109 protein-coding genes and 7 tRNA genes (2 of these 116 only partly in view) are annotated in these 115,343 nt (G+C 68.1%); 57 read left to right on the top strand and 59 right to left on the bottom strand.

Annotated elements, in window-relative coordinates:
* The 16 genes from R2707_05485 to R2707_05560 form a co-directional block, all read left to right on the top strand.
* On the top strand, positions 1–484 hold the 3' portion of the coding sequence (locus tag R2707_05485) for a hypothetical protein (GenBank protein ID MEZ5244532.1). 50 nt of this gene lie to the left of the window's left edge; only the last 484 of its 534 coding nucleotides appear in the window; its start codon lies beyond the left edge, outside the window; the stop codon is at positions 482–484.
* 14 nt (positions 485–498) lie between these two features.
* Complete coding sequence (locus R2707_05490; GenBank protein MEZ5244533.1) at positions 499–1,626, top strand: DUF839 domain-containing protein; 1,128 nt, start codon at positions 499–501, stop codon at positions 1,624–1,626.
* A 50-nt stretch (positions 1,627–1,676) separates the two neighbouring features.
* Positions 1,677–2,813 (top strand): hypothetical protein, encoded by a 1,137-nt coding sequence (locus R2707_05495; protein ID MEZ5244534.1) that lies wholly within the window; start codon positions 1,677–1,679, stop codon positions 2,811–2,813.
* Between the two features lie 74 nt (positions 2,814–2,887).
* Positions 2,888–4,090 (top strand): cytochrome P450, encoded by a 1,203-nt coding sequence (locus R2707_05500; GenBank protein ID MEZ5244535.1) that lies wholly within the window; start codon positions 2,888–2,890, stop codon positions 4,088–4,090.
* A 61-nt stretch (positions 4,091–4,151) separates the two neighbouring features.
* Entirely contained in the window at positions 4,152–5,564 is a 1,413-nt protein-coding gene (locus R2707_05505) for an NAD(P)/FAD-dependent oxidoreductase (protein ID MEZ5244536.1), read from the top strand.
* On the top strand, positions 5,561–6,520 hold the full coding sequence (locus tag R2707_05510; GenBank protein ID MEZ5244537.1) for an alpha/beta hydrolase: 960 nt from the start codon (positions 5,561–5,563) through the stop codon (positions 6,518–6,520). Before R2707_05505 ends, R2707_05510 begins: the two co-directional genes overlap by 4 nt.
* A gap of 20 nt (positions 6,521–6,540) precedes the next feature.
* The gene (locus tag R2707_05515; GenBank protein ID MEZ5244538.1) at positions 6,541–6,933 is read left to right on the top strand and encodes an MmcQ/YjbR family DNA-binding protein; all 393 of its coding nucleotides are present in this window, start codon (positions 6,541–6,543) and stop codon (positions 6,931–6,933) included.
* Between the two features lie 115 nt (positions 6,934–7,048).
* A complete protein-coding gene (locus tag R2707_05520; GenBank protein MEZ5244539.1) occupies positions 7,049–7,273 on the top strand; it encodes a type II toxin-antitoxin system ParD family antitoxin in 225 nt (74 codons plus the stop codon).
* A gap of 9 nt (positions 7,274–7,282) precedes the next feature.
* Positions 7,283–7,612, top strand: a complete 330-nt coding sequence (locus R2707_05525) for a type II toxin-antitoxin system RelE/ParE family toxin (GenBank protein ID MEZ5244540.1) — start codon at positions 7,283–7,285, stop codon at positions 7,610–7,612.
* A 980-nt stretch (positions 7,613–8,592) separates the two neighbouring features.
* Positions 8,593–9,186, top strand: coding sequence for a TetR/AcrR family transcriptional regulator (locus tag R2707_05530; GenBank protein MEZ5244541.1), 594 nt, complete (start codon positions 8,593–8,595; stop codon positions 9,184–9,186).
* 27 nt (positions 9,187–9,213) lie between these two features.
* A complete protein-coding gene (locus tag R2707_05535; protein ID MEZ5244542.1) occupies positions 9,214–10,833 on the top strand; it encodes a haloalkane dehalogenase in 1,620 nt (539 codons plus the stop codon).
* Positions 10,805–11,014 carry a hypothetical protein gene (locus R2707_05540; protein MEZ5244543.1) on the top strand — a complete coding sequence of 70 codons (210 nt, stop codon included), beginning with the start codon at positions 10,805–10,807 and terminating at the stop codon, positions 11,012–11,014. Before R2707_05535 ends, R2707_05540 begins: the two co-directional genes overlap by 29 nt.
* 8 nt (positions 11,015–11,022) lie before the next feature.
* Positions 11,023–12,513: a hypothetical protein gene (locus R2707_05545; protein MEZ5244544.1), complete on the top strand. Its 1,491-nt coding sequence runs from the start codon at positions 11,023–11,025 to the stop codon at positions 12,511–12,513.
* Between the two features lie 4 nt (positions 12,514–12,517).
* Positions 12,518–13,612 carry a hypothetical protein gene (locus R2707_05550; protein MEZ5244545.1) on the top strand — a complete coding sequence of 365 codons (1,095 nt, stop codon included), beginning with the start codon at positions 12,518–12,520 and terminating at the stop codon, positions 13,610–13,612.
* 4 nt (positions 13,613–13,616) lie between these two features.
* Entirely contained in the window at positions 13,617–14,609 is a 993-nt protein-coding gene (locus R2707_05555) for a hypothetical protein (protein MEZ5244546.1), read from the top strand.
* Entirely contained in the window at positions 14,606–15,685 is a 1,080-nt protein-coding gene (locus R2707_05560; GenBank protein ID MEZ5244547.1) for an alpha/beta fold hydrolase, read from the top strand. Before R2707_05555 ends, R2707_05560 begins: the two co-directional genes overlap by 4 nt.
* A gap of 105 nt (positions 15,686–15,790) precedes the next feature.
* Here the strand turns inward: R2707_05560 and R2707_05565 are convergent.
* A tRNA-Val gene (locus R2707_05565) sits at positions 15,791–15,864 on the bottom strand.
* An 82-nt stretch (positions 15,865–15,946) separates the two neighbouring features.
* Between R2707_05565 and R2707_05570 the strand changes: the two genes are divergently transcribed.
* From R2707_05570 to R2707_05580, 3 genes are read left to right on the top strand one after another with little or no spacing between them, the layout of a single operon-like run.
* Positions 15,947–16,330: a PaaI family thioesterase gene (locus tag R2707_05570; GenBank protein MEZ5244548.1), complete on the top strand. Its 384-nt coding sequence runs from the start codon at positions 15,947–15,949 to the stop codon at positions 16,328–16,330.
* A 19-nt stretch (positions 16,331–16,349) separates the two neighbouring features.
* Positions 16,350–16,757: a PaaI family thioesterase gene (locus R2707_05575; protein ID MEZ5244549.1), complete on the top strand. Its 408-nt coding sequence runs from the start codon at positions 16,350–16,352 to the stop codon at positions 16,755–16,757.
* Positions 16,754–17,728: a hypothetical protein gene (locus R2707_05580; GenBank protein MEZ5244550.1), complete on the top strand. Its 975-nt coding sequence runs from the start codon at positions 16,754–16,756 to the stop codon at positions 17,726–17,728. Before R2707_05575 ends, R2707_05580 begins: the two co-directional genes overlap by 4 nt.
* A gap of 20 nt (positions 17,729–17,748) precedes the next feature.
* Here the strand turns inward: R2707_05580 and R2707_05585 are convergent, their stop codons facing one another.
* Genes R2707_05585 through R2707_05595 form a run of 3 tightly spaced genes read right to left on the bottom strand, consistent with a single transcriptional unit; the run spans position 17,749 to position 20,854 of the window.
* Positions 17,749–19,527, bottom strand: a complete 1,779-nt coding sequence (locus tag R2707_05585; GenBank protein MEZ5244551.1) for a PQQ-dependent sugar dehydrogenase — start codon at positions 19,525–19,527, stop codon at positions 17,749–17,751.
* Positions 19,528–19,552: 25 nt separating this feature from the next.
* Complete coding sequence (locus tag R2707_05590; GenBank protein ID MEZ5244552.1) at positions 19,553–20,080, bottom strand: NUDIX domain-containing protein; 528 nt, start codon at positions 20,078–20,080, stop codon at positions 19,553–19,555.
* A 9-nt stretch (positions 20,081–20,089) separates the two neighbouring features.
* Positions 20,090–20,854, bottom strand: a complete 765-nt coding sequence (locus R2707_05595; protein ID MEZ5244553.1) for an inositol monophosphatase — start codon at positions 20,852–20,854, stop codon at positions 20,090–20,092.
* A gap of 82 nt (positions 20,855–20,936) precedes the next feature.
* Between R2707_05595 and R2707_05600 the strand changes: the two genes are divergently transcribed.
* A complete protein-coding gene (locus tag R2707_05600; GenBank protein ID MEZ5244554.1) occupies positions 20,937–21,500 on the top strand; it encodes a hypothetical protein in 564 nt (187 codons plus the stop codon).
* A gap of 17 nt (positions 21,501–21,517) precedes the next feature.
* Here the strand turns inward: R2707_05600 and R2707_05605 are convergent, their stop codons facing one another.
* Positions 21,518–21,964 (bottom strand): peroxiredoxin, encoded by a 447-nt coding sequence (locus tag R2707_05605; protein MEZ5244555.1) that lies wholly within the window; start codon positions 21,962–21,964, stop codon positions 21,518–21,520.
* Between the two features lie 46 nt (positions 21,965–22,010).
* Here R2707_05605 and R2707_05610 point away from each other — a divergent pair, with 46 nt between their 5' ends.
* The 3 genes from R2707_05610 (at position 22,011) to R2707_05620 (ending at position 24,953) form a co-directional block, all read left to right on the top strand.
* The gene (locus R2707_05610) at positions 22,011–22,373 is read left to right on the top strand and encodes an MmcQ/YjbR family DNA-binding protein (protein MEZ5244556.1); all 363 of its coding nucleotides are present in this window, start codon (positions 22,011–22,013) and stop codon (positions 22,371–22,373) included.
* Positions 22,370–23,524 (top strand): hypothetical protein, encoded by a 1,155-nt coding sequence (locus tag R2707_05615; GenBank protein MEZ5244557.1) that lies wholly within the window; start codon positions 22,370–22,372, stop codon positions 23,522–23,524. The genes R2707_05610 and R2707_05615 overlap by 4 nt, the downstream gene beginning before the upstream one ends.
* A 118-nt stretch (positions 23,525–23,642) precedes the next feature.
* Positions 23,643–24,953 carry a bifunctional o-acetylhomoserine/o-acetylserine sulfhydrylase gene (locus R2707_05620; GenBank protein MEZ5244558.1) on the top strand — a complete coding sequence of 437 codons (1,311 nt, stop codon included), beginning with the start codon at positions 23,643–23,645 and terminating at the stop codon, positions 24,951–24,953.
* Here the strand turns inward: R2707_05620 and R2707_05625 are convergent.
* The 7 genes from R2707_05625 to dnaG all read right to left on the bottom strand — a co-directional run bounded on the left by R2707_05625 (position 24,947) and on the right by dnaG (position 31,079).
* Complete coding sequence (locus R2707_05625; GenBank protein MEZ5244559.1) at positions 24,947–25,732, bottom strand: hypothetical protein; 786 nt, start codon at positions 25,730–25,732, stop codon at positions 24,947–24,949. The two genes, R2707_05620 and R2707_05625, sit on opposite strands and share 7 nt — an antisense overlap.
* Before the next feature lie 14 nt (positions 25,733–25,746).
* Positions 25,747–26,889, bottom strand: a complete 1,143-nt coding sequence (locus R2707_05630; protein MEZ5244560.1) for a hypothetical protein — start codon at positions 26,887–26,889, stop codon at positions 25,747–25,749.
* A gap of 89 nt (positions 26,890–26,978) precedes the next feature.
* A tRNA-Ile gene (locus R2707_05635) sits at positions 26,979–27,051 on the bottom strand.
* Positions 27,052–27,124: 73 nt separating this feature from the next.
* Positions 27,125–27,197, bottom strand: a tRNA-Asn gene (locus tag R2707_05640).
* Entirely contained in the window at positions 27,188–27,847 is a 660-nt protein-coding gene (locus tag R2707_05645) for a hypothetical protein (GenBank protein ID MEZ5244561.1), read from the bottom strand. The genes R2707_05640 and R2707_05645 overlap by 10 nt, the downstream gene beginning before the upstream one ends.
* A 32-nt stretch (positions 27,848–27,879) precedes the next feature.
* Positions 27,880–29,205 carry an RNA polymerase sigma factor RpoD gene (rpoD, locus tag R2707_05650; protein ID MEZ5244562.1) on the bottom strand — a complete coding sequence of 442 codons (1,326 nt, stop codon included), beginning with the start codon at positions 29,203–29,205 and terminating at the stop codon, positions 27,880–27,882.
* Entirely contained in the window at positions 29,202–31,079 is a 1,878-nt protein-coding gene (dnaG, locus tag R2707_05655; GenBank protein MEZ5244563.1) for a DNA primase, read from the bottom strand. Before dnaG ends, rpoD begins: the two co-directional genes overlap by 4 nt.
* Positions 31,080–31,146: 67 nt before the next feature.
* Here dnaG and R2707_05660 point away from each other — a divergent pair, with 67 nt between their 5' ends.
* Entirely contained in the window at positions 31,147–32,469 is a 1,323-nt protein-coding gene (locus tag R2707_05660; protein ID MEZ5244564.1) for a glycoside hydrolase family 3 N-terminal domain-containing protein, read from the top strand.
* On the opposite strand, the gene R2707_05665 is transcribed toward R2707_05660, so the two are convergent.
* A complete protein-coding gene (locus R2707_05665; GenBank protein ID MEZ5244565.1) occupies positions 32,466–33,782 on the bottom strand; it encodes a glycine--tRNA ligase in 1,317 nt (438 codons plus the stop codon). The genes R2707_05660 and R2707_05665 overlap by 4 nt on opposite strands.
* Before the next feature lie 41 nt (positions 33,783–33,823).
* Here R2707_05665 and R2707_05670 point away from each other — a divergent pair, with 41 nt between their 5' ends.
* Positions 33,824–34,972, top strand: coding sequence for an RDD family protein (locus R2707_05670; protein ID MEZ5244566.1), 1,149 nt, complete (start codon positions 33,824–33,826; stop codon positions 34,970–34,972).
* A 36-nt stretch (positions 34,973–35,008) separates the two neighbouring features.
* Here the strand turns inward: R2707_05670 and recO are convergent, their stop codons facing one another.
* Positions 35,009–35,734 carry a DNA repair protein RecO gene (gene recO / locus R2707_05675; GenBank protein ID MEZ5244567.1) on the bottom strand — a complete coding sequence of 242 codons (726 nt, stop codon included), beginning with the start codon at positions 35,732–35,734 and terminating at the stop codon, positions 35,009–35,011.
* A gap of 5 nt (positions 35,735–35,739) precedes the next feature.
* Positions 35,740–36,465 (bottom strand): polyprenyl diphosphate synthase, encoded by a 726-nt coding sequence (gene uppS, locus R2707_05680; GenBank protein ID MEZ5244568.1) that lies wholly within the window; start codon positions 36,463–36,465, stop codon positions 35,740–35,742.
* Positions 36,466–36,563: 98 nt separating this feature from the next.
* On the opposite strand from uppS, the gene R2707_05685 reads away from it, so the two are divergent.
* From R2707_05685 to R2707_05700, 4 genes are read left to right on the top strand one after another with little or no spacing between them, the layout of a single operon-like run.
* Positions 36,564–38,453, top strand: coding sequence for an ATP-dependent DNA helicase (locus tag R2707_05685; GenBank protein MEZ5244569.1), 1,890 nt, complete (start codon positions 36,564–36,566; stop codon positions 38,451–38,453).
* A 20-nt stretch (positions 38,454–38,473) separates the two neighbouring features.
* Positions 38,474–38,977 (top strand): hypothetical protein, encoded by a 504-nt coding sequence (locus tag R2707_05690; GenBank protein MEZ5244570.1) that lies wholly within the window; start codon positions 38,474–38,476, stop codon positions 38,975–38,977.
* Positions 38,967–39,833: an FAD:protein FMN transferase gene (locus R2707_05695; GenBank protein ID MEZ5244571.1), complete on the top strand. Its 867-nt coding sequence runs from the start codon at positions 38,967–38,969 to the stop codon at positions 39,831–39,833. Before R2707_05690 ends, R2707_05695 begins: the two co-directional genes overlap by 11 nt.
* 54 nt (positions 39,834–39,887) lie before the next feature.
* Positions 39,888–41,165 carry a ferric reductase-like transmembrane domain-containing protein gene (locus R2707_05700; GenBank protein ID MEZ5244572.1) on the top strand — a complete coding sequence of 426 codons (1,278 nt, stop codon included), beginning with the start codon at positions 39,888–39,890 and terminating at the stop codon, positions 41,163–41,165.
* 3 nt (positions 41,166–41,168) lie between these two features.
* Here R2707_05700 and era read toward each other — a convergent pair whose 3' ends face one another.
* Genes era through R2707_05720 form a run of 4 tightly spaced genes read right to left on the bottom strand, consistent with a single transcriptional unit; the run spans position 41,169 to position 44,712 of the window.
* The gene (gene era / locus R2707_05705; GenBank protein ID MEZ5244573.1) at positions 41,169–42,014 is read right to left on the bottom strand and encodes a GTPase Era; all 846 of its coding nucleotides are present in this window, start codon (positions 42,012–42,014) and stop codon (positions 41,169–41,171) included.
* Positions 42,007–43,281, bottom strand: coding sequence for a hemolysin family protein (locus tag R2707_05710; GenBank protein MEZ5244574.1), 1,275 nt, complete (start codon positions 43,279–43,281; stop codon positions 42,007–42,009). Before R2707_05710 ends, era begins: the two co-directional genes overlap by 8 nt.
* Positions 43,278–43,769 carry an rRNA maturation RNase YbeY gene (gene ybeY, locus R2707_05715; GenBank protein ID MEZ5244575.1) on the bottom strand — a complete coding sequence of 164 codons (492 nt, stop codon included), beginning with the start codon at positions 43,767–43,769 and terminating at the stop codon, positions 43,278–43,280. Before ybeY ends, R2707_05710 begins: the two co-directional genes overlap by 4 nt.
* On the bottom strand, positions 43,762–44,712 hold the full coding sequence (locus R2707_05720; GenBank protein ID MEZ5244576.1) for a PhoH family protein: 951 nt from the start codon (positions 44,710–44,712) through the stop codon (positions 43,762–43,764). The genes ybeY and R2707_05720 overlap by 8 nt, the downstream gene beginning before the upstream one ends.
* Before the next feature lie 63 nt (positions 44,713–44,775).
* On the opposite strand from R2707_05720, the gene R2707_05725 reads away from it, so the two are divergent.
* Positions 44,776–45,327 (top strand): hypothetical protein, encoded by a 552-nt coding sequence (locus R2707_05725; protein MEZ5244577.1) that lies wholly within the window; start codon positions 44,776–44,778, stop codon positions 45,325–45,327.
* On the opposite strand, the gene R2707_05730 is transcribed toward R2707_05725, so the two are convergent.
* Positions 45,324–46,799: a helix-turn-helix domain-containing protein gene (locus R2707_05730; GenBank protein MEZ5244578.1), complete on the bottom strand. Its 1,476-nt coding sequence runs from the start codon at positions 46,797–46,799 to the stop codon at positions 45,324–45,326. The genes R2707_05725 and R2707_05730 overlap by 4 nt on opposite strands.
* 125 nt (positions 46,800–46,924) lie before the next feature.
* Between R2707_05730 and aceB the strand changes: the two genes are divergently transcribed.
* From aceB to R2707_05745, 3 genes are all read left to right on the top strand, one after another.
* Positions 46,925–48,490, top strand: a complete 1,566-nt coding sequence (aceB, locus tag R2707_05735) for a malate synthase A (GenBank protein MEZ5244579.1) — start codon at positions 46,925–46,927, stop codon at positions 48,488–48,490.
* A gap of 58 nt (positions 48,491–48,548) precedes the next feature.
* Entirely contained in the window at positions 48,549–49,838 is a 1,290-nt protein-coding gene (gene aceA, locus R2707_05740; protein MEZ5244580.1) for an isocitrate lyase, read from the top strand.
* A 130-nt stretch (positions 49,839–49,968) separates the two neighbouring features.
* Positions 49,969–51,075 (top strand): hypothetical protein, encoded by a 1,107-nt coding sequence (locus R2707_05745; GenBank protein MEZ5244581.1) that lies wholly within the window; start codon positions 49,969–49,971, stop codon positions 51,073–51,075.
* On the opposite strand, the gene cfa is transcribed toward R2707_05745, so the two are convergent.
* Entirely contained in the window at positions 51,029–52,153 is a 1,125-nt protein-coding gene (gene cfa, locus R2707_05750) for a cyclopropane fatty acyl phospholipid synthase (GenBank protein MEZ5244582.1), read from the bottom strand. The genes R2707_05745 and cfa overlap by 47 nt on opposite strands.
* 74 nt (positions 52,154–52,227) lie before the next feature.
* On the opposite strand from cfa, the gene R2707_05755 reads away from it, so the two are divergent.
* Entirely contained in the window at positions 52,228–53,541 is a 1,314-nt protein-coding gene (locus R2707_05755) for an acyl-CoA dehydrogenase family protein (protein MEZ5244583.1), read from the top strand.
* Between the two features lie 30 nt (positions 53,542–53,571).
* Here the strand turns inward: R2707_05755 and R2707_05760 are convergent, their stop codons facing one another.
* Both R2707_05760 and R2707_05765 read right to left on the bottom strand, forming a co-directional pair.
* The gene (locus R2707_05760) at positions 53,572–54,351 is read right to left on the bottom strand and encodes a Calx-beta domain-containing protein (protein MEZ5244584.1); all 780 of its coding nucleotides are present in this window, start codon (positions 54,349–54,351) and stop codon (positions 53,572–53,574) included.
* 82 nt (positions 54,352–54,433) lie between these two features.
* Positions 54,434–55,528 carry a potassium channel protein gene (locus tag R2707_05765; protein ID MEZ5244585.1) on the bottom strand — a complete coding sequence of 365 codons (1,095 nt, stop codon included), beginning with the start codon at positions 55,526–55,528 and terminating at the stop codon, positions 54,434–54,436.
* 239 nt (positions 55,529–55,767) lie between these two features.
* Between R2707_05765 and R2707_05770 the strand changes: the two genes are divergently transcribed.
* The gene (locus tag R2707_05770; protein MEZ5244586.1) at positions 55,768–57,945 is read left to right on the top strand and encodes a glutamine synthetase III; all 2,178 of its coding nucleotides are present in this window, start codon (positions 55,768–55,770) and stop codon (positions 57,943–57,945) included.
* Here the strand turns inward: R2707_05770 and R2707_05775 are convergent.
* Positions 57,938–58,570 (bottom strand): hypothetical protein, encoded by a 633-nt coding sequence (locus R2707_05775; GenBank protein MEZ5244587.1) that lies wholly within the window; start codon positions 58,568–58,570, stop codon positions 57,938–57,940. The two genes, R2707_05770 and R2707_05775, sit on opposite strands and share 8 nt — an antisense overlap.
* Positions 58,571–58,596: 26 nt before the next feature.
* Positions 58,597–58,670 (bottom strand) — tRNA-Arg (locus R2707_05780).
* Between the two features lie 90 nt (positions 58,671–58,760).
* On the opposite strand from R2707_05780, the gene R2707_05785 reads away from it, so the two are divergent.
* From R2707_05785 to mobF, 5 genes are all read left to right on the top strand, one after another.
* Positions 58,761–58,834: transfer RNA gene (locus R2707_05785), tRNA-His, on the top strand.
* 28 nt (positions 58,835–58,862) lie between these two features.
* Positions 58,863–58,935 (top strand) — tRNA-Lys (locus R2707_05790).
* Positions 58,936–59,062: 127 nt separating this feature from the next.
* Entirely contained in the window at positions 59,063–60,493 is a 1,431-nt protein-coding gene (locus tag R2707_05795) for a tyrosine-type recombinase/integrase (protein MEZ5244588.1), read from the top strand.
* Between the two features lie 1,799 nt (positions 60,494–62,292).
* Entirely contained in the window at positions 62,293–62,550 is a 258-nt protein-coding gene (locus tag R2707_05800) for a hypothetical protein (GenBank protein ID MEZ5244589.1), read from the top strand.
* A 2,957-nt stretch (positions 62,551–65,507) separates the two neighbouring features.
* Complete coding sequence (gene mobF / locus R2707_05805) at positions 65,508–68,798, top strand: MobF family relaxase (GenBank protein MEZ5244590.1); 3,291 nt, start codon at positions 65,508–65,510, stop codon at positions 68,796–68,798.
* Positions 68,799–69,252: 454 nt separating this feature from the next.
* Here mobF and R2707_05810 read toward each other — a convergent pair whose 3' ends face one another.
* Positions 69,253–70,494 (bottom strand): alpha-hydroxy acid oxidase, encoded by a 1,242-nt coding sequence (locus R2707_05810; protein ID MEZ5244591.1) that lies wholly within the window; start codon positions 70,492–70,494, stop codon positions 69,253–69,255.
* A 46-nt stretch (positions 70,495–70,540) separates the two neighbouring features.
* Here R2707_05810 and R2707_05815 point away from each other — a divergent pair, with 46 nt between their 5' ends.
* From R2707_05815 to R2707_05825, 3 genes are all read left to right on the top strand, one after another.
* Positions 70,541–70,921, top strand: a complete 381-nt coding sequence (locus tag R2707_05815; protein MEZ5244592.1) for a DUF2784 domain-containing protein — start codon at positions 70,541–70,543, stop codon at positions 70,919–70,921.
* Between the two features lie 26 nt (positions 70,922–70,947).
* The gene (locus R2707_05820) at positions 70,948–72,411 is read left to right on the top strand and encodes a sulfatase-like hydrolase/transferase (protein MEZ5244593.1); all 1,464 of its coding nucleotides are present in this window, start codon (positions 70,948–70,950) and stop codon (positions 72,409–72,411) included.
* A 197-nt stretch (positions 72,412–72,608) separates the two neighbouring features.
* On the top strand, positions 72,609–73,112 hold the full coding sequence (locus tag R2707_05825) for a hypothetical protein (GenBank protein MEZ5244594.1): 504 nt from the start codon (positions 72,609–72,611) through the stop codon (positions 73,110–73,112).
* A 361-nt stretch (positions 73,113–73,473) separates the two neighbouring features.
* Here the strand turns inward: R2707_05825 and R2707_05830 are convergent, their stop codons facing one another.
* Together R2707_05830 and R2707_05835 are read right to left on the bottom strand one after the other, a co-directional pair.
* Positions 73,474–73,659 carry a Flp family type IVb pilin gene (locus tag R2707_05830; GenBank protein ID MEZ5244595.1) on the bottom strand — a complete coding sequence of 62 codons (186 nt, stop codon included), beginning with the start codon at positions 73,657–73,659 and terminating at the stop codon, positions 73,474–73,476.
* Positions 73,660–73,856: 197 nt separating this feature from the next.
* Positions 73,857–74,330, bottom strand: coding sequence for a hypothetical protein (locus tag R2707_05835; protein ID MEZ5244596.1), 474 nt, complete (start codon positions 74,328–74,330; stop codon positions 73,857–73,859).
* A gap of 158 nt (positions 74,331–74,488) precedes the next feature.
* Here R2707_05835 and R2707_05840 point away from each other — a divergent pair, with 158 nt between their 5' ends.
* From R2707_05840 to R2707_05850, 3 genes are read left to right on the top strand one after another with little or no spacing between them, the layout of a single operon-like run.
* On the top strand, positions 74,489–76,222 hold the full coding sequence (locus tag R2707_05840) for a DEAD/DEAH box helicase (GenBank protein ID MEZ5244597.1): 1,734 nt from the start codon (positions 74,489–74,491) through the stop codon (positions 76,220–76,222).
* A 31-nt stretch (positions 76,223–76,253) separates the two neighbouring features.
* On the top strand, positions 76,254–77,132 hold the full coding sequence (locus R2707_05845) for an LLM class flavin-dependent oxidoreductase (GenBank protein MEZ5244598.1): 879 nt from the start codon (positions 76,254–76,256) through the stop codon (positions 77,130–77,132).
* Positions 77,129–78,166, top strand: a complete 1,038-nt coding sequence (locus tag R2707_05850) for an ectonucleotide pyrophosphatase/phosphodiesterase (GenBank protein MEZ5244599.1) — start codon at positions 77,129–77,131, stop codon at positions 78,164–78,166. The genes R2707_05845 and R2707_05850 overlap by 4 nt, the downstream gene beginning before the upstream one ends.
* A 12-nt stretch (positions 78,167–78,178) precedes the next feature.
* On the opposite strand, the gene R2707_05855 is transcribed toward R2707_05850, so the two are convergent.
* From R2707_05855 to R2707_05875, 5 genes are read right to left on the bottom strand one after another with little or no spacing between them, the layout of a single operon-like run.
* Positions 78,179–79,117, bottom strand: coding sequence for a hypothetical protein (locus R2707_05855; GenBank protein MEZ5244600.1), 939 nt, complete (start codon positions 79,115–79,117; stop codon positions 78,179–78,181).
* Positions 79,118–79,140: 23 nt separating this feature from the next.
* Positions 79,141–79,893, bottom strand: a complete 753-nt coding sequence (locus tag R2707_05860; GenBank protein MEZ5244601.1) for a crotonase/enoyl-CoA hydratase family protein — start codon at positions 79,891–79,893, stop codon at positions 79,141–79,143.
* A gap of 25 nt (positions 79,894–79,918) precedes the next feature.
* Positions 79,919–80,698: an SDR family NAD(P)-dependent oxidoreductase gene (locus R2707_05865; GenBank protein ID MEZ5244602.1), complete on the bottom strand. Its 780-nt coding sequence runs from the start codon at positions 80,696–80,698 to the stop codon at positions 79,919–79,921.
* 33 nt (positions 80,699–80,731) lie between these two features.
* Entirely contained in the window at positions 80,732–82,873 is a 2,142-nt protein-coding gene (locus R2707_05870; GenBank protein MEZ5244603.1) for a heavy metal translocating P-type ATPase, read from the bottom strand.
* Positions 82,874–82,921: 48 nt separating this feature from the next.
* Entirely contained in the window at positions 82,922–83,323 is a 402-nt protein-coding gene (locus R2707_05875; GenBank protein ID MEZ5244604.1) for a heavy metal-responsive transcriptional regulator, read from the bottom strand.
* Positions 83,324–83,370: 47 nt separating this feature from the next.
* Here R2707_05875 and R2707_05880 point away from each other — a divergent pair, with 47 nt between their 5' ends.
* Positions 83,371–84,963 (top strand): YdiU family protein, encoded by a 1,593-nt coding sequence (locus tag R2707_05880; protein MEZ5244605.1) that lies wholly within the window; start codon positions 83,371–83,373, stop codon positions 84,961–84,963.
* Between the two features lie 15 nt (positions 84,964–84,978).
* Here R2707_05880 and R2707_05885 read toward each other — a convergent pair whose 3' ends face one another.
* The gene (locus R2707_05885; protein MEZ5244606.1) at positions 84,979–85,644 is read right to left on the bottom strand and encodes a TIGR03086 family metal-binding protein; all 666 of its coding nucleotides are present in this window, start codon (positions 85,642–85,644) and stop codon (positions 84,979–84,981) included.
* A gap of 74 nt (positions 85,645–85,718) precedes the next feature.
* Between R2707_05885 and R2707_05890 the strand changes: the two genes are divergently transcribed.
* Positions 85,719–86,597, top strand: coding sequence for a helix-turn-helix transcriptional regulator (locus R2707_05890; protein ID MEZ5244607.1), 879 nt, complete (start codon positions 85,719–85,721; stop codon positions 86,595–86,597).
* 97 nt (positions 86,598–86,694) lie between these two features.
* Here the strand turns inward: R2707_05890 and R2707_05895 are convergent, their stop codons facing one another.
* The 3 genes from R2707_05895 to R2707_05905 are packed head-to-tail and all read right to left on the bottom strand — an operon-like array spanning position 86,695 to position 89,339.
* Positions 86,695–87,255: a hypothetical protein gene (locus tag R2707_05895; protein MEZ5244608.1), complete on the bottom strand. Its 561-nt coding sequence runs from the start codon at positions 87,253–87,255 to the stop codon at positions 86,695–86,697.
* 15 nt (positions 87,256–87,270) lie between these two features.
* Positions 87,271–88,053 carry an SDR family oxidoreductase gene (locus tag R2707_05900; protein MEZ5244609.1) on the bottom strand — a complete coding sequence of 261 codons (783 nt, stop codon included), beginning with the start codon at positions 88,051–88,053 and terminating at the stop codon, positions 87,271–87,273.
* Complete coding sequence (locus tag R2707_05905) at positions 88,050–89,339, bottom strand: 5'/3'-nucleotidase SurE (protein ID MEZ5244610.1); 1,290 nt, start codon at positions 89,337–89,339, stop codon at positions 88,050–88,052. The genes R2707_05900 and R2707_05905 overlap by 4 nt, the downstream gene beginning before the upstream one ends.
* A gap of 91 nt (positions 89,340–89,430) precedes the next feature.
* Between R2707_05905 and R2707_05910 the strand changes: the two genes are divergently transcribed.
* Together R2707_05910 and R2707_05915 are read left to right on the top strand one after the other, a co-directional pair.
* A complete protein-coding gene (locus R2707_05910) occupies positions 89,431–90,615 on the top strand; it encodes an SRPBCC family protein (protein ID MEZ5244611.1) in 1,185 nt (394 codons plus the stop codon).
* A 10-nt stretch (positions 90,616–90,625) separates the two neighbouring features.
* Positions 90,626–91,135: an SHOCT domain-containing protein gene (locus R2707_05915; protein ID MEZ5244612.1), complete on the top strand. Its 510-nt coding sequence runs from the start codon at positions 90,626–90,628 to the stop codon at positions 91,133–91,135.
* Here the strand turns inward: R2707_05915 and add are convergent.
* Genes add through R2707_05935 form a run of 4 tightly spaced genes read right to left on the bottom strand, consistent with a single transcriptional unit; the run spans position 91,132 to position 94,612 of the window.
* On the bottom strand, positions 91,132–92,160 hold the full coding sequence (gene add, locus R2707_05920; GenBank protein ID MEZ5244613.1) for an adenosine deaminase: 1,029 nt from the start codon (positions 92,158–92,160) through the stop codon (positions 91,132–91,134). The two genes, R2707_05915 and add, sit on opposite strands and share 4 nt — an antisense overlap.
* A gap of 13 nt (positions 92,161–92,173) precedes the next feature.
* Positions 92,174–92,917 (bottom strand): sulfite exporter TauE/SafE family protein, encoded by a 744-nt coding sequence (locus R2707_05925; protein ID MEZ5244614.1) that lies wholly within the window; start codon positions 92,915–92,917, stop codon positions 92,174–92,176.
* A 26-nt stretch (positions 92,918–92,943) separates the two neighbouring features.
* A complete protein-coding gene (locus R2707_05930) occupies positions 92,944–93,831 on the bottom strand; it encodes an SDR family oxidoreductase (protein MEZ5244615.1) in 888 nt (295 codons plus the stop codon).
* Between the two features lies 1 nt (position 93,832).
* Positions 93,833–94,612, bottom strand: coding sequence for an enoyl-CoA hydratase/isomerase family protein (locus tag R2707_05935; GenBank protein MEZ5244616.1), 780 nt, complete (start codon positions 94,610–94,612; stop codon positions 93,833–93,835).
* A gap of 53 nt (positions 94,613–94,665) precedes the next feature.
* Between R2707_05935 and R2707_05940 the strand changes: the two genes are divergently transcribed.
* Positions 94,666–95,505, top strand: a complete 840-nt coding sequence (locus tag R2707_05940) for a sugar phosphate isomerase/epimerase (protein ID MEZ5244617.1) — start codon at positions 94,666–94,668, stop codon at positions 95,503–95,505.
* Positions 95,506–95,565: 60 nt separating this feature from the next.
* On the opposite strand, the gene R2707_05945 is transcribed toward R2707_05940, so the two are convergent.
* From R2707_05945 to R2707_05980, 8 genes are all read right to left on the bottom strand, one after another.
* Complete coding sequence (locus R2707_05945) at positions 95,566–96,732, bottom strand: site-2 protease family protein (GenBank protein MEZ5244618.1); 1,167 nt, start codon at positions 96,730–96,732, stop codon at positions 95,566–95,568.
* Positions 96,729–97,163 (bottom strand): MOSC domain-containing protein, encoded by a 435-nt coding sequence (locus R2707_05950; GenBank protein MEZ5244619.1) that lies wholly within the window; start codon positions 97,161–97,163, stop codon positions 96,729–96,731. The genes R2707_05945 and R2707_05950 overlap by 4 nt, the downstream gene beginning before the upstream one ends.
* Positions 97,160–97,525, bottom strand: a complete 366-nt coding sequence (locus R2707_05955) for a PEP-utilizing enzyme (protein MEZ5244620.1) — start codon at positions 97,523–97,525, stop codon at positions 97,160–97,162. The genes R2707_05950 and R2707_05955 overlap by 4 nt, the downstream gene beginning before the upstream one ends.
* Before the next feature lie 100 nt (positions 97,526–97,625).
* Positions 97,626–98,885: an acyl-CoA dehydrogenase family protein gene (locus R2707_05960; GenBank protein MEZ5244621.1), complete on the bottom strand. Its 1,260-nt coding sequence runs from the start codon at positions 98,883–98,885 to the stop codon at positions 97,626–97,628.
* Positions 98,886–98,943: 58 nt separating this feature from the next.
* Positions 98,944–99,486: a hypothetical protein gene (locus tag R2707_05965; GenBank protein MEZ5244622.1), complete on the bottom strand. Its 543-nt coding sequence runs from the start codon at positions 99,484–99,486 to the stop codon at positions 98,944–98,946.
* A 49-nt stretch (positions 99,487–99,535) separates the two neighbouring features.
* On the bottom strand, positions 99,536–100,435 hold the full coding sequence (locus tag R2707_05970; GenBank protein MEZ5244623.1) for a cation diffusion facilitator family transporter: 900 nt from the start codon (positions 100,433–100,435) through the stop codon (positions 99,536–99,538).
* Positions 100,436–100,451: 16 nt separating this feature from the next.
* A complete protein-coding gene (locus R2707_05975; GenBank protein ID MEZ5244624.1) occupies positions 100,452–101,648 on the bottom strand; it encodes an amidohydrolase family protein in 1,197 nt (398 codons plus the stop codon).
* 60 nt (positions 101,649–101,708) lie between these two features.
* Entirely contained in the window at positions 101,709–102,533 is an 825-nt protein-coding gene (locus tag R2707_05980) for an enoyl-CoA hydratase-related protein (GenBank protein ID MEZ5244625.1), read from the bottom strand.
* A gap of 39 nt (positions 102,534–102,572) precedes the next feature.
* Between R2707_05980 and R2707_05985 the strand changes: the two genes are divergently transcribed.
* Positions 102,573–102,995: a hypothetical protein gene (locus R2707_05985; GenBank protein ID MEZ5244626.1), complete on the top strand. Its 423-nt coding sequence runs from the start codon at positions 102,573–102,575 to the stop codon at positions 102,993–102,995.
* Between the two features lie 35 nt (positions 102,996–103,030).
* On the opposite strand, the gene R2707_05990 is transcribed toward R2707_05985, so the two are convergent.
* Genes R2707_05990 through R2707_06000 form a run of 3 tightly spaced genes read right to left on the bottom strand, consistent with a single transcriptional unit; the run spans position 103,031 to position 106,649 of the window.
* Positions 103,031–103,858, bottom strand: a complete 828-nt coding sequence (locus tag R2707_05990; protein ID MEZ5244627.1) for an enoyl-CoA hydratase/isomerase family protein — start codon at positions 103,856–103,858, stop codon at positions 103,031–103,033.
* Positions 103,855–105,000, bottom strand: coding sequence for an aminotransferase class I/II-fold pyridoxal phosphate-dependent enzyme (locus R2707_05995; protein ID MEZ5244628.1), 1,146 nt, complete (start codon positions 104,998–105,000; stop codon positions 103,855–103,857). The genes R2707_05990 and R2707_05995 overlap by 4 nt, the downstream gene beginning before the upstream one ends.
* Positions 104,997–106,649: an alpha/beta fold hydrolase gene (locus tag R2707_06000; GenBank protein MEZ5244629.1), complete on the bottom strand. Its 1,653-nt coding sequence runs from the start codon at positions 106,647–106,649 to the stop codon at positions 104,997–104,999. The genes R2707_05995 and R2707_06000 overlap by 4 nt, the downstream gene beginning before the upstream one ends.
* 49 nt (positions 106,650–106,698) lie before the next feature.
* Between R2707_06000 and udk the strand changes: the two genes are divergently transcribed.
* Positions 106,699–107,301: a uridine kinase gene (udk, locus tag R2707_06005; GenBank protein MEZ5244630.1), complete on the top strand. Its 603-nt coding sequence runs from the start codon at positions 106,699–106,701 to the stop codon at positions 107,299–107,301.
* Positions 107,302–107,342: 41 nt separating this feature from the next.
* Here the strand turns inward: udk and R2707_06010 are convergent, their stop codons facing one another.
* Complete coding sequence (locus R2707_06010; protein MEZ5244631.1) at positions 107,343–108,512, bottom strand: TRAM domain-containing protein; 1,170 nt, start codon at positions 108,510–108,512, stop codon at positions 107,343–107,345.
* A gap of 71 nt (positions 108,513–108,583) precedes the next feature.
* Here R2707_06010 and rpe point away from each other — a divergent pair, with 71 nt between their 5' ends.
* Positions 108,584–109,255, top strand: a complete 672-nt coding sequence (gene rpe / locus R2707_06015; protein ID MEZ5244632.1) for a ribulose-phosphate 3-epimerase — start codon at positions 108,584–108,586, stop codon at positions 109,253–109,255.
* Positions 109,252–109,905, top strand: a complete 654-nt coding sequence (locus R2707_06020; protein MEZ5244633.1) for a pyridoxamine 5'-phosphate oxidase family protein — start codon at positions 109,252–109,254, stop codon at positions 109,903–109,905. Before rpe ends, R2707_06020 begins: the two co-directional genes overlap by 4 nt.
* 13 nt (positions 109,906–109,918) lie before the next feature.
* Here the strand turns inward: R2707_06020 and R2707_06025 are convergent, their stop codons facing one another.
* The gene (locus R2707_06025; protein MEZ5244634.1) at positions 109,919–110,491 is read right to left on the bottom strand and encodes an ATP-dependent Clp protease proteolytic subunit; all 573 of its coding nucleotides are present in this window, start codon (positions 110,489–110,491) and stop codon (positions 109,919–109,921) included.
* Positions 110,492–110,590: 99 nt separating this feature from the next.
* On the opposite strand from R2707_06025, the gene R2707_06030 reads away from it, so the two are divergent.
* Positions 110,591–110,674: transfer RNA gene (locus R2707_06030), tRNA-Leu, on the top strand.
* On the opposite strand, the gene R2707_06035 is transcribed toward R2707_06030, so the two are convergent.
* On the bottom strand, positions 110,656–111,387 hold the full coding sequence (locus R2707_06035; protein ID MEZ5244635.1) for a TetR/AcrR family transcriptional regulator: 732 nt from the start codon (positions 111,385–111,387) through the stop codon (positions 110,656–110,658). The two genes, R2707_06030 and R2707_06035, sit on opposite strands and share 19 nt — an antisense overlap.
* Positions 111,388–111,523: 136 nt before the next feature.
* Between R2707_06035 and R2707_06040 the strand changes: the two genes are divergently transcribed.
* Positions 111,524–112,465, top strand: a complete 942-nt coding sequence (locus tag R2707_06040; protein ID MEZ5244636.1) for an NAD-dependent epimerase/dehydratase family protein — start codon at positions 111,524–111,526, stop codon at positions 112,463–112,465.
* A 37-nt stretch (positions 112,466–112,502) separates the two neighbouring features.
* Here R2707_06040 and rdgB read toward each other — a convergent pair whose 3' ends face one another.
* The 4 genes in view from rdgB to murI are tightly spaced (at most 25 nt apart) and all read right to left on the bottom strand, a layout consistent with a single transcriptional unit that may run on beyond the window.
* Entirely contained in the window at positions 112,503–113,126 is a 624-nt protein-coding gene (gene rdgB, locus R2707_06045) for an RdgB/HAM1 family non-canonical purine NTP pyrophosphatase (protein MEZ5244637.1), read from the bottom strand.
* A gap of 2 nt (positions 113,127–113,128) precedes the next feature.
* A complete protein-coding gene (gene rph / locus R2707_06050) occupies positions 113,129–113,872 on the bottom strand; it encodes a ribonuclease PH (GenBank protein MEZ5244638.1) in 744 nt (247 codons plus the stop codon).
* 25 nt (positions 113,873–113,897) lie between these two features.
* Positions 113,898–114,644: an MBL fold metallo-hydrolase gene (locus R2707_06055; protein MEZ5244639.1), complete on the bottom strand. Its 747-nt coding sequence runs from the start codon at positions 114,642–114,644 to the stop codon at positions 113,898–113,900.
* A 4-nt stretch (positions 114,645–114,648) separates the two neighbouring features.
* On the bottom strand, positions 114,649–115,343 hold the 3' portion of the coding sequence (gene murI, locus R2707_06060; GenBank protein ID MEZ5244640.1) for a glutamate racemase. 112 nt of this gene lie beyond the right edge of the window; 695 of the gene's 807 nt are visible here — the last part of the coding sequence; its start codon lies beyond the right edge, outside the window; it ends in the stop codon at positions 114,649–114,651.

The following is a 115,343-nucleotide window of genomic DNA, read 5'->3' on the forward strand; positions in this document are numbered from 1 at the left end:
CGACGAGGCGCTGGCGGCCAATCCCGACACCCGGATCTTCGTCGCCCTGCCGTGGCTGCCGACCCCGGCCAGCTTCGGCGCGGCGAACTTCGCTTCGATCTGGCATGGCGCGCACGACACGCTCTTCCACACCCTGATCGACGATCTCCGGGCCGAGTATCCGGGCATCGACATCTTCGGCATCCCCTACGGTCAGGCCGCGGTCGAGCTGTACTCCCTCTACGACGCCGGCCAGCTGCCCGACGTCGACACCCTGGTGAGCAGCACCGGCGATGCCGTCTTCCGCGACGCGTTCGGGCACGCCGACGACATCCTGGTGGAGCTCGGTCGGCTCGTGTGGCTCCGGGCCGTCTACGGCGTCGACCTGTCGACCTACGACTACGACCCGGGATACACGACCGACCTCAAGGCGATCGCCGACGCGATCATGGACGAGCACGACCCCGCCTACGACGCGCCGTGGCTTCCGACCGCCGGACAGTGAACGGCGTGGTCCCGATGGATCACCTCGGGCGGCGCGACTTCCTACGCCTCACCTCGCACGGCACGATCGCCCTCGCGGTCGGAGGGGCATCGCTCGTGCTGGCCGCCTGCGACCCGGTCGACCTCGCCCCGGCCGACGCCTCGGGGCTTCGGCTCCACCCGTTCTTCACCAGTCGCGTGATCGCGACCACCGGCGAGCAGGTGGCGGGCACGAACCACATCTGGCACACCAACCCCGATGGCGGCGCCTGCTTCCCGGCACCGGACGGCGGGTGGACCTACGTCAGCAACAGCGAGAGCCTTCCCGGCGGTGTGGGATTCGTGAGGTTCGCCGCCGACGGGACGATCGTCGAGGCAGGCAGCTCGTTGACCGGTTCGATCGGAAACTGCGCCGGCGGGGCGACCCCGTGGGGAACCTGGCTGAGTTGCGAGGAGTGGTTCGGGGGCCGGGTCTGGGAATGCGATCCGACCGGTGCCACACCGGCGGTCGTGCGTGGCGCGATGGGGCTGTTCACCCACGAGGCCGCGGCCGCAGACTCGGTGAACGAGGTCATCTACCTCACCGAGGACCGCCCCGACAGCGCCCTGTACCGCTTCGTGCCCGACACCTGGGGCGACCTCTCGTCGGGCGCCCTGGAGGTGCTCACCGAGACGTCCGGGGTGTTGAGTTGGCAGGTGGTCCCGGACCCCGACGGCAACCCGACGCCGACGAAGGACCAGGTCGCCGACACGGTGCGCTTCGACGGCGGCGAGGGCGCGGCGATGACCGAGGGCCGACTCGCGTTCTCGACCAAGGGTGACGGTCGGGTCTGGCTCTACGACCCCACGGCCAACACGCTCGACATCGTCTACGAGTCCGGTGTGCAGGCCGGCGAACTCACCAACGTCGACAACGTCGCGACGTCGTCGAGCGGTGTCATCTACGTGGCCGAGGACGGCGGCGACCTCCAGCTCGTCCTGGTACGAGAAGACGGCTCGACGTTCCCCGTGCTCCAGCTCACGGGCGTGCCCGGCACCGAGATCACCGGACCGGCCTTCAACCCGGCCGGTGATCGACTCTACTTCTCGTCGCAGCGCAACCCGGGCCGGACCTACGAAGTCAGCGGTCCGTGGGCCGCGTTCACCGACCCCGGACCACTCTGACACCTCGAACGCCGTCGACTACGGTCGGGCCGAGGAGCAAGGGGACGCGGATGCGGAATCGATTCTCGATGTTCGCTGCGGTGACGGTGTTGGCGCTCGTCACGGGGGGTTGCACGCTGTACGGATGGGGGTCCAACGGCGTCGGCCAGCTCGGCGACGGGACGCCGCTGGATCGCTCGCAACCGGTCGCCGCGGCCCGAAACCCCGATTGGCTCACTGTCGCCGCGGGATCGGGCTTCACGTGCGCAGTGTCGAAGTCCGGATCGCTCTACTGCTGGGGACTCAACTCCGACGGCCGGGCGGGTGCCCCCGCGACCCCGAGCAGCCTCGTCCCCCGACGGATCGGTGCACAGTCCGACTGGTCCCAGGTGGCGGCGGGCGCAGCGCACGGATGCGCCATCCGCGCCGGAGGGCAGCTCTACTGCTGGGGATTCAACGGTGACGGCCGTCTGGGTCTGGGCACCACCGGCGAGGCCCAACCGCCGTCACGGGTCGGCACCGCCACGGACTGGACGCAGGTCACGACGGGCGGCAGCCACACCTGCGCTGTCCGCGGTGGCCGCGACCTGTACTGCTGGGGGACCAACGATGTCGGCCAGCTGGGCGACGGAACGACGACGGACCGTTCGTCACCCACGCCGGTCGGCACCGGCTCCGGGTGGCGCAGCGTGAGCGCAGGGCATCAGCACACCTGTGCGATCCGCGACGACCGCGTCGCCTTGTGCTGGGGCGACAACGACTCGGGCCGGTTGGGCGACGGCACCGAGACCGACCGCCCCTCCCCCACCCCCGAGGCGTCGGGTGGTCAGTGGCGACAGATCTCCGCCGGGAGTGCCCACACGTGTGCGATTCGTGTCGACGGCGGCTTGTTCTGCTGGGGCGCCGGCCTCTCCGGTCGACTGGGTGACGGCGCCCAGGTCGACCGGTTCACGGCCACCCGGGAATCGACGGGGTCCACGTGGAATTCCGTGAGCGCGGGCGGTGCCCACACCTGCGCGGTGGCATCGACCCGCTGGCTGTACTGCTGGGGCGACAACGGTGCAGGCCAGCTCGGCGACGGCACGCAGACCGCACGATCGAACCCCACCGTGATCGGCGAGGACTTCGGTGGCTACGTCGAGCCGCTGCGCGACTGGATCGTCGTCAGCGCCGGGTCGAGCCACACGCAAGGCCTGCGCGACGTCTGATCACTCGGTTCCACCGGGATGCGGACGCCGCACGATGCTGCCATGATCACGTCCGCCGATCACAAGGGGGCGCCGTGAACCAGCAGGTCGAATCATCCGTTGCGTACGACCCGTACGACGTGGGCATCAATGCCGACCCGTATCCGGTGTTCGGTCGACTCCGCCGGGAGGCGCCCCTCTACTACAACGAGGAGTTCGACTTCTACGCGGTCAGCCGCTTCGACGACGTCGAACGGGGTCTGCGCGACAACGTCAACCTGATCTCCGGACGCGGCGCGATCCTCGAGCTGATCCAGGCCGACATCGAGTTGCCGTCGGGCACGGTCATCTTCGAGGACCCGCCGACCCACACGATGCATCGCAAGCTGATGTCGCGGATGTTCACGCCGAAGAAGGTCGCCGCGCTGGAACCCCAGATCCGACAATTCTGCGCCCGGGCACTCGACCCGCTCGTCGGCGGCGACCGCTTCGACTTCGTCAAGGACCTCGGCGACCACATGCCGATGCGGGTGATCGGCATGCTCCTCGGCATTCCCGAGGACGACCAGGAGGATCTGCGTCGGGGCGCCGACGGTGGACTGCGCACGGAGGCGGGCAAGCCGATGGAGTTCTCGACGGAGGCGCTCACCAACGAGCGGTTCGCCGAGTACCTCGACTGGCGGGTCGACCATCCCTCCGACGACATCATGACCGAGCTCCTGACGGTCGAGTTCGAGGACGAAACGGGAACCGTCCGCCGGTTGGATCGTGACGAACTGCTCACCTACATCACCGTGATCGCCGGGGCCGGGAGCGAGACCACCACCCGGCTCATCAGCTGGATCGGCAAGGTGCTCGCCGACCATCCCGACCAACGGCGAGCGATCGTCGAGGACCGCTCCCTCATCCCCGCGGCGGTCGAGGAGGTCCTTCGTTTCGAACCACCGGCGCCCCACGTGGGCCGCTATGTCGCCAATGACGTCGAGTTCCAGGGTCGGACGGTGCCGGCCGGCAGCGCCATCCTGCTGTTGCCGGGCGCCGCGAACCGCGACGAGGAACGTTGGCACGACAGCGAACGGTTCGACATCCACCGCGACGCGATCCCCCACGTCGCGTTCGGCTACGGACCCCACTACTGCCTCGGCGCATCGCTAGCCCGCATCGAAGGCCAGATCGCGCTCGACGAGGTCCTCCGTCGCTTTCCGGAGTGGGAGGTCGACCACGACCACGCCCGCCTGTCCCCCACGTCGACCGTGCGCGGTTGGGAGACCCTCCCGGTCGTCGTCCGCTCGGCCTGAGGCCGGCGGCGCAGCGTCGTCCCCGCTGCCCTAAGGTCCGGCGCACGTCGACAGGGGGAACATGACCGCAGCGAGCATCACCGCCGACTACGTGATCAAGGGGGCAGGGGCGGTCGGAATGGCCTTCGCCGACTCGGTCTTCACCGAGACCGATGCCACGATCGTGCTCGTCGATCGCAACGACCGGCCGGGCGGGCACTGGAACGACGCCTATCCCTTCGTCCGGCTCCACCAGCCGTCGAGCTCCTACGGCGTGAACTCGGCGCCGCTCGGTTCGGCGCAAATCGACGAGCTCGGGCTCAACGCCGGCTACGAGGAGCTGGCCTCGGGCCAGGAGGTGTTGCACCACTTCGACGGAGTGATGCGGCGCCGGCTGCTGCCGTCCGGACGGGTTCGCCACTTCCCCATGAGCGAGATCGACGACGACGGCGTCGTGACGTCGCTCGTGTCGGGTGAACGCTTCCGCGTCGACGCCGGCCGATTCGTGGACGCGACCCACTCGGCCATGAAGGTCCCGTCCACGACTCCGCCGTCGTATGCCGTGGCGCCCGAGCTCACCTGCATCCCGCCGAACGGCCTGCCCCGGACCGCGGCGGGCTTCGACGAGTACGTGGTCATCGGCGCCGGCAAGACCGGGATGGACACGTGCATCTGGCTGCTCGGCAACGGCGCGCGCCCCGATCAGATCCGGTGGATCGTCCCCCGCGACTCGTGGGTGCTGAACCGGGCCAACTTCCAGCCGGGCGCCGCGTCGTTCGCGCGATTCTGCAAGAGCATCGCCGATCAGGCCGAGGCGGTCGCGCGGGCCGAGACGCCCCGCGACGTCTTCGCTCGTCTCGAAGCCGCCGACGAGCTCCGCCGCATCGATCCGACGATCGAGCCGGGTGCCTACCACTGCGCGATCCTCAGCGACGGCGAACTCGCCGAGCTGCGCCGCATCGAGGGCGTCGTGCGCATGGGTCGTGTCCTCGCCCTCCACGCCGACCGCATCGAGCTCGAACACGGCGAGGTCCCCACCGGTCCGCGCACCCTGCACATCGACTGTTCGGCCGCCGGCATCCCCACACACCCGGCCACACCCGTCTTCGACGGTGAGCGGATCACGCTGCAATGGGTCCGCACCTGCCAACCCACGTTCAGCGCGGCGATGACCGGATTCGTGGAGTCGACCTTCGCCGACGACGCGACGAAGAACCGGATCTGCACGCCGATCGTGCCGCCCACCGTCCCGGGCGACTGGTTGCGGATGTTCCGGGTGGAGCTGGGCAATCGGGCGTGTTGGAACGAGTACCGGGAGATCGACGACTGGCTGGCGGGATCACGACTCGACGTCTTCACGAAGACCAGTCGGGAACGACTGGGCGTCGACACCGAGGCCGCCGAGCACATCGGCCGCTACCTCACCAACATCGCGCCGGCGATCGACAACCTCGAGCGGTTCCTGGCCGACCCCACGACCATCGTCTCCGCATGACCGAGGAACGGTTCGTCCAGAACGGCGACATCACGCTGCGGGTCGAGGTGACCGGTGAAGGGCCGACGATCCTCTGCGTGCACGGCTGGCCCGAGCTCGCCTACTCGTGGCGTCACCAGGTCGACCACTTCGCGTCACGGGGTCATCGGGTCGCGGCGATGGACGTCCGCGGCTACGGCGGGAGCTCGGTGCCGGTCGACGTCGAGCGCTACACGCTGCGGGAACTGGCCGGCGACGTCGCGGCGGTCGCGCGAGCACTCGACGACGAACCGGTCGTCCTGGTCGGCCACGACTGGGGTGCCCCGATCGTCTGGAACACGGCGATCCGCCATCCCGACCGCGTCCGTGCGGTCGCCGGGCTCAGCGTTCCCCACTCGCCGCAGCTTCCGATCTCGCTGGTCGACATCTTCGACCAGTTGTACGCCGACCGGTTCTTCTACATGCTCTACTTCCAGGAGCCGGGGGTGGCGGAACACGACTTCGGTGTCGACCTACGCGCCGCGTTGCAGCGCGTCTACTTCGCGCTCTCGGGCGAGGCGCCGCCCGGCAGCTTCTCGCCCGACGCACCACGCGGTGCGTCGTTGCTTCCCGAGCTCCCCGATCCTCCCGCCGGTCCCCTCGGGTTCCTCGACCAGGACGACCTCGACGTCTACGTCCGGGCCTTCGAACGCACCGGCATGGTCGGCGCGTTCAACCGGTACCGGGCGACGGGGCTGGACGTGGAAGCGTCGGCCGACATCGTCGGCGCCACCGTCGATCAGCCGTCCTGTTTCATCGGCGGCGAGCTCGACATGGTGCGCACGATGATCCCCGGGGTCGATTCGTTCGCCGATCCCGGGTCGGGTTGCACCGATTTCCGCGGCAGCACGATCGTGGCGGGGGCCGGCCACTGGGTCCAGCAGGAAGCACCCGCCGAGGTGAACGCAGCCCTCGAGGCCTTCCTCGCCTCCGTGTGAATCCGTCGTACTCTGGGGTGGTGGCGCACGCGCAGATGTTCGACGACGACGATCCCCTGCTGGCTCGCGTGCGGGCCGCCGCCGCCGGCTTCCCCGGAGCGAGCGAGAAGGTGTCGCACGGCCGCCCTGCGTTCTTCACCAAGAAGGTGTTCGCCTACTACGGCGGCTCCATCCGGGTCGGAGAGGAGTGGGTGCAGCACCCGCAGGCGATCGTGGTGCTGCCGGACGAGGACGACCGGCTCGCCCTCGGAGAGGATCCGCGGGTCTTCATCCCCGCCTACCTCGGTCCGTCGGGATGGATCGGCTTCGACCTCCACAAGGGGGACGACTGGGACGAGGTGGTCGAGCTCCTGGATGCGTCGTTTCGGCGCACCGCGCCGCGTCGCCTGATCGACGAGCTCGACTCGAGGTAGCCGCAGAATCTCATCAGGAGGGCACCTGGAGGGGAACGGCAACAGGGTGCGAGCAGGCGATGGGGAATCGTTGGCAAACTTTGCCAAGACTGGCTACCGTGAAGCCGTGACCACGATGAACATCTCGCTCCCGGATGAGCTCCGCTCCTTCGTCGACACGCAGGTCAATGAGGGCAGCTACGGCTCCACCAGCGAATACGTCCGTGAGCTCATCCGGCGCGACTTCGATCGTCGACAGCTTCGAACCGCGCTCCTCGAAGGGGCTCGGGGGCCCGTCACCGCCAACGCCGACGCCGCCTACTTCGCGTCACTTCGAGACCGAGCGCGAGCGACGGACTGAGTCCCCGGAGTGCACGCTGAGCTTCGTGCAGCCGCGGAGCGAGACGTCGACGAAGCGGTGGCCTACTACCGCGATGAAGCCGGGTCGCAGACGGCGCTCGACTTCATCGACTCGCTCGAAGCAGCGATTGCGCACCTCTGCGCCTATCCGCTCAGCGGATCCCTCCGGTTCGCCTTCGAACTTGACATCCCCGACCTGAGGAGCTGGACCCTCCAGCGATTTGCCTACCTCGTCTTCTACGTCCCCGACGACGGCCGCATCGACATCTGGCGAGTCCTGCACGGAAGCCGCGACATCCCCGCCTTCTTGGCTGGCGACCCGGACAGCCCCGGTTCCTGAGCCGCGCGGACCCGCGCGAACGCTGGCAGGTTCACAGCGCGCTTCAGGCACCCGTGACGAAAGGCCGGATCTCGCTCGGAGTAGGAACCGGGAGGGGTTCGCCGAAGCTGTAGACCTCCAACGAGTCGAAGTAGCCATCGGCCACGAACAGGATGAGACCGCCTGGCGGATCAGCTGAGAGCACCGCAGCCTCGCCCGGCACAGGCCGGCTCTTGGTGACTGGTGCGGGTGGGACTGCTTGTCGCTCCATTCGCAGGTCGATCGTGCCGCGGCCACACTGGCAACCTCGCCGTGCCTCGGCGAAAGGGATCTGGTCGCGCAGCTGACGAGCACCCGCGTAGTCGAGTGAGGTGAGGACTTGGAGTAGTGCCACCTCGTTCTCGCCAACGTTCCCGATCGTCGGTCACCTCGTCCTCCGCGGCATGGCCACCCGACAAATCTGCCCACACCGATCGGACTCGATCAGTCCGTCGGTCCGCACGCCGCGGTTTGAAAGAGCGCGTTAGGTCCCGAAGCGACGGAACGGGTCGCGTGGGCTCTGACCTGCACGAACGTTGTGAAATCACAACGAGTGGACGCTAGAGGACAGCTTTCAAATCCTGAATGGCCTAGTGAGGGCGTTGTGCCCTCCCGATATCGCGCCGAAAGCGGTGGTTATACCACAGCGAGTCCTCGGCGGGCGCGACAGAAGCAAACCAGGCTCTCCGTCCCTCAGATCGAAGATCTCGTCCGAGAACGCGCGGCAGGTGTTTCGATCCAGGAACTCGCCGAGCGATTCGGCATCCACCGCACCACCGTCGCGGCGCATCTCCGCCGACGGGCAACCGCTTGAATCGCCAACTCACGACCTGCGCGAGGTCGGGGGCGGCACATCGGGGATGCGCAGATGGCAGGCACTCTTACTCGACTCTCACTGTGAGAGTGCTACTCTCACCGATGTGAGAGTGAAACTCTCATGAGCTCGACACCGGAGCGACACTATGAGCGACGAATCCACCGCCATCCGCCGTCCACCTCCGACCGCGCGTCGGGAGGCGGCGGTCGACGCGTTCGTCGATCTCCTCCTCGAGGGGCGGACGCCTCGGCCGGAGGAGGTCGCCGACCGGGCCGGTGTCTCGATGGCGACGCTGTATCGCTACTTCACCAGCCTCGATGAACTGCGTCACGACGCGATGGTCCGGGTGCTGGAACGATTCCCCCATCTCCTCACCGTCCCGCAGATCGGTGTCGGATCACGGCAGCAGCGGATCCGCCGCTTCGTGAAGGCAAGGCTCGATCTCCACGAGACCCTCCATCCGCTTGCGCTCCTGCAGCGGGCCTCTGCGTTCGGCGACGTCGGCGCAGCCACGATGGTCACCAACTCGCGGACGTTGATGGCCGATCAGATCCGGCTCCACTTCGACGACGAGCTGCGCACCCTTCCTCCCGCCCGGCGCGAGGGCACGATCCTCGCGCTGGAGATGCTCACCTCGGTCGAGTCCTGGCAGTCGTTCCGCGTGAGCCACGACCAGACGGTCGCCCGCACCCGACGAGCGTGGACCGACGCCGTCGACCAACTGCTTCCGACCCCCTAGTCCCCCACGACCAACCAGAGGATCACCATGCACCCCACCATCCGCCGAGTTCTGGCCTGCTTCATTGCCGTCATCACGTTCGCAACGGCGTGCGGCGACGACGCTCCCAACACCGAGCCGGTCTCCGAACCGAGCGACGACGACCCGTCCGACAACGAAGAAGTGGCAACGGAGTCCGAGTCGACCGGGGCCGAGTCCACTTCGACTGCGGCGGTACCGTGCGATGCCGAGCCGGAGGTGTTGACGACGGCGGACGGGGTCGACTTCGTCCGCACTCCCGACGCCTGTTTCGAGGAGCTGCCGGATTGGCCCTACGAGCCGCAGTACGTCGAGATCGACGGGCTCCGCCAGGCCTATGTCGACGACGGGCCGACCGACGGCGAGGTGGTACTGCTGTTGCACGGGCAGCCCTCGTGGTCGTACCTGTACCGCGACATGATCCCCGCACTGGCCGACGCCGGCTACCGCGTGATCGCCATGGACCACCTCGGCATGGGCCGATCCGACAAGCCGATCGAGCGCGACGCCTACTCCTATCTCGGCCACAACGACCGTCTCGAAGCCTTCATCGACGAACTGGCGCTGGCCGACATCAACCTGTTCGTCCAGGACTGGGGCAGCGTCGTCGGGCTCCGAGTAGCCGGACTGAACCCCGACCTCTTCGCCACCATCGCCGTCGGCGACGGGATGTTGCCCAACATTCCGGCGGGCGCCGAGTTGTTCCCGCCGGTGGACAACCCCGACGTACTGGCCGACATCCCGTCGCCGTTCGCGGCAATCCCGGAACAACAGGTCCCCTTCTTCGATGGCTGCGAACTGCTCGTCGGTGGCGATGACGTCGGGGGCGGGGCCGGCGACTTCGGTAGCTGGATCGTCTACTCGATGACCGCCGAGACGTTCCACGCCTCCGAGGTGGTCGAGGCGATGACGTGGTTCGATCTGACGCCGGAGGAGGAGGCCGCCTACGACGCGCCCTTCCCGAGCCGGATCTACATGGGCGGGCCCCGCACCTTCCCGTCGCTGGTCAACGAGGTACCCGGTGAGACCGCAGAGGCGTGGGAGGGTCTGATGGCTTTCGAGAAGCCGTTCCTCACCCTTTGGGCCGCCAACGACCCGGGCAACCTCGGCCAGTGCGCCACCCAGCAAAACCTCATCGACTCGGTACCCGGCGCCGCCGGCCAACCCCACGACCGCCTCGCCGAGGCCAGCCACTTCCTCCAGGACGACCAGGGAACCGAGATCGCCACCCGTCTCGTCGACTGGTACCAGTCGCTACTGGAAGTTGGCACCGAGCGGGTCGGCTTCGAGCTCCTCCAGCGCATGGACGACGGCACGCTCCGCGCCTGGGTCTCAGCGGACCCGATGACCCTCGAGCAGTTCGAGGCCATCGAGCTCCCTCCGGGCTGGATCAAGAACCAGCCCCGGGAGTCGTCCGTCGACGGCGGCGTTCGACGCCTCGCCTGGTGCCGACGAGGTCGTGTTCGAGGAGTACTTCGGGTTCCGTTGGTTCCACTCGGCGACCGTCGTCGAGGTCGGTGTGCCGGTCGACGACGAGGGCCTGCTGTCGGGCGCGCTCGTCGAGAAGGTCCACGAGATCAGCTACGAGCCGGGCAGCACCGTGTTCGCGCTGGTCTCCCCCGAAGGTGAGACCTACGTGCGGATCGGCCGCGACGCCGGGCGAACGACCGACGAGGCGACCCTGCCCACCGGCTGGGAAGTGGTCGAGATCGACATGCCCGACGGCTTCACCACGATGCTCCCCGTGCCGACCCTCGTCATCCGAACCGACAACGAGGACTCCTACCAGGGCCCGGTGAACGGGCTGTGAGGTGGTGGATGGCGCTGTTCGTCGGCGTGGTCGTGGTGACGGCCTGCAGCGACGACACCGACGCCACACCGGCTCCCGAGGTTGAGCCGAGTGCGCCCGCTGCGGATGATGCCGCCCCGACTCCGGAGAACACGTCGAACGTGGAGCCGGAATCCGGGACCGACCGCGAACTCCTGGGCTACCGGGCGTCGCTGTATCCGACCGACTTCCCGACCGAGCGCAAGAGCCTCAGCGGCACCCACGAGATCGTCGACGCCGGCTTTCCTCGCGACGTCACGATCGACGACATCGAGAGCGAGACGATCGAGATGCCCTACCCGGCCCTGATGTACACCCGCGATGACGACGAGATCTTCGTGATCGGTGGCACCCCGCTGGCGATCGACAACTACGTGAGCCTGATCGACGGTCTTCCGCCGGGGGAGAACGAGACGAATCCGTACTTCGCCAAGTACGACCCGACGACCGGGAACATCGTCTACCTCGAACTGGATCGGGGGTCGGGCGTTCCCTACCTCGGCGGCGCCCTCGTGCACGCCGACAGCTACATCTACGTCGTGTCGCAGTCCCATTTGTACCGGGTGGAGCCGGAGTCGATGACGATCGAGGCGTCGGTCGATCTGCCGACCGACGGCCCGGCGACGGTCTACAACGGCCTGGCCGTGAGCCGCACCGGACAGCTGATCCTCAAGTCACTGTCGTTCACGGGAGGAGTCGCGCAGCTGTCGCTCGTCGACCCGGCGACCCTGGAGACCGTCTTCTCCCTCGACTGCGACTGCCGCTCACCGCGACTCACCCTCGCGGTCGACGACAACGGCGTCGAGCACCTGTATCACCTCAACCGCGAACAGACCTTCCGCTACATCGTCGAACAGGACTCGCTGACACTGGACGAGACGTGGATCGCCCGCTCTGACCCCGACGGCACCGGGACCAACCGGGAGCCGACCTCACCGGTCGTCGTCGACGGCCAGGTCTTCTACACCACCAACACCAGCGTCGACGCGACGCTGCCGATGCGGGTGTTCTGGCAAGACCAGAACGCCACCTACACCCCGGACATGCCGCCCCTGCAAGGCCCACTCCTGTTCGAGGACCCCGACGATCGCGCCGGCTGGAGCTTCTCGGGACTTGCGGCGGACGAGGCCACCGGCATCTTCATGGCCGTCGACCAACAACGAGGCCTGACCAACGCCTTCCGCCCGACCGACGACGGCGGGATCGACATCCTCTGGCAGCGAAAGCTCCGGGTGAGCGCCAGCAACACCCATGTGACCGATCGCCAGATGGTCTACCTGACCGACTTCGTCGACGGCTCGAACCACCTCGTGGTCCTCGACCTGTTGACCGGCGAGGAAATCGTGCGGGTCCCGACCCCGGCCACCCGGGCGACGATCGGAGCGATACTCGTCACTGCCGACGGCGACGTCTACCTCGCCAGCAACGAACCCGGAGAGCCCACCGGGTTCCTCGTTCGAATGTCCGTCTCCCAGGAGTAGCGCCATGCCCCGACTCCTTGCCGTCGTCCTCGCCCTCACGCTGACCGCCACCGCCTGCGGCGACGATGCCGACAGCGACTCCCCCGCCGCCGATGTCGTCGCAGACGAGCCCGCAACGCCGTCGACGACCGAACCGCCGTCGACCACCGCACCGACCACAACGCAAGCACCCGTGGAGTCGGAAGCGTTCCCGCTCTCCGATGCGTTGTGCGACGACCCCGCCAACATGACGACCCTGCTCGAGTCACCAGCCGCCGACGCGGCCCTCTCCGCCGGAGAGTTCAACGCTGACGAGATCGAGCGGATGGCCGCCGCACCGACCGACGGCCCGATCTACCTGTTCACCGCGACCTCGTACCGGGAGTCCGCCGAATACCCCGACAGCCGCGACAGCGATCTCACCGGCCGGGACGCGGCCGAGTTGCACGACCCCGCCGAGCTCCTCACCGCCATCGGCGCCCGAACCGTGTACGAGGCCGACGTCGACAACCAGATCGACGGCGACGACATCGTCTGGGAGTCGATCACCATCGTCGAGTACCCGTGCCCGGTCGCCCTCCTCACGATGATCACGCACCCGGACTACCAGGCCAGCGCCATCAACAAGACGGCCGGTGCCGACAGGAGCGTCTCGATCGTGGCGGAGCCCCTCCCCATCCCACCGCCCAACGATCCGGACCAGTCCGAGGCCGCCTTTCCACCCACGGCCGAGGACCCGTCATTCGATCTGATCCATCTGATGGACTTCCACGACATCGCCCAGTACGAACCCGGCGCAAACGAGCCGGAGCGGACCGGGCGAGAGGCCTGGGAGACGTACCAAGCCGGCGGCACCGGACCCTCGGCCCAACTGGGTCACTACCCGACCGCCGTGCTGGAGGTCCAAGGAGTCCTGTCCGGCGACGATCGCACCTTCGACCAGATCTTGATGGTGCACATGTCCAGCAGAGCCGGCTTCCAGGCACTGCTCGACGACAACACCCGCCAAGACGGCCGCTACCACCGCTACGCCGCCCTCCAGAACAACTACTCGATGATCACCTACCCAGACCTCTCCCAGATCCCGTACGCGGGCAGCGGCGCGGAACCCCAGGAGTAACGCCATGCCCAGAGCCCTCGCAATCCTCGTCGCCATCGCCGTGCTGGCCACCGCCTGCGGTGCCGACGCTGTCGACACCACCGCCGACGCCGTCGCCGATCCCGACCCGGCACCCTCGACCACCGAGTCAATCGAGACGACCACCTCCACCACCGTGCCGCCGACGACAACGGTCACACCGGCGACCACCACCTCCACGACGGCGGACACTGCAGCGAACGGGCCGAGCTTCGGTCAGCTCGATGCCGACCTCCTGCCGAGCCTGCTCCAGTCGGGATACGACGGTCCGTTCTTCATGATCAACCTGATCGAGTTCCGCGACCAGGCCGTCTACGCCGACGGACGCGAAACCGACCTCACCGGCGAGGAGGCCAACAACATCTACGGAAAGACCGGCGTCCAGGTGCTCATCGGAGCCGGCATGCGACCGGCCCTGCAAGGACGAGTCGTCCCCGACCCGGCCGCCCCGACCACCCCCGCCTGGGACCAGGTCGCCATCGCCCGGTACCCGAGCTACCGGGAGTTCCTCGCGATGACCCAGAACCCGGCCTTCCAGGAAGGCGTCGAGCACAAGGATGCCGGCGTCGCAGTTACGACCGTCATGCCGTCGCTCCGAATCGGCGACGCCCCGTTGCGCACTGAACTGCCACCGGCCGACGACCCGGTGGTGCTGTTCGAACTCTTCTCCCACGACGGCACCGGCACCGCTGACCGGCCCGATCCCCTGACCGACTACCTCGACGGCCTCGCCGCGTCAGCGACAGGCGCCGGGGGCATCGCCCTCGGCTCGTACGACGTGCAGGGCACGATGATCGGCGACGGCCGGGAGTGGGACGAAGCCCACCTCTGGTGGTTCGCCGACCAGGCCGATCTCGACGCGCTCCTGACCGGCCCTGACCTCGGCGACCTCACCGCCGCCCGCGACGACGCCCTCGCCGATCACTACCGGCTCGTCCTCGACGGCGTGAACGTCGAACCCCTCGGGCGGGAACCGTGACCGGCGCCGATAGCGGGCGCCTGACCCGACGCCGGCTCCTCGAGCTGGGCGGACTCGCCGGAGCAGCGGCGCTCGTCGGCTGCAGCGACGACACGACACCCGACGCTGCGCCGACGACCACCAGCGCATCACCGCCGAGCACGACCACATCACCGCCGACCACGTCACCACCCACCACCACGGAGGTCTCACCCGTGCCCGAGTTCGTCCGCACACCCGACGAGCGGTTCGAAGGGCTGGTCGGTTTCGACTACGAGCCGCACTACCTCCAGACCGCCGAAGGCCTCCGGCTCCACTACCTCGACGAAGGCCCCGGCGACGCCGGCGTCGCCCTGCTCCTGCACGGCGAACCGACCTGGAGCTACCTCTACCGCAACGTCATCCCGACCCTGGCCGGCGCCGGCTACCGCTGCATCGCCCCCGACCACATCGGCTTCGGCAAGAGCGACAAGGTCATCGAGGACGACTGGTACACCCTCGACGCCCACGTCGCCACCCTCCAGCACGTCATCGAGGAGCTCGACCTCAGGCAGATCACCCTGCTGTGCCAGGACTGGGGCGGACCCAACGGGTTGATCACCGCCGTCGACCTGCCCGACCGCTTCCAGCGGCTCGTCGTGATGAACACATGGCTGCACCACGACGGCTACGACTACACCGACCGGCTCATCGAGTGGAACACCCTCAGCCAGACCCCCGGCTTCGACTTCGGGGTCGTTGGCTTCCAGATGGCGCCGTGGAGCGTCGACGACGCACCGACACTCCACGCCGCCTACGCCGCACCGTTCACCGACGAAGCCTCCAAGACCGGCGCCCGACGCTGGCCCTGGATGCTCCCGTTCGCGGAGCCGGAGACCGGCGGCGCCGACCGCCAAGCCGCCGCCTACGCCGCCCTCGCCGACTGGGACGGCCCCGTCAACGTCATCTTCGGCGACTCCGACGATGTCTTCACCGCCGAATGGGGCCGACAGTTCGCCGACCGCCTCGGCGCCACCTTCGACCTGCTACCCGGAGTCGGCCACTTCGTCCAGGAAACCGGGCCCCTCGTGGCCGAACTCATCCTCGAACGTGCATGAGCGCCGAGACCCGAAGGCGACGGGCGAGACCAACGTGTGCAATCTCAGACCCTGCCGCTGACCAGGGGTTCTTCACGCAACCGTTGTCGTTTCGACAACGACGAGTGGGCGCAGAGGGACTCGAACCCCCGACATCTTCCTTGTAAGGGAAGCGCTCTAGCCAACTGAGCTATGCGCCCGGAGCCTCGAAACTAAGGGGCCGGCGGCGAATCCACCACCTCTTTGGGACGAGCACACGGGCCGGGCGTAGGGTGCATCGCCATGAGTGACTACACGCCGTTCCCGCTGGAGGAGTTCCTCGGCTTCACGATCGAGCGCCGCGACGGCGTCGCGGTGGCGACGCTCGAGCTCGACGAGCGGCACATGAACCCCAACGCGATGGCCCACGGCGCCGTGGCCTTCACGCTGATGGACACCGCCATGGGCGGCGCCGTGATGAGCGTGATCCCGGAGGGATCGTTCTGCGCGACGATCGAGTTCCACACCCGCTTCCACCGTGGCGCGACCGAGGGGACGCTCTCGGCCGAGGCGAAGGTGATCACCGCAGGCCGTCGGGTCGTGCACCTCGAAGCTCGCACCACCGACGGTGAAGGACGACTGGTCGCCAGTGCCACGGCGAGCTTCGCCGTGATCCAGCCTCGCTGATCGGCGAGACTGCACCGCCATGAACGTCGCCGAGCTCAATGCCTTCTTCGGGCCACTCGCCCCCGGACTCCACGGCGTGGTGTTCGACGAGGCCACCGACGAGCGCGTCGTCGGCCACATCGACGTGACCGCGCCACTGATCGCCGGCACCGGCTTCCTGTTCGCCCCCGCCGTGATCTCGTTGGCCGACACGCTGTGCGCGGCGGGATGCGGCAACCACATCCCCGAAGGCCACAGCTTCACCACCGTGGAGCTCAAGGCCAACTTCCTCTCGAGCGCCCGCGTGGGCGAGCGGGTGGTCGGGGTCGCGACAGCAGCACATCTCGGCCGGCAGACCCACGTCTGGGACGTCGAGGTGACCAACGAGACAACGGAGCGAACGATGGCCCTCTTCCGGTGCACACAGATGGTCTTGAGCCCTCGATGAGACGTCTCGCGGCCCTCACAGCCCTCGTGCTCCTCGTCGGCGCCTGCTCGTCGGACGCCGACGACGCGACGCCGACCACCTCCACCTCGGCCGCCTCGACGACGACCGTCGCGACCACGACGACCGGGACGACACCGGACGAGACGACCACCACCGCCCCGCCCGCCGTCGAGATCGAGCTCCTCACCTACAACGTGGCCGGCCTCCCCGACCTGCTGTCGGGCAGTGAACCGGCGACCAACACGCCGCTGATCGGGCCCCGGCTCAACGACTACGACATCGTGCTCGTGCAGGAATCGTGGCTGACACCTGCCGACACCCCAGATGACCAGCGGACATACCACGAGATCTTGGTCGAACTGGCCGATCACGAGTTCGAGTCCGAGTCGCTCCCGGCGCCGCTCGGCACCGACCCCGAACGTCCCTCCGCGGCGCTCAGCGACGGACTCAACCGGTTCAGCGACTTCCCGTTCACCCCCGTCGAACGTCACCGATGGACGACGTGCGGTGAGGCGTCGGCCGACTGCCTGTCGCTCAAGGGGTTCTCCGTCGCGACGACCACGCTCGCCGACGGCATCGAGGTCGACATCTACAACCTCCACCTCGATGCCGGACGAGCCGACTTCGAGATCCGAGCCGACAACGTCGCTGAGCTGACCGCCCACATCCTCGAGAACTCCGCTGGCCGCGCCGTCGTCGTCGCCGGTGACTTCAACCTCCACCTCGACCGCGACCCCGATGCCGACCAGTTCGCGTCCCTCCTCGCCGACACGGGCCTGAGCGACGTCTGCGCCGAACTCGGCTGCGACGACCCCAACCGGATCGACAAGGTGCTGTTCCGCTCCGGCGACGGCGTCGACATCACGCCGCTCGAGTGGCGCAACGACGCCGACGCGTTCACCCGCGACGATGGCGAACCACTGTCCGACCACGACCCGGTCATGGCCCGACTGCGATTCGAGCCAGCCTGAAACGGCGCCGATCGCCGGGATCAGCCGACGGCGATGATCTTCGAGATCCGCCCGGAATGGGAGATCGCGTAGACCTCGCCGTCGAGATCCTGCACGAACGACGTCACCGAACCACCCGGCACGTTGGTGCCGAACCAGATCGCGCCGCCGCTGAACTCGTCGTTGTCGCCCCGCAGCTCCGGGTCCTTGTAGTCCGCCCACAGATACGTACCGTTGAGGCCGACGATGTCGTCGCCCCGATACACGAACCCGCCGGTGACCGAACCACCCTCCGGCCCGTTGGTCGTGTACTCGTAGGTGGGCCCGACATGGGCTTCGCTCGTGGGGGAACCCGGCTCGTGCTGCCGACTCCCCTCCCAGGTGTCCCAACCGAGGTTGGCGCCGAGGCCTCCGCCGAGTGCGGCTTCGAGCCGGGTGATCTCTTCGCGATTGTCCTGGCCGACATCGGCCACCCACAGGTCACCCGTGCCCGTGTCGAACGAGAACTTCCACGGATTGCGAACGCCGACGGCGAAGATCTGGTCGAAGCCGGGGATAGCACCGAAGAACGGATTCGTCGGCGGGATCGAGTAGCCGGGTCCGCCCGACGGATCGACACGGAGGATCTTCCCGAGCAGGGTGTTGATGTTCTGACCGTTCTCCAATGGGTCGCCGCCGGAGCCACCGTCCCCGAATGAGGCGTAGAGGTAGCCGTCGGGGCCGAAGGCGATGTGGCCTCCGTTGTGGTTGTTGAACGGCTGGTCGACGTCGAACAGCTCGTCGGGACTGCCGAACGGGGCACCACCGAAGAGCGAGTACTCGAGCACCACCGATCGTTGCGCGGCAATCGGGTCCGTCGCAGTGAACGACAGGTAGATGTGGGATCCATCGGGCGACACCGCAACACCGAGCAGACCGCACTCGTTGCAACCGGTGAGGTCGTAGCCGCCCGGTATCGACCACACGACCGAGGCGCCGGCACCCCAGTCGGGCACCCCAGACTTCCCGGGCACCCGCAGCAGGGTTCCTCCCTGCTCCGCGATGTACATCGAACCGTCGATCGGGTGCACGGCCGCGGCCACCGGGACCGAAAGGCCGCTCAGGACGGTGTCGAATCCGAGATCCAGATCGGCGGGATCGATGATGCCGTCGGCCAGCAGGTTGAGGCGGTACAGGAACGTCACCGCTTCCGCCCTCGTGATCGACCGGTCGGGGTCATACGTCGTCGGCGTCGTTCCCGTCGTGAGACCACGCCACTTGAGCCAGTCGACGGCGGCCTCGTAGAACGAACCGTCGACCACGTCGCCGAACCCGCTCGTCGGCGCGCCCGCGGGTTCGCCGGCCAACCGGAAGAGGAACGTTGCGAATTCGGCCCGGGTGAGCGAACCGTTGGGGGCATAGGCGGTCGGCGTCCGCCCGGTCGTGAGGCCCTCGCTCCAGAGCCAGTCGACCGCCGCCTCGTAGAACGACGGCGTGACCACATCTTGGAACGGAGCCGCGCCGCTCGCCGTGGGTTCGCACACCATGCGCCACAGGAAGGTCGCGAACTGGGCTCGGGTCACAAGAGCGTCGGGCGAGAAGCTCGAGGCGCTGGTCCCCGTCGTGATCTCGTTGAGCGCGGCCCAACCGACGGCGTTCGAATAGAAGCGGCCGGGAGCGACATCGGTGAAACCGTGCGAACCCACCGCGTTGACGAGACACGAACCCGGCGTGTAGCCGTCGACCGATCCCGACGCCGACGACGTCGCGTTGGCAGGGCTCGCCGCCAGCAGACCCACTCCCAGCGTGAGGACGACGAACGCGGCAGCAACGGATCTCATGGCGCGCGAACGTACTCCGCAGCTGTCAGCTGTCGTCGTCGGCCATGAACCGCAGCGACGATCCGCCGGCCGCGACCTGGCGGGCGAGGGCCATCACCTCGCGTGTCTCGTCCTCGAGGTCGGGAGTCTCCGACGGGTGGAACCAACCGAGTCCGGCCAGCTCAACGGTCGTGATCTCGATCGCGTCGGGGTCGATGCCATCGGCGAGTGCCACCCGGAAGATCGTCTCGATGCGCCGGTGTTCGGGGTCGACGACGACCCATCCGCCGCCCACGATCTCGACGGTGAGGCCGAGCTCCTCGCGGATCTCGCGGACCACAGTCGTCCTCGGGTCCTCGCCTCGGTCGACGAGCCCGCCCGGCAACGCCCAGCCCTTGCGGTAGATCGGACGAACGAAGAGCCATCGGCCGTCGTCGCGTTCCACGATGGCGACGGACCCGGCGGTCCACGACGGTCGGATGGTGCGGATGAGCCAACGCCGGAACGCTTTCGGCAGCACGCCGAACAGTCGGAAGGCCGTTCGCTTGAGGCTGGCCGACGGTCCCGAGTTCACCCGCCGAGGCTAGTTCGCCGGGGCCTCGCCGGTCCGGAGGGTCGCCAGCGCGCCCAACAGCGCCGACGGGGCCGCGATCGGCGAACGCCGAGCGAGGTGGTCGACGACGACCAACTCCCTGCCTTCGGCATCGACCATCTCCACGCCGACCTCGGCACAGATCAGCAGCGCGCCCAGGTAGTCCCACACTCCGAGACCGCCGTCGAAATCGACATAGGCGGCGAAGCGGCCGTCGGCGACCGCGCACAGGTCGAGCGCCGTCGCGCCCATGCATCGGAACTGCGCCCAGCCGGCATCGGTCGGAGGCACACCGTTGACCGCAACGATCGCATCGGCCATCGCGATTCCGGGTCGCCGGGCCAGCGCCTGACCGTTGCGGCGCGCCCCCCCGCCCCGCACCGCCTCGAATCGGTCGCCCGATGCGTGGTCATGCACCACGGCAACCAACGGCCCCGCGGCATCGACGACACAAAGGCTCGTCGCGAACCAGGGCAGGCCGATCGACGCGTTGGTCGAACCGTCGAGCGGATCGACCACCGCGACCGGCCACGCCCCCAGGTCGTCACCGTGACCCGCACCCAGGCCGCTCTCCTCGCTGAGGACCCTGATGCCGGCCTGGCCCAGGACCTCGAGAACCGCCGCGTCGGCGACCAGGTCGGATGCGTACTGACCGGAGCGAAGGCCGGACGGTCCCCAGTCGACGCCGACGGCCAGAGCCGCGACCACGCGGTCGGCGGCGCGGTGCAGCACCTCGAGTATCTCGTCAGCGGTCACCGGCGCAGTGAACCACGCCGCCGGGCACTCGGCACGGACTCGGGCGTCGTTTCCCGACGAATTCCGTGGCAGGCTTGGAGCAATGGCAGTGATCGACCTCCAGGGCTTCGTCGCAGATCTCAAGGACCACGTCGCCGAACACGGCTTCCACGTACACGACGAACGCCACTTCATCGAGACCTACACCAACCGCCAGACGTGGGAGATCGACCTCCATCCGGACCGTGCCTGCGACGGCCCACTCGACATGCACGTCGCGCTCGAGGTCGACCCCCGCTCCCTGATCCACTTCGAGGACGAGGTGACAGAGGTCGGCGAGATGGGCGAGCCGTCGAACGACATCAAGCTCCCGGTCACCCTGAGCTTCGCGCTCCCGCCGCTGCCGGCCGGACCTGACCTACTCGTCCTCGCCACCGACCTCGCCGGCATCGGCGGCACCGATCTTCCGCTCGAAGTCAGCGCCGTCGACTCGTTCGCCGCCGTCACCGACGCTGCCGAACGCGCCGTCAGCATCGTCGCCCGCGTCGAGGTCCCACTCGCGCAGATCTATCTCGGCCAGGAGGTGCTGTGCGACGTGCTCGACCGGTGCCAGAAGGTCGGCGAGTTCCTGCTCGATCGCGCCCCTGCCTGGCTCGACGAGATCTGACCCTCTTGCTCGCCCCGTCAGCGCGCCCGGAGGGCCTCGAGCGCCTCGTCGGCGTGGGTGAGCATGTTGGTCTCACTGCGGATGGCCCGCACGAGTCGCCGGTCCGTGTCGATCACGAACGTGGCCCGCTTCGACGGCAGCGGGCCCATCCGCTTCACACCGAACGCCTTCGCCACCTCGCGGTCCGGGTCGGACAGCAACGGGAAGCCCAGTGAGTTCTTGTCGTCGAATTCCTTCTGCCGATCCACCGGATCAGCGCTGATTCCCACTCGCTGCGCTCCGAGTTCCGAGAACTCCGACTGCAGGTCGCGAAAATGGCAGCTTTCCTTCGTTCAACCGGGGGTCATGGCCTTCGGGTAGAAGAACAGCACGATCGGCCCTTCGGCGACGAGGCTGCTGAGCCGCACCGACGCCCCGTGCTGATCGAGGAGCTCGAAGTCGTCGATGATGTCGCCCTCGTTCATGGGCGAACCCTACCGGCGGCACGGGGTACAGGGGTAGCGTCGTCGGATGGCCGACCAGTTCGACGAGGTGAGGGCGATCGCACTGTCGCTCCCGGAGACCAACGAGCGGGTGAGCCATGGCATGCCGACGTTCTTCATTCGCGACAAGAAGGTCTTCGTGTCGTGCGTCGACGACCACCACGGCGACGGCATCTTCGGAATCTGGGTCGGCGCCGCACCCGGTGTGCAGCACGAACTCGTGACCCAGGAGCCGCACCGCTTCTACGTGCCGCCCTATGTCGGACATCGCGGTTGGGTCGGCGTGCGACTCGACGTCGACGTCGATCTCGCTGAGCTGCGCGAGATCATCACGGACTCCTACCGGCTCGTTGCACCGAAGACGCTGGTGAACACGCTGGACGGGCGATGATCCGCCGCCTCGTACCCGTTCTCGTGGGCTGTCTGATGGCGAGCGCCTGCGTTTGGCCCGTCCCGCTCCCCGGCGAGCCGGTGCCCGCCATCGAGTCGACGGCGGTGTGGAGCGCAGCGAACGGCACGATCAGCCTCACCGTCACCACCACCGACCTGACACCGAGCCGGGTCCGCGTGTGGCCGGGCGGGACGAACGAACCCTCGATGGTCGACACCGAGGCGCCGTTCGTGTTCGAACTCGACACCGCGCTCATCCTCGACGGCCCCGACGGGATCCTGGTGGCCGCCGACGACGGCACCACGTTCGTCGTCGAGATCGAACCGATCCCGGCGAGCGGGTGCAACGGTCATCGAGAGCTGTGCGCCGTCGCCTACGACGACGTCCGCAACATCACCACCCACAACGCCATGTCCAACGCGGCCGACGGATGGCTCGGCCCGAACCAGACCCACGACGTACCCACCCAACTCGCCGCCGGCGTGCGCGGACTCATGCTCGACACGTATCGCGCCGGTGACCTCAATGGCGTCGGGAGCCCCCAGGTGCCCGGCGTCGACCCCGACACGGCCTACCTCTGCCACGCCTACTGCGCACTCGGTTCACAGACCCTCGTCGAAGGGCTCGGTGAGATCCGCGAGTTCCTCGAGACCGACCCGGGCGCCGTTGTCACACTGATCATCGAGTCGTACCTCAGCCACGACCTCACGGCCGCCGCTTTCGACGCCGCCGGGCTCACCCCCTACACCTACGTGCACGGCGGTGGCCCGTGGCCGTCGCTGGGCGAGATGATCGACGCCGGCGATCGCCTCGTCGTCCTTCAGGACCGAGCCGTCGACCCCGCCTACCCCTGGCTGATGAACGTCTGGACGCACTCGTTCGAGACCCACTTCTCGGCTGCGGCACCCGAGGACTTCTCCTGCGCCCACAATCGCGGGACGCCGTCGAACGACCTGTTCATCCTCAACCATTTCCTGACCGAGGTCTTCGGCTCGCCGGCGCTCGCCGCCCAGGTCAACGGGAACCCCTTCCTGCTGGACCGCGCCCTGACATGCGAGGCATTCCACAGCACCGCCGCCACCTTCGTCACCGTGGACTTCTTCGAGATCGGCGACGTCGAGGCCGCCGTCGCCGGCCTCAACGGGGTCTGACGCCGCCGGTCTCGTCTCCACAACGCAGCGTCGAATCGCCGTAGCATGCAGCGAGATGGAAGGCTGTCCGTGCGATCGAGCACGTCACAGCGAGACACAGCGCGGAAAGAGGACAGCGATGAGCGACCAATGGGGTTTCGAAACCCGTCAGATCCATGCCGGCCAGGAGCCTGATCCCACCACCGGGGCACGGGCCGTCCCGATCTATCAGACCACCGCCTACGCGTTCCGCGACGCCGACCATGCCGCCAACCTCTTCGCGCTCTCCGAGATCGGCAACATCTACACCCGCATCATGAACCCGACCCAGGCCGTGGTCGAGGCCCGCCTCCAGTCGCTCGAAGGTGGCACCGACACGGCCGTCGGCATCCCCGGCGCGCTGATGACGGCATCGGGTCAGGCGGCCGAGATGCTGGCGATCCTCAACCTCGCCGAGTCGGGCGACCACATCGTCGCCGCCGCCGCCCTCTACGGCGGCACCTACAACCTCCTGCACCACACGCTTCCGAAGATGGGCATCACCTGCACCTTCGTCAACGACCCCGACGACGAATCCGAGTGGAACGCGGCGGTGAAGGACAACACCAAGGCCTTCTACTGCGAGTCGATCGGCAACCCGAAGAACAATGTCGTCGACATCCGCAAGATCGCCGATGTCGCCCACAGCCACAGCGTGCCGCTGATCGTCGACAACACCGTCGCCACCCCGTTCCTCATCCGCCCGATCGAGCACGGCGCCGACATCGTCGTCCATTCCGCCACGAAGTTCATCGGCGGTCACGGCACCGCGATCGCCGGCGCGATCGTCGATGGCGGCACGTTCGATTTCGGTGCCTCCGGCAAGCACCCGATGTTCACCGAGCCCGACCCGAGCTACCACGGCCTCGCCTACTGGCCCGGCCTCGGCAAGGGGTCCTACATCATCAAGGCCCGCGTGCAGCTGTTGCGCGATCTCGGCCCGGCAATCTCGCCGTTCAACGCGTTCCTGTTGCTGCAGGGCCTCGAGACGCTGAGCCTGCGCATGGAGCGTCACTTCGCCAACGCACAGAAGGTGGCGGAGTACCTCGACGCCCACGAGCAGGTCGAATCGGTCGCCTACGCCGGTCTTCCCTCCTCGCCGTGGCACGAGATCGCCACCTCGCTCGGTGGGGGCATCGGCTACGGATCCGTGCCCGCGTTCACCATCAAGGGTGGTCTCGAGGCCGGCAAGAAGTTCGTCGAAGCGCTCGAACTCCACAGCCACCTCGCCAACATCGGCGACGTGCGGTCGCTCGTGATCCAGCCGGCGGCCACCACCCATTCGCAGCTGACCCCCGAGGAGCAGGAGTCGACCGGTGTCGCCCCGGGCCTCGTGCGTCTGTCGGTGGGCCTCGAGTCGATCGACGACATCATCGCCGATCTCGACAAGGGCTTCGCCGCCGCTCAGTAGACGGGCGCCGTCTCCGACTCGAGCCGGGCCTCGCGCCCGGCTCGATGATCGGCCAACGCCTGGATCGTCGCGGCCAGCAGCGGCCCCAGACTCAGCGCGACCACGATCGTCATCACTCCGAACCGGCCGCCGGCGAGGATTCCGGCCATCAGCACCGACACCTCGAGGCCGGTCCTGACGCGCCCGGAATGGACGCCTCGGCGCTCGGCCGCCTCCATGATCGCCTCGAAGGAACCGCCCGTGGCCGCCGTGTGCACGATCAGGGCGATTCCCGCGGTCAACAGGAACAGTCCGGACGCGGCCATCATCAGGCGCAGACCGAGCGTGTCGGGAGTGACGATCAGCTGGCGAGCGAGATCGACCGAGATGCCGTTGACGAACACGAAGACGACGCCCACGAAGGTGGGCCGGACGCCGAGGCCCGACGCCACGACGAAGAACGCGCCCGAGGTCGCCCACGCGGCCTGACCGTGGCTGAGCGGCGTGCGCTGGTCGACGGCGGAGAGCCAGACGTCGAAGGGCGCAAGGCCCAGGTCGGCGGCGAGGAGCAGCGCCACGCCGAGGCCGATGAGCGCGCTCGCCGGGAGCACCCAACCGAGCCTGGCCGCGGCCGAGGGCAACGGCGAGACACGGAGCTTGCGCGCGCCGGCGATGACGCCATGGCGCGAGATGCCGTCGCGCGCGACACGGGCCAGGAATGCGGGGGATCGAAACGTCACTTCGCCATCTTCGGCTGCCGTTGCCTCCGCCACGACCTCTCTGCCGGGGTCATCGGTCACGCGGCACGAAACGGTCAGGCTGCGGGCGCGTAGACCATCCGGTGGCCGCGGTTCTCCGCACCCCGACCCACCTCGTCGAGTCGGAACCGGAGGCTGTGCGCCATCCGCCGTGAGACGAGGGTTCCCGCGGATCTACTGAAGCGGTGACCGGGAAACCACGTCTCCGTCCCCTGGTCGGAGCCCTTGCTGTCATCCAGCAGGGCGGTGCCCGACCGGTGCCGCAACGCCTGGAGCATCATGTACTCGGGCGGGCTCATCGGCCGTCCCGCAACGCCCTTGGCCGCCGCGTCGACGACGCTCGCCCGCACACGCTCGGTCGACTCCTCGAGCGACAGACCCAACCCCTCGATGCCGTCACCCTCGCCGAAATCCTCCGCATAGACGGCCACCGCCAGCCCCGGTAGCGGTGACGCGTCGAGAAGATGATCGACGACCGACTGCCCGCTCGATGTCGACACCTGCTCGACGAACCGCGAGATCTCGCTGCGGTCGTCGGAGCCGATCACGGTGTAGTCATTGAAGCCGATGATCTTGCCGATGCCCTTGATGACGCGCGTGTCGGCCAGCGGGGTGAGGACGAGTTGCAGGCGGTCGGCGCCGGCGAGGTAACCGCACACGTTGGGAGTCAGCACCCGCTTCGCCACCTCGTCGAACGTCGGCATCTCCTTGGCCAGTCCGCCACCACGACCATGGATCTGCACCGTGCGGCCCCGGGGGTTGTAGAGCCCCTGCATGGTCAAGAGATCGAGAAGGCCGTCGAACTGCTCCTCGAGCTGATGCCGTTCGACGATCGCGTCGATCGAGGGTGTGGGGGCCTCGCCGCCGACGCCGGCCTCCTGGACCTCGGGCTCCAGTGATCGGGCGAGCCCCTTGATCGCCGCATCCATCGCCTGCGACTGTGTCTCGAGTTCCCGTTGGATCGACTGCAACACGACGAGGCCGGCCAGCGTCGCGGCGTCGAGCTGGTCCTGGGCCATGGTCCGGAGTTGATCGAGCTCCCCGATCCGGCTGTGTGCCGAACGGCGAAGCTCGTGCAGACGATGCGCCTCCTCGGCCAGCTTCCGCAGACCGGGCGCGCGGAGAACTGCAGGATGATCGAGGCCGATGGCGGCACTCGCGTCGGCCCAGTTGCCGAGGTCCGCGCGCTTGGAAGCCATGCCCCTCCATCGGCACGAACAGGGGGTCGCCTGGATGGGGCGACCGGGCACTTCGTCCGGTGACGAACGTCATCTCCGCGGATCCGTCGTGGGCTCGGCGGGGATCGAACCCGCGACCGAAGGATTATGAGTCCTCTGCTCTGACCACTGAGCTACGAGCCCAGCGGGACCCTACCGTCCGCCCCGGGGCCGAACGCGAAGCGGACCGCCCAATGGGGCGGTCCGTTCTTCCTTGCTCCGGGGGTGGGGATCGAACCCACGACCTGCGGATTAACAGTCCGACGCTCTGCCAGCTGAGCTACCCCGGAAGGATCGGGGAGGATGGTACCAGCACAAGTCCGTCCATCATCCCCTTGATTTCCCGAATCGCAGCCACCGATCCGTAGCGGACGTGGCAGCAGCCGTTGACATGCCGATTGCGCCGAACCGTAGCTCGCGATGTGGCGCGATACGTCTTGAAGAACTGGTGCCGCGGGATCCCCGTCAGCTCGGCCCAGAATCGCTCGGCCGCACCGACATCGAGATCGTCGTGGAGGTACAGAGAGACCCGCATGCGAGCTTCGTCGACTGCGAAGAAACGACGGAACCACGCACAGAAGAACCTCACCAGATCCGGATTCGAGTTGGCGAACGCGACCTCATTGTCGCCCTTCGCGCCGTCGCCGGCGTAGAGACCCAGGCCGGCCATGAGGAACTCACGGTCGGTGAGCGCGCCCACCCGGGCCATGCCCTCCGCTCGGCACCGTTCGATCTCCGCCGCCTTGGCCCGCTGCAGCTTGTTGGGCGGACGGTTGCGGGCGGTGCGGCGCGGGTTGGGGACGAAATCCACATCGCGCACCCAGCGCGACACCGAAGACTTCGCGACACCGAGCTCGGCGGCGATGTCGGCGAGCGTCCACGACTCGGCCCGCAACCGACGAGCACGTTGCTGTTCCTCGATCTTGCCGCCGTATCCCACGCCCTCACGTTAGGGAGCGGGTGTGACAGCGCTCAGCCGTTCTCCAGATAGTCGCGGAGGCGGTCGCTGCGGTGGGGGTGACGAAGCTTCGCGAGGGTCTTCGCTTCGATCTGGCGGATCCGTTCGCGTGTCACACCGAACTGCCGACCCACCTCTTCGAGGGTGCGAGGGCGTCCGTCGTCGAGCCCGAAGCGGAGGCGAACGACTTCCTGCTCGCGCTCGGAGAGCTCGTGGAGCACTTCCTCGACGGCGGCGGCGAGCAGGTGCCGAGCGGCGGCGTCGATCGGCGCGATCGCGTTCTGGTCCTCGATGAAGTCGCCGAGATTGGACTCGTCCTCCTCACCCACCGGCGAGTCGAGTGACAGTGGATCCTGGGCGATGCGGAGGATCTCGCGGATCTTCTCGACCGGCTCGTCGACCTCCGCGGCCAATTCCTCGACGGTCGGCTCACGCTCGAGATCCTGGTGCATCTGACGCTGGACCCGCTTGACACGATTCATGGCCTCGACCATGTGGACCGGGATGCGGATGGTGCGGGCCTGGTCGGCGATCGCCCGGGTGATCGCCTGTCGGATCCACCAGGTGGCGTAGGTGGAGAACTTGAAGCCCTTGGTGTGGTCGAACTTCTCGACCGCACGCATCAGGCCGAGGTTGCCCTCCTGCACGAGATCGAGCAGGACCATGCCCCGGCCGACATAGCGCTTGGCGATCGACACCACGAGGCGCAGATTCGCCTGCGTGAGTTCGTCGCGCGCCCGCTCCCCGTCTCGCACGACCCGATTCAGTCGGGCCCGCTCACCGGGATCGAGGGTGTCGAGCTTGCCCGAGGCAGCCAGTTCGGCGAGCTCGATCTCGCCCTCGCCTCCACGGCGGATGCGGGCGGCGATGCGCACTTCCTGGCGAGCATCGAGCAGCGGGACCTGCCCGATCTCCTTGAGATACATGCGGACGGGGTCGTCGGAACTGCCACCCTCCCCCCGCTGGCGGTGGAGTCGACGGCGCGACGGTTCCTCGACGTCGTCGCCGATGCTGGCGGCGAATGCGGCGGCACGGGCCACCCGGGCGTGATCGACCGGCGCGGCGTCGAGCTCCTCCTGGGAAGGTTGCTCCGAAACGGCTCCCGGGACCACGATCTCCGGTGGAACCGGCGACGACTCGTCCTCGTCGATGACGATCCCTTCGACCTCGCACACCGTGCGGATCTGCTCGAAGAGGTCCATGTCGAACTCGACATCCTTGAGCGTGTGGACCAGCTGATCGAGCGAGAGGTGGCCCGAGACCTTGCCGGTCTCGAGCAGTGCGGCGAAGAGGACGGCGGCGTCGTCGGGGAGCGGAAGCTGTGCTGCGGTGTCGGTCATGTGCTCCTCCCCTCCTCGTAGCCGATGAGCCACGGTAGCAAGTGGCTGATGGCCTCTTCCCGCGTCTCACGTTCGTCGAGCCGTTCGATCAGCAGCTTGAGCGGGCCGATCGAGGCCACGGCGTGCCGCTTCTGCTCGTCGGTCGAGTCGAGCGCGCGCTGCACTCGACGGAGATCGTCGAGGGTGCGACGGCCGGCGAGACGGGCGAGTCCGCCGAGCACGTCGTCGGCTTCGGCGTCGGAGGGATCGACGGCGAGGCGCCGCAGCAACGACGCCGCCCGTTCGCCGGCCCGTTCACCGGCACCGAGCAAACCACCCGTGCTCAACGCGTGGAACGCCTCTCGACGAACCGGATCGCCGAACAGCACGGCGTGCAGCCGGGTGATCTCCTCGGGCCGGTGGATGGCGAGACGCAGCGCTTCGTCCTCGGCTGCGGTCGAACCGGACTCGGCCTCGATGAGCACGTCGGCGGGCAGCATGCCCGGATCGTCGGCGTAGTAGTCGTCGGGCTGGTTGGGTACGGCGCGAGGCTCGTCGCGAGCGGGCTCCTCGCGGCGTCTCGGCGGCACGGTCTCGCGTTCGACCGCCCTCTGCCGGGGGGCTGATGCCAGCTCGCGCAGCCGGGAGAGGTCGACGCGACAGCGGTCTGACACCTCGAGCAGATAGGCGTCGCGCACGAGCGGATCGGGGTGTTCGGTGATCACGTCGAGCGCGGCCTCGGCGGTGCGGGCCCGACCCTCGACCGTCGACATGTCGCCGGCGGACAACACCCGTTCGAGACGGAAACTCAGGAACGGGATGGCCTCGTCGACCGCTCGCTGCAGCTCTGCAGGATCTTCGCGTGCGAGATCGGCGGGATCGACACCGGCAGGCAGGTCGGCGACGCGCACCTCGAGCTCGTGCTCACGCTCCCATTCGTAGACCCGGGCCGCGGCGGCCAGGCCGGCCGCGTCGGCGTCGAACGCCAGCACCAGGCGACTGGCCGAGAACCGCTTGAGCAGCTTCACGTGGTCCTCGGTCATCGCGGTGCCACACGTGGCCACGGCCCGGGGGATGCCGGCATCGGCGAAGCCGATCACGTCGGTGTAGCCCTCGCAGATGATGGCCTCGCCGGCCTTGACGATGCCCTCACGATGGGTGTGGAGCCCGTAGAGCACCCGGCTCTTGTCGTAGACAAGCGACTCGGTGGTGGTGTTCTTGTACTTGGAACCCTCGTGACCTGGGAGTATGCGCCCACCGAATCCGACCGCATCGCCGCGCTCGTCCTGGATCGGAAACATCACCCGGGCCCGGAACGCGTCTTGTTGGCGGCCGGCCTTGTTGACGAACCCCAGGCCGCTGTCGCGCAGATCGTCGGCGCTGAGCCGCAGATGACGGGCGAGCTGATCCCAGGCGTCGGGCGCCCATCCGATCCGGTAACGCCGTACCACCTCGCCGTCGTAACCACGAGAGCGAAGGTAGCTGCGGGCCTCGCCCGCTTCGGGAGAGGTCAACAGCCGGTCGTGGTAGAAGGCGACGGCCTTCTCGACCGCATCCAGCAGGCCCCGCTTGCGGGCCCGCTGGGAACCTTCGTCCTTGCTCGTGTAGCGCAGCTCGATGCCGTAGCGGGACGCGAGCGATTCGACCGCGCCGGCGAAATCGAGATTGTCCATCTCCTGCACGAACGAGATGGCATCGCCGCTGCGCTGACAGCCGAAGCAGTAGTAGACACCCTTCTCGGGGCTGACCGACAACGACGGGGTGCGTTCGCCGTGCATCGGGCATCGGGCCATCCACTGGCGCCCGGATCGCTTGATCTCGGTGTGTTCGCCGATGAGCGCGACCAGGTCGGCCGAGGACCTGACCTTCGCGATGTCATCGTCGTGGATACCCATTGATTCGCAAGCTAGCAGTGCCCTCCGACACGCCACCCACGCAGTGCAGTGGCAGGATGGTCGCTCGATGTCCCGCTCGACCCGCACCCTGCTCCTCGGCGCCGCCGCACTGCTCGCCGTCGCACTGGTGATCGCCCTGACCGGAGGCGACGACGCCCCGGAGGCATCGACGGGATCCGCCACCACCGGCACCACCACCGTCGGGCCGACCGACGGGGTCCCGTCGAGCACGACCTCGACGACGACCACGACGAGTACGACGACCACGACGACCCTGGATCCTCGCGCCCCACATCTCGAGTCGATCGAACGGGCCCTGGGCTTCCTCGACGACACCGCGCTCGCCTACCGCCTCGTCGTGACCGGGCTCACCGGCACGGATCTGACCAGCCGGCTCTTCGACACGGTCGGCGACCCGTGCGTCGGCGGGGTGTTCCTCACCGAGACGAACGGCAACTGGTCGCCCATCGACGACCTGGAGGCGTTCCGCGTCGCCGTGTCGACCCTCGACGCGAACGCATGGCATCGACGCGAAGAATGCCCCGACCCCCTCGTGGCGACCGACGCGGAACTCGGCGCGATCGTCCGGGTCCCGGTCGAGTCACCCCCGGCCGCACCCTCGTGGACGAGCCGCTACATCAGCGGTGAGCCCTACAACGTCCTCCTCGACCTGCAGGAGCGCTCGGCCGAGTACGCGGCGAGCCTCCGTTCCCTCGGTATCACCCTCAACTTCGGCGCCGTGGCGGATGTCGACACGGATCCGGGCCACTTCATGGCCGGTAGCGGCCGCACCTTCGGCGACGATCCCGGCATCGTCGCCGCATTGAGCAACGCGGTGGTGCAGGGCCACTGCGAGGCCGGGCTCGCGGTCTCGCTGAAGCACTTCCCCAACCAGGGGGCGACCCCGGAGGACCCCCACCGCGAGCGCAGCACGGCCATCGGCGGGGTCTCCCTCTGGGAGACGACCGGTCGCCTTCCCTACGAGACGACCGTCGCGCCGATGGTGATGACCGGGCACATCTTCCTGACCGACGTCGATCCCGAACGTCCCGCGTCGATGTCACATGCGATCACGACCGGATTGCTCCGTGATGAGCTCGGCTACGACGGCGTCGTCATCACCGACGACCTCTCCACCATGCGGGGCGCGGCCGACGTGGTCGCCGATCCGGGGGAGCGGGCGGTGGCGGCGGTTCGCGCCGGGGCGGACCTCGTCCTGTTCGTCGACGATCGCGACATCGCAACGGTCGTCGGCCACCTCGAGGCCGAGATGGCATCCGACCCGGCGTTCCGATCGCGGGCGGAGGACGCCTACGTCCGGGTTGAGCGGATGAAGCTCGCTTCGGCGCTCCCCGACCTGTTTTCCCTCTGTGGAGCGGTCGGCGACTAGCCCAGACGCTCCGCGAGATACACGTCGAGCTGGTCGAGGCTCACTCGGTCCTGCGCACGGGTGTCGCGTTCGCGCACGGTCACGGCGCGGTCATCGAGCGTGTCGAAGTCGACGGTGATGCAGAACGGCGTGCCGATCTCGTCTTGGCGGGCATAGCGCTTGCCGATCGACTGGGTCTCGTCGTAGTCGGCCATCCACCGTCCCTTGACCGCGTCGAAGACCTCGAGCGCCGTGGGAGTGAGCGTGTCCTTCTTCGACAACGGCAGCACCGCCACCTTGTAGGGGGCGAGGCGATGATCGAGACGCAGGACGGTGCGGGTGTCGTCGTTGACCGTCTCCTCGTCGTAGGCGGCCATCAGGAACGCCATGGCGGTGCGGGTGGCACCCGCGGCCGGCTCGATGACGTGGGGCGTGTAGCGCTCCCCCGAGGCCTGGTCGAAGTAGTCGAGCTTCTCGCCCGACGCGTTGGCGTGCTGCGTGAGGTCGAAGTCGCCGCGGTTGGCGATGCCTTCGAGCTCGTCCCAGCCCCACGGGAAGAAGAACTCGACGTCGGACGTGCCCGACGAGTAGTGGCTGAGCTCGTCGTCGTCGTGGGGCCGCAGCCGCAGATGGTCGGCCGGCATGCCGAGGTCGAGATACCAGTCCATGCGGGCCTGGCACCAGTACTCGTACCACTGCTGCGCTTCGTCGGGCGGCACGAAGAACTCCATCTCCATCTGCTCGAACTCGCGGGTGCGAAAGACGAAGTTGCCGGGCGTGATCTCGTTGCGGAACGACTTGCCGATCTGGGCGATGCCGAACGGCGGCTTCTTGCGACTCGTGTTGAGCACGTTGGCGAAGTTGATGAACATGCCCTGCGCCGTCTCGGGACGCAGGTAGACCTCGGCGGCCGTCTCGACGACGGGACCGGCGTGGGTCTGGAACATCAGGTTGAACTCGCGGGCCTCGGTGAACGAACCCGTGGCGCCACACGACGGGCAGGTCTCGGGATCCTCGAGCTTGTCGAGCCGGTGTCGGGCGTTGCAGTTGGTGCAATCGACGAGCGGATCGGAGAAGTTCGACAGGTGACCCGACGCCTCCCAGACCTGCGGGGGCGACAGGATCGAGGCGTCGAGACCGACCACGTCGTGACGCATCTGGACCATCGAACGCCACCACGCGTCCTTGACGTTGCGCAGCAACAACACGCCGAGCGGCCCGTAGTCGTAGGTGGATCGGAAGCCGCCGTAGATCTCGGCCGACTGGAAGACGAAACCTCGGCGCTTCGAGAGGTTCACGATCTTGTCGAACAGCTGCGGATCCGCTTCAGGCATGGCCACGAGGCTAGCGGCGACGCGCGAGCATGGACCCCGTGATGACACAGACTGCACTCCCCCCTGCCGACCCGACCGCGGTGGTCGGCCGACGCGTGGTCGCGTACCTGATCGACGGCGTGATCCTCGTCGCGTTGATGGTCGCACTCTTCGTCGGGCTGGCGTCGTCGGAGGACCAGGGTTCGGCGTTCCAGGCCGAACTGGTCTGCGACGTCATCAACAACGCCTCGTCGAGCGACTACGTCTGCATCGCGGCGGACACGACCGCCATCCTGATCAGCAACGGCGACCTCGCCCTGATCGCCCTCCTCGCCCTGCTCTACGGCTTCGTCACCCAGATGCTGCTCCCGTCGATCACCGGGTTCAGCCCCGGCAAGGCGATGGTCGGGCTGCGCATCGTGAACCAGGAGTCGTTCCAGCGGGCCGGGATCGGCGCCAACCTCGTCCGCTGGCTGCTCTGGATCGTCGACAGCGCACCCTGGTGCTTCCCGCTGGTCGGCCTGATCACCGGACTCTCCAGCAACGGTCATCGCCGAGTCGGCGACATGGCGGCCAAGACGGTGGTCATCGACAAGAAATGGGTCGGCCAACCGCTCGCCATCGCCGGCGTCAACTCCGTCTCGCCGCTCGTCCCGCCGCCGGCGACCGCTGCGCCGTTCGGCGCGTCCCCGCCACCTCCGACCGGTTCGACCATCGGGGCACCCACCCCGCCGCCACCGCAGCCGCAGGGGTTCCCCTCCGCACCGCCGGTCGCCCCGCCGGCACCGACGCCACCGACCGTGACACCGCCGCCGCCGCCATCGACGTTCACCCCGCCGCCGCCGTCGACGGCCCCGATCGCCCCACCGGCCATGCCCCCCGAGCCGGCACCCGAACCGTCCGCCGCATTCGATGCCACCAGCGCGCTCGACGCCACCACCGCGTTCGAGCCCGAAGTCATCCTCGAACCCGAAGGGATCGTCGAACCCGAGACGATGCCCGAACCCGAGACGATGCCCGAACCCGAGGCCGTGACCGCTCCCCCGCCACCGCCACCGCCCGCGCCACCGGCTCCGGCCGCGCCCCGACCGGGTATCGACGCGCCCCAGTGGGACGTGGCGCGCGACACCTACATCCAATGGGACCCCGAGCTCTCGGAATGGATGGAGTGGAGCGAATCCGCCGGCGCCTGGATCCCGATCTCGCGCTGAGCGACGGCCCCGCCCCGAGAGAAGAGGGCGACGGGTTCAGTGCGGGTGTTGATCGAGCACGGCGACCGACCGCAGCCGTCGTTCGAGGTGGTGTTCGAGAAGGGCCGTCGCCAGCATGTCGACCTCGCCGGTCGCCGGGCCGACGGGTTCCTGGAGCACGCCGCCAAGGCCTCCACCGAGCACCCGACGCATCAGGCTGATCGCTCCGTCGCTGATCGGTCGACCGCGACGACAGTCGTCGCAGCGCACACCACCGTCGTCGAAATCGAACGCCGCGAACGGCCCGCGGCTCGCACACTCCACACAGAGGTCGAGCTCGGGTTGCACGCCTTCGTGGGCGAGCAGCTTCAAGAAGAACGCAGCGACGACGAGGGGTGAGTCGCGCTCGTTGAGCGTCCGCAACGCCCGCACGAGCATGACGTGGAGCCCCCGATCGGGTTCTCGGTCCTGGGCGACCTGATCCACCGCTTCGAGCATCGCCTCGGCGCGGGCGAAGCGGTCGGAGTCCTCGCGGAGCGTCACGAATCGGTCGACGGTCTCGACCTGGGTGATCGTGTCGAGGTCGCCGCGCCCCCGGTAGAGCTGGATCGAGACATGACTCAGCGGTTCGAGCCGGGCCCCGAACTTCGACTTGGTGCGGCGCACGCCCTTCGCCACGCCCCGGACCTTGCCGTGGTCGTGGGTGTGGAGGCTGATGATCCGATCGGCCTCACCGAGCTTCCACGACCGCAACACGACGGCATGGTCGCGGTAGAGCGCCACGGGGCTCAGGCCCCGCCGTTGACGCCGCCGAAGCGGCGTTCGCGTTCCTGGTACTCGCCGATGGCAGTGAAGAGCTGCTCGCGTTGAAACGCGGGCCATGGCGTGTCGGTGAAGATCAACTCGCTGTAGGCCAACTCCCACAGCAAGAAGTTGGAGATCCGGAACTCGCCGGACGTGCGGATGACGAGATCGGGGTCGGGCATCTCCGGGTCGTAGAGGTGCTTGGCGATGGTCGACTCGGTGATCTTCCTCGGCGAGATCCCACTGGCCGCGATCTCGCGCACGGCGTCGACGATCTCGGCCCGCCCGCCATAGTTGAAGGCGATCGTGAAGGTCAGCTTGGTGTTGTGCTTCGTGAGTTCCGACGCCTCGTCCATGCGCTTGATGAGACGTTTCGGGACACGCCAGTCGCGCCGACCGATGAAGCGGATGCGGACGCCTCGCTCGTTGAGTTCGTCGCGGCGGCGGAGCAGGATCTCTTCGTTGAAATTGATGAGGAAACGGACCTCGTCCTTCGGGCGACGCCAGTTCTCGGTGCTGAACGCGTAGACGGTCAACCATTCGACGCCGGCTTCGAGGCACCCGTCGACGACCTCGAACAGCGAGTGCTCTCCGGCCTTGTGACCCTCGGTGCGGGGCAGGTTCTGGGCCTGGGCCCATCGTCCGTTGCCGTCCATCACACAGGCGATGTGGCGGGGGATCCGTTCCGGATCGAGGGCGTCGAGTGGCACCCCGCGAACCTATCGGGTCAGCCCTCGCGGGTGGTGCTGCGTGGCCTCCGCCGACCACTAGGCTCCGGCGGGTCGCAGACCCCCGGAGCACCCCCAACGTGGACCTCACCGAGCAGACGCTCGAAACACTCGACGAGGTCACGAGCGCCCTTCCCAGCGGCGGCGAACGTCGCGAGGGCCAGCGGGAGATGGCCACCGCGGTCGCCGTCGCGATCCGCGACCGGGGCCATGTCGTCGTGCAGGCGGGGACGGGCACCGGGAAGTCACTCGCCTACCTCGTGCCGACCGTGTTGGCCGGCCAGACGGCCATCGTGGCCACCGCCACCAAGGCGCTGCAGGACCAGCTCGCGGGGAAGGACCTTCCGTTCCTCGACGGTCTGATCCCCGGCGGCGTCGACTACGCGGTGCTGAAAGGACGGTCCAACTACCTGTGCCTCCAGCGCCTCGACGAAGCCGAGGCCGACGACCGACTCGGCCTCGACCTCGACGACGACAGGGGGACCACGCTCGACACCGAGTTGCTCTCCCGCCTCCGGGCGTTCGCGGCGACGACGGAGACGGGCGACCGTACCGAGTTGCCCGACATCGACGACCGGACCTGGCGCCTCGTCAGCGTCGGCCGCGACGAATGTCCCGGCGCGGGGCGATGCCCGGTCGGCGACGACTGTCTCGCCGAGCGAGCCCGGCGCAAGGCGGCAGAGGCGAACGTCATCGTCGTCAACCTGCACCTCTACGCGATCGAGATCATGGTCGAGGGGATCCTCCCCGACCACGACCTGGTCGTGATCGACGAAGCCCACCAGCTCGAAGACATCGTCTCCGAAGCCGCCGGCCGTCAGATCAGCCCCGCCCGGCTCCAGGCCGCCGCGCGTGCCGCGAGCGCCGTGTTGGCCGATCGCGATGCCCCCGTCGGCGTCGAGGAAGCCGCCACGCTGCTGCACTCGATGCTCGACGGCATGGTCGGTGAGCGACTGCCCGATGGACTCGACGAGGAATCGGGCCGGACCATCGATCTGATCCGAGGCCGCGTCGACCAACTCATGAACGCCCTCCGAGCGGTTCCGAAGGACGCCCCGCCCGACACCGCCGCCAAGGCACTGCGGGCCCGCCAGGCCGTCACCTCGCTGCTCGACGACATCGACTACGTGCGCTGGCCCATCGACCACGAGGTGCTCTGGGTCGACGGACCGACCAGCAACCCGAGCCTGAGGTCCACCCCGATCGCGATCGACACGCTCCTCGAAGAGAACCTCTGGTCGAAGCGACCCGGGGTGTTGACCTCGGCGACGCTGTCCCCCGCCACCACATCGGTCCTCGGTCTCCCGGCCGGTACCCCGATGATCGATGTGGGCAGCCCGTTCGACTACGAGAACAACGCACTCCTCTACTGCCCCACCGACCTGCCCGATCCTCGCGCCGACGGGCACCGCGAGGCGCGACTGGCCGAGCTCGAGGCGCTGATCGTCGCCGCCGGGGGCCGAACGCTCGCCCTGTTCACGAGCTGGTCGGCGATGCGCGACGCCGCCGCCCATCTCGAGCCGCGACTCCCGTGGCCGGTGTTCGTCCAAGGGGAAGGATCGAAGATGGCGTTGCTCGACGCGTTCGTCGACGACGACGAGGCGTGCCTCTTCGCGACGATGTCGTTCTGGCAGGGCGTCGACATCCCGGGCTCGACGTGCAACCTCGTCGTGATCGACCGCCTCCCGTTCCCACGCCCCGACGACCCCGTCCTGCAGGCCCGGCGCGAGCGAGCGGGCAAGGCGGCCTTCCGCACGATCGACCTACCCCGCGCCGCGACGATGCTCGCACAGGGGGCGGGCCGACTGATCCGTTCCGCGACCGATCGCGGTGTCGTCGCCGTGCTCGATCCGCGCCTCGCGACCTCCCGGTCGTATCGGTGGGAGCTGATCAACGCGCTGCCGCCCATGAAGCGCACCAAGGAACGGTCCGAAGCCGAGGCATTGCTGCGCGAGCTGCGCGACGCCTGATCCTGCTCAACTCGGCGACGATGCATGCCGATCTGGCCACAGTGAGCCGTCGTCGTCGCCCGCATCCCGCCCGCCGCGCCCGGCGCGCCGTGGGGGTCTCCGCGCTCGGCGCCTACGCGGGCCTCATGGCGACGATCGGGTGGGCCCAACGCTCGGCCGAGGCCGAGACACCCACACCCGAACCCACCCCCGGTTCATCCGCGACGAACGCCGGCATCGAGCGGCTCGACCTGAGCGGCGCCGCGATCCTGCGCCAGCCGGCAACACCGCACGGCCAGGCCACACCGTCGAGCGCACCCGCGGTCGCGCCGACGCCACCGCCGCCGCCGAGTCTGGCGGCGACGACCACGACGTCGCGGGTCAGCGCGCCGCCCACCACCACTCGCCCGACCCCGACGCCGTCGGGCCCCGCTCCCACTGCCGCACCGGCCACGACGACCACCGCCGCCGCGCCGCCGACCACCACGAGCATCGCTCCGCCCACCACCCCGCCGCCGACCACGATTCCGACCGGTGGCTCCTGACCACGAGGTCCGGCGCTGCGGCCGGGCCATGGGCACCTCCTACCTGCTCGTCGTTCACGACCGCGACGAGCGACTGCTGGACGATGCCGAGCGGGCGATCGCCGACCTCGAGCGGCGCTGGAGCCGGTTCCTCGCCGATTCCGAGATCTCCGTGATCAACCGGACCCCGGGCGTGCCGGTGCTCGTCAGCCCCGACACGTTCCAGGTCATCCGGGCCGCGGTCGACGGCGCCATCGCGACCCAGGGACGGTTCGACCCGACGGTGCACGACTCGATGGTGTCGCTCGGCTACGACCGCACCTTTGCGCAGATCCCGGCCGCCGCGAACCCGAGCGACGCGGCCGTCGCCGCTCCGGGGGTGGACGGCATCGAGTTCGACGATGCACTGCACGCGGTCACACTGCCGCCCGGGGTGCGGCTCGACCTCGGCGGCATCGGCAAGGGCAGCGCCGCCGACCTGGTCAGCGATGACGCGATCCGCCGCGGGGCGGCCGGCATCGCGGTGTCGATCGGTGGCGACGTCCGCGTCCGAGGAGAGGGCCCGTCCGGACGCGGCTGGTCGTTCACCGACGACCGCGGTGCGCTCGACCTGCCGGAAGTGACCGACGGCGGGGTGTGCACCAGCACCACCCGTCGGCGACGGTGGGCAACACGCAGCGGCGAGGTCCACCACATCCTCGATCCGGCGACCGGTCGACCGACGACCAACGCCGTCGAGTCGATCACGGTCATGGGTGCCACCGCACAACAGGCCGAGGTGTTGACGAAGGCCGCGATGGTGGCCGGCGACGACGCCGAGGCCTTCCTCGCCCCGTTCGGCGTGCAGAGCATCATCCGTCGCCGTGCTGCGGCCTGACGCCGGTTTCGGCGAATTCCTCGGATTCCTCGACCAGATGCCGACTGGGACGCCGTGAGTGAACAGGTGTGGTGGTACGCCACCCGTGCAGCCGGGCTGATGACCTGGACGACGGCGACCGCGTCGGTCGTCGTCGGGCTGATGCTGTCAGCACGCGCCATCCGGGCCCGGACCGGGCCCTGGTTCCTGGATCTCCACCGTTTCCTCGGCGGCATCACCGTGGTGTTCCTCATCGCCCACATCGCCACCCTTTGGGCCGACTCCTATGTCGACTTCGGCCCGCGCGAACTGTTCGTCCCCGGGGCATCGGAATGGCGGTCCGAGGCGATCGCCTGGGGCATCGTCGCCGCCTACATCATGATCGCCGTCGAGGTCTCCTCGCTCGTGCGCCCCCGGATCGGCGTGAAGGTGTGGCGCGTCATCCACGTGCTCTCGTTCGCGGCGATGGCCGCAGGCTCGTACCACGCGTGGTTGGCGGGCAGCGACGTCAAGAACCCGGTCACGTGGGCGATCGCCGGCACCGGCTCCATTCTCGTGTTGGGCCTCGTCTCGCTGCGTCTGCAGCGCAAGGATCCCGACGATCCCGGCCCGACGGGGATGAGCGACAACCGATCGATCCTCGAGGAGATGCGACGTCGACTCGAGGAGCTGCCGATCCCGGAGTCGACTCCGCAGCCGCAACTCTCGGTCTCCCCGAACGCCACCCTCCCGCGCCGGGCTCCCCTCTCCGATGCCCTCCCGGGGATCGCGTCGTCGCCCGCCGGCGCCCCGTCGGGCGGACCGGTCGGCTTCTCGGACGACCCGTTCGCTGCGGTCCCGCTTTCATCCAGCGAGCCCGAACTGGGCGACTGGGCGGCACCGTCGCCGGCCGACCCGTTCGGGGTGGCACCCCCGCCCGAGCCCACACGTTTCCGAGCCCGCCCCTTCACCGACCGCGACGCGTGGGCCGATGACGGTGCCGACCTGTTCGAGAACCTCACGGGCGACCCGTTCGAGGCGCTCGGCGCGAACCTGTCGCCCGACTCGGACGGCTTCCCGGAGCTTCCTCCACTCGAGGAGAAGCGCGATCTCTTCGCTTCGGCCGCCGACAGCGATCCGTCGGTCGGCTTCGCCACGAACCCGTTCGATCCGGCCCGCCCCGCGGCATCGGTCATCGAGGCGGCCGCGCCGCCGGCGACTCCCGCGCTCACCGGCCCGCCGCCGCTTCCCGACGCGATCGATCCCGTGACCGGCGAGCCCGACGAGGCCGCCTACACGCAATGGCTCAAGGAGTGGTTGTCGTACGCCGAGCGCTACGGCGACGAGGCTCCCGGAGACCCGTCACGGCACTGAGGTTCAGTAGCCGAGCCGCTCGACCGAGTGTGCCTGATGCTGCCAGTTCTTCTCGACCTTGACGAAGAGCTCCAGGAACACACCCTCCGGGAGCTGCTCTCGCACGGCGATCCCGACCTTCTTCAGGTTCTCGCCCTTCTTCCCGATCACGATCCCCTTCTGGGAGTCGCGTTCGACGATGATCTCGCACCGGATCCGCGGCCACTCCCATTCGGTGACCCGGGTGGCGATGCTGTGCGGCAGCTCCTCACGGGTCACGGCCAGGAGCTGCTCCCGGACGAGTTCGGCGACCCAGAACTCGTCGGGCACGTCGGTGATCACGTCGTCGGGATAGAAGTGCGGGCCTTCCGGCATGCGCGAGCGGAGATACTCGACCAGCGCGTCGACGCCTTCGCCGGTCGTGCCCGAAACCGGGAACCACGCCTCGACCGCGAGGTCGGACGTGGCGTGCAGCTGGGCCAGCACCTTCTCGGGTGAGGCCAGATCGGCCTTGGTGACGACCACGATGGAGCCCCGGGGAAGCCGCTCCGCGATGAACGCGTCGCCTCGGCCATAGGGCGCGGTCGCGTCGAGCACGAAGCAGACGACGTCGACCTCGGTGGTCGCCTGGTTGGCGGTCGCGTTGAGGCTCGTACCGAGGGCCGTACGGGGCTTGTGGATACCGGGCGTGTCGACGAAGACGAGCTGCACGTCGTCGTCGGTGAGCACCCCGCGAACCTGGGTCCGGGTGGTCTGCGGCTTGTCGGAGACGATCGACACCTTGTGGCCGAGGATGCGGTTGAGCAGGGTCGACTTGCCGGCGTTGGGGCGGCCCACGAGGGTCACGAACCCCGATCGGAACTCAGTCATCGGTGGGCTCCTCGTCGTCGGGCTCTGCGACCGGGGTGAGACTCACACGGGTGATGCGGCGTCCCTCCATCCGTTCGACCTGGAGGCGGACGCCTCCCTCCTCGATCCATTCGCCGACGCTCGGAACGTGACCGAGGGTGTTGAAGATCAGACCACCGACGGTGTCCCAGTCGCCGTCCTCGATCTCGGACGGGACCAGTGTGTGGAGCTGATCAACCGGCATCCGACCGTGGACCAGCACCGCGCCACCGGCCAGCGGCTCGACCAGCGGTTCCTCCACGTCGTACTCGTCGACGATCTCGCCGACGAGCTCCTCCACCACATCCTCGAGCGTCACGAGCCCGGCGGTGCCGCCGTATTCGTCGACCACGATCGCCATGTGGTGCTGACCGACCTGCATCTCGCGCAGCAACGCGTCGGCGTGCTTCGTCTCGGGCACGAAGCGGGCCCGCCGCATCAACGACCGCACGGGCCGGTCGCCGCTGCCCGCTCGCTCCGCTCGGATCAGGTCCTTGATCAGACCGACGCCGACGATGTCGTCGATACCGTCGCCGCACACCGGCAACCGACTCAGCCCGCGATCGATGGCGAAGTCGAGTACCTCCGACACCGGAGCCGCCGCGTCGGCGGTCACCATGTCGGTACGGGGAACCATGACCTCACGCACGATGGTGTCGCCGAGCGCGAACACCGACTCGATGAGGTCGCGTTCCTCCACCTCGATCGCCTCGCCGGCGGCCGCTGCGCCGGTGAGGGCGATGAGTTCGTCCTCGGTCACGACCGGCGGGCGGGCGGGGCCGGGCAACAACACGTTGGCCACGCCGTTGAGTGCCCGGCTGGCCCAGCGCAGAGGCGCGATGAGCAGAACGGCCCGCACGATGGGCGCCGCCCGGCACGCCGCGGTATCGGGGTTCTGCAGCGCCCAGGTGCGGGGCATCGCCTCGGCGAGCACGTAGAGCACCACGACCTCGAACACCACTGCGACGACGACCCAGCCGGTGCCGGCACGGTCGATCAGCAGCACGGTGACGATCGCTGCGGCCGCGAGGTGGAACACCACCCGCAACAACAGCAGCGGTGCCAGGCTCGCTTCCCGGTCGGTCAAGACGTCGGCCAGGGCGCCGGCTCCCGGAAGATGCTCCGCCGCGAGCGACTCGGCGCGGGCATGGCTGATGCGGGTGAGGCCGGTCTCGGCCGCCGCAACCAGCGCGGCGATCACGACGAGCACGACGACGGTGAGACCACCGAACACGAGTCCGCTGGTCATCGTCGCGATGCCGGCCGGTGGTGGGCATCGAGGAGCCGGTCCTCGGCGGCCCGCATGCGAACGGTCTCGTCGGGCTCGGCATGATCGTGACCGAGGATGTGGAGCACACCGTGGACGATCAGGAGCGCCAGTTCGTCGTCGACCGATCCGTCGTGGCCTCGCTCACCGGCATGCTCGGCCGCCTGGCGGGCGGCGTAGACCGGGCAGACGACGATGTCGCCGATGAGGTTGTCACCGAACGGGTCGTCGTCGGCGCCGTCGAGCGGGAACGACAAGACGTCGGTCGGCCGGTCCTCCCCCATGTGTTCGCGGTTGAGCTCCGTCATCACCGTCTCGTCGACGAACAGCAGGTTGAGTTCGCCTGCACCGACACCCTCGCTGACCAGGCTGTCGACCGCGATCCGGGTCCAACGTTCGAGGTCGATGGCCATCTCCGATTGCTCGTCGACCGCAACGACGACCGGTCGGCCGTCGGCCGAGTCAGGCATCGATGCCGGCCTTCTCGTAGGCGTCGACGATGTCCTGCACGATCCGGTGGCGGACGACATCGCGCGAACTGAGGCGCACGAAGCTGATCCCGTCGATCGCGCCCAGGATCGGTTCGAGTCCGAGGAGCCCGCTCTTGCCGGTCTGCACGTCGACCTGGGTGACATCGCCGGTCACGACGGCCTTGGAACCGAACCCGATGCGGGTCAGGAACATCTTCATCTGCTCGGGCGTGGTGTTCTGCGCCTCGTCGAGGATGATGAACGCCGAGTTGAGGGTGCGTCCACGCATGAAGGCCAAGGGCGCGACCTCGACCACGCTGCGATCCATCAGCTTCTCGACCCCTTCCATCCCCACCATGTCGTGGAGCGCGTCGTAGAGCGGACGGAGGTAGGGGTCGACCTTCGCCATGAGGTCGCCGGGAAGGAAGCCGAGTCGCTCACCGGCCTCGACCGCCGGGCGGGTCAGGATGATCCGCTCGACCGCGCCGGACTGGAGCGCAGCGCAGGCCATGGCGACGGCGAGCCACGACTTGCCGGTGCCGGCGGGACCGATCCCGAAGGTGACGACATTGCGGTCGATGGCTTCGACGTAGGCCTTCTGCCCGCTCGACTTCGGCCGGACGATGCGCCCCTTGTCGGCCTTGAGGATCTGATGGGTCAGGATCGACGACGGGCGTTCGTTCTGGCGAACCATGTCGATCGTCCGGTCGAGCAGACGCTCATCGAGGCGCTGACCCTGCTCGGCGAGGACCACGAGTTCCTCGAACAGGGTCTGCACGATCGGCGCGCTCGGGCCAGAGAGGTGGACCTCGTTGCCCCGCACGGTCACGTCGGTGTCGGGGAATGCCGCCTCGACGCGCCGAAGGTGCCGGTCGTGCTCGCCCAGGAGGGCGCCCATGAGATGGTTACCGGGAATACGGATGGTGATGGGGTGCTCGCTCATCGTTCACCGGGAATGGTACCGGTACCCTCGTCGCTCGTGGACGGTGAATCCCCGAGCGGGCCGATGAGACTGACCGGCGACGATCCGCTGGCGGGCCTCGAGAAGTGGCTGGCCGACGGCCGGGTCGATGCCGCGGCCGCGGAGCGGGCCCGTCGACGCTGGCTCGAGCGGCAGGCGACCGAGGATGCATCCGTCGCCGGCGTGTGCCTCGATCTGGCCGAACGGAACGAGCCGGTCGCGGTGCGGACCAGCGGTGGACGGTCGACGCGGGGCCGGGTCACGGCGCTCGGCGCCGACTTCGTCGTGGTGCGCGAGGAACGCGTCGGCGACGTCGTGATCCCGCTCCGCTGCGTCGCGACCATCCGAGCTGCACCCGGAGGCGGCGCCGTCCCGGGCGAACGTTCGGCCGGCTTCTCCGTCGTCCTCGCCGAGGCCCTCGTGGAGCTCGCCGCCGAACGGCCGCTCGTGCTCGTCTCCGTCGGCGGCGACGAGATCAGGGGCGAGCTGCGCAGCGCCGGCACCGACGTGGTCGCCCTCGCGACCGCCTCGGTGGGGAGGGATCTGGTCCATGTCGCGATCGCCGCGATCGACCACCTCGTCCTGCTACGCGGTTAGCGCCCGCGACTTCGGCGCTGACGCTCGAGGAACCGGTAGACGTCGAGCAGGTCGATGCCGGGGAACGGGCTGAACTCGCGCTCTGACGGCGGCAGGGCCGACAGCACGTGGCTGCGTTCCGCGGCCGATGGCCAGGCGATGTCGCGCCACTCCTGGACCAGCTGCGGATCGGGTTCGATCTCGCGATCGCGGGCGAACTCGCGGCGCAGGGTGTCGGAGCCGCGAAACACCGACGCGTACTGCGACGTCGTCCCCAACGAGATGGCATGGGGCGTCCGGTCGGTCTCCGTCTCGATGTAGGTGGTGCAGAAGTACTCGTCGTCGTCGGCGACCGTGAACTGGCTGTGGAGCAGGAAGCTCCCGTGGGCGTTCCATGCTTGACGGCTTCCCCACTGCCGCGGCACGCGCTGGCCCTCGAGTCCTCCGTCGGAGGCGGCCGGGAAGACGATCCCGTCGTTCTCGTAGGCCTTGTTGATCACCCCCTCGCTGTCGGTGCGCAGGAAGTGGCAAGGGATCTCGAGATGGCGCGTGGCGAGGTTGGTGAACCGGTGCGCCGCCATCTCGTAGGAGATGTAGAACACCTCCTTCAGGTCCTCGACCGAGATGTCCTTCTGCTTTTGTGCCTCACGGAGGAAATCGACCGCAGGCGCCTCGGGCGCGAGCACCGCCGCGGCGAAGTAGTTCGACTCGATGCGCTGGCGCAAGTACTCACCGAAGTCGGTCGTGTCGACGTGTTCGAGCACGAAGTGCCCGAGCGTCTGGAGGACGACCGAGCGGGCCTGGCGGATCCGCAGGCCACCGCGATCGGGGATGAAGATGATCCGGTCGCGGGTGTCGGTGATGCTGCGGGCCGTGCGCGGCATCGCACCGACCCGTTCGATCGTGAACCCGTGGATCGCCGCGATCTCGGTGAGCACCCGCTCGCTGATCGGCCCGGTGCCGCCGTAGCCGGCTCGCCGCAGCGTGGCGTTGGCGACCTCTTCGATCTCGGTGAAGTAGTTGTCGCGGTCCCGCATCTCGGCCCGCAGGGCGGTGTTGGCGGCACGGGCGTGGTCGGCGAAGCGTCGATGATCGGTCGACGAAGGCTCGCCGCCGTCGGCCGACGCGACGACGTTCCAGAGTGCGAAGATGTGTTCGAGCACATCGTCGCCGACCTTGGCCGAGGGCTTCAGGTACGGCAGCCCGAGCGCGGCGTAGCGCGGATCCTCCTGCGCACGGGCGACGCCGATCTCGAGCTCGGCCCGCCGGTCCGGCGGCGTCGGATCGAGCAGGTCGGCCGTGGTGGTCTGCAGTGCGTCGGCCAGTTCGGTGAGAAGGCTGAGCTTGGGCTCGACCTTCCCGTTCTCGAGCTGGCTGAGGTAGGGCGCGGGCCGCCCCACGAGTTCGCTGACGTCGGCCAGCGTCGCGTTCCGTCGACGTCTCGCATCGCGGATGCGCGCGCCGAGGACGAGGGGGTCGAAATCCTCTGCCATCGGCCGAACTTTGACAGATCTTTCGATCGATGGAAAGGAAACTGCCGAAATTTGTTTCCTACATGTCTTGTTTTGTCCCCGAAGAACCCGCAAACTTGGACCACGACGGGAAAGGGGGTGGAGTGATGACGACTGCGCATGCCGTTCCGAGCAGCTCGGCTGCCGCCCACCCGCTCGCGCCCGTCGTGCTCACGCCCGGTGCGTTGGCATTCCTCGGGGAGCTCCATTCGGCCTTCGAACCGGCTCGCGCTCGCCTCATCGACGCCCGGGTCGAGCGCCAGAAGTGCATCGACCGCGGCTACCGGCCCTCCTTTCGCGCCGACACCGCCCACATCCGCTCCGGCGGCTGGACCGTTGCGAGCGCGCCCGCCGATCTCACCAATCGACGGATCGAGATCACCGGGCCGGTCACACGCGACTTCATGATCGACGCGCTCGACAGCGGCGCCGACGTGTTCATGGCCGACTTCGAGGACGCGACGGCCCCCACCCTCGACAACCTGCTGCAGGGCCAGGCCAACGTCGCTGCCGCGTACCGCGGGGAGCTCACGCCGCCCCCGTACGAGACGACGCTCATGGTCCGCACCCGCGCCTGGCATCTCGAGGAGAAGCACCTGAGCGTCGACGGTCAGCCGGTCGCCGCTGCGCTCGTCGACTTCGGGCTGTGTGTCTTCCACAACGCCGCCGCCGCGACCGGTCGTGGCACCGGACCCTACTTCTACCTTCCCAAGGTCGAAGGCCAGGACGACGCACGGCTCTGGAACGAGGTCTTCGACTTCGCCGAACAGCACCTCGCCCTCGGACCGGGCACGATCCGGGCCACCGTGCTCATCGAGACCATCCTCGCCGCATTCGAGATGGAGGAGATCCTCTACGAGTTGCGCGATCACATCACCGGGCTCCACACGGGCAACTGGGACTACCTGTTCAGCGTGGCCAAGACGTTTCGTGAGGACCCCGCGTTCGTACTGCCCGATCGCGATCGGATCTCGGTCACCACACCGTTCATGCGGGCGTTCACCGAACTCCTCGTCGCCACCTGCCACCGCCGCGGCGCCCACGCCATCGGCGGGATGTCGGGCGTGATCCCCGACAGCGACAACCCCGAACGCCTCTCGAGCGCGCTTCGCAAGGTGATCGTCGACAAGCGTCGCGAGGCCGGCGACGGTTTCGATGGCACCCGCATCGCCCATCCCGGACTCGTCGCCGTCGCTCGCGCCGAGTTCGACAAGGTCCTCGGCGACCGCCCCAACCAGATCGCCCGCCAGCGCGACGACGTCTACGTCACGGCCGAGGATCTCCTGACCCTCCCGGGGTCCGACGGGGCGATCACGCTCGACGGCGTTCGCACCAACATCCGGATCGTGATCCGCTACCTCGGCGAATGGTTGTCCGGCACCGCGGCGGTGGCGATCGACGATCATCTCGAGGACACCGCCATGGCCGAGGTCTGCCGAGCCCAGCTGTGGCAGTGGCGCCGACACGCGGTCGAAGTCGCCGACGGCACCGTCCTCGACGTCGCCCTGCTCGAATCGCTCATCGAGGAGGAGTTCGCCGCGCTGCCTGCCATCCTCGGCGCCGACACCTGGGCGGCCGGCCGCTACGACGACGCCAAGGAACTCCTCCGCACGCTCACCCTGAGCGACGACTACCCCGAATTTCTCACCATTCCGGCCTACCAACTCCTCTGAGTTGGAGGCCAGGAACCCCCACACATCTCACACGAGATCCAATACACAGGAGAAAGCAATGAACCCGAGCTTCGCCGAACAGGTGGCTGCCCTTCAGAAGGACTGGGACGAGAACCCCCGGTGGAACGGTGTCCAGCGCGACTACACCGCGGAGGACGTCGTGCGTCTGCGGGGCTCCGTCACCCCCGAGAACACGCTCGCCCGCCAGGGTGCGGAGAAGCTGTGGGATCGCATCAACAACATGGACTACGTCCACGCGTTGGGCGCGATGACCGGCGGCCAGGCCATCCAGTACGCGAAGGGTGGCCTTCCCGCCATCTACCTGTCGGGCTGGCAGGTCGCCGGCGACGCGAACCTCGCCGGTCAGGTCTACCCCGACCAGTCGCTCTACCCGGCCAACTCGGTGCCGTCGGTCGTGTCGCGCATCAACAACGCGTTGCGTCGCGCCGACCAGATCGAGTGGAGCGAGACCGACGGCAACCCGTCGATCGACTACATGCTCCCGATCGTGGCCGATGCCGAGGCCGGCTTCGGCGGCCCCCTCAACGCCTACGAGCTGATGAAGGCCATGATCGAGGCGGGCGCGGCCGGTGTCCACTGGGAAGACCAGCTCAGCTCGGCCAAGAAGTGCGGCCACATGGGCGGCAAGGTCCTCATCCCGACCCAGCAGCACGTGACCACGCTCAACGCCGCTCGGCTCGCGGCCGACGTCGCCGGCGTGCCGACGATCGTCCTCGCTCGCACCGACGCCCTGGCGGCCAACCTGCTGACCACCGACGTCGACGAGCGCGACCGCGAGTTCCTCACCGGCGAGCGTTCGTCGGAAGGCTTCTACTACACCGAGCCCGGGATCAAGACGCCGATCAAGCGGGCCCTCGCCTACGCGCCCTACGCCGACCTGATCTGGTGCGAGACCGGCACGCCCGACCTCGCCCAGGCCCGTGAGTTCGCCGAGGCGGTCAAGGCCGAATTCCCCGACCAGATGCTGAGCTACAACTGCTCGCCGTCGTTCAACTGGAAGGCCCACCTCGACGACTCCGACATCGCCAAGTTCCAGCGTGAACTCGGTGCGATGGGCTACGCCTTCCAGTTCATCACCCTGGCCGGTTGGCACGCGCTCAACTACTCGGCGTTCGAGCTGGCCAAGGGCTACACCGCCAGCGACATGTCGGCCTATGTCGACCTCCAGGAGCGCGAGTTCGCGAGCGAGGCCGACGGCTACACCGCCGTCAAGCACCAGCGCGAAGTGGGTGCCGGCTACTTCGACAAGATCGCCACGATCGTGTCGGGCGGCGAGGCCTCGACCCTCGCCCTCACCGGCAGCACCGAAGAAGAGCAGTTCCACTAACCCCCACTTCCGCAAATCAAGGCGAGTTGGCCACCGATTCGGTGGTCAACTCGCCTTGATTTCGTTGGGGTTGGGGGTGGGGCGGGGCGGACGGGCTTGAGGCCGGGTCCGCGGTGCCGACAGGTAGCTAATGTCCGGTCCCGTCCCGTTTCGCGTCATCGCGGCATCGTTGGCCGTCGGCGCGATGGTGATCGTGGCGACGCTGGTGAGCCACGACGGTGACATCACCGGCCTGATCAAGTTCGGCGACGCTCCGGTCGCGCAGCCGGTCGCCCGCCACGCGGCCGCCGAGATCGGCCGCGAGGTGGTGATCGTCGGCGAGGGCCACGACGGCATGTACTTCTTCCTCCAGGCGCTCGACCCGTTGCTGCTCGCCCCCGACCGACACGCGGCCCTGCTCGACCGACCCGTGTACCGCGGTCAACGCATGCTGTTCCCCCTGATCGCCGGCGGCGGCGGGGTCGTACCCGCGGCGGCGCTGCCCTGGACGATGGCGCTCACCAACCTCCTCGCCCTCGGCCTCGGTACCGCGGCCACCGCCCGCCTTGCCCGGCGCGCCGGCGGCAGCGAATGGTGGGGGCTGGCGTTCGCGTTGAACATCGGCATCGTGTTCGAGTTCGACATCAGCGGCGCCGGCATCCTCGCCTTCGCAGCGGCGCTGTGGGGAACGGTGGCGCTCGAGGAGCGCGACGATCGGCGGGCCGCGGCATGGTTCACGGTCGCGGTACTCGCCCGGGAGGTGATGTTCCTCTACCTGGCCGGCGCGCTGCTGCTCCGACTCGTCAGGACCCGCCGCATCCCATGGCTGATCGGCATCCCGCCCACGGTCGCCGCGCTCGGGTGGGCCGTGTACCTGCGAGTCCGGCTGACCGAGGGCGCAGGAGTCGACGAGGTCCAGGAGTTCGGGGCCCCGTTCGCCGGTATGGCGAGGGCCTTCGAGAACTGGATCGACAATCCGGTGGACCTCGCCGTGATCGCCGCGCTGATCACGGTCATGCCGCTGCTCGTCGTCCGCGCAGTCCGCCGGCCGACCTACCTGAGCTGGGGGTCGATCGGTTTCGTGGTGCTGGCCGTCTTCTTCAGTCGCCAGGTCTGGTGGCGGTTCTTCGACATCTCCCGGGCCGTCGCTCCGGTGATCACCGCCTACCTGCTGGCCACGTTCGCGACCGGCGACGCATCACCGGCCGAGATCAGCGGACCGACCGATAGGTCGGACGCCGCTGCCGCGACGGTGTGAACACCACCTGGAACAGCTGCGCCGAACGCGAGCGGAAGGCCGCCGCCGACGCCTGCAGGTAGTAGTTCCACGTCCGCCGGAATCGTTCGTCGTAGCGAGGAATCTCGTGCCATCGCTTCGCCAGATTTCCGTGCCATTCCATGAGGGTCGTGTCGTAGTCGGGGCCGAAGTTGTGGACGTCCTCGATCGACCAGTGTTCCTCTGCCGCCCTACCGATCTGTCCGAGCGACGGGAGCACGCCGCCGGGGAAGATGTAGCGATCGAACCACGGGTCGCCCACGGTCTTCCAGTCGTTCGAACCGATCGTGTGGTGCAGCATCATCCCGTCGGGGTCGAGCACATTCCGGCACACCTCGAAGAACCTCCGAAGGTTCTTCGGACCGACGTGCTCCATCATCCCGATCGAGGTGACGCGGTCGAACGAGCCCAGCTCCGCGGCCACGACGTCGCGATAGTCGAGCTCCTCGATGCGAACCGGCAGCGTTGCGGTCCGTTTGCGTGCGACCACGACCTGCTCTCGGGCCGGCGAAATGCCGGTGACGTGCACGTCGTAGCGCTCGGCCGCGAACTGGGCGAACCCACCCCATCCGCAGCCGATGTCGAGAACACGCATCCCCGGCTCCAGGCCGAGCTTTCGACAGATCAGGTCGAGCTTGGCCTCCTGGGCGGAATCGAGGTCGCCGGCCTCGTTCCAGTAGCCGCAGGTGTAAATCATCCGCTTGTCGAGCATGCGCTCGTAGAGGTCGTTGCCGATGTCGTAGTGGGCTCGCGCGTTCCTGCGGGCCCGAGCCCGTGTCTGCTGATTGCGCACCCGGGCCAGCGCGGCCCGGCCGACGAGGCCGAGCCCCGGCCGCACCATGGCGCGCAGGTCGGCGATCTGCGCGACCGTGAGGAACTCGTCGAGCTGATTCGCGTCCCACCAGCCGTCCTGGTAGCTCTCGCCGAGGCCGAGTTCCCGGTCGCTCAGGACCCGGTCCCAGAAACGATCGTCATGGATCGTGATGTCGCAAGGCGCGTCGCCCCCGAGGGTCACCCCCGCGGCGTCCAGAATGCGCCGCCCGATCTCGGGCACGGCCATGGCAAAAAGTTTGGCACCCGGGAACGGGGCGTGCACGCGGCACGGGCGCCCATCCGCAGGTAGCGTCTCGGACCATGGCCGTGACCGAGCAGAACTCCACCGACTCCCTCCTCGACGAGCTCAACACCTGGCTCGAGGAGAATTGGGACCCCGACCTCACGATTGCCGAATGGTGGGAGCGGCTCGGCCTGTCCGGCTGGTGCTCCCCCACCCTGCCGACCAACGCGTACGGCAAGGGTCTGTCCCGCAGCGACGCGAACAAGGTCGGCAAGGCGATCGCCCAGTTCGGTGCCGTCGGCGCTCCCGGTGGCCTGGGCCTGCTCCTCGCCGCACCCACCATCGCCACCCACGGCACGCAGGAACAGATCGACCTCTATGTCCGCGAGATCGTGACCGGCCAGAAGGCGTGGTGCCAGCTGTTCTCCGAACCCGGTGCCGGATCCGACCTCGCCGGTCTCACCACCAAAGCGGAACTCGATGGCGAGGAGTGGATCGTCAACGGCCAGAAGGTGTGGACCTCGCTCGGGCAGACCGCCGACATGGGAATGCTCATCGCCCGCACCAACCCCGATGCCCCGAAGCACCAGGGCATCACCTGGATGGCGTGTGACATGCACCAGGACGGTGTCGACATCCGCCCGCTGGTCGAGATGACCGGCCACGCGATGTTCAACGAGGTTTTCCTGACCGACGCCCGAGTGCCGAACGATGCCGTGATCGGTGAAGTCAACAACGGCTGGGCGGCAACCAACACGACACTCGCCCACGAACGGGCCGGTCTCGGCTCGGGCGGCGGTGGCGGCGGGAGTGGCCTCACCCCCGGCACGGTTGCGCAGATGCTCGGCAAGCGGGTCGGCGACTTCGCTCCCGATCCGGCCAAGGCGAAGACCACCGGCCAGGGCCCACGCCAGCGGGCCGGATCGTCGATGATGAGCGACCTCGCCAAGATGGTCGGCAAGAACACCGACCCGGTGATCCGCCAGGATCTGGCGCGGCTGCACACCATGAACCGCCTGGGCCAGATGAACACCGACCGGCTCAAGGCGGCCAAGCAGGCGGGCAAGGACATCCCCGGCATGGCCAACATCTCGAAGCTCGCGATGAGCGACCTGATGCGTCTCACCCGCGATCTCGGCCTGAAACTGGTCGGCCCGGCCGGCACACTCCACGGCTACACGGCCGAACAGAGTGCAGCCCTCAACGAGGCCACCGGCAACCCGATGCTGCCGTTCGTCACCGGCCAGGCGCTCTACGCACAGGCCCCGCCGATCTACGGCGGCACCGATCAGATCCAGAAGAACATCATCGGCGAGCGCGTCCTCGGCCTCCCCAAGGAGCCGGGCGACTTCAAGACCACGCCGTTCTCGGAGCTTCCGAAGAACGCCTGACGGTCGGACCCGGCGTTTTCTCGAACGGGTTCAGCCCGAGGGAGGCGAATCGCGGATGATGAACAGGCCAGCGCCGAAGAACGTGTCGGTGTCGAGCGTCGCCCCGACAAGATTCGAGAACTCCACGATGCCCCATTCGCCGCCGTAGAGCGGCGGCTCGACGATGCCGTCGCCGAGGATCTCGATCGGGACGAAGGCCTCGGTCTGACCCGGTTGGAACGTGAGCGTTCCCGAAGCGGCGACGAAGTCGGAGCCCGACGTCGCCTCCGGGGCAGGACGATCATCGACCGTGTTCCAGTCGACGGTGACGACATCGTCGCTCGGGGCGGAGAGGGTCACCGGCAAGAACCCGGTGGCGGTGGTGCCGGCCGGACCCTCCACTGCGATGAAGCCGTAGGGCGACAACACGGGGATGAGCGAGCTGGTGCATTCGACGACCCAATCGGCCGGCACAGCCGTCGGCACGTCGGCGAACGCGGTCCAGCGCGCCGACGTGGGGCCCTCGCTGACGAACAGGTGCTCGATGACGGTTTCGGGTGGTTGCCCCACGAGGATCCGGCTGCTGTTCACGAACATCGCGATGACGCTGACGGCGGGATCGTCGGCGTGCACCGTCAGGACCTCACCCGTATCGAAGCCGGCGAGCAGGCCCGGACCGTCGATGGCGGAGTCGGCGTAGCGCCCGTCGTAGATCGGGTCGTTGGCGGCCACGCATGCGTCGCTGAGCGCCACACCGGCCGATGCGCCGGCGGACGAGAGCCCACCGACGAGAACTGCGGCCAGAACCGCCATGCCAGTTCGTTGCCGCATGATGTGGCCCTCCGACCCCCGGTGTGCCACCCAGCGTGCTCACTTCCGGCGATGCGGTCAAACGCGTCAGGCCGCCCCGGGCTCACACCTCGGAGGTCACGCCCCGGTAGGTGATCGTGCGCGTCGGCGTCTTCGATCCGAGCTGGGGAAGGTCGTCCTCGTAGCCGAGCACGATCAGGCGGTCGCCGATCGCCAGCCGCAGGTCGGGCGGCGGGTGCATCACCGTGGTGCCGTCGACGCCGCGCACGGCCACGATGAGATAGCCGTAGGCGCCCCGTACCTCGAGGTCACCGATCACCCGGTTGGCCAGCGGCGACGAGGCGTGCAACTCGATCTCGTCGAACTCCAGGCCCAGCTGCACGAGATCCAGGTCGCCGGTGGACCCGATCGAGTCGAGCATCTCCTCGGCCGTCGGGCGCACGATCAGCTGCGAGATCCGGGTCGCCCCGATGTCGGTCGGGAGGACGACCTTGTCGGCGCCGCACGTGCGTAGCTTGGTCTCCGTGTGCCGGTTCTCGCCGCGGGCGATGATCGTCAGATTCGGGTTCATGGCTCGGGCGGTGAGGGTCACGAACACGTTCGAGGCATCCTCCGACAGCACGGTGGCCAACACCCCGGCGCGGTCGACCCCTGCGAGCGCGAGCACCTCTTCATCGGATGCGTCGCCCTCGATCACGTTGGCGTAGCGGGTCCGGGCGCGCTCGACGGTGTGCGGGTCGGCGTCGATCGCCACGAAGGTGTGCCCGGCGGCATGGAGCTCGGCGGCCAGCGAGGAGCCCATCCGTCCATGACCGCAGATGATCGTGTGCCCTTCCATCTTGCCGATCTCCTTTCGTATCTTGCGAGCGCCGAACGCCTGGTTGAGCTGGCCGTCGATGACCATCTGGATGAAGCCGCCGACCGTGTAGATCACAGCGCCGTAGCCGGCGACGATGACGAAGCCGGTGAGCGCCCGCACCGACCAGGTGTCCACGGGGCGGACCTCGCCGTAGCCCACGCCGAAGATGGTGATGACGACCATGTAGGTCGAGTCCTTCACCGACCAGCCGGCGGCGAGATAGCCGAGCACGCCGGTCACACACACCGCGACGAGGATGGTGATGCCCGCAACCATCTTTCGCATCGAACCGGCCGACGGCGCCGGGGGCTCGGCGCGCCCATCGGGTTTGGCACTCATGGCGGCACGGGGTTCTCTCTCACGATGCGAGAGCCCATCATGGGTGACGATTGTTGCCGACGCGTTGCCGGACGCTGTCCAGTTCCTGCCGGGAAAACGGACGAGTGATTCGGCCGTGTTACGGCTGCGCGAACACGCCCCGGCGGCGGGGACTTCGCCACCACCGCCTCGCTAGGTTCCGCTCACCCGTTGCCGAGTCGATGGCGCCGGGCACTCCTTTTCGAACGAAAGATCCGACCATGAGTGGCAACGAAATCCGGCTCCAGGCCATCAACGAAGTGACCAACCGCGGCGTCGTCCCGACACCCGCCGCCGGCGGGCCGCTCAGCGAGATCTGGGCGACCGACGTGTTCAACCTCGCCACGATGGAGGAGTCGCTGTCGAAGAACGCGTTCAAGGCGATGAAGGCGGCGGTGCAGACCGGCGCACCCCTCGACCCGGCGACGGCCGATGTCGTCGCCGCGGCGATGAAGGACTGGGCGTTGTCCAAGGGCGTCAAGTTCTTCTCGCACGTCTTCTACCCGCTGACCAACATCACCGCGGAGAAGCACGACGGATTCATCGTCACGAACTCCGACGGCAACGCGATCACCGAGTTCACCGGCAGCCTGCTCATCAAGGGCGAGCCCGACGGATCGTCGTTCCCCAACGGGAGCCTGCGCACGACCAACGCCGCCCGCGGCTACACGGCCTGGGACCCGACGAGTCCCGCCTACGTGAAGCACACGGCCAACGGCGCCACGCTCATGATCCCTTCGGTCTTCATGGCATGGACCGGCGAGTCGCTCGACAAGAAGATCCCACTCCTGCGCTCGAATGCCGCCATGGACAAGGCCGCGCAACGGGTCCTGACCCTCATGGGCGAGACCGACATCGAAACCCTGAACTCGAGCTGTGGCGCCGAGCAGGAGTACTTCCTCGTCGACGCCCACTTCGCGAACAGCCGGCCCGATCTCCTGCTCGCCGGCCGGACGCTCTTCGGGGCGCCGTCGGCCAAGGGCCAGGAGTTCGACGACCACTACTTCGGGGCGATCCCCGAACGGGTGCAGGTCTTCATGCAGGACTTCGAGGACAAGCTCTTCCGCCTCGGCATTCCCGCCAAGACGCACCACAACGAGGTCGCCCCCGGCCAGTTCGAGATCGCCCCGTACTTCGAAGCCGCCAATGTGGCCGCCGATCATCAGCAATTGATGATGACGATCATGCAGTCGACGGCGAAGGCCCACGGGTTCATGTGCCTGCTCCACGAGAAGCCGTTCGCCGGCATCAACGGCTCGGGCAAGCACGTCAACTGGTCGGTCGGCAACTCGACCCAGGGCAACCTGCTCGACCCGGGCAACACTCCGGCCGAGAATCTGCACTTCCTCCTGTTCTGCGGGGCCGTCATCCGTGGCGTCCACCTGTTCGGACCCCTGCTGCGGGCCGTCATCGCCTCGGCCAGCAACGACCACCGGCTCGGTGCCAACGAGGCGCCACCGGCGATCCTCTCCGTGTACCTCGGCGAGCAGCTCGAGGCCGTGTTCAACGACATCAAGGCGGGGACGGCGTCGGAGCTCGCCGAGGGCGGGGTGATGGACCTCGGCCTCGCCCAGATCCTCCCCTTCCAGCGCGATCCCGGCGACCGCAACCGCACGTCGCCCTTCGCCTTCACCGGCAACCGGTTCGAATTCCGGGCCGTCGGCTCGTCGCACTCGGTGGCCGGCCCGCTCGTCGCGATGAACACGATGCTCGCCGATTCGCTCAACTGGGTCGCCGACAAGCTCGAGGAGGCGCTCGGCACCGGCATCGGAACCGCCGAAGCCGTCGCGACCGTGCTCAAGGAGCTGATGGAGCTGCACAGCGACGTCATCTTCGGCGGCGACGGCTACTCCGAGGCGTGGCACCGCGCCGCCGTCGAGGAGCGGGGCCTGCGCAACCTTCCGACGAGCGCCGACGCGCTCCCCGTGCTCATGGAGGACGACGTCGTCGCCCTGTTCGAACGCACCGAGGTGCTCTCCCCCGTCGAGCTCGAGTCGCGCTACGAGGTCTACGCGGAGCAGTACATCCTCTCGATCGGTGTCGAGGCCAAGCTGGTCGTGGAGCTGGCCAAGACCTGGCTCTACCCGGCGACGATGTCGTACCTGGCCGACCTGACCTCCACCATGAAGCGGGCGTCGGGCCTCGGTGTCGATCTCGACACCTCGATCGTGAAGTCGCTGGGCGGTGAGGCCGACGCCATGATGTCGGCCGCCAACGAACTGGCCGAGGCGATCGGCTTCCACGACTTCGACACCACCGAAGCGCACATGCGCTACTGCGCCGACACGATCCGGGGGCTGATGGACACCGTCCGGCTCCACGCCGACCGGCTGGAAGCCGAAGTGGCCGACGAGTACTGGCCGCTCCCGAAGTACCGGGAGATGTTGTTCATCAAGTGAGGGGCGCCTCGGGCAACGACGCCTGAGACGCCGTCTGCGGAGGGGCCGACCGTTGGAAGCGGCTCCTTCGCAGGCGGAGCCATGCCGCGATCTCTCGCGCCGCCGCATCGGGGGTCGCCGACGACGTGTCGATGGTGAGTTCCGTCCCCGGGAGCGCCGATGGGTCGAACGACGACAGGATCTCGCGCATGCGAGCCGGGTCGGTGAGCTTGTGGTGGCCGCGGCGCGACTCGCCACCGACCCGATCGACGAGGTCGTCGGTCTCGCCGGTCAGCTGCACGAGCACGGCCTGCCCGCCGTGCTGTTCGACGGCCTCGACCATCCGCGCCGCGAACGATTCGAAGCGGGCCCGCCCGTCGTCACCGCCCCAGGCCGAACTGTTGGTGAAGATCAGCGACGTCCCCTCCGCCATTGCCGTCGCGCACACGTCGATGCGGAGCCGCTCGACGACCGCGTTGAACGCCGCCGAGCCGAGGTCGAAGATCGGCCGGACGGCGTTGACGCTCAGGTGGTTGTGGAACAGACGATGCCCGGTCAGTTCGGCCAACGGCGTCGCGACCGTCAACTTCCCGACGGCCGGCGGGCCGTAGAGGTACGTCAGCGTGGGCGAGTCGTCGCCGTCCATGTGCCACCCTCGATCGGTTCGGTTCGCACCCCCGACAGGACTCGAACCTGCAACCTGCGAGGTAGAAGCTCGCTGCTCTATCCAGTTGAGCTACGGGGGCGAGATAAGGGTAGGCCGCTGCGCTCTCGTCCCGGTACACTCCTCCTTCGCCTGGCCTCTCGGGGTCGGGCAGTTGGCTTCGGCCAACATGGTGGGCGTAGCTCAGTTGGTTAGAGCGCCTGGTTGTGGTCCAGGAGGTCGGGGGTTCGAATCCCCTCGTTCACCCGTAGAATTTCTCTTCGGAGTAATTCCTGCACCTCTAGCTCAATTGGCAGAGCATCGGACTCTTAATCCGCAGGTTCTGGGTTCAAGTCCCAGGGGGTGCACAGAAGAAACCCCAGGTCAGGCCCATTGTTCGGGCGACCTGGGGTTTCTACGTTCAGTCTATAGAGCGCCGAGAATGCCACCTCGGGTGCCATAGACTGTCCATAGACTGCGCTATAGATTCCTCTCATGGCGGAACTCCGAGACGTCTTCGAGGCCAAGGTCGACCGCACGGGCGAACATCATTTGTGGCTCGGTTCGCGGACCAAAGGTGGTGGCGGCCAGATCCGCGTCGACGGAAAGCTCCACACCACCGCACGGGTCGCCTGGTTCCTCGAGCACGGCGAGCCACCGGCCGGCAGCCGAATCCGGTCGTGTCCGTTCGACCCGCTGTGTGTTCGAGTCGAGCATCTCTCGATCACCGCCAGCGCGGCAAAGACCCCCGCATCCCGAGCACCCCGAGGCAGCGGCTCGGTCACCCGCGTCGACCGCAACAAGTGGAAGATCGTCGCTGACGCCGGCCGCGACACCACCGGAAAACGCCGCCGTCTCACGCGCACTGTGCTCGGCACCAAGTCGCAAGCCAACGATGCGCTCGCCGCCCTGAAGGTCAACCTCGCCGAAGGCCGAACCCGGCCCACACCTGCCGGTGGTTCACTCACCGTCGACGACCTCATCGACTGGTACATCGAGTTCGCCCGCGAGGTCAGGGGTCTCGAGCATTCCACCGTCTTCGGCTACAACGACGCCTACAAGAAGTGGCTCGCCGACGAGATCGGCAGTCACAACGCCGACCGCCTCTCCCCCGCCGACCTCGACAACGCATTCGGCCGCATGCGCCGCGCCGGCCTCTCCCACAGCCGAATGAACAACGCCCGAGCAGTCCTGAGCGGCGCCTACAAATGGGGTCGCCGCCACCACAAGGTCGCCACCAACCCCGTGGCCGGATTCGAACTCCCAATCAGCTCCAAAGCTCCGAGGACGACCGCAACCCCAGAGGTCGAAGAACTTCTTCGGATTCTCGACGGCGCGGACGAGCACGACCCCGACATCGCACCGATCCTGAAGCTCGCCGCCACCACCGGCATGCGCCGCGGCGAACTCGCAGGGCTACGGCGCGACCGACTCCACCTCGACCGCAACGAACTCGTCGTCGACACCGCCGTGAACGACGCCGGGGGCACGATCGTCATCAAACCAACCAAGACGAAACAGAGCCGCGTCGTCAGTCTCGACGTCGGAACCATCGCGATGCTCGCCGCCCATCGTGACCAGATGAATCAGCGAGCCGCCGAATGCGGAGTCCAGATTCCCGTTGACGGGTTCGTCTTCAGTCTCGACCCGACCTGCGCCGAACCGATGCGGCCCGAGTTCATGACCCGACGCATGCGCCAACTTCGCGCCGCCCTCGGCATTGGCACCGGAGACTTCGACGCAACCATCCTCGCCCTTCGCAAGTGGACGAGCACCGAGCTCATGGATGCAGGTTTCAACCCGTCCGCAGTCAGCGAACGCCAGGGCCACACCGTGCAGGTCATGCTGACCAACTACTCCGGAAGGCGCCGATCCGCCGACAAGGCCGCCGCGGACCACCTCGGCCAACAAGTCCACAACCGATAGTCGCCTCGATATCAGTCCATGTCTCAAGTCGCTCCGGAGCTGGCCTTGACTTCACCCACGGCGGCGGTCTACTGGCCGCCGATCGAGGCGAGCGTGTCAGGCGGCGAAGCGTTGAAGTTGTGATGGAACACAGACCGCGAACTCGCTCAGGACGGTCGTATCTCCGAAGACCGGGAGTGGTTCTCCTCCGGCGCCGGGTCTTGAGGATGGGTGTCGAGCACACCGAGCCGCGCGGCGATCGCGATCCCCTCCGAGCGATTCGCGGCACCGAGCCGTATCCATATCGACTTCGCCCGCCGGTACAGAGTGCGTTCCGACCACCCGAGCCGGGCGGCGGCATCTACCATCGGCTCCCCGTTCGCGATTGCTCGAACGAGGCTGACATCCTCCGACGTGAGCCCGCCGCGAGAGGGTGCCCATCCATCGCTGCTATCCAGTACGACGACCAAGCTGTGAGCGGCCCAGTTGAGTGCCCACACCGCGTCGCGAGTCACCGTCGCCGCCAGTCGTGCATACGGCAGGTTCGGAAGAAGTCGGTTCGTCGTTCGGTCCGAAGATGTGGGCAAATGACTGCTGGTGGCCGCGGGTGGTACGGCAGTCCCGAGACTTCGCGAGACCCCCAGAAGGTAGGCATTGACCGCTCGAGAGGACGGCGCCAGCGACGGGGGAATGTCGGATCGTTCCGACAGCTCGACGGCAGCGACTCCGTACGAGGCTGCTACCGACACCCGGTCTGCCTCGCTAAGGAACTCGGCATAGATCTTTGAGGCGGCAGTGTGGAACGCCATTCCGCCGAGATCGTCCAGGGGCCCAGGAGCGCAGCCCAGCTCGTGCGCTTCCGCCAGAAGCTCGCTGAACACCGCGACGCGATGCAGTGTAACTACAAGCGTGCCGCCGCGGCCGACGTTCCACCGTTCCACCGTTCATCCTCCGCCTCCACCGTCCCGCCGCTGCCAACGTAGCAAGGTCGCCCTCCCGTGTGTCCGCGCGGGAGTTCGCGACACAAAACTCTGAGTGTCGGAATCTATGGACTTCCGCGACCGGGCCTCGCCCACCGGCGCCGGGCGAATGAGAGACGGTCGCTCTCGTCGTCAACGACCTCCGCAAGGCCCCCACCCAACGAGACGCGGTCTCCGAGATCCCCACCACGCGGACGCGGTGGGGATCTCGGGCCAGCTCGCTGACCGGCACTCGCTATCGCGGGTCGGATCGACCGGTGACCGCGTCGACAAGGCCGCTATGGACAACCATCCGTTCACACGTAGCGCGCCGGTCCGCCTAGTGGTCGAGGATTAGCGAAAGAAGACCCGAGTCGTGCGGAGTGCCAGTGACCCAGAATCTGTGACTATGCAACACACGCTCTTTCGACGAGTCGGCACAGCTTGTGAATCGGAAGGCAGTTCCCGTGAATGCACGGGCGTAGTCGGAATCACACACGGCCCACGCACCACCGACCCATCTGTACTGCCACGCTGCGACCTCGACGTCGTAGCCATTCACGCCACTTTGGCAGGCGGCACCGTCCAGATGACCGAATGTGTACGTGAGTCCCACCGCGTTCACGCCTCCGTTGTCCGAGATGATTGCGTGCTCCGTACCTTCGAACGCTCCAACATCGTAGAACGGTGCGCATACCGCGGAGGTGGTTTCCGCCACCGCGTGGACTGCGAGCGGACCAGCAATCATTCCGATAGTGGCAGCCACGACCAGCGAGATCCACCTGCGAAGGTGGCGCTTGTTTGAATCGGTCTGTAGGGGCTGCGCTCGGGTATCGGTCACTGAGGTCATGGTGTCTCTCCTTGATCATGAACGTCTCCAAGGACGCTCTCCGCGCACTCGCGATTGTCGGGATTGCAGCCATAGCGCTCGGCTCTCAATCGATGTGCATCGAGAACGCCGGAGTCGGCTGTGGCCAGATCTACGAACCCAAGCGCTGGTACCAGGTAGCCGACGACCGCGCCGTCAGGCGCGTCGAAGAGCGGGGACACCGTGCCGAGGCCCGGAACGAGAACGCGCCCGGACCAACCATCACCGGGGCGAACGTCAGCGGGCACTGACATGTCGACTTGCAGCCAGAGTTCGTGAGGCACATCAATGCCTTCGACCGCCGCAGCAGGCGCCGCTGGGAGCCAACCGGACGCAAACTGTGCCTCGATCTCCGCGAGGTCGGCGCTCTCCTCCTGACTGACTGGAGCAACTGGCGGTCCGTCGGCCCCGGCTGGCTGTAGCGCGAGCCATCCAGCGCCCGAGGCAAGGGCACTGATCACCGCGACCCCGGCCGCGGAGCCAGCAAGCTCCCGGACTCTCTTCGATCTTGGATGCGTGGACATAGGACCTCGCTCTTTCGCAGTGTTCGCCGGGCTACTTGCCCGACACACCCAACGTAAGGCGTTGTCTTGGCAGGACTCTGACAGAGTGCCGACAGCCCGAGGCGCCCATCCGCGAGTTCCGCATCGGGTCTCGACTATCTCCGTCAACCAGTCGCGCGCAGCACGGTGGCCACCCGGACCCGGGCGAAGTGGCCTGTCTCCTTTCAACGACTCCACCCCATCGCGATGAGTCGGCCACTCGACCTCGAGTCACGGATGCGACGCCGTGACCAGCTGTCGATGCCGAGCCCAGTCCCGGTTCGAGCCAGAATGCAGACTCTCCGCTGGACAGGCCTCTGCGCCAAAGGTTCTCCTGCCGCCGTGCGACGGGCCCCCTGACCATGAGATCAGAATCCAGCTACCCCAACTTCATCGCACCCGCAGGCCGGATGAAGCCTCGGTCCCTACTCAGCCTCGGAAACGTCGTCGAAGCCCGCAGACGTCCCGTGCTATCGCCGTGGGCCCCAACTTGTCCCCTCGAGCGCACCCTCTACTGGGAGGTCCCCGTCCCCAACCCGTCAAGAATCGAATCCGCGCTAGCCGTCATGAATCGAGGCCGAGCAAGCTGTCGCCGCGCCATAGTCCGGATCAAGGGGGTCGCATCCCCAGATCAAAACTCTCTCCTCTGGGGAATCCAGGTCGTCCAGATCTTCAGCGGAGAGATACCCAGTCCTCGGCAACATGTAGCCGATGACATTGCCACGCGGGGCGTCATACAACGCCTGCGCTCCCGGTAGCAGTTCGGTTAGTTTGGCTGCGGCGACGAACTCGATATCACCGACCGGAAGCCATAGTTCCACGGGCACAGTAGCGCCGGGGATCGCAGCCCTCGGGCTAGCAGGAACCCAACCATCCAGAATCTGAGCGTCGAGTAGATCATTCGCATCCTGAAGTTCCTGGGCCGGATCGACCGTGGCGGGAGCGAGGGTAGAACTCGTCCCATGGCTCGCCGGCTCGCTGCTGATGGATGGTGCACCCTCGCTGTCGGGAGCTTCGGTCGCAGTCTGGACCGATCTGGGCGCGAACGGGTCCGCTAGGGCGGCTGCTGATACAGCCGCCCCAAGCGCCACCACGGAGACCACGACTCGTAGGCGTCGCACCTTCCGACGTCGAAGGTCCGTACTTCTCACGACGATTGCTGAGTAATCAGGACGTGAAATGGGCCGCGGATCGCTCGCGAGCTGACGAAGCTTGCTTTCGACAGAATTGGGTTCAGACATGAGTGCCCTTCGGTTGGTCTATGTTGAGTTTCTTCTCCAGCGCGCCGAGCGCTCGGTGGATATGCGACTTGACGGTTGACTCCGAAACTCCGAGTTCGATGCTCACCTCGCGCATGGTCAAGCCGGCGACGAAGTGGAGAAGTGTCGCTTCTCTTTGCCTCCGAGGAAGGCGGGCGATCGCGGCGCGGAGCCGATCCAACTCGTCAACCTCATATCCGACAGTTTCCGGTGTCTCGGATATCAGCCGACGACCAGCTTCGGTCTCACGCAGCGGTCGGAGTTTGCGGCGGCGTAGCCGCGAACGAGCGAGGTTGAGGGTCGTGGTCCGAAGGTAGGCTGCGCCATTTCGGGGCGCCGCTGATGGCCACCGGGCCAAGCACCGCACAAAAGCTTCTTGCACAACCTCTTCGGACGCCGATGTGTCGTCGAGTAGTGCCCTGGCGACGCGGACAAGTGCGACATACTCGGTCCGAAACAGATCTTCCAGCGGTCGCAGCTCACTCTCGCGCACGCACGAGCCTACAGAGCTGGCCCCAGCAGATCGCTTCGGCGACCCGCCGATATCCACAGGATGCAATCTAGGCGGCGCTAGGGCAGGCAGTTGATTCACACACACTACGACTCGACGGACGGCCGTTTGGTCGACACATCCGAGATGAATTCTTCGGCGACGGCGCTGGAAATGCATGAGCGCCCCGGATGCCCGAGACCTTTGCAGGGGTCAATGCCGGTGGACCTGCGCGGATACGTGCCTCAGATCGGTCTCGGATAGGTCCGAGAAGGCGATCCCTCCCGGATCGCTTCGCTGACGATCGGCATCCGGTGTCCCAATCGGCGCAACCGGTGGGTCACAGGTGGGCATGGTGCTCGCATTCAGAGAACTCTGCGCTGCTCCAGCTCAGAACAGAGCAGTGTCCCGATTCTGGCCGGCGACGTCGCGTTGGGCTCCCGTAGATGTCCCTGTGACAGAGGTGAGGGACTGGACCGGACTGGAGGACGGCGATGCGGTCGGGTGATCTCCGCTTGGTCTACACGGTCGCGGAAGCGGCCGAGCTTCTTGGTATCGGCCGGTCGACGGCGTACGAGCTGGTTCAGCGCGGTGAACTCGCCACGACTCGGATCGGTAGTCGCGTCGTCGTCACCCGGCCAACGTTGACGACGCTTCTGGGCATTGAGCCGCCGCTTCCCGGCGAGCTCGATCAGACACGACGAGCGGCGGCCAGCGCCGACCGACGCGTCGCTGCGCCTAGCAGCACGGCCCGCCGGCGCCGCCCGCCGGTGGACGCTCAGACCCACCTCCCGTTCGCGGACTGAGGACGCGGTCATGCCTCTCCCGGCCATCTCCCGACAAGGCGACGAGGAAGTGACAGACGGGTGCACAAGTGTGTGCGGGACAGGGTTGTCGCGGTCGCGGCGGTGGTTGCGGTGACGGCTCGGGTGACGACGTTGAAGGGCGTCGACGCGGGCGCGTACTACGTGGAGGCGTTGCCGAACTACTACCTCGATTCGGGCGAACCGGCCGGTGTGTGGCACGGCCGCGGGGCCGAGCTGTTGGGGCTCGAGGGCGCGATCGTCGACGGCGAGTTCATGCGAGTCATGGCCGGCCTGCAGCCTCATGCCGGCGCTGAGGTTCCGTTGGGTCGCGGGTATGGCGATGAGTCGGTTCGGGGGTTCGATGTGACGGCGTCGGCACCGAAGTCGGTGTCCACGCTGTTCGCGATCGGCGACGACCAAACTCGCGGCGAGGTGCTCGATGCGCACGACACGGCAGTGGCAACGATGCTGGGTTGGGTCGAGCAGCAGGCCCACACCCGCTACCGGATCAACGGCGAAGTGGCGGTCGTGGATGCGCAAGGGATCATCGCGGCGACGTTTCGTCAGCACACGTCACGATCACTCGACCCGCAGCTTCACACCCATGTGGTCATCGCCAACAAGGTTCGATCCCCCGACGGCCGCTGGCTGGCCCTCGACGCGCGGACGTTGAAGCTGGATCAGCGGACGTTGTCGGCGATCTATCACGCGACACTGCGCTCGGAGCTGACCGAGCGGCTCGGTGTCGAATGGCTACCGGTCGAGAACGGCATCGCGGAGATGGCCCATATGCCTGATGTGGTGTTGGAGGAGTTCTCGACTCGCACTGCCTGTGTGCAGCGTCGCATCGATGAGAAGATCGACCGGTTCATCGACACCCTCGAACGCGACCCGACACCGAGGGAACGGTGGCGGCTCGAGCGCGAAGCCGTCATCGACAGCCGACCAGCCAAGACCCACGCCGTCAACGCCGCCGAACTCCACGCCGGCTGGATCACACAGATCGAAGCGCTCGGCCACACCCCAGCTCAGCTTGTCCACAACGCGGTCGACCGAATCCGTGGTCGGGTGTTGGATCGTGAGATCGTCGCCAAGATGACGGCGCAGGCGATCGCGGCGCTGTCGGAGAAGCAATCGACGTGGCGGCCCGCCCAGTTGACCCGCGAGATCGCCGCCGCGCTCCCCGCTGACGTGCACGTCGATCCGGCCGACATGGACCCAATGCTCGACGGACTGACGACAATCGCCATTCGCGACTACTGCGTCGACATCTCCCGCCCCATCCCCGACAACGTGACGTTGCGTCGTGATGGCCGACCGATCACCGAGTCGACCGCCGACCGGGCCCTAACCACTCCGGCGATCCTCGCCCAAGAGGAACGGCTCCTCGCCTGGGCCGAGCGCCGAATAGCCCACGAAGGAACCGACTCCGCCGACGCAGTCGAACGCAGCAGCATCGACCTGACCGGCCCACAAGCCGAAACCGCCGCAGCGGTCGCCGGAGACGCCGACCTCGTCCTCGTGGTCGGCCCGGCCGGAACCGGCAAGACCACCGCGCTCGCACCCGCCGTCGAACAACTCCGAGCAGACGGTCGCCCCGTCTTCGGCGTCGCACCCTCAGCAGCGGCGGCCGACGTACTTGCATCCGAAACGGGCCTCGCGGCAGACACGATCGACAAGCTCCTCACCGAACACTCGCTACGCCGACCACCCGACCACCGCTACAACCTCCCGGCCGGAGCGACCGTGATCGTCGACGAGGCCGGCATGGTCGCCACCGACCGCCTCGACCAGCTCGCCGCGCTGGCCGACGATCGAGGCTGGCGCCTCGCGCTGGTCGGTGACCCGATGCAGTTCTCCGCCGTCGGACGCGGCGGCATGTTCAACCACCTCATCGACACCCACGGCGCCATCGAACTCGACCAGGTCCACCGCTTCACACACGACTGGGAACGCGACGCGTCCCTCCGGCTCCGCCGGGGCGACCCCACCGTTGCCGAGGTCTATGACCTCGAGGGCCGCCTCCACGGCGGCACCGCCTCCCGAATGGACCGCGAGGCCCTCGACGCCTGGTGGGGCGCCCGCAAACGCGGCGAGACCGTCGTGCTCGCCGCCCCCACCAACGAGACCGTCGCCCGCCTCAACCACGCCGCCCAACAACGACGCATCGACGCCGGCGAACTCGACACCCGGAGCCGCAGCATCGACGCCGGCGGCTACCAGCTCCACCTCGGCGACGAGATCGCCACCCGCCGCAACCACCGCCAACTCCACACCGACCAAGGCCTCATGATCCGCAACCGCGACCAATGGACCATCGACACCATCCACCGCAACGGCGACCTCACCGTGCACGGACGATCCGGCACCGTTCGCCTCCCCGCCGACTACGTCCAACACCACGTCGAGCTGGCCTACGCCCAAACCAGCCACGCCACCCAAGGCCGCACCGTCGACCGGTCCATCCTCGTCCTCGACGGACCCACCGACGTCCGCGGCATCTACGTCCCCATGACCCGCGGCCGCCACCACAACGACGCCTACATCGCCACAACCGGCGAAGACACCGCTCTCGACATCTTCACCGACGCCATCACCCACAGCTGGATCGACCAACCCGCCTTCGCCCGCCAAGCCGAACTCGCCGGCACCAACCCCCACCGCCCCGGCAACCTCCCCACGCACGAACTCCAGACGCTGCTCGCCCAGCAGGCACAGCTGATCGACACCCTGACCCAACTGCGCACCGACATGGATCAGCTACCCCGCGCTTACCAGAGAGCGGTCGACGAACGAGACCGCACTCGAACGCAACTCGATGCTTCTCGCGAGCGACTGCAGAACGCAGCCGACACCCTTGCTCAACACGATCGGCCCTTCCGCCGCAAGGGTCACGAGAACGAGATCCACAGCGCGCAGCGGGCCATCGAATCCCTCGCCGACCAGATCAGGGATCAGAGCGCTCAGATCGATCAGCTCACCGACAAGATCCACGACATCGATCGACGACTCCACCGAGCACAGAACCTCGACAAGACACGCCCGGCAATGGAAACTCAACTCGCCGACACCGACGACCGCCTCGGCGACGACCGACGCAACCGCAGCCGTGGCATCCGACGCGAACAACCCCAACGCATCACCGAAAGCCTCGGCCAACGACCCGCCGGAGGAGAACCTGCAAACGCCTGGGACCTGGCCGCCGGACAACTCGACCAGCACCAGACCGCCTTCGGCCTCGAACAAGGACTCGGCCCCGCGCGCGGCCCGCGACTCCCCCTCGGGTTCATCCACAGCCGCGGCCTCGTCGAAGACGCCAACCGAGGCCTCGACCAAGCAGTCAGCCGGCAACAACAGACCGCACGCGAGATCGAGGGACCAGCACTCGGAATCGGACGATGACGCAGCCAAGCTCCGCCCCAGGGCGAAGCCGATTCGATCATGTCCAACCTGTTCGGCGTCAAGGGCCGGCTGCGGGACGCCGCTGCGCTCCGTGTCCTCGCCTCCTCCCTCCGGGCGATCCCTTGACCCCTCGAGGGCCTCGCCGCGCCAGCGCTTCTCTGGCCGGCGATCTTGGACTCCACCGATCCTCCACCCCGGCGAGTGCCAAACTCGGTGCCCAACTTGCTGTTATAGACTGGACTAGGTCGGATTGACCGGACAGCCACTCGGACAAATGACCTGGTCAGCGGACTCCACCGGACCACACCGGAATCTTTTTGATGGACTCTTAATCCGCAGGTTCTGGGTTCAAGTCCCAGGGGGTGCACAGAAGAAACCCCAGGTCAGGCCCATTGTTCGGGCGACCTGGGGTTTCGACGTTCTGGCCCGAGATGGCCCCGTGGTCACCCGGTGGTCACAGAAGAGGGTCCACCGGAACCAGCCGGCGCAGCTGGGTGACGTGGGCTGGTTCGAGTTCGTCGAGTGTGCGCACGCCGAGCAGTTTCATGGTGCGGGTGATCTCGTCGGCGAGGATTGCGATGGCCCGGTCGACGCCCGCTCGTCCGCCGGCCATGAGGCCGTAGAGGTAGGCGCGGCCGACCAGGGTGAACCGGGCACCGAGCGCGACGGCGGCGACGATGTCGGCGCCCGACATGATCCCGGTGTCGATCATCACCTCGGTGTCGGTGCCGAGCTCCCGCACGACGGCGGGCAGGAGGTGGAACGGCACCGGCGCCCGATCCAGTTGGCGACCGCCGTGGTTGGAGAGCAGCACGCCGTCCACGCCGAGGTCGACGCACTTCTTCGCGTCGGCGAGCGTCTGTACACCCTTCACGACGACGCGGCCGGGCCACTGGTCCTTGATCCACACCAGGTCGTCGAAGTCGACGGTCGGGTCGAACATCGAGTCGAGCAACTCGGCGACGGTGCCGTCGAACTCGGTGAAGGTCGAGAAACCGATCGGCTCGGTCGTGAGGAAGTCGGTCCACCAGCGCACGCGAGGGATGGCGTTGAGCACGGTGCGCCCGGTCAGCGTCGGCGGAATCGTGAGCCCGTTGTAGCGATCGCGCAGCCGTGCACCACCGACGGGCACGTCGACCGTGAGCAGCAGCGTGTCGAACCCGGAGGCAGCGGCGCGGTGCAACACGTCGAGCGAACGGTCCCGGTCCTTCCACATGTAGAGCTGGAACCAGTTGCGACCCTCGGGGTTCGCCTCGGCGACCTGCTCGGGGGTGGCGGTGCCGACGGTCGAGAGCGAGAAGGGGATGCCGGCGGCGCCGGCCGCGGCAGCGCCGGCACGCTCGCCGGCGGTGTGCAACATGCGGGTGAAGCCGGTCGGGGCGATACCGAATGGCAGGGCCGATGAAGCTCCGGCGACCGTGCACGACGTGTCGACACCGGCGACGTCGCGCAGGATCGACGGATGGAACTCGATGTCCTCGAACGCCTGGCGTGCCCGGGCGAGCGAGAGCTCGGCCTCGGCCGCGCCGTCGGCGTAGTCGAAGGGCGCCCTCGGGGTCACCCGCTGCGCGATGCCTCGCAGATCTGCGATCGTGTGGGCGCGCGAGAGACGGGCGGCGGTCCGATCGAGCGTCGGCCGTTGGAACCTCAACAGTTCGGCGAACTCGCGGGGTCGCGGGATTCGGCGGTCGGTCATCTCTGGTGCTCCTCGGGTCGGGTCCCGGTGCGCGATCATGGTCGACATGTCCACCTCGATGCTCGTCGTGGCTCGCCTGGCGGCCCTCTCCCACCTGGCGCTGATCGTCGTCCTCATCGTGGGCGGACCGCTCGGGGTGCGCGTCCCGTGGATCCGCCGCCTCCACGTCGGCCTCGCGATCCCCACGGCGCTGGTCTTCCTCGCCGGCGCCGCGTGTCCGTTGACGGTGGCCGAGAAGTGGTTTCTCCAGCGTGCCGGCCGGGCCACCTACGACGGCGGCTTCATCGACCACTACCTCGTCCAGCCCGTCCACGAGCCGGGCATCACCCCGACGATCGCGATCCTCATCCCCCTCGTCTGGCTCGTTCCGACGGTCTACGCCTACGGCGTCGCGTCGCGAGCCGGCGCCGAGACGGTTCACGGCTGACTTCATCGCGGCGTTACTGTTCGACGATGAGCGGTCGCCCGAATCTCGTGTGGTTCATGCCCGATCAGCAGCGGGCCGACACGGTCGGGTGCTTCGGCAACCCGATCGTGCAGACACCCACGATCGACGCGCTGGCGGCCCGCGGCACCCGCTTCACCAATGCCTTCGTGCAACACTCCGTCTGCGGTCCGAGCCGGGTCAGCCAGATGACGGGCTGGTACCCGCACACCGCCGGACACCGCACCCTCGACAACCTGATCAAGCCGTGGGAGCCCAACCTGCTGCGGTCGGTCAGGGAGGCCGGCTACCAGGTGGCGTTCGCCGGCCACCGCGGCGACGTGTTCGCCCCCGGCGTCACCGAGGACAGCACCGACTTCTGCGGGATGCTCGAGCCGCCCTCACCCGAGGGATTGGCCGCGATGTACCGGGCCTCCGTCAAGGAGGGATCACCCCTCTACCGAGCGTTCTACTTCGGCAGCGCCGGCCCCGTTCCCGTGATCGACACCGACGAGGCGACGGTACGCACGGCGATCCGGTGGATCACCGAGGCCGCCCCGTCGGATCAGCCCTGGTTCCTGTGGGTGCCGTTGCTGTTCCCCCATCCGCCGTTCGTCGCCGACGAACCCTGGTTCTCGATGCACGACCGGGCCGACATGCCCGCCCCCATCCCCGCCGCCGCGACCTCCGCCGGCGCCGGCAAACCCCGGTTCATGGACGCCTATCGCGACATCTACGGTTGGGACGAAGTCACCGACGACGAGTTCCGCGAGATCCGGGCCACCTACTACGGCATGGTCAGCCGCACCGACGACCAGCTGCGCCGCATCATGGAGGCCGTCGACGCCGCCGGTCAGACCGACCGCACCGGCTGGATCTACGGCACCGACCACGGTGAATACCTGGGCGACTACGGCCTCGTGGAGAAGTGGCCGTCGGGCCTCGATCCGCAGCTCACCCGGAACCCACTCATCATCTCCGTTCCCGACGCCCCGGAGGGCCGGGTGTGCGACTCGATGGTCGAGATGGTCGACCTGCTCCCGACCGTGCTCGAACTCGCAGAGACCGAGGCACACCACACCCACTTCGGCCGCAGCCTCGTCCCCCTGCTGCACGATGCCGACGCGCCCCATCGCGACGCTGCGTTCTGCGAGGGCGGCTTTCGCAACACCGATGCCGACCTGCTCGAGGCGGCCGGGTGGATCTACGAACCGAAGGGACGCCTCCAGAAGGAGCAGATCGAGCTGGTCGGCAAGGCCACGTGCATCCGGACCGCGGAGTGGTCCTACGTCCACCGGCTCTACGAGAACGACGAACTCTACGACCGCACCGCGGACCCGTACGAGACGACCAACCTGATCGACCAGCCGGACACGGCCGAGATCGTCGACGAGCTCCGCGCCCGAGTGTTCGATTGGTACCTCGACACCAGCGATGTCATCCCGTGGGACGCCGATCCGCGGTTCCCCGACATCGAGCACGGCTACCGCTGAACGCGGCCGGCCGCCGGCTTCGGCTGCCGACGAGAGAGTTCGGGTGACCAGGCAGGTTTGGCGGCGTCCTGCCCGGCCACCCGGGACTGCGCCGTGGTGGAACAGCGCACTCCGATCGTTGCCCTCTGGGGGCCACAGTACTTACGAGCGCACAGTTCCTACGAGCGCCCGGAGTCGTCCCGCGAGGAGCCACCGCCATGGTGGTCATCGTCATGGTCATCGTCGCCATGATCATCGTCGCCATGATCATCGTCGCCATGATCATCGTCGCCATGATCATCGTCGCCATGATCATCGTCATGGTCATCGTCGCGTGGGGACGTCGCGTCGTGATCACCGATCTCGTCGTCGTCACGGTCGTCGTCGTCCGACTCGTCGTGATCCTCGCCGTGGTCCGAGTCGTCACGATCGTCATCGTCGTCGTGGCCGGCGGTCAGCACGGGGGCCGGTGCAGGCGTTGCGGGAGCGGCATCGACGTCGTCGGAGCCCTCGTAGGCCTCGATCTCGTCGGACTCGTCCTCGTACTCGTCCTCGTGCTCGTCCTCGATCTCGTCCTCGTCGCCGTCGACCTCGACGTCGGTCGAGTTTTGGGACGCGGACGACTCCTGCCAAACCTCGATGAGGTCGTCGTAGGCGTCGATCGTCGCCGTGTCGATCTGTGCCTCCGGAGCCTCCGGTGGAGCGACTCGCCCTCCCGTTGATGCCGCCGCCTGGGCCGAAGCACCACCGGCGATCACCGCTGCCACTGCGAGCGGCGCCAGCACTCGACCTCGCGCTATCCGCTGCATCGGTTGGTTCGTCATCGCGTGTTCCTCGCCCTCGGCGGCATCTGCGCCCGTTGCACCCGGACCGAGGCCGGATTCCCTGCGTGCGACCCTAGGGAAGGGCGGTCAACGACTTGGCAAGCGCAGGGTTAGCAAATGGCAAAGGTGTCCGACCGACGGCTCGGGGAAAACGCCAAAACCCCAGGCCACGAACAGGGTTCGTTGGCCTGGGGTTTTCGACATTGCGATGTGCGCCGAGCCGCTCGATGCGGATGGGCACACACCGAATCGCGACGGTTCAGCTGAGCGACGAATCGACTTCCGAGAACTTCGACGAGGCGGACTCGCCGAGAGCGGTCACGGCAGCGATGCACACGACGGCGATGAGCGCGACCAGCAGGGCGTACTCGACGAGGCTGGCGCCCCGCTCGTCGTCGATGCGGCTGGTGATCCAAGCGCTGAGGAACTGAAATGAGGTGGTCATTGTGGACTCCGTTGGTGATGGCAGCATCACTCGACGAGCGATGTCACGATCCCCATCGACCCGCCGAGGACCAATCCTGAGCAGATTGAGCCAAAACTCCCAGACGTCATGATTTCACGCGAGCGCCGGCGGGTGCCTCCACCGAGGAGACGAGCGGCAGTCTGCGCCGGTTTCGGGCGGCACCGCACGGCGGGGCGCTACGTGGGCCCGATCCAGCGACTCGCCGTCGCGCGGGCCCGACGGAGCCGATCGCGCCGCGACGAGAGCGCGGCGGTCGCGTCCGACGCTGCCGGTGGGGGCGCGTCATCGCGAGCCGGTGCGGCCGGTCGTCGAGGACCTCGCTGCGCCTTCAGTTCGCGCAACTGCTCCTTGAGGAACTCGTTCTCGGTCTCGGCCCGCGCCGCCCGTTCGCGGGCCTCGGCGACCTGCTGACCTGCCTCGTGCACGTGACCGACCTGTTCGAGAATGCGGGTCCATGCATCGATCGGGACGAGCATCTGCCCGGCCGCGACGTCGATCGTCGCCTCGACCACCGCTTCGTCGCGAGCGGCGGGTTCGCCGACCGACTCCGGTGCGGGCTTCGGTGGCTTCGGGTCGACCACGTCGGCCACGACCTTCCAGATGCCTGCAGTGTTGCGAGCCATCTCACCGGCGATGCCACGAAGAGCCATACGGCGATGCTAGCCGAGGCGCGAAAAACCCCTGCCGAAGCAGGGGCAGTCCGCACGGCGGGAAACCGTGTGGGTCGACGGCTCCTCAGCCACCGACCGTGCCCGTAGGCTAGATGGGCCAGACGGGAAATCCCTCGTCACGAGGGAAGCAGCGGTCAATGCCCGACACCGACACCGACACAACCGAAACCGAAACCGAGACGCTCGACACGGAATCCGGAGCGAGCGGCTTCGCCTCACTCGGACTCCGGCCCGAGCTGATCGCCACGACGGCGGCGCTCGGCTACGAAGAGCCCACCCCGATCCAGCGCGAGACGATCCCGATCCTGCTCACCGGCGTCGACCTCGTCGGCCAGGCAGCAACCGGTACGGGGAAGACGGCCGCGTTCGCGCTCCCCATTCTCAACCTGATCGATCCGGGTTTGCCGGCCGATCCCATCGCGCTCGTGGTCGTCCCCACGCGCGAACTCGCCGTGCAGGTGAGCGAGGCGATGTTCAAGTACGGCGCAGGCCAGGGCGTGAAGGTGGTACCGATCTATGGCGGCCAGCCCATCCAACGCCAGCTCCAGGCACTCGACCGCGGTGTGCACGTGGTCGTCGCCACTCCCGGCCGAGCGATCGACCACATCCGTCGCGGCTCACTGAAGCTCGACGGCATCCGCACCGTCGTGCTCGACGAGGCCGACGAGATGCTCGACATGGGCTTCACCGAGGACATCGAGACCATCCTCGAGGAGACACCGAGCGGGCGGCAGACGGTGATGTTCTCGGCCACCATGCCGCCCCGTATCGAGGCGATCACCAAGAAGTACCAGCGCGATCCGGTGCGCATTCGCATCGGCGCAGGCCAGACGAAGGCGGGCAAGACGCTGGTCCGCCAGACCGCCTACATCGTGTCCCGGGCGCACAAGGCATCGGCCATGGGCCGCATTCTCGACATCGAGGGCGCATCGTCGGCGATCGTCTTCTGCCGAACCCGCACCGAGGTCGACGAGTTGACCCAGACCATGAACGGCCGCGGTTACCGGGCCGAGGCGTTGCACGGCGGCATGGATCAAAAGCAACGCGACCGGGTGATGGCCCAGCTGCGTGACGGATCCTCCGAACTGCTCATCGCCACCGATGTCGCCGCCCGTGGGCTCGACATCGACACCCTCACCCATGTCGTCAACTACGACGTGCCCTCGGCCTCGGAAAGCTACGTCCACCGCATCGGCCGGGTCGGACGGGCCGGGCGCGAAGGCATCGCCATCACGCTCGTCGAACCCCGACAGCGGCGGCTGCTCGACAACATCGAGCGGTTGACCAAGCAGAAGATCGACATCCAGAAGGTCCCATCGGTCGCCGACCTGCGGGCCCGCCAGATCGAGGTCACCGTCGAGGCGATCCGCGAAGCACTCGCCGCCGACGACCTCGACGATTTCAACCCCGTGCTCCACGGTCTCGCCGGCGAGGACAGCGACCGCAACCTGGCCTTGGCCGCGATCAAGCTCTATCACGAGGCCCGGGGAGCGACGATCGACGAGCGGGAGATCCCCGACGCGTCCGATGACCGGCCCAAGAAGCACAAGAAGAAGGATCGCGACGGCGAGCGCTACGGGCCCGGCAGCAAGTTCACGAAACCGAAGGACCGCCCGAGGGGCAACGTCGGCCCCGGCACCTCGCTCGTCTACATCAGCATGGGCCGCAAAGCCGGCGTACGACCCGGCGACCTCGTGGGCGCCATTGCCAACGAAACCGACCTGGTCGGGCGCGAGATCGGACCGATCCGCATCGCCGACAGCTACGCCGTGGTCGGCGTGCCGGAAGCCGCCGCCCAAACCGTGATCGATGCCCTCAACGCCACCACGATTCGTGGCAAGAAGGCGAAGGTTCGGCCCTACGTCGACTGACCGGGGCCCGCGCAGCGACTAGGAAGGGCGGATGCAACACCCGCTCAAGTTCGGCTGGCTCTCCCCGTGCATCGGCAACCAGTGGAGTGACCACCGCCCCATCGTGGTCGACCAGTGCCGCGACATCCTGCCGACCGCCACCCAGTACTTCGATTCGGTCTGGATCGCCGACCACTTCTACGGCTTCGACCAGAAGACCGACCCCTTCGTCGAAGCCTGGACGACCCTCACCTGGATCGCCGCGAAGTTCGACAACGTCGAGCTCTGTCACCACGTCCTCGGCCATGGCTACCGGCCGCCCGCCCTCACCGCGAAGATGGCGGCGACATTGCAGGTCTTCTCCGAGGGCCGCTTCACGCTCGGGATCGGCGCCGGCTGGCGGGCCGACGAGTACGAGGCCTACGGCTACGACTTCCCGCGCCCTGCGGTGCGCTTCGCACAGCTCGAGGAGTTGGTGCAGATCTGTCGGCTCATGTGGACCGAGGACTACCCCAGCTTCGAGGGCACGCACTATCGCATCACCGAGGCATCGGCCCCTCCCCTGCCCGAGACCGTCCCGCCGATCTGCATCGGCGCGTTCGGGGAGCAGATCGGCCTCCCGCTGGCGGGTCGCCGGGCCGACATCTGGCACTGCTTCGTCGGCAGCGACGACGACTGGAACCGCAAGAAGGGCATCGTCCACGACGCCGCCGCCGGCGCCGGTCGCGACCCCGACGACATCTCGATCGCCACCACCATCGAACGGGCGCTCCCGGAATCCGACGACGAGTCCGACCAGTTCGTCGAGATCATCGCCCGACAGCGAGACCTCGGCGTCAGCCACTTCGTGATGGACTTCGGCAACCCCAAGGACACCGAACCGATCCTCCGTTTCCACGAGCAGGTCATCACCCCCCTGAGGAACGGATGACCCGCGTCGTCTTCGTCGTGATCGACGCCCTGCCCGTCGACCTCGTGGGGCCCACCCACACGCCGAACCTGGCTCGGCTCGCCGATGAGGGAGGGACGAACCCGCGGGGCGGACGGGCGGTGCTGAGCACGGCGACCTACCCGAACCATGCCACGTTCGTCACCGGGCTCGCGCCGGTCGGCCACGGCATCCTCGTCAACCGGGTGTGGAACGGTACGGAGTTTCGGCCGGCGTCCGAGATCGGCCCGAGAGGCGACACGATCTTCGCCGCCGCTCGGCGAGCCGGTCGATCGAGCGCGATCGCGGTCGGCGACCATCACCTCATCGGCGTCATGGGGGGCCTGGAGGCCGACCGCCACTGGCCCCCCGACGGCCGTCGACCCGAGGTCGAACTCGACGAGTTCCGCTATGCCACCAACGCGGCGGTCCTCGACGCGATCGACGAGGTCGACCTCGTCGAGGCCGACCTCGCTGTCGTCCACTTCAACGAGCCCGACACCGTCTCGCACCGCTTCGGGCCCCACTCAGCCGAGTTGGCCGAGTGTGCCCAGCGCACCGACGCTGCGCTCGGCGAGCTGCTGGAGCGGCTGCAACCCGGCTGGGACGACACCGTCGTCATGGTCGTGAGCGACCACGACCAGGAGCAGGTGAGCGCCCACGGCATCGACCTCGAGGCCGAGCTGGCCGCCAACGGTCTCCCCGGCAGCGTCGAAACCGAGGGAACGGCGGCGCTGGTGATGCACGGCCCTCCGGTCGAGCGCCTGCGCCAGCTCGACTGTGTCGAAGGCGCCCACATCATCGACGACGCCAACACCATCGTGTGGGGCGCCCCCGGCGTCGTCTTCGGACTCTGGCTCGACGAACTCCACGGTTCGCACGGGAGCCCGCGCTGCGACCGTCAGGTCGCCGTGATCGGCGGTGGTGCGTCGGCCGTCGCGCCCCTGGCCGAGGCGTTGCGCGCCGCCCGCCCGGACGCGACCTGGTGGGCGCCGACGATCATCGAGCTGCTCGGTTCGGCGTCGGCCCCCCGCTGAGGGAATCAACGGTCAGGCGTCGGTGAGTTCCCAGTCCTGACCGACGAGACCGATCGGGCAGAAGAGCCCGGTCGGTACCGCAAGACCGGCGTCGGAGGAGCCCGGTACCGGGGCACCTGCGGGCGGGAGCTCGTCGTGACACGGATCGTTCATGTCGAAGATGGTGCCGCCGCCCTTGATGCAGGGGTGGGTCGGCGCGTACACGTCGGCGTGGAGTTCGACGTTCGGGACGATCCACGCGTGGAGCATGTAGAAGTTCTCGAGGTGCACGTTGACACCACCGCGAGTCTCGCAGGCACTGTCGGAGAGGTTCACCCCCAGCGTCGCCTTCCCGGTCGCCGGATCGTGGCACAACCGGGGATGGTGGTGCCACCAGTCGTTGTCGCCCGCAAATCCTTCCGGGGGAAGGCCCGTGTCGGTGTAGACGTAGTACGACATGCCGACGAGCGGTGCATCGGGACTCGTACCGTCGTACTGGAGGAACTCGGGGCGGCCGGGCTCGAAGAGGCCGTCGACATGGCCGGGCAGCCCGGAGTTGAGTCGTTCCTCCGGATGCGTCGGGTCGAATGTCGGATCGGCGAAATCGGCTGCGGTCAGCACGCCGAGCCCATGATGGGTACCCATCCCCGGGATCCGCTCGAAGGTCTCGAAGTAGCCCGCCGCCTCGGCATCACCCCGCGTGGGGTACTGATTGGCGAAGGACTGGGCGAAATCGAGCTGCAGACCGAGGGTCTTGCAATCCGCGTAGCTCAGCGGACCACGGGTGATGCCGGCATACCAGTCGACCGAACCCATGGCCGGATTGACGACCGTGTTGAACGCGGTCGGGTTGCAGTACCACGGGACCGGTTCGGCCTCGTTCTCGGCGACCACCGCGTCGAGGTAGTAGCAGCTGCTCGCCACCACGGCCATCAACGCGCAGACCGCCACGAGTCGGATCCTGCGCAACATGAGTCGCATCTCGATTGTCCCCCTCAGGAGCCGGTCCACTTCGGCTCACGCTTCTCTGCGAATGCCGCGGGTCCCTCCTTGGCATCGTTCGAGGAGAATACACCGGCGACGAGCGTCGACTGCAAGGTCCACAGATCGGCTTCGGGCGCTCCCTGGCTCGCACGGATCATTCGCTTCGAGGCCGCGACGGCCAGCGGGGCATTCCTGGCGACCCGCTCCGCCAACTCGATCGCGACGTCCACGGCGGTGCCGGGCGCTGCGAGCTTCGACACGAGACCGAACGTGTGGGCTTCTTCCGCGGAGATCGGATCGCCGGTGATCGCCATCTCCATCGCCTTGCCGTAGCCGACCCGGCTCGGAAGTCGCAGCACGCCGCCACCGGCCGCGAACAGCCCGACCTTCACCTCGGGGATGCCCAGACGGGCACCTTCGGCAGCGACGAGGAGGTCGCACGCCAACGCGAGCTCGAGCCCACCGGCGAGAGCGAAGCCCTCGATGGCCGCGATGATCGGCTTCTCCGCCCCGTTCTGGAAGAAGTGGGTCGCCGGCCCGATGTCCTCCCCCTTGGCGAACCCTTTCAGGTCCATGCCGGAGCAGAAGGCCCCGCCGGCACCGGTGAGGACGCCGGCGGTGAGCGACGGATCGGTGTTCAACTCCTCGACTGCGGCCCAGAGGCCGGTCGCCAGTGCGCCGTTGATGGCGTTCTTCGCCTCGGGCCGGTTCATCGTGATGATGAGCACCCGGTCGCGGCGCTCGGTGAGGATCGCTTCGGTCATCTGGTCTCCAGTCGTCGGGTCGGAATCACTTCGGCGGCAGGCGGATGCCGCCGTCGACACGGATGGTCTCACCGTTCATGTAGGGGTTGGTGATGCACTCCATCACCATGAACGCCAGTTCCTCGCCGGAACCGAGACGCTTCGGGAACAGCACCGATTGACCGAGGTTGTTCTTGAACGCTTCGGACCCCTCGCCCTCGCCGTAGATCGGTGTGTCGATGAGGCCGGGGGCGATGGTGTTGACGCGGATGCCGACGGCGCTCAGATCGCGGGCGATCGGCAGGGTCATGCCGACCACACCGCCCTTCGAGGCCGAGTAGGCGCACTGGCCGATCTGACCTTCGAACGCTGCTGCCGAGGCCATGTTGACGATCGCACCGCGACTGCCGTCATCGTCGAGGGGCTCGGTCTGGGCCATCGCCGCGGCCGAACGGCTGAGCATGTTGAACGAGCCGATCAGGTTGACCCGGATGACGAACTCGAACTGCTCGAGTGGAAACGGCTGATTGGACCGGTCGATCGTGCGTCCGGCGGAACCCAGACCGGCCGAGTTGACCAACGCCCGCAGCGGGCCCATCTCCGAAGCCGCAGCGATCGCGGCATCGGCGTCGTCGGTCTTGCTCACGTCGCACTTGACGAAAAGGCCTCCGAGCTCGGAGGCGATCTCCTGACCGCGCGCCTCGTTGAGGTCGGCGATCACGACCCGAGAGCCGGCATCGGCCAGCTGCCGGGCACTCGCCTCCCCGATACCCGAGGCACCGCCGGTGACGATCGATGAGGATCCTTCGAGATTCATTCGTGGCATCCGGACAGTCTCACATGCACCGATGCCCCGGGCCTAGCCTGGGCCGCGTCGGAAACGGCGAAGACGCAGGCTGTTGGTCACCACGAACACCGACGAGAGGCCCATGGCGCCGGCCGCGATCATCGGGTTGAGCACGCCGAGCGCAGCCAACGGAATCGCCGCCGAGTTGTAGGCGAACGCCCAGAAGAGGTTCTCCTTGATCGTGGCGAAGGTACGACGCGAGAGATCGATCGCGTCGACCGCCGCCGACAGCTCACCGCTCACCAGCGTCAGGTCCGAAGCCTGCATTGCGATGTCGGTCCCGGTCCCGATGGCGATGCCCAGATCGGCGGTCGCGAGCGCCGGCGCGTCGTTGATGCCATCACCCACCATCGCCACGCGGCGACCTTCGGCCTGGAGCCGCTCGATCTCGGCCGCCTTGCCATCGGGCAGCACGCCGGCCATCACCCGATCGATCCCCACCGCCTCGGCGACGACCGCGGCGCTCACAGGATTGTCGCCGGTCAACAACGCGACCTCGAGTCCCCGGCGCGTCAACGCCGCGACGGCGGCAGCGGAGGAGGCCTTGACCCGATCGGCGAGGACGAGCGCACCGGTGGCGGTACCCCCACGCCCGACGAGGACGACGGTGCTCCCGTCGAGCGCCGCGTCGTGCAGCACCGCGGCGATGGGCTCGGGAACCTCGTCGAAGAACTCCGGGCGACCGACCCGAACCCGGACACCGTCGACGGTGCCGGCGACGCCTCGGCCGGCGTCGTTGGAGAACCCGGTGATCGTTGCGGCCGAGGTGTCGACTGCGGCCGAGATCGCCCGGCCGATGGGGTGCTCCGATCCCGACTCGAGCGCGGCGGCGAGCCTGAGCAGCTCCTCGCCGTCGCCGTCGGGGGCTCGCACGTCGAGCAACTCCATGCGGCCCTCGGTGACCGTGCCGGTCTTGTCGAGCACGATGGTGTCGACTCGGCGGCTGTCCTCGAGGACCTCGGCCCCCCGAATGAGGATGCCGAGCTGCGCGGCCCGGCCGGTTCCCACCATGATCGCGAGCGGGGTGGCGAGACCGAGGGCGCAAGGGCAGGCGATGATGAGCACGGCGACCGCCGCCGTGAACGCGTCGGACGTCGGGTAGCCCAGAGCCAGCCACACGACGAGGGTCACGACGGCGATCCCGATCGCGGTGGGGACGAAGACCGACGCCACCCGGTCGGCGAGCCGCTGGATCGGCGCCTTGCTCCCCTGCGCCTCCTCGACCAGCCGAATGATCTGGGCCAGGGCCGTGTCGGCGCCGACGCGGCGGGCTTCGACCAGCAGCGAGCCGTCGGTGTTGATCGACGCACCGACGACCGTGTCACCCTCGGCGACCTCGACGGGCACCGACTCACCGGTGATCACGGAGGCATCGATCGCGCCGCGTCCGCTCACGACGACGCCGTCGGTGGCGATCCGTTCGCCGGGCTTCACCCGAAAGCGCATCCCCACCGCGAGATCGTCGATCGCGATCTGCGTTCCGTCCTCGAGCACGGCGGTGCGGGCTCCGAGATCGGCGAGGGCACGAATGGCATCACCCGACCGTCGGGTGGCGCGGACCTCGAACCACTTCCCGAGGAGGATCAGGGTGACGATCACGCCCCCCGTCTCGAAGTACACCGGCTCGTCGATTCCGGCGACCAGCACCACCATCGACCATGTCCAGGCGGCCACCGTCCCGACCGAGACCAGGGTGTCCATCGTGACCATGCGGTGCCGAAGGTTGCCGACCGCCACGCGGTGGAACCGCCATCCGGCACCGAACACGACGGGCGTGGCCAGCGCGGCGGCGACCCACTCCCAGCCGCCGAATCGCAGCGGCATGATCATCGAGATCGCCACCAGGGGAACCGTCAGCACCGCCGCGATCCGGAGACGGTTCCAGAGGTCCGTCTCGCGTTCGGCCTCCGCGGCGTCGTGATCGCGCTCCACGGGGGCTCGGTAGCCGAGCGCCTCGATCGTCGCCCGCAATTCATCGACGTCGACCGAGTCGTCGTAGCGCACCGAGGCCACGCCGGTCGCGAAGTTGACGTGGGCCTCTTCGACGCCGACGTGGCGGGAGAGGCCGTCCTCCACGGCGCGTGCACAGGCGCCGCAGGTCATCCCTTCGACGGCGAGGTCGGTCGCACGGACGGTGCTGCGGGGAGAAGCCATGCTTCCATCGTAGACCTTCCAGTCAACAGGAAGGTCAAGGGATCGGGTTCACCCGTCGACGTCGATGACCTGACACCGGTTCGGGTCGGTGCAGTCCGACGGGTCGAGGGCACCCGCCCGCTCGGCCAGTTCGACCAGTTCACGGCGCGCGTCGACCAGGCGGGCGATCTGTCCATCGAGCTCCGCCAGGTGCCGTTCGAGCAGCGACCTCGTGTGGGCGCAACTGTTGCGACCGGCGTCCTTGAGTTCCAGCACCGACTGGATCTCGGCCAGGGTCAGACCCGTCGCCTGGGCATCACGGATGAACCGCAGACGCTCGGTGGCGGCGCCGTCGTAGTCGCGGTAACCCGACGGTGTCCGGTCGGGCTCGGCCAGCAAGCCGATCGACTCGTAGTAGCGAATCGTCTTCGTCGAAACCGACGCCAGGTCGGCCAGCTCCCCGATCTTCATGGGCAGGAGCGTACGACTCCCTAGGCTGGTCGTCAGGAGGTGCTGCCATGAAGCTCGACCAGCTGGAGTTCGACAACTCGTTCACCGCCGAACTCGCGGCCGACCCCTCGACCGAGAACCGCCCCCGCCAGGTCAGCGAGGCGGCGTTCTCGCGGGTGACCCCCGTGCGTACCGAGTCGCCCCACCTCCTTGCGGCATCGGTCGAGACGCTCGACATGCTCGGCATCGATCGAGACGAGGCGACCGGCACCAACGCGGCCCGCTTCGCCGCGGTGTTCACTGGCAACGAACTCCTCCCCGGCATGGATCCCCACGCGATGGCCTACGCCGGGCACCAGTTCGGCAACTTCGCCGGCCAGCTCGGCGACGGGCGCGCCATCACCCTCGGCGAGGTCGTCACACCCGCCCACGGTCGCCAGACCCTCCAGCTGAAGGGTGCCGGCCCCACCCCCTACTCGAGAAACGCCGATGGGCTCGCCGTCCTGCGGAGTTCGGTCCGCGAGTTCCTCTGCAGCGAAGCGATGCACCACCTCGGCGTGCCGACCACGCGGGCGTTGAGCCTGGCACTGACCGGCGACAAGGTCATGCGCGACATGTTCTACGACGGTCGACCGGCGCTGGAGCCCGGCGCGGTCGTGTGTCGCGTCGCACCCTCGTTCATCCGCTTCGGCAACTTCGAGCTCTTCTCGTGGCGACAGGACACCGACAACCTCCGCCGCCTCGCCGACTACACGATCCGCACCCACTTCCCCGAGCTCGGCGAGCCGTCGCCCGAGGTGTATGCCGACTGGTTCGCCGAGGTCAGCCGCCGCACGGCCGACATGGTCATCCACTGGCAGCGGGTGGGCTTCGTCCACGGCGTGATGAACACCGACAACATGTCGATCCACGGCCTCACGATCGACTACGGGCCCTACGGCTGGCTCGAGGACTACGACCCCGGGTGGACCCCCAACACGACCGACCGCCAGTTCAAGCGCTATCGCTTCGGTGCCCAACCGGCGATCTGCCAGTGGAACCTCACCCAGCTCGCCAATGCCCTCTATCCGCTCATCGAAGACACCGAGCCGCTCCACGCCGGTCTCGAGCTGTTCGTCGACCGGTTCAACACCGACTGGCCCGCGATGATGGCGACGAAGCTCGGCCTCGACGACTTCGACGCCGACGGCGACAGGGAGCTGATCGAGTCGCTCACCGGGATCCTGCCGGCCATCGAGACCGACATGACCCTGTTCTTCCGGGCCCTGGCCGATGTGCCGTCGTCCACCGACGACGAGGATGCGCTGATCACGCCATTGCTCGGCGCCTACTACTCCCCCGCCGAACTCACCGGCGACGTGCGGGCGGCGACCATCGCGTGGTTGCGCGACTATTCGGCCCGTGTGGCCCGCAACGGCCGCTCCGACGACGATCGCCGGATGGCGATGCACGCGGTGAACCCGAAGTACGTGCTGCGCAACTATCTCGCCCAACTCGCCATCGATGCCTCCGAACAGGGCGACCACACGATGATCACCGAGCTCCTCGACGTGCTCCGCAACCCCTACGACGAACAACCCGGCAACGAACGCTTCGCCGAGAAGCGACCCGACTGGGCCCGCACCCGCGCCGGCTGCTCCATGCTCAGCTGCTCCAGCTGACCCGCCACACCGGTGTCAGACACCCGCTACCGGCGCGTTCCATCCGGGGTCGCGGCCGGCGAACCCGAGCAGCCTCTCGAGTGGTGAGGCGTCGTCGGGTACCACGACCTCGCTGTCGAAGAAGCCGGAGTCGGGCCCGCGGTACTCCGGAGCGATCATCCCGGCGAGGAACTTGTGGGCCGGCACGACCACATCGTCGGGTGCCGAGTACGGGCGCCCGGTGGCGGCGGCGAGGTCCCAGGCATGGATCACGTACTCGCCGAGGGCCATGCCCAGCACCCCGTCGCCCTGCATCCGCGACGAGGTCATCGTGACGAGACGGCCGGCCGCGCCCGCGGCGATGGCGTGTCCGATGTCGGCCGACGAGCGACGGACGATGTCGCTCGCCCGAGTGCCGTCGGCCAGCACGAACGACTCGGGGTCGGGTCGCGGTGAAGCCGCCATCGGGTCCGACAGCGCGGCGGCGAAGTAGCCGAGCCACCCGAGGACATGGGTCCGCAGCTCGCCGACACTCATTGCCGTGCAGGGCGTGGGGCGATCGAGGTCGTCGTCTCCCACGTCGACGATCTCGGCCAGGCGCTCCAGGACCTGGGTGAAGAGCTCCGCCGCCCGCTCGGCGTCGCGGAACACGGAGGGCGCGGTGGTCGGGAAGATCGGCAGGTCGCTGCTGTCGGGGCTCATGCCCGAACGCTATGTCCGAGGCAGGCGCGCGGTCTTGAAGATTCACGCCAGACCGGGCGGCATACTCGGCTGTGATGTCCCGTCCCATCCCCTCCGACACCCGCGGCATCATCGACCCGGCCGCCATGATGCGCGACGTCGAGTTCGTTCGCTTTCCCGCGGGCGACGTGCTCTCCGGCCTGGTCGACTGGTTCTGGTCGGTCGAATGGAATCTGTCCGATGACCTCACCCGCGACCAACAGGTACTCAACCATCCGGCAGGCAACATCAGCATCGGCACGCTCGACGACGCCGGGATTCCGCTCGACCCGGCCGAGGGGCGGGTCTATGGAGTGATGACCGGGCTCAGTCATCGGCACCTCGCCGGAGCCGGTTGGACCGTGGCCGCTCGCACCACGGTCGGAGGAATCGGCGCGCTGCTCGACGTCTCGGCACGGTCGATGGTCGACCGTCAGATGAGCCTCGACGCGGCGCTCCCCGACATCGGCGGCTCCCGACTGGTCGCTCAGGTCTCGGCCGAGCCGACGAGTTCCTCGCGCGTCGAGCGGCTCCGAGACGCGCTGGAGTGCATCGTGGCCCGCCGAGACCCGGCGCTCGTCGCCGAGGCCCGCAGCGTTGCGGAGATCGCCGCTGCGTCCGAGACCGACCGATCGATCCGACGAGTGGAACAGCTGGCCGGCCTGGCGGGGGTCAGCGTTCGGACCCTCCAGCGCCTGTTCGACGTCCACGTCGGCGTCAGCCCCTCGTTCGTGATCCGACGGTGGCGGATCATCGAGGCGGCGGAGTCCGCCCGACACGCGATCGATCACGACGGCGAATGGCGGGGTTGGGCCGAAGTGGCCGCAGAACTCGGCTACGCCGATCAGGCCCACCTCACACGCGACTTCTGCGCCCACCTCGGTGTCTCACCCGCGGCCTACCTCGCCCAGGTAACCAAGCCCGACGACCACTGAGTTGACGGGCATCGAGTCGGTTCCCTCCGACGGTCACCCGAACTCCCTCGGCCGAACGCTCGCAGCCTCCTGGATCAGGTCGGCGACACGCCGAAGCTCAGACCTTGCGGATCCGATCGCCCTGGCGGATCGCACCAGCGGTGATCACCCGGGCATTGACCCCTCGGAGCTTGAGCTCCTTGCCGATCTCGCTGTTGACGAAGCGGTGGGCCTCGACGCCGAACCGCTGACTGAACTTCGCGCAGCCGGTGTGGGGTTGGTCGGTGATCTCGATCACCGCGTCGCCGATCGCCAGCTTCGTCCACGGCGGGAGGTTGGCTTCGGACAGGTCCATGTCGACGATCAGCTGATCCCCCGCCAGCGGCATCCGATCCGGCGATTGGGCAATGGCGGAGAGGATCCGCGAGTTCATGATGTTGAGCTGCATGTCGGGGTGCGGACTGCCGTCGTCGGTGCGCTTCGAGCCCCGCTGGTTCCAGGTGTCGCCCTCGAGGCCCTCCTCGATCGTGAGGCGGGCCTCCCCGAGCACGACCCGTTCGTCGACGGCGGGACGCTGGACGATCAGCTCGAGCGAGCCTTCCGCGGGCGAGGCGCGGACGTGCTCGATGGTCGCCTCGAGCTGTTCACGGTCGAGATGCTGGATGTCGGTGGAGGCCATGGCGGCCATTCTTGCTCAACCGACCGGGGGAACACCGGTCAAATTCGTCTCGCAGAGCAGGCCGCCATCGATCTGGATCGCCTGACCGGTGATCGCCGTCGACTCGTCCGACGCGAGGAACAGCACGAGATCGGCCACTTCCTCGGGTCGGATCGTCCGGCCGATGGCGTGCATGGCCGCCACTTCCTCGCGGGTCTTGAGGCCGATTCCCAGGACCGCCTCGAACATCGGCGTCTCCACCACCCCGGGGCAGATCGCGTTGCAGCGGATGCCCTTTCGGCCGTATTCGACAGCGGTGACCCGGCTGAGGTTGATGAGCGCGGCCTTCGCCGCGCAGTACGGGGCATTCGCCGCGCCGGCCACGAGGCCGTAGACCGACGACGTGTTGATGATCGACCCTCCGCCCTGCGCGATCATGTGGGGAATCGCGGCCTGCATGCCGTGGAGCGGCCCGTTGAGCATCAGCTTGATGCTGTCGTCGAACCCGGCCAGATCGAGATCGGCGACATAGCCGCCCGTGGAGGTCGCCGCATTGTTGAACAACACGTCGATCCGGCCATGGTCGGCCACGCACCGGTCGACCGCAGCGCGGACCTGCTCGGGTGAACGGACATCGGCTTCGACGAAGGTGACCCGGTCGGGGCCGATGTCGTCGACCATCTCGGCGCCACGGTCGACGTCGATGTCGACGGCGACGACCTTCGCCCCCTCGGCCACGAACTTCCGAGCCGTCGCCCAGCCGATACCGCCGGACGCGCCGGTGATCACGGCCGCTCGACCATCGAGTCGACCACTCAAGACGGAACCTCGGTGATGCCGATGAACCCGTTGTTGAAGGCGTCGATGTCGTCGATCACGTTCTCGATCGGCAGCGTCGAGGTGCAGTCCTGCAGCAGGTAGTTGCGCCCCGCGAGACTCGACGCGACCACGGTGTCGACCGTGCCGCGGATCACCCCCGACGGGCAGGTCGGGATGTTGATGTTCGTCACCACCGAGACGTCGTTCATGATCTCGCCGAGTCGGAACTGCTCGAGTACCTCGAGCGTTGCGTCGGCGCCGGCCGCGAAGTCCACCGGCGTGCCAGTGCCCTGACTCGTGGCGATCGCGGGCACCCACCCGCGTGACGCCCACTTGGCGGCGCCGACCGTTCCCGAAAGGGGAATGATCGGACCCATGTTCTGGCCTTCGTTGATGCCGGAGATCACGAGGTCGGGGGCGAGCCCCATCGCTCCGAGCGCGTACAGGACCGAGTCTCCCGGGGTGCCGTTCACCGCCGTTCCCGGGTAACCGCTCGCCGTCGTGCCGGGAGCGGCAGTGGCGCCACCCGGCGTCGTCGAGTCTCCGGTGCCCGACTGGTTGACGGCCGGCGCGACGACCGTCACATGGACGCCGGGGACGAGCCGCAGGGCCTCGACGAGTTCGTCGATCCCGTCGGCTCCGATCCCGTCGTCGTTCGTCACGAGGATCTCGAGATCCCGAGTGTGCGAGGCGAGGAAGCACGCCGACGACGTCGAGGTGTAGTCGACCCCGGGCACCAGGCACGGATGCGCCGGCGCGAACACGTTCGGATGGTTGAGATAGCCGCGCACGATCCAGGCGGTGAGGAACCATCGGCCGTTCACGTCGGTCCACACATCGAGATCGCCGGCGAACCCTGCGGGTTCAGCCCCGTCGACACCCCAGCCGACACCCACCAGTCGAGACGAGGGCGCCGTTCCGTCGTAGAGGAGCAGGCTCGGCGTCGCCGGGTCGAACGAGGTGCAACAACCGGGGAGCGCGAACGGCACCCCGATGTCGGCCGGGCGTCCGGCGACCTCCGTTGCGCCCGCTGCGACGAAGTCTCCGAGCGACCGAAAGTCGGCGGCGTAGTCGAGTGCGAGGTCGAAGTAGGCCGACATCGTGAGGCAGTCCTCCGCCGAGAGGTCGGTGCCGCCCTGACACCACGGCGCCACCTCGGCTCCACCCGTCGCGGTGTCGACACGCCACGCGAACGGGAAGTAGCAGCTCGATGCCAGCACGGCGATGACGGCAACCATCGCCAACACCTTGATGCGCGACAGACGAGTTCCACGATTGTCGTTCATTGTCCTTCTTCTCCCCCTCGACCACTCCACGTGAGCAGTCCGTCGGAGGAGTCTGGCTCATGGCGAACGCTCTCGGCCAGACTGAACACCAGTGAGCCATCCACCCGAACCCGGAGACCCGGCGACCATCGCCGCCGTCGACCATGTCCTGTCGACGACCCGTGCGGTCCGCAAGCGCCTCGATCTGCAACGCCCCGTCGAGGACCAGGTCCTGTTCGACTGCATCGACCTCGCCGAGCAGAGCCCGACCGGCGGCAACCAGTCGACGCGGCGATGGCTGATCGTGCGTGATCCCGCGCAGAAGAAGGCGCTGGCCGAGCTCTACCGCGAGGCCGGCGGTGACTGGATCATCGCCAGCCACAAGGGTGTCGAGGGCACCGGCCACCACAACGAGAAGGTCCTCGGCTCCGCGGCGTACCTGGCCGAGAACCTCGAGCACGTCCCGGCCATCGTCCTGGTCAGCATCTGGGGTGAGCACGACAACAGCGGACGCCCCGGCCTGTTCGACTCGGTGATCCAGGGCGCCTGGAGCTTCTGTCTCGCGCTGCGGGCCCGAGGCCTCGGCAGCGCCTGGACGACGTTGCATCTCAGCAAGGCCGACGAGTTCCGCCGGCTGCTCGGCATGCCGGAGGGCCTCACGCAGATCGTGCTCCTGCCCGTCGCCTACACCGACGGGACCGACTTCAAGGCGGCGCCGCGCATCTCGGCGAGGACCATCACCTACATCGACCGCTGGGGCGACACCCTGGCCGCCAACGCCGATGGTCCGGTCACGTTCGCTGCCGGCCCCGGTGTGACCGTCGAGGTCGAGATCGACGCCAAGCCCGCAGAGATCTGGCCGTTCATCTCCGACCCCGACCTTCTCAGCCGTTGGAGCGACGAGTTCCAGGGCGCGACCTGGGACGGTGAACCGGGCGAAGGCACCCGCTTCACCGGAAGGAATTTCGCCGAGGGCTTCGGCGAGTGGGAGACGTCGAGCATCTGCGTCGCCTACGAACCGGGACGCCTGTTCGCCTGGAACGTGCAACGCCCCGAGGCAGCTGAACCGGGGACCCAGTGGCGCCTCGAGCTCGTCCCCCTCGCCGGCGGCACCCGCCTGCGCTTCGCCATGCGCTTCGGCCCCGGCTCGTCCGGGCTCACGTGGAGCATCGAGAACGACCCCGACAACGAGACGCAGATCATCCGCGATCGCCAGGACACCCACCGGGCCAACATGCAGCGTTGTGTCGAGGGCATCCGCGACCTCGCGGAGGACGCCGCGGCGGCCGGCGACTAGGGTTGCACACGTGCGTTGGCGGATGACACGACTCGCGATGGCGGCGGCACTGGTTGCCGCATCGGTGCTGCTGCTCGCGGAGCCGGCCGGCGCGCAGGTCGACCGCGACACTCCCGCAGGACCCGTGATCTTCACCGAGCCATCCGGCCTCGACACCGCCGGACCCGACTCCGACGGATTCATCGCGCTGATGGTCGTCGCGATGCTGATCTCGGCGGGCATCGGCATCTGGAAGTTCGCCACGCTGCGCGACATGGGCATCCGCCGCGGCATGAGTCCGGAGGACGCCACCACTGCCGCACTGTTCTCGCAGGACCGCGTGACGAGCGCGATGGTGCTGAAGCCCGAAGTCGACGACCGGCGCAGTCGCCCGCGTTCTCGGCCTGCCACGACATCCCCACCCGAAACCGAGCCGACGATCGAGGAGCGACTCGCCAAGGTCGAGGCGCTGCGCGCGCAGGGGCTGATCAGCGACGAGGAGGCGGCATCACGCCGCGACGAACTCCTCGACGAGATCTAGACATCCTCCGCCGCGACGGTGTCCGCCGGGTCTGCAGCGAGCCAGCCGGCCACTGCATCGGTGGGCGCAAAGCTCTCGATCAGTGAGTTGTCGGCCAGCTGACGCAGGCCATCCTCATCGAGGTCACACAGCTCCCAGGCGTGGCGGTACTCCGACAGCAGATCGGTCTGGAAGAGCGGCGGGTCATCCGACCCGAGCGTGACAGTGATACCCGCGTCGAGCATCGCCGGGAGCGGGTGGTCGGCAAGCGACGACACCGCCGCCAGCGCGAGATTGCTGCCGGGGCAGACATCGCACGCAACGCCCTGGTCGACCAACATCGCCACGACCTCCGGGTCGCCCATCGCGCCGATGCCGTGCTGGATGCGTTCGGCCCCGAACACCTCGAGGGCGTGGCGCACCTCCCACGCCGGGCCGTGTTCGCCGGCGTGGCTGACCGTGTGCAGGCCCGCCTCACGGGCCCGGGTGAACGCCGAACCGAAGTCCTCCGTCGTCCAGTTGTCGGCCGGCCCACCCAGCCCCACGGCGGCGACCCGCGGATGGAGTTCGGACAGGACCACGTCGAGGGCCCGATGTGCGGCATCGGCGCCGAGATGGGGCGAAAGATCCGGGATCAGCAGCGACGAGATGCCGAATTCGGCCTCGGCCCGTTCACAACCGGCCACGACACCGGCAAGGACCTCGGACCAGTCCGCCCCCCGTTCCACGATGTGGTAGCTCGACGAGACGTGGAACTCGACATGCACCACGCCCTGGTCGTGGGCGGTGCGCAGGTAGCTGTGGGCGATGTCGGCGAAGTCGTCCGCGTTGCGGAGGAGTCCGCAGACCCAGAAGTAGCGCTCGAGGAAGCTCGGGAAACCGTCGAACTGCAACCATGCGTGCATCCCGTCGACGTCGCCGGCCGGCGGTTCGACCCCGTGGCGGTCGGCGAGTGCGAGCATGGTCGACGGATCGACGCTCCCCTCGAGGTGGACGTGGAGCTCGGCCTTGGGCATGGCTCGGGCGAGCGCTTCGGGGAAGATCATCGGGACCATCCTGTCATCCGTAGAGTCCGAGCAGTCGTCCTGCGAACACGAGGACGGCGACGACGAGCACCGGTCGGATCACTTTCTCGCCACCGGCGACCGTGATGTGCGCGCCGACGAAGCCGCCCGTGCCGAGGCCGACGGCCAGGACGAGCGCGGGTGCCCAATCGACATCGCCGTTGACGATGAACACCGGCAGGGCGAACACCGTGAACACGAATGTGACGATCGACTTGATGTTGTTGGCGATGACGAGGTCGACGCCCGCTCGGGAGAGCGCCACGATCATCATGAGGCCGACGCCGGCCTGGAAGGCTCCGCCGTAGAGCCCGATACCGAAGAACACGAGCGTGGTGAGCCATGGCGGCCACTGAGGACGGTCGGCCATCGCCTCGACGTCGGGCTTGCGCAACGACATGATCAGGATCGGGATCATCACGAAACCGAAGATGCGCTCGAATGTGTCGTCGGCCAGCTGCGACACCACGACCGACCCGATCAGGGATCCGACCACCGCCGGACCGAGGATGCGCCCGATGCCGGCGAGGCCCGCCACGCCGAGACGACGGAACGTGCTCGCCGCGCTCAGCGAGTTGGCGAGCACGCCGACACGGTTCGAGCCGTTGGCCGTGTTGCCGGGCACGCCGGCGAAGACGAGCAGGGGCACCGTCAGCAGTGATCCGCCCCCCGCCATCGCGTTGACGATGCCGGCGACGAGACCGCCGCCGAGCAGCAGCACCACGTGGACGAATTCCATCGGGGCACGCTACTTGTGCCGCTGCGCTACAACTCGAAGGCGCCCTTGCCCATCTGTTCACGGATCGGGACAACGGTCGGGTTGGTCATCGCCCGGCGCTGCCAGTTGGCACCGTCGACCACGAGCGTGTGGCCGGTGATGAACTGTGCGTAGGGGCTGGCCAGGAAGGTCGCGGCCCAGCCGAACTCGCGCCGCGTGCCGACGCGCATCGCCGGCTGGAGGGCGTCCTTCACCGGGTCGGCACGAGCCAGGTTTCCCTGGATGTCGGCCGTCATGTCCTCGTGCGGGATCAAGCCCGGCACGAGGCCATTGACCTGGATGCCATAGGGGCCCCATTCCACGGCGAGGCTCTCGACCATGTTCTTCACGCCGGCCTTGGCCGCCGCGGAGTGTGCGAAACCGGGCCCACCCGTCCACGCGTAGCTGGCGCCGATGTTGATGATGCTGCCCGGTGTCCCCGCCGCGAGGTGGCGGCGACCGAACTCACGTGCGACGAAGAAGGTCCCGTTGAGCGTGATGTCGACGACGGTGCGCCACGCGTTCGGCGACATGTCCTCGGCGGGGACCGGAAAGTTCGCCGCTGCGTTGTTGACGCACACCTGCGGCAGCCCGAAGGCCGCCTCGGCCGCGTCGAACGCGGCGGCGATGCTGTCGGGTTCGCGGATGTCGCAGGCGACCGTCTCGACCGGTGCGCCCAACTCGTCCATGGCGGCCCGACCGGCATCGAGATGCTCCGGCTTGCGGCTCGCGATCACGATCGACGCCCCGAGCCGGGCGAACTCCTGGGCGATGCCCTTGCCGAGGCCGGTACCGGCCCCGGTGATAAACACGCAGACACCGTCGAACGTCCCCTCCGGGAGGGCGGAGGCGCCGAGCGGCGGAGGTTCGGGGAGGCCTCGTACGTCGTCGCTCATGTCAACTCCCCCGGTAGTTCGGTTCGCGTTCTTCGGCCCGGGCGGCCTTGAACTCGGCGAAGTCGTCGGACTTGTTGAGGAACGTCTGGTAGATCAGCTCGTCCTCCATCGATGATCGGATCTCCGGGCGGCTCAGATGGCTGATCACCCGGCGCGCGAGCTTCACCGTCACGGCGGGCGACGCGGCGATCTTCTCGGCCATCTCCCGCGCGGTCGTGTCGAGCTCGTCGGGGGGAACGATGCGGCTCACGATGCCGTGCTGGAGCGCCTCCTCTGCCGACAGACGTCGCCCGGTGAGCACCATGTCGCTGACCAGACCGTGGCCGCACATCTCGTAGAGCACACCCATGCCGCCGGTGTCGGGGATCACCCCGTGACCGACCTCGGGCAGCATGAAGCGGGCACCCTCGGCGGCGATGCGGATGTCGCACATGAGCGCCCGCTGGAACGAGCCGCCGATGGCCCAGCCCTGGATGGGCACGATGATCGGAGCTTCGAGCTCCCAGATCTTCTGGATGCCCCGGTGGCCCCGGCTCATCAGCTCGTGATGGGTGAGGTCGGTGACATTGTTGCCGATCGCAGCGACATCGCGGCCCGACGACCAGCTCTTGCCCTCACCACGCCAGATCACCGCCCGGACCGTCGGCGTGGCGATCAGCTCGTCGAAGATCTCGAACAGGCGAGCGTCCATGTCGTCGTCGAACGCGTTGTGCTTCTCGGTGTTGTCGTTGGTGATCGTGGCGACGCCGCCGTCGATCTCGAGTCTGATCTTGTCGGTCACCCGCTGATCTTGGCCGATTCGCCGCGTTCGGGCACGTCGGAGAGACTCCGGGGATGCAGATCACCTCGCTCGGCAACTGCCCGTCCACCCTGCTCGCGGACATCATGTCGGTCGACGGTGACTCGTTTCGCGACTATCTCGACGCGACCGCCGTGGCCGGCTTCGACTCGGTCAGCCTCTATCCGTTCCACCTGATGCTGGCCGGCGACGGTGCGGAACAGGCCGTGAAGGACTCGGGCCTCAGGGTCGAGGCGGTGGAAGCGGCCATCGGCTGGACCAACGGCCCGAGCGACATCGTGACCCAGGAGATCGACGGCCTCATCGCCAGCGGCCAGGACCTCGGCGCCCGCATCATCGGCGCCGCCTGCCTCGGGCCGCTCGACGACCGATCGGCCGCGGTCGAGGGTCTCGCCTCCATCGCCGCTCGCGCGGCCGAAGCCGACATGGTCATCTCGCTCGAGTTCCTGCCGTGGACCGGCGTGGCGACGATGGCCGCCGCCAACGATCTGATCCTCGACGGCGGTGAACCGAACGCCACGATCCTGCTCGACACCTTCCACTGGATCCGCCAGCCCGGCGGCCCCGACCTCGACCTGCTGCGCTCCCTCCCCGGCGACCGCATCGCCTACGTGCAGCTGTGCGAGCCGTCGGCCGCGCCGGAAATGCCGCTCGACGAGGTGGAGGACGAAGCCATGCACCGTCGACGCCTTCCCGGCGCCGGTGCCGTCGACTTCGCGGCGATCTGGGAGGCCCTCGACCACATCGGGAGCGACCCGTTCGTGGCCGCCGAGGTCTTCAACGACGATCTCCTCGCCGCCGGCCGCCACGAGATGGCCCGGACCGTTCACGACGCCTCCCGCACCCTCCTCCCTCCCCCCTCCACCGCAAACTAAGGCGAGTTCACCCGCTGATAACGGGTGAACCGGCCTTCAGAACGACCGCGTGGCCGGGGGTCAGGCCCGGCCGAGGGCTCGCACGGCCTCAGCGACGGCCGGGTTGCCGAGCCCCGCCGCGACCGTTGCAGCCTCGTCGAGGACCGTCCCGTCGAGTCGCCCCGCCAACGATGCGAGGATCGTCGGCAGATCATCGAGCCGGCCGCCCCAACGCAGCGCGATCGCGAGCCATCGGGCGTGACGAGCGGTCGGTTCTCGGCGCAGGATCTCGACGAGCTCACCGATACCGTCGCGGCCCTGGCTCTCGGCCGCGAAGACGAGCGCGTAGAGACCGGGCGACAACGGCTCATCGATGGGAGCTGAATCGAGTAGCCGACGCGCCCCAGCGGCATCGCCGGTTGCCGCTGCGGTCTCGATCGCTACTGCGCGGAAAGCCGCGGACTGCGGCCGCAGATCGGCGAGCATCCGTTCGATGTCGGACACCGCGGTTGCCTCACCGTGGCCAAGGCGGGTCAGCGCGTCGCGGGCGGCGTCCTCTGCCATGGTCCGCCTCCCGGCGGCTCGTTGCACATTGAGGGTCGAGAGATTGGTCATCACGATCCAGCCGAGGATCAGCGCACCGAAGACGATCCCGATCGACGCCAGCCAAACGATCGCGATACCGGCGACGACGATCGACACGACCGCAGCCCTACGATTCCTGGTTGCCCGATCGCCGGGCAGGAGCTCCGCGAGGATGTGCCCACCATCGAGGGGAAGAACCGGCAACAGGTTCACGAGCCCCCATCCGACGTTGGTCCACAGCACGGCAAGCACGAAGTAGCGCACGTCGCCCGTGCCGACACCGCCGGCGAGGGCCACGCCGACGCCCAGGACAGCGCCGATGCTGAAGCCGGCCAGCGGACCCGCGAACGACACACCGATCAGCTGCCATCGAGTGGGGTCGGTCGGAGGACGCCACATCGTCGCGCCGCCGAACCCGTAGAGCTCGATGGTGGGCGACGCACCGAGGCGGCGGGCCGCCCTGGCGTGGCCGAGCTCGTGCCACATGATCGCGGCGCTCGCGACGACGACCCAGATCGCCATTCGGGCCGCAGTGATGTCGGGATACCAGCCGACGAGCGCGATCAGGATGAGAAACGTCGGCCGGACGCGCGTGGGGAATCCGGCGACCCGAAACGTGGTGCCGACCGTCGACCCACCGGACTGCGATCGACCCGGGATCACAGCGTCACGTGATCGCCGAGGGTCAGCGTGCCGCCGGCGATCACCCGACAGATCACCCCGGCCCGCCGCCGCATCGCGGTGCGGGCGCCGTCGCCGATCTCCATGTCGAGCATCTTGCACGGCGCCGCGTCGCGGACCACCTCGAGCTCGACCTCCCCTAGCTTCCAACGGTGTCCGGGCGTGCGCGGGATGTCGCCGTGGCTGATGGTGACATTGCGCCTGGTGAGGAGCGGGTCGATCGGCCGACCGAACTTCTCCTCGGCTTCGGCCAACTCCGTCTGTGACTGCACGCTGAGCTGGCGGTGCTTCGATCCGTGGTAGCGATCGCCGACCAGGCCTGCGGCTGTCTCGATCTCGGCCATCCCGACCGGCTGCATGCCGAGCCGCGACGCCTTCGCCAGCTGAATGCCGACCACAGTCGGTGTCGTCACGGTGCTCGCCATTCGACAGTGCCGGCGTCGCCGTCGACCGTGAGCTCGTGGCCGACCTCGAGTGCGGTGCCGTCGACCTCGATCCCGTCGGCGCCGATCGTCAGTCCGGGGACCACGACCGCCGGCACACCGGCCGCGTTGGCGATGATCGCCGTGTGGCTCTGGGCGTCACCCGAGGCGGCGACGACCGCGCTGGCCCGGATCATCGCCGGCACGTCGGCGGGGGACGACACCGCGAGGGCGAGCACCACCGGCCGACCGCCGTCCATCGCGTCGAGTGCGTCGTCGACATCGACCCGCAGCTCACCCGATCCGCGGCCGAGAGCCACGCTGATGCCGGACACCCGCCGCGTCGTTGCCATGGCCCGAGTCTACGACCAGTCGCGTCACCGGCCCGATCGTTGCGCCGTGTGGCGGGTGTCTGACACCGCTGTAGCGGGTGTCTGACACCGGTGTGGCGGGTCAGTTCTTGGGGAGGTCCTTGTACGGGGTGTTCTTGTCGGGGCCCGGCTCGCGGGGCAGACCGAGGATGCGCTCACCGATGATGTTGCGCTGGATCTGGTCGGTGCCGCCATAGATCGACGGGCCGGGCGAGAAGGTCGCCAGTTCGCCGATCGTGCCGCCGGAGGTGGGATCGCTGGCGCCCCAGAGCATGCCGTCGGCGCCGATGACCGACAGGCCGACCTCGCGGAACTGGCGGAAGAGTTCGGACATGTGAAGCTTGCCGATGTTGGGTTCGGCGCCGGTGCGCTGGCTGGGATCCTTCGCCCGCAGCGTGCCGAGGCGGTTGATCTCGATGAGCGAATAGAGCTTGATCAGCTCCTGCCGCAGCACCGGGTCGGTGATGCGACCGGACTTCGTCGCGAGGTCGACATAGTGCTGCCAGAGGCCGGGGCCGAGCGACGGCACACCGCCCTCGGACCGCTCCTTCCTGGCGAAGTCGGTGACGGGGCGCTGCAACGCCTTGCCCTTGGAGCCCGGCGTCGCCGTCTGCGGCTTCTTGCCCGCGGACCCGAGGGATGCCCGTTCGAACATGAGCGTCGAGTTGGCAACCGCCCACCCGTTGTTGAGGCCGCCGATCATGTTGGCATCGAGCACCCGGGCCTCGTCGATGAAGACCTCGTTGAAGAGTGCCCGGCCCGTCATCTCGGTGAGCGGGACGACGGTCACCCCGGGCTGATCCATCTCGAACGCGAAGTAGCTGATGCCCTTGTGCTTCGGCGCGTCGGGGTCGGTCCGGGCGATGAGCATGCCCCAATCGGCGACCTGGCCGCCGGAGGTCCACACCTTCTGACCGGTGATGACCCATTCGTCGCCGTCCTTCTCGGCCTTGCAACCGAGGCCGGCGAGGTCGGACCCCGCACCGGGCTCGGAGAAGAGCTGGCACCACCCGACCTGGCCGGTGAGGATCGGCGGCACGAACTGGTCGATCTGCTCCTGGGTGGCGTGGGCCGCGATGGTGGGCGCAGCGAGCATCCAACCGAGACCCGACGACGGCGGGCCCATCACCTCGCGCTCGGCCATGACGGTGTTGACCACCGCGGCGAGGTCGCGACCCCATCCCTTGCCACCGGCGTTCTCGGGCAGCGTCGGGTGGGCATAGCCCGTGGGCGCGAGACGGGCCCACCACTCCTCGACGGTGAGGCTCTCATCCCAGTTCTCATCGAGCCAGGCATCGAGATCGGCGCGGACTTCTTCTGCAGACGGCAAGGGCGTGCTCATACGGCACATTCTAGCAAGAAGTTAATGGCCGTTCACTTCGCGCGGAACGGGTTCGGCGTCAGCCCTGACAGCTCGTGGCAGCCGAAACCAGCAGGTCCCGATAGGCATCTCTCCCCTCGGGTGTGAGATGCGGAGAGGAACCACCTCCGGTCCATGCCGCCAGGGGCTCCCACGCGACATATGTCGCGTTGGCGTGCGCCGCGGCCGTGGCGACCAGCATTGCGTTCCAGCCCGGCCCGGTGACGTCGAGACCCCAGCCGGCGACCGACTCGGCAACGCCGACCAGCCGCACACACGCGTCGGGAACCTCGGCGAGCCAGGTCCCCAGCACGATGGCTGCGGCCTCGGGGGTCGTCAGCGGGAGTCCGGTCTGCGGGTCGACGTGCATGTCGTTCGTGCCGAGCGCCACCACGAGCACGTCGGGGGTGATCCCTTGGCGGCTCGGCTGGTTCCAGAGGTGCAGATACGTGAAGTCGACGGTCACCCCGACCAAGCCTGTGAGATAGGCCTGGAACCCGCCGGCGATGAGTTCGTCGGTGATCCAGGTCTCGGTTCCCGAAAGGCTGGATGCCTCGCTCAAGAACACCAGTGAATCGCCCATGACCACGACGGACGGCGCAGCGGACTGCCGATCGACCCGTTCGGGAGTATCAGCAGTCGGGTTCGTCGCAGGGGTGACACTCGGCCTGCAGCGTCACGTGGGCGATGCCTTGGTCGGCGAGCGCCTCGCTCAAACGGTGGGTGACCCGTTGGGCATCGTGGAGTTGATCGGTGGCGACCCGCACGTGGCCGGTCAGGCTCAAGGTGTCGCCGTCGAGCGCCCGCACGTGGAGATGGTGGACATCGGAAACCATCGGGTCCGACACCAACAGCGCCCGCAGCTGATCGAGGTCGACACCCACCGGCACGCCGTCGAGCAGGACGTGCAGCGACGCTCTGGCGCGGCGCCACGCCGACCAGACGATGATCGCGGTGACCAGCAGTGATGCGACCGGATCCACCCAGTCGGCATCGGTGAACAGCACCACCGCGCCGCCGACGAGGACGACCAGTGAACCGAGCGCATCGGCGACGAGGTGCAGCACCGCGCCCTCGACATTGAGCGAATGGCCGTGGCCGGCGTGCAGCCAACGGGCGCTGAATCCGTTGATGAGCAGCCCGACGGCGGCGAGCACCACCACGCCCAACCCGTCGACGTGGTGTTCGCCGTCGAGTCGACGAATCGCCTCGACCACGACGAGGACCACGCCGACCGAGAGCAGCAGGGCGTGTGCCAACCCGCCGAGCGCGTCGGCCCGGCGGAGCCCGAACGTGTAGCGGGTCGAAGCCGGACGAGCCGTCAGCGTCGCGATGCCGACGGCGAGGAACAGCGAGACGACGTCGCTGGCCTGATGGACCGAATCGGCCAGCAATGCCAGCGAACCGAAGGCGAAGGCCCCGACCACCTGCACGACCAGCAGGACGCTGTTGGCACTGGCGGCCACCACCAGATCACGGCGCGCACCACCGGGCGGGCCGGGGTCGTGCGCGTGATGGTGTGAGTGGGTCACTCGGTGACCCTCCGGGTCAGACGGGCTGGGGCGTGTTCAGGAACGTGACGTTGTCGAGCAGGATCTTCTTCTGATCGACGGCATCGAACTCCTTCAACTCAACCAGATAGTCGAGCGGCTTGGGAAGACCCTCGATGTGGGGCCAGTCGGAACCGAAGATCACGTGATCGGCGCCCATCAACTCGGCGACCTCGTTGACGTCGTCCTCCCAGAACGGGTTCATCCAGACGTGGTTCTTGAAGGTGTCGACCGGGTGGTCGTTGAACCAGCCGAAGCTCTTCTTCACCGTCTGATCGAACTTGCGGAACATCGGGGCCAGGAAGTCGGACCCGTTCTCGACCGATGCGAAGCGCAGGTTGGGGAACCGGTCGAAGATCTTCTGGAACACGGCCTGGATGAGCCAGTCCTGGGCGGCACGTTCGATCGAGAAGCTGCCGATCGACGGACCGCCGTAGTTGCCCTTGCTGATGCCGGCCGCGGAGAAGCGATTGTCGGCATAGCCCTGCGTCGAGTAGCCGGAGTCGGACGCGTGGATCACGAGGGTCACGCCCGCCTCGTTGATACGCGACCACACCGGATCGAAGTGGGGATCGAACGGCGACTTCATGCCGGTCGCCGTCATCACTGCGGCGGGCCGCATGACCAGCACGCGGGCTCCGGCGGCGATGACCTTGTCGACCTCGGCCGCGGCCGCATCGACATCGCCGAGGCAGAGGTAGGGAGCCCCGTAGATCGTGTCCTTGTAGTCGTAGCCCCAGTCCTCGAGCAGCCACTGGTTGAACGCGGTCATCATCGCGGCGCACGCCTCGACGTCTTCCTTGATCAGCTCCTCGTAGAGGACGCCGAGCGTCGGGAACAGCCAAACGGCCTGGAGACCCTGCTGCTTGACGAGTTCGACCCGGGCGTCGTTGTTCATGTAGTAGTCGGGCAGCGGCTCACGCTCCTTGAGCATCTCGAGCGGGCTGCGGCCGTTGGGGTTGCCCTTGAAGTACTCGTGGAGCGCGCCCGGCATCGCGACCGGATCCCACGTGGGGTTGACCACGGCATGGCTGATCCGACCGCCGACCAGGTGGTACTTGCGCCCGTCCTGCTCGACCCATTGCACCACCCGGGGCTGCATCTCCGCCGGCACGTGCCGGGTGAACGCGTCGAGTGCCTCGTAGAAGTGGTTGTCGGCATCGAACGGGAGATAGTCGAGATCTTCAGGTGTCATGGCAATCGCTCCTGGAGCCTTCGGGAATGAACCTTCCTGGGAAGACATGCTACCGCGTGCTCACATCGGACCCCAGTTGGGCTCCCGACGTTCGCCGAACGCACGCATCGCCTCGGTCATGTTGCCGGTGAACGTACCGAGCACCTGCTGGCGATTCTCGAGTTCGACGGCATGGCGGATCGACGGGGCATCGATGTTGGCCCACATACCCCGCTTGGTGAGCCACAGCCCGTACTCATTCTGCTTCGCGAGGCGGCGGCCATAGTCGAGCGCAGCTTCGAGGTGTGTGCCCGCGGGCACGAGCCGGTTGATCATTCCCATGCGCTCGGCCTCCTCCGCAGCCACGTGGCGACCGCTCAGCATCATGTCCATCGCATGGCCCGACCCGACGAGACGGGGCAGGAAGTAGCTGGTGCCGATGTCGCACGAGGTCAGCCCGACATTGATGAAGACCGACCCGAAGTAGGCCGTGGTGTCGGCCACCCGCAGATCGCTGGCGAGCGCCAAGGCGAAGCCTCCGCCGACGGCCGCGCCGTGCACGGCCGCGATCACCGGCTTGTCGCATTCGTGCACCGCCATCATGAAGTCGACGATGTGCTCCTGGCTCCGGTAGACGCTCCCCACCGGACCCCGGCCCTCCGCGTCCGGCGCCGGGCTCCCGCCACCCTTCAGGTCGGCGCCGGCGCAGAAGCCGTCGCCGGCCCCGGTCAGCACGATCACCCGCGCATCCCGGTCACGATGCAGCTCGCGGAACGCGGCGATGCCGTCGCTCACAAGATCCATCGAGAGTGCGTTTCGACGTTCGGGACGGTTGAGCGTGACGACCGGAACCGCCGGCTCCGATCGATCGATGGTGACGTAGTTCTCGCGTGGGCTGGTGCTCATGTCGTCGGACACTAGACGCAGGCGCTACGTTTTCTTCTCGTGCCGAACGCAGCCGCCACCACCGCAGAACTCCAGGCCACCCCCTACACGCGGGGCACCAAGGTGCGCTTGGTCGACGACATCCCCGGCTACCCCGCGGGCAGCAAGGGCAAGGTCGCCGTCGCCAACGGGTTCGCCTGGCAGCGTTACTGGGTCCGCTTCGACGATGGCAAGAGCGTGGGCCACATCGACCACGGCAGCCTGGTGAAGGCGAAGGACTACGACCGCTTCCTCGTGCAGCGCGAACGTGAGGCGATCGAGGCCGAGCAAGCCGCCGAGGCGGCCGCGTCGGCTCCCGCCGGCGGCGAGGCCAGCGGCGGCACCACGGCCGCGGCCGGTGGCAGCGTCGAGGTCAACGGCGTGGTGATCCCGCAGCGCCTGCTCGACGCCAGCGCTGCCGCCCGGGCCCGCCTCGGCGCCTGACCCCGTCCACGAGCGACGGCTGGCCCCGTTCTGAACTAGCGGGTCTTCGGAGCGATCCGAGCGCCGGAGGCGAACGATTCGGCGCCGGCTTCCATCCCGGCGCGATCGAAGCCGGTCGTGAGGATGGCCGGAGCCATGGCGATCGCGTTCAGGCGCCCCATGTCGTTGGCGGCCCAGATGGCGCGCATCGTCGCCTGCACGGCCACGGGCGGCTGGGCCGCGATCGCGTCGGCGACCCACTTCGCCCGTTCGCGCAACTCCCCCGCCGGGCAGACCTCGCTGACCAGACCGATGCGGTGCGCGGTCTCCGCCGACATGCGCTCGTAGTTGCCGAGCAACGACATGCGCAGCACCTCGCCGAGCGGCATGCGTTGCAGCATCTTGATCGGCTCGTAGACGGCAGCCATGCCATAGGTGACGTGCGGGTCGAAGAAGGTGGCGTGGTCGGCAGCGAGGATCACGTCGGCCTCGGCGATCATGTAGAACGCGCCGCCGGCCGCCATGCCGTTGACCGCACAGATCACCGGCTTCCACAGATCGCAGGCCTTGGGCCCGAGGTTGTCGCCCGGATCGTCGTACATGAAGTTGTTGGACGTGCCGTAGAGGCCGGCGCTGTCGTCGAGAGCGGTGAACTCGCCCTCGTTGCGATCGATCCCGACGCAGAACGCCTTGTCGCCGGCGGCGGTGAGGACGATCGCCCGCACGTCGTCGTCGCGCCGGAACGCCTCCCACGTCTCGCGCATCTCGCGCTCCATCGTCGGGCTGAAGGCGTTGTAGGCCTCGGGACGATTGATGGTCACCCACGCCACATGACCGTCCATCTCGACGGTGAGGGTTTCCAGCTTCGACGGGTCGTAGGTCATGGCGTCCAATCTCTCAGTCGGGCGACGGCTTCTGCCACATCCGCCTCGACACCGGCAAACGAGAATCGCACGAACCGGTGGCCGTCGACCGGATCGAAGTCGACACCAGGTGTGGCCGCAACGCCGAGTTCGGCGAGCCAGCGGGCGCACAGCGCCTGCGAGTCGTCGGCGAGATGGTCGGTCCGGGCCCACACGTAGAAGGCGCCGTCGGCCGGAGCGAGGCGATCGATCCCCGCGTGCGGGAGACCTTCGAGGAGGATTCGGCGGTTGCGGGCGTAGCGGGCGACGTTGGCCTCGCACTCGTCGTGGCTGTCGAAGGCGGCGACTGCGGCCAGTTGCGAGAGCGTCGGCGCGGCGATCGTGAGATTCTGCCCGATCCGGGTCAGCGCGGTTCGCAACACCGGAGGGGCGATCAACCAGCCCAGGCGCCATCCGGTCATCGAGAAGTACTTCGAGAAGCTGTTGATCACGATCGCGTCGGAATCGAACTGGAGCGCGGTTGGGGCCGATTCCCCGAAGGTGATGCCGTGATAGATCTCGTCGGAAACGAACCAGACGTCGTGGTCGCGGCACCAGGCGGTGATCCCGTCCATGCGTTCGGCGTCGAGCATCGTGCCCGTCGGGTTCGACGGCGACGAGAGCACCAGTCCGTCGAACGGTCCGAGCTCGTCGAGCTGTGCGACCGTCGGCTGGAACCGCGTCTCGATCGTCGTGGGCAGATCGACGACCTCCACGCCGAGCACCTCGAGCGCGTTGCGGTAGCAGGGGTAACCGGGCGACGGCACCACGACGCGATCGCCCGGATCGAACGCGGCCATGAACGCAGCAACGAACGCGCCCGACGCCCCGACGGTCAGCATGACCGCATCGGGATCGACCGTCGTCCGGTACCAGTCGAGATAGTGCTCGGCGATCCGCCGCCGCAGGGGCTCGATGCCGGTGGCGGTCGTGTAGCCGAGCACGTCGTCGTCGAGCGCCCGGTGCGCGGCCTCGCGCACGGGTGAAGGCGCCGGGGTCGACGGCTGACCCACCTCGAGATGGAGTACCTCATGACCGGCGGCGATGCGCAGCTCTGCGGCCCGCATGACCTCCATCACGTAGAACGGGGCGATGTCGGCCCGGGTGGCGGGGCGACGACTCACCGTCTCGGGCCGATCGACGGACGTTGGAGCCAGGACCGCACCGCCACCTCGACGGCGTCGGGCTGTTCGGGCAGAAGCGCATGGCCGGCATTGTCGACCGTGACCATCGTGGCGCGATCGCCGAACTCCTCACAGATCCGGTGCGCGTTCTCGGGCACGGCCATCACGTCCTGGAGCGGCTGCACGACCAGCAGGTCCTTTCCGCCCGCTCCCCACCAGTGCTCGACCGCCTGCTTCGTCGTCGCCGCGGCCTGGCCCGCCGCCGCGGTCGCGTGCCATCCGTCGACCCACACCGCGGCATCGTTCCCGGGCGCGAAGAAGGCGCTCGCGACCGCGGCGAGGTGGTCCTCCTCGGACGCCTCGGCATCGAAGACCTGCCGGAGCGCGGCCGCATGCTCAGGCGCCGGCGGCACCAACCCACCGCAGCAGAGCAGCACCACGGTGTCGACGAGGTGCGGGTAGTCGGTCGCGGTCATACGGGCCACCCGGTTCCCGAAGGCATGCCCGACGATGGTGACCGGACCGCCGACCACTGCCTGGATGACGGCGGCGGCGTCGGCGGCCAGGTCGGCCATCGTGAGATCGGTGAGATCCCCGGTCGAGCCACCGATGCCCCGCGGCTCGGGGTGGATGGCGTGGTAGCCGGCTCGGGCCAGCCGCAAGGCGAGGTCGTCGAAGTCGGCCGCCCCGCGCCCGAGCGACGGGATCATCACGACCGGTTCGCCGTCGCCGTACTCGTGCACCTCGATCGGGCCGGCCGGACCGGCGACGGTGGTCGTGCGGCGAAACCCGACGGCGTCGTGGGAGGCCTGCACCATGGCGACGACGGCATCGAGTTCGGGATCCGGCTCGGCCTCCTTCAACACCCGCCCGAGGAATCCGAGCGCATCGACGGTTCTGGCCATGAGCGTGTGACCGACGTGGTCGGCACCGCGCACCGACCGGTACTCGTGACGCAGGCCGATGTCGAACAGCCGTCGATGGAGCGCCTCGGCGCCGTGGTACAGATCGAACATGTCCTCGTCGCCACACTCGAGGTAGATCGCCAACCCATGGGCCGCGATGTCGACCGCATGCTCCTCCATCACCGCGATGGGGTGGTTGTGACGGAACCGTGCCGCGTCGACGGGATCACCGAAGAGCTCCGACAGGGCGTCGTGCCGATACGCGGTGTCGCGCCGTCGGACGCTGTCCCACTCGGCGGTCGGTTCGATGGCCGGCTCGATCGCGACGACCGCAGCAACGCGCTCCGGATGTCGGAACGCCATCCGCAGGGCCCCCATGCCGCCCATCGAGATGCCGCCGACCGCCACGACATCACCCGCGTCGAAGACCTCTCCCACATGTGCGATGAGCTCGCCGGTCAGCATCGACTCCCACCCCGAGTCCTCCCCGATGCCGTCGAGCCAGAACGAGCGGGTCGAGTGCGGCATGACGACCCGCAGCGGCGGGAGGGTTTCAGCGGCCCAGCATGCCTCGAATGCCGGTGCCGTGACTGCGGCGAAGTTGCCGGGCCCGTTGCCGCCATGGAGCCAGATGAGGACCGGTGCGCCGGCCGGCAGATCCTCCGGCTCCAACACCTCGTAGGTCACGGGCGAAGGAACGAGATTGCTCGGCATCTCGTGGCGGGTCAGGACGGAGGCACTCATGGCGCCGATCCTGCCACGTCGCACGCCGTCGGCGGTACGGTGTGCGCCCGTGGCAAGGCTCTTCGGGATCTGTGGCGGCTCGGGCGCCGGGAAGACCACGCTCGCCGTTCAGCTGATCCAGCGGCTCGGACCCGAACGGGTCTCGGCACTGGCCTTCGACGCCTACTACCGCGACCTTTCTCACATCACCATGGACGAGCGGAAGCAGGTCAACTACGACCACCCCGACTCGCTCGACAACGAGCTGTTCGCCGCCCACCTCGCCGAGCTCAGGGCGGGGCGATCGGTCGACGTTCCCGAATACGACTTCGCGACCCACACCCGCCCCGGCGGAACCATCCGGGTCGAAGCCCGCGAGGTCGTGATCGTCGAAGGCATTCTCCTGTTCTGCTTCCCCGGCATCCACGAACTCCTCGACCACGCGGTCTTCATCGACGTCCCCGAACACATTCGCCTCGAGCGTCGGATCCGTCGCGACGTCGCCGAACGGGGCCGCGATGCCGACGACGTCCGCCGCCAGTTCGCCGAGTTCGTCGCACCGATGCACGACGAGTACGTCCAGCCGTTCCGGGAGCGGGCCCACCGCGTCGTGACCGTCGACGAGGACCTCCACCGGGTCGCCGACGAAGTCGTCGGCCAGCTCCGCGTCTGATCGCCACAGCCGGCCCCGGCCGACATCCGCGGCGGCGTAGCTCAGGCGGTGAATGCCCCGACGGTCTCGACGTGGGACGTGCCGGGGAACATGTCGACGACGGTCATCCGGTCGAGGGTCATGCCGGCATCGATCAGCCGCTTCGCATCGTTGGCGAAGGCCGACGGGTCGCAGCTCACCAGGACGAACAGACCCGGTTCGGCCCGCAGGAGCGACCTGACGCCGTCCTTGCCGAGCCCTTCCCGGGCAGGGTCGGCGATCACGACCGCGGCAGGGCTGGGCCGCCAGCGTTCGACCGACGACGCGATGATCTTGGTGTCGGGGTCGGTGAGGTTGACCCGGGCATCGGCGATGGAGTCCTTGCCCCGCTCGATGGCGTGGACCTGACGACCGCGCCCGATCGTGCCGGCGAAGATGCCGACTCCCGCATAGGCATCGACGAGCGGCCCGTCGCCACCGAGGGCGGACACCATCTCACCGACCTCGTCGACGAGCGCGTCGACTCCTGCCGGCCGGTTCTGGAAGAACGATCGGGCCGACACACGCCAGCGACGCCCGCCGGCCTCCTCGTGGATCCACGCCCGCTTCCCCTTGGCGAGTTCGTCGGCGCCGACCAAGAGCACGTCGTCGGGCAACTCGACCCCGAAGCTGCTGCCTTCGACCATGACGAGGCGCTCGCCGGTGCGAGAACCCACCCGGATCGTGATCTCGTTCGCATCACCGAATCGACCGTCGACGAGGAGCTGCTCGGCGATCGGGTCGACGGCATCGCAGACCTCGGGAATCACGATGTCGTGGGAGCCGCGGATCCGATAGCCGGCCCGACCGTCGACCACCGCCGCCCGCACCGTCGTGCGACCCTGATCGTCGTCGAGGGAACGCAGCGCTGCGTCGGGTGCATCGACCTCGGCCCGCACCAGCTGGTCGATGACCATCGACGACTTCATGCGCAGCTGGGCGTCGGGCGCCACGTGCAACAGATCGCAACCGCCGCAGCCTTCGAGCTGATGGGTACACGGCACCGCCACCCGTTCGGGCGACGGGTCGATGACCCGCACCACGCGGGCGCGAGACCATCGCTTGTCGACCCTGATGAGCTCCACCAGCACCGTCTCGCCGGCGAGCGCGCCTTCGACGAAGACGATTCGGCCATCGTCGGCTCGGGCCACTCCGGCCCCGTCACGCGCCGTCGCGGAGACATGCAGTTCCACGGGCAGGACGGTATCGCCACGCTGCCCGGATGCTCCTCGCGCGTGCACCTCCCGCGATTAGGGTCGACCGTGTGAATCGCCCCATCGAGATCGCTCCGTCCATCCTCCCCGCCGATTTCGCCCGCCTCGGCGAGGAGTGCATCGAGCTCGAGAAGGCCGGTGCCGATCGCATCCACTGGGATGTGATGGACGGCGTGTTCGTCCCCAACATCACGGTCGGACCCGACGTGGTGAAGAGCATCCGCCCGCTTCTGTCCATCCACTTCGAAGCACATCTCATGGTGGTGAAGCCCGACGAGATCGCGCCCCTCTACATCGAGGCGGGCTGCGAGACGGTCATGGTCCACGCCGAGGCCTGCACCCATCTCCACCGGTCGCTCGGCAACATCCGCAAGGAAGGCGCTCGCAGCGGGGTCGTGCTCAATCCCCACACGCCGGCCGCCGCGATCCGACACGTCCTCGACCAGACCGACCACATCCTCGTGATGACCGTCAACCCGGGCTTCGGCGGACAGGCCTACATCCCCCTGCTCGACAAGATCGCCGAACTGCACGCGATGGTCGATGCGAGCGGATACCCGATCGACATCGAGATCGACGGCGGCATCAGTGCCGCCACCATCGGCGAATGCGCGGCCGCCGGGGCCAACGTCTTCGTCAGCGGTTCGGCGCTGTTCAAGTACGACGACAAGTCCGAAGGCATCACCGAACTGCGTTCGGTCGCCGAGGCGGCCCGCTCGTGAGCTTCTACGACGAGCACCACATCGAGTTGCAGGAACGGTTCGAGAGCCGCGATCTCGCGGTGGCCATGGAGTTCTCGATCATCCAACCCCAGCTCAACGACGAAGCGATGGCGTTCATCGCCGATCGCGAGTTCTTCTTCCTGTCGACGCTGCGAGCCGACGGCCAGCCGACCGTCTCGCACAAGGGAGGCCCCCGCGGCTTCGTCAGGGTCGTCGACCCCACGACACTGGTGTTCCCCAGCTACGACGGCAACGGGATGTTCCTGTCGATGGGCAACATCGCCGCCACCGCGAAGATCGGCATGCTCTTCATCGACTTCGAGGTCCCCAACCGCGTTCGCGTGCACGCCGACGCCACCGTCAGCGCCGACGACCCGATGCTCGCCGAGTTCCCGGGTGCCCAGCTCGTGGTCCGGGCCACGGTGACCGAGTCGTTCATCAACTGTCCCCGCTACATCGTCAAGCACCAGCGCGTCGCGGCGTCCCCCTACGTGCCCGATGCCGACGGCAACGCGCCCGTCCCCGCGTGGAAGAAGATCGAAGACTTGCGGCCCTTCCTGCGGCCGCAGGATCAGGGCCGCGTCGAAGACGGCGGCGAATCGGTCACCATCGAGGAATATGCCGAACTGGTGAAGCGCGGCGAAGCCTGACCTCCGAGGAGGGTCAGATCATCTCACCGCGCTTGACGATGACATGGTCGATGATGCCGTAGTCCTTCGCCTGTTCGGCGGTGAACCAACGGTCCCGGTCGGAGTCGGCCTCGATCTGCTCGACGGTCTGACCGGTGTGGAAGGCGATGCGCTCCTGGAGCAGCTTCTTGGTGTAGGCCATCTGCTCGGCCTGGATCGCGATGTCGGTGGCCTGGCCCTGCACACCGCCGAGGGGTTGGTGCATCATGATCCGGGCATGGGGCAGGGCGTAGCGCTTGCCCGGGGCGCCGGCGCAGAGCAGGAACTGGCCCATCGAGGCGCCCATGCCCATGCAGATGGTGCCGACTTCACAGTCGACGAACTGCATCGTGTCGTAGATCGCCATGCCGGCCGAGACGGACCCGCCAGGAGAGTTGATGTAGAGCCAGATCGGCTTTTCCTTGTCCTGACCTTCGAGGTACAGGAGCTGGGCCGTGATGTAGTTGGCGATGTCGTCGTTGACATCGGTGCCGAGGACCACGATGCGGTCCTGGAGCAGACGGTGGTAGATGTCGGTCTGCGGGTTGGCCACCGCGCTGGAAGCCATGAACTGAGCGTTCTCGGGGAGCTGCGTCATGGAGCGAAGGGTACCGTCATCCATCGCTAGCCTGGCGGCATCGCTCCAACCGGTAGCTGGAGCGGCCACGCGGACGTGGTGGAATTGGCAGACACGCCAGGTTTAGGTCCTGGTGCCCGAAAGGGTGTGGGAGTTCAAGTCTCCCCGTCCGCACGCAAGCCGAGGCGGTGGGCGGCGGCGTCGACCTGATGGGCGAACAGGTCGTCGGCGTCGTCGAACACGTTGGCGAACTGACCGAAGAGCTCGAAGTTGAGCATGCCGAAGAGCTCGGTCCACGCGCCCACGCCGGCCAGCATCAGTGCGTCGTCGGCCCGCCCGCCCACCTGGCTGCGCATGGTGGCCAGCTGGGCCGACAGGCCGGCGGACACGGCGCCGCCGGTCTCGGGCGCTCGCGAACCGGTCGCCGAGATGTCGTCGAGCAACGCCAGCAGCAGGATCGGGACTCGTGTCGCCGGGTCGATGGTGTCGTCGGGGGCGGCATAGCCAGGGACCGGCGAACCGTAGATCAACGCGTATTCGTGGGGATTCTCGAGGGCCCAGGATCGGGCTGCGTGGGCGACGCTGCGCCAGCGGCCGAGAAGGTCGGTGGGGTCGACTGCGGCGTGCGCCCGCTCGCAGGCGTCGCCGAGTGCGTCGTAGGACTCGATGATGAGCGCGGTCAACAGCGCGTCCCGACTCGGGAAGTAGCGATAGATCGCCGACGACGCCATCCCGAGATCGCGCGACACCGCCCGCAGGGAGAGGGCCGCTGCGCCGTGGTCCGCGAGCTGATTGCGGGCGCTGCGGGTGATCTCGGCGACGAGCTCGGCCCGGGCCCGAGCCCGGACGCCGACGCTGGCGCTGGTGGAGGGGTCGGCATCGGTCACGGCACCATCATGCGACATTTCGAGAGCATTGGCAACAAACGAGAGCACTGCTCTTGACAGGCGGCCCGAACGGGCGCACAGTGCATTCGAGAGCACTGCTCTCGTTCAAGAACACCACTCACACCAGGAGAATCCCATGTCGCTTCACGTGATCGTCGGCGCCGGTGCCGTCGGATCGGGCACCGCCCGGCGCCTCGCCGAAGCGGGCCACGACGTCCGTCTCGTCACCCGCTCGGGCAGCGGACCCGACCACCCCGCCATCGAGCGCGTCGCCGCCGATGCATCGGACGCAGCTCGGCTCACCGAACTCACCACGGATGCCCATTCGCTCTACAACTGTGCCAACCCGCCCTACCACCAGTGGGCGACCGCCTGGCCCCCGCTCGGCGCCGCCTTCCTGGCCGCGGCCGAAGCGACCGGGGCCCGACTCGTCACGATGAGCAATCTCTACGGCTTCGCCGCCGGTGCGAGTCCCATGCGGGCCACCGATCCGCTGGCGCCCGGCAGCCGCAAGGGGCGGATCCGCACCGACATGTGGCACGACGCCCTGAGGGCCCACGACGCCGGCCGCATCCGGGCGACCGAGGTGCGGGCGTCGGACTATGTCGGCCCCGGCCTCGGCGAGACCAGTCACCTCGGCGATCGCGTCGTGCCCCGCGTGCTCGCGGGCAGGCGCGTGTCGCTCCTGGGTCCGGCCGACGTGATCCACAGCTGGTCCTACATCGGCGACGTGTGCCAGACCCTCGCCACGCTCGGCACCGACGACCGCTCGCTCGGACGGGCCTGGCACGTGCCGACCCTTCCCGCGGTCACCGCCAGGACGATGATCGATGCGATGGCCGACGCGGCCGGCCTGCCCCATGTCGGCGTCGGCCGGATTCCTCGACCCGCCCTGCGGGTCGCCGGTCTCGTCTCCCCCGTCATCCGGGAGCTGTGGGAGATGCGCTACCAGTTCGACGCCCCGTTCGTGATCGACGCAGCCGACACCACCGCGGTGTTCGGGCTCGAACCCACACCGCTCGACCGCCAGATCGCCGAGACACTCGACGCCTACCGGAATCCCGCGGTCGCCCCCTGAGGACGCTGCCCCGACCGGGATCCACGCCGCTCTCTCGCTACGCGCCCGCCCGGCGGTCGGTATGGGTCAGCGCCTCGGCCAGCGCCCGGAACGCACGACCACGATGGCTGATCTCGTGCTTCTCGGCGCCCATCTCGGCGAACGAGCGACCGTCGCGCTCGAGCGGCACGAAGACCGGGTCGTAGCCGAACCCTCCACTGCCCTGACGGGCCGGCGCGATCACGCCTTCCACGACGCCCTCGACGCTCAGCTCCGTGCCATCGGGCCACACCACCATGACCACCGTGCGGAACCGAGCCGTGCGCTGTTCGGGGGTGAGGGCGCCGACCCGGTCCAGCTCGTCGAGGAGCCGCTGCACGTTGTCGTCGTACGTCGCGTCGTCGCCGGCGTAGCGGGCCGAGTAGACGCCGGGCGCGCCGTCGAGCGCGTCGACCTCGAGGCCCGTGTCGTCACTCACCGCGGCCGCGCCTGCCGCCGCGCACACCGCGACCGCCTTGAGTCGGGCATTGCCTTCGAGATCGGGGGCATCCTCGACCACATCGGCCAGCCCCTCCGGACGAGGGAGCAGGTCGACCAGACCCTCGAGCACGAGCGCGATCTCGGCGACCTTGTCGGGGTTGGCGCTCGCGCAGACGAGGCGAGGCAGAGCGAGGGCCTCCACGGTCAGCGTCCGGGTGTCCGCGGGGAGGGAGCCTCGGCCAGCACCGCGCGCTGGGCGGCCGTGATCGTGGCGATCCCGGACTCGGCCAGGTCGAGCAATGCGTCGAGTTCGGCGCGGCTGAACGTATTGCCCTCGGCCGTTCCCTGCACCTCGATCAGCTCACCGTTGCCGGCCATGATCACGTTGAAGTCGACATCGGCCGTCGAGTCCTCCGGATAGGGCAGGTCGAGGACAGGGCGCCCGTCGACGATGCCGACGGAGATGGCGGCACATTCGGTGACCAGGGGATTCTTCGGAATCGCCCCGCCCTGCACCAGACGCTCGCAGGCATCGTGCAGGGCGACATAGGCGCCACAGATCGACGCAGTGCGGGTACCGCCATCGGCTTGGAGCACGTCGCAGTCGAGGCGGATGGAGTTCTCCCCGAGCGCCCGCATGTCGGTCACGGCCCGCAGCGAGCGCCCGATGAGCCGCTCGATCTCCTGCGTGCGGCCCTTGGCGCCGTTGCGCTCACGATTGACCCGTTCAGGCGAAGACCCCGGCAGCATCGAGTACTCCGCGGTCACCCAGCCCTCGCCCTTGCCCTTCATCCACCGAGGAACGTCCTCCTCGACCGACGCAGTGCACAGCACGCGGGTCTCACCGAAGGTCACGAGGGTCGAGCCCATGGTCATGTTCGTGAAGTCACGGACGAAGGAAAACGGTCGGAGGTCGTCGGGCTGACGGCCGTCGTAGCGAGTGGACACGAAAGTGCGCTCCGGAAGTCGAGGATCAGAACTCGAAGACGGAGCCCGGAAGGGCCACGTCGACCGGGCCACCGTAGGCCGCGGCGGCCTCGTCGCGGTGGGCTTCGGCATCAGACCCCGGAATGAGGTGGGTGAGGACCAGGCGCTTGGCGCCGGCCGCCTCGGCCCGCATCGCCGCTTCTCTGGCGCTCAGGTGCGGGATGCCCTGGCCCTCGAAGCCGCAGAGATGGCTCGCGTCGCAGAACGCGGCATCGGCATCGCGACCGAACTCGTCGAAGTCCCACTCGGGGCCGGTGTCGGAGCTGAACATCACCGACGTGCCGGCCGATTCGACCCGAGCCGCGAGCGTCTCGACCGGATGGTCGGTTCGATCGAACGTCCACCGCTGGTCGGCGATCGTCAGGCGGGCCGACGAGTCGATGACGGTCCAGTCGAAGGGGCTCGGCACGCCGGCAACGGGCACGGCGACCGCAGCGTCCATCTCGGCGGTACGGGCCGTGCCGTAGACGGGAAGGCCCGAACGGGGCACGAACCAGGTGAACACATTGCGCAACACGGGGAGCTCGAGCCAGTGGTCGGGATGGCAGTGGCTGATGACGATCGCCGTGAGGTCCACGAGATCGATCGCCTTCTGGAGGGGTCCGGTCGTGCCCGGACCGCAGTCGTAGAGGACGGCCGCGTCGCGGCTCTGCACGAGGAAACCCGTACAGGGGTTGTCGGCCGCCGCGTAGGAGCCCGACGATCCGAGGACCGTCACCGTGAGCGCCGTCATGGGCTCACCATTGGTGCGCCTCCACGGCGTCGAGTTCTGGGCCGAGGAGTCGCCGCCCCAGCCGGGCGAAGCTCTCGACATCGCCGCTGGAGACGAAACGCCGGATCGACGGGCCGCCACCGCGCCGCTCCGCTCCCATCTCCTCGATGGCGCGCTGCACCTCGAACGCGGTCTCGTCGGCGGAGGACACCAGCACGACGTCACGACCCATGACATCGCCGATCGTGCGGGCGAGGAAGGGGTAATGGGTGCACCCGAGCAGCAGGCTGTCGACCTTGGCCTCCTGGATCGGTGCGAGCAGCCGCTCGGCGAGCACGTGCACCTGGTCGGATCGGGTCTCCCCCCGCTCCACGAACTCGACGAAGCCCGGACACGCCGCACAGGTCAACGAGATCCCGGGCGCGAGCTCCTCGGACAGTTGCTGATAGGCACCGCTCGCGACCGTGCCGACCGTCCCGATCATTCCCACGCGGCCCGTGACCGTCACCTCGATGAGCGAACGCAGCCCCGGCTCGAGCACGCCGATCACCGGCACGTCGACCATCTCCTGCAGCTCCTCGAGCGCAACGGCGGACGCCGTGTTGCACGCGACCACGATCATCTTCGGATCGTGCGCGGCCATCAACCACTCGGTGATCTGGACGGCGAAACCCCGCACCTCGTCGTGGGTGCGGGGACCGTACGGGTACCTGGCGGTGT

The sequence above is a fragment of the Acidimicrobiales bacterium genome (genome assembly GCA_041394245.1).
In the GTDB taxonomy this organism is placed as follows: Bacteria; Actinomycetota; Acidimicrobiia; order Acidimicrobiales; family Aldehydirespiratoraceae; genus JAJRXC01.

Bases quoted from the DNA above. Each gene is read 5' to 3' on its own strand.
- R2707_05490 (MEZ5244533.1), top strand. From the start codon at position 499: ATGGATCACCTCGGGCGGCGCGACTTCCTACGCCTCACCTCGCACGGC.
- R2707_05495 (MEZ5244534.1), top strand. From the start codon at position 1,677: ATGCGGAATCGATTCTCGATGTTCGCTGCGGTGACGGTGTTGGCGCTC.
- R2707_05505 (MEZ5244536.1), top strand. From the start codon at position 4,152: ATGACCGCAGCGAGCATCACCGCCGACTACGTGATCAAGGGGGCAGGG.
- R2707_05510 (MEZ5244537.1), top strand. From the start codon at position 5,561: ATGACCGAGGAACGGTTCGTCCAGAACGGCGACATCACGCTGCGGGTC.
- R2707_05520 (MEZ5244539.1), top strand. From the start codon at position 7,049: ATGAACATCTCGCTCCCGGATGAGCTCCGCTCCTTCGTCGACACGCAG.
- R2707_05530 (MEZ5244541.1), top strand. From the start codon at position 8,593: ATGAGCGACGAATCCACCGCCATCCGCCGTCCACCTCCGACCGCGCGT.
- R2707_05535 (MEZ5244542.1), top strand. From the start codon at position 9,214: ATGCACCCCACCATCCGCCGAGTTCTGGCCTGCTTCATTGCCGTCATC.
- R2707_05545 (MEZ5244544.1), top strand. From the start codon at position 11,023: ATGGCGCTGTTCGTCGGCGTGGTCGTGGTGACGGCCTGCAGCGACGAC.
- R2707_05550 (MEZ5244545.1), top strand. From the start codon at position 12,518: ATGCCCCGACTCCTTGCCGTCGTCCTCGCCCTCACGCTGACCGCCACC.
- R2707_05555 (MEZ5244546.1), top strand. From the start codon at position 13,617: ATGCCCAGAGCCCTCGCAATCCTCGTCGCCATCGCCGTGCTGGCCACC.
- R2707_05570 (MEZ5244548.1), top strand. From the start codon at position 15,947: ATGAGTGACTACACGCCGTTCCCGCTGGAGGAGTTCCTCGGCTTCACG.
- R2707_05575 (MEZ5244549.1), top strand. From the start codon at position 16,350: ATGAACGTCGCCGAGCTCAATGCCTTCTTCGGGCCACTCGCCCCCGGA.
- R2707_05580 (MEZ5244550.1), top strand. From the start codon at position 16,754: ATGAGACGTCTCGCGGCCCTCACAGCCCTCGTGCTCCTCGTCGGCGCC.
- R2707_05585 (MEZ5244551.1), bottom strand. From the start codon at position 19,527: ATGAGATCCGTTGCTGCCGCGTTCGTCGTCCTCACGCTGGGAGTGGGT.
- R2707_05600 (MEZ5244554.1), top strand. From the start codon at position 20,937: ATGGCAGTGATCGACCTCCAGGGCTTCGTCGCAGATCTCAAGGACCAC.
- R2707_05610 (MEZ5244556.1), top strand. From the start codon at position 22,011: ATGGCCGACCAGTTCGACGAGGTGAGGGCGATCGCACTGTCGCTCCCG.
- R2707_05615 (MEZ5244557.1), top strand. From the start codon at position 22,370: ATGATCCGCCGCCTCGTACCCGTTCTCGTGGGCTGTCTGATGGCGAGC.
- R2707_05620 (MEZ5244558.1), top strand. From the start codon at position 23,643: ATGAGCGACCAATGGGGTTTCGAAACCCGTCAGATCCATGCCGGCCAG.
- R2707_05630 (MEZ5244560.1), bottom strand. From the start codon at position 26,889: ATGGCTTCCAAGCGCGCGGACCTCGGCAACTGGGCCGACGCGAGTGCC.
- rpoD (MEZ5244562.1), bottom strand. From the start codon at position 29,205: ATGACCGACACCGCAGCACAGCTTCCGCTCCCCGACGACGCCGCCGTC.
- dnaG (MEZ5244563.1), bottom strand. From the start codon at position 31,079: ATGGGTATCCACGACGATGACATCGCGAAGGTCAGGTCCTCGGCCGAC.
- R2707_05660 (MEZ5244564.1), top strand. From the start codon at position 31,147: ATGTCCCGCTCGACCCGCACCCTGCTCCTCGGCGCCGCCGCACTGCTC.
- R2707_05665 (MEZ5244565.1), bottom strand. From the start codon at position 33,782: ATGCCTGAAGCGGATCCGCAGCTGTTCGACAAGATCGTGAACCTCTCG.
- R2707_05670 (MEZ5244566.1), top strand. From the start codon at position 33,824: ATGACACAGACTGCACTCCCCCCTGCCGACCCGACCGCGGTGGTCGGC.
- R2707_05690 (MEZ5244570.1), top strand. From the start codon at position 38,474: ATGCATGCCGATCTGGCCACAGTGAGCCGTCGTCGTCGCCCGCATCCC.
- era (MEZ5244573.1), bottom strand. From the start codon at position 42,014: ATGACTGAGTTCCGATCGGGGTTCGTGACCCTCGTGGGCCGCCCCAAC.
- R2707_05710 (MEZ5244574.1), bottom strand. From the start codon at position 43,281: ATGACCAGCGGACTCGTGTTCGGTGGTCTCACCGTCGTCGTGCTCGTC.
- ybeY (MEZ5244575.1), bottom strand. From the start codon at position 43,769: ATGCCTGACTCGGCCGACGGCCGACCGGTCGTCGTTGCGGTCGACGAG.
- R2707_05720 (MEZ5244576.1), bottom strand. From the start codon at position 44,712: ATGAGCGAGCACCCCATCACCATCCGTATTCCCGGTAACCATCTCATG.
- R2707_05725 (MEZ5244577.1), top strand. From the start codon at position 44,776: ATGAGACTGACCGGCGACGATCCGCTGGCGGGCCTCGAGAAGTGGCTG.
- R2707_05730 (MEZ5244578.1), bottom strand. From the start codon at position 46,799: ATGGCAGAGGATTTCGACCCCCTCGTCCTCGGCGCGCGCATCCGCGAT.
- aceB (MEZ5244579.1), top strand. From the start codon at position 46,925: ATGACGACTGCGCATGCCGTTCCGAGCAGCTCGGCTGCCGCCCACCCG.
- aceA (MEZ5244580.1), top strand. From the start codon at position 48,549: ATGAACCCGAGCTTCGCCGAACAGGTGGCTGCCCTTCAGAAGGACTGG.
- R2707_05745 (MEZ5244581.1), top strand. From the start codon at position 49,969: ATGTCCGGTCCCGTCCCGTTTCGCGTCATCGCGGCATCGTTGGCCGTC.
- cfa (MEZ5244582.1), bottom strand. From the start codon at position 52,153: ATGGCCGTGCCCGAGATCGGGCGGCGCATTCTGGACGCCGCGGGGGTG.
- R2707_05755 (MEZ5244583.1), top strand. From the start codon at position 52,228: ATGGCCGTGACCGAGCAGAACTCCACCGACTCCCTCCTCGACGAGCTC.
- R2707_05760 (MEZ5244584.1), bottom strand. From the start codon at position 54,351: ATGCGGCAACGAACTGGCATGGCGGTTCTGGCCGCAGTTCTCGTCGGT.
- R2707_05765 (MEZ5244585.1), bottom strand. From the start codon at position 55,528: ATGAGTGCCAAACCCGATGGGCGCGCCGAGCCCCCGGCGCCGTCGGCC.
- R2707_05770 (MEZ5244586.1), top strand. From the start codon at position 55,768: ATGAGTGGCAACGAAATCCGGCTCCAGGCCATCAACGAAGTGACCAAC.
- R2707_05775 (MEZ5244587.1), bottom strand. From the start codon at position 58,570: ATGGACGGCGACGACTCGCCCACGCTGACGTACCTCTACGGCCCGCCG.
- R2707_05795 (MEZ5244588.1), top strand. From the start codon at position 59,063: ATGGCGGAACTCCGAGACGTCTTCGAGGCCAAGGTCGACCGCACGGGC.
- R2707_05810 (MEZ5244591.1), bottom strand. From the start codon at position 70,494: ATGACCGACCGCCGAATCCCGCGACCCCGCGAGTTCGCCGAACTGTTG.
- R2707_05815 (MEZ5244592.1), top strand. From the start codon at position 70,541: ATGTCCACCTCGATGCTCGTCGTGGCTCGCCTGGCGGCCCTCTCCCAC.
- R2707_05820 (MEZ5244593.1), top strand. From the start codon at position 70,948: ATGAGCGGTCGCCCGAATCTCGTGTGGTTCATGCCCGATCAGCAGCGG.
- R2707_05825 (MEZ5244594.1), top strand. From the start codon at position 72,609: ATGGTGGTCATCGTCATGGTCATCGTCGCCATGATCATCGTCGCCATG.
- R2707_05830 (MEZ5244595.1), bottom strand. From the start codon at position 73,659: ATGACCACCTCATTTCAGTTCCTCAGCGCTTGGATCACCAGCCGCATC.
- R2707_05835 (MEZ5244596.1), bottom strand. From the start codon at position 74,330: ATGGCTCTTCGTGGCATCGCCGGTGAGATGGCTCGCAACACTGCAGGC.
- R2707_05840 (MEZ5244597.1), top strand. From the start codon at position 74,489: ATGCCCGACACCGACACCGACACAACCGAAACCGAAACCGAGACGCTC.
- R2707_05845 (MEZ5244598.1), top strand. From the start codon at position 76,254: ATGCAACACCCGCTCAAGTTCGGCTGGCTCTCCCCGTGCATCGGCAAC.
- R2707_05850 (MEZ5244599.1), top strand. From the start codon at position 77,129: ATGACCCGCGTCGTCTTCGTCGTGATCGACGCCCTGCCCGTCGACCTC.
- R2707_05855 (MEZ5244600.1), bottom strand. From the start codon at position 79,117: ATGTTGCGCAGGATCCGACTCGTGGCGGTCTGCGCGTTGATGGCCGTG.
- R2707_05860 (MEZ5244601.1), bottom strand. From the start codon at position 79,893: ATGACCGAAGCGATCCTCACCGAGCGCCGCGACCGGGTGCTCATCATC.
- R2707_05865 (MEZ5244602.1), bottom strand. From the start codon at position 80,698: ATGCCACGAATGAATCTCGAAGGATCCTCATCGATCGTCACCGGCGGT.
- R2707_05870 (MEZ5244603.1), bottom strand. From the start codon at position 82,873: ATGGCTTCTCCCCGCAGCACCGTCCGTGCGACCGACCTCGCCGTCGAA.
- R2707_05875 (MEZ5244604.1), bottom strand. From the start codon at position 83,323: ATGAAGATCGGGGAGCTGGCCGACCTGGCGTCGGTTTCGACGAAGACG.
- R2707_05880 (MEZ5244605.1), top strand. From the start codon at position 83,371: ATGAAGCTCGACCAGCTGGAGTTCGACAACTCGTTCACCGCCGAACTC.
- R2707_05885 (MEZ5244606.1), bottom strand. From the start codon at position 85,644: ATGAGCCCCGACAGCAGCGACCTGCCGATCTTCCCGACCACCGCGCCC.
- R2707_05890 (MEZ5244607.1), top strand. From the start codon at position 85,719: ATGTCCCGTCCCATCCCCTCCGACACCCGCGGCATCATCGACCCGGCC.
- R2707_05895 (MEZ5244608.1), bottom strand. From the start codon at position 87,255: ATGGCCTCCACCGACATCCAGCATCTCGACCGTGAACAGCTCGAGGCG.
- R2707_05905 (MEZ5244610.1), bottom strand. From the start codon at position 89,339: ATGAACGACAATCGTGGAACTCGTCTGTCGCGCATCAAGGTGTTGGCG.
- add (MEZ5244613.1), bottom strand. From the start codon at position 92,160: ATGATCTTCCCCGAAGCGCTCGCCCGAGCCATGCCCAAGGCCGAGCTC.
- R2707_05925 (MEZ5244614.1), bottom strand. From the start codon at position 92,917: ATGGAATTCGTCCACGTGGTGCTGCTGCTCGGCGGCGGTCTCGTCGCC.
- R2707_05930 (MEZ5244615.1), bottom strand. From the start codon at position 93,831: ATGAGCGACGACGTACGAGGCCTCCCCGAACCTCCGCCGCTCGGCGCC.
- R2707_05940 (MEZ5244617.1), top strand. From the start codon at position 94,666: ATGCAGATCACCTCGCTCGGCAACTGCCCGTCCACCCTGCTCGCGGAC.
- R2707_05955 (MEZ5244620.1), bottom strand. From the start codon at position 97,525: ATGGCAACGACGCGGCGGGTGTCCGGCATCAGCGTGGCTCTCGGCCGC.
- R2707_05960 (MEZ5244621.1), bottom strand. From the start codon at position 98,885: ATGAGCACGCCCTTGCCGTCTGCAGAAGAAGTCCGCGCCGATCTCGAT.
- R2707_05965 (MEZ5244622.1), bottom strand. From the start codon at position 99,486: ATGGGCGATTCACTGGTGTTCTTGAGCGAGGCATCCAGCCTTTCGGGA.
- R2707_05975 (MEZ5244624.1), bottom strand. From the start codon at position 101,648: ATGACACCTGAAGATCTCGACTATCTCCCGTTCGATGCCGACAACCAC.
- R2707_05980 (MEZ5244625.1), bottom strand. From the start codon at position 102,533: ATGAGCACCAGCCCACGCGAGAACTACGTCACCATCGATCGATCGGAG.
- R2707_05990 (MEZ5244627.1), bottom strand. From the start codon at position 103,858: ATGACCTACGACCCGTCGAAGCTGGAAACCCTCACCGTCGAGATGGAC.
- R2707_06000 (MEZ5244629.1), bottom strand. From the start codon at position 106,649: ATGAGTGCCTCCGTCCTGACCCGCCACGAGATGCCGAGCAATCTCGTT.
- R2707_06025 (MEZ5244634.1), bottom strand. From the start codon at position 110,491: ATGGCTTCCAGCGCGGTGGCCAACCCGCAGACCGACATCTACCACCGT.
- R2707_06040 (MEZ5244636.1), top strand. From the start codon at position 111,524: ATGTCGCTTCACGTGATCGTCGGCGCCGGTGCCGTCGGATCGGGCACC.
- R2707_06055 (MEZ5244639.1), bottom strand. From the start codon at position 114,644: ATGACGGCGCTCACGGTGACGGTCCTCGGATCGTCGGGCTCCTACGCG.